95 protein-coding genes, 1 tRNA gene and 2 pseudogenes (2 of these 98 cut by a window edge) are annotated in these 114,787 nt (G+C 67.1%); 49 read left to right on the top strand and 49 right to left on the bottom strand.

The features are described 5' to 3' along the window. The 4 genes from CQW49_RS21285 to cysG all read left to right on the top strand — a co-directional run. Positions 1-318: the 3' portion of an alpha-ketoglutarate-dependent dioxygenase AlkB gene (locus CQW49_RS21285; protein WP_003614561.1), read on the top strand. Its footprint begins 300 nt before the window's first position; 318 of the gene's 618 nt are visible here — the last part of the coding sequence; the start codon falls outside the window, past its left edge; the stop codon is at positions 316-318. A gap of 162 nt (positions 319-480) precedes the next feature. Next, on the top strand, positions 481-879 hold the full coding sequence (locus tag CQW49_RS21280; RefSeq protein ID WP_003614564.1) for a cytochrome c-554: 399 nt from the start codon (positions 481-483) through the stop codon (positions 877-879). A gap of 103 nt (positions 880-982) precedes the next feature. Next, positions 983-1,669: a DJ-1/PfpI family protein gene (locus CQW49_RS21275; RefSeq protein WP_003614567.1), complete on the top strand. Its 687-nt coding sequence runs from the start codon at positions 983-985 to the stop codon at positions 1,667-1,669. A 63-nt stretch (positions 1,670-1,732) separates the two neighbouring features. Beyond that, positions 1,733-3,139 carry a siroheme synthase CysG gene (gene cysG / locus CQW49_RS21270; RefSeq protein WP_003614568.1) on the top strand — a complete coding sequence of 469 codons (1,407 nt, stop codon included), beginning with the start codon at positions 1,733-1,735 and terminating at the stop codon, positions 3,137-3,139. Positions 3,140-3,212: 73 nt separating this feature from the next. Here cysG and CQW49_RS21265 read toward each other — a convergent pair whose 3' ends face one another. The 4 genes from CQW49_RS21265 to CQW49_RS21250 all read right to left on the bottom strand — a co-directional run bounded on the left by CQW49_RS21265 (position 3,213) and on the right by CQW49_RS21250 (position 8,661). Further along, the gene (locus CQW49_RS21265) at positions 3,213-5,312 is read right to left on the bottom strand and encodes a TonB-dependent receptor (RefSeq protein WP_003614569.1); all 2,100 of its coding nucleotides are present in this window, start codon (positions 5,310-5,312) and stop codon (positions 3,213-3,215) included. Positions 5,313-5,648: 336 nt separating this feature from the next. Next, positions 5,649-7,445: a DNA helicase RecQ gene (gene recQ / locus CQW49_RS21260; RefSeq protein ID WP_003614570.1), complete on the bottom strand. Its 1,797-nt coding sequence runs from the start codon at positions 7,443-7,445 to the stop codon at positions 5,649-5,651. Between the two features lie 45 nt (positions 7,446-7,490). After that, the gene (locus CQW49_RS21255) at positions 7,491-7,769 is read right to left on the bottom strand and encodes a hypothetical protein (protein WP_003614571.1); all 279 of its coding nucleotides are present in this window, start codon (positions 7,767-7,769) and stop codon (positions 7,491-7,493) included. Positions 7,770-7,818: 49 nt separating this feature from the next. Continuing rightward, the gene (locus tag CQW49_RS21250) at positions 7,819-8,661 is read right to left on the bottom strand and encodes a hypothetical protein (RefSeq protein ID WP_003614572.1); all 843 of its coding nucleotides are present in this window, start codon (positions 8,659-8,661) and stop codon (positions 7,819-7,821) included. A gap of 211 nt (positions 8,662-8,872) precedes the next feature. Between CQW49_RS21250 and CQW49_RS21245 the strand changes: the two genes are divergently transcribed. Both CQW49_RS21245 and CQW49_RS21240 read left to right on the top strand, forming a co-directional pair. After that, a complete protein-coding gene (locus CQW49_RS21245) occupies positions 8,873-9,337 on the top strand; it encodes a helix-turn-helix domain-containing protein (protein ID WP_003614574.1) in 465 nt (154 codons plus the stop codon). 190 nt (positions 9,338-9,527) lie between these two features. Then, a complete protein-coding gene (locus tag CQW49_RS21240) occupies positions 9,528-9,902 on the top strand; it encodes a VapC50 family PIN domain-containing toxin (protein WP_003614577.1) in 375 nt (124 codons plus the stop codon). 232 nt (positions 9,903-10,134) lie between these two features. On the opposite strand, the gene CQW49_RS21235 is transcribed toward CQW49_RS21240, so the two are convergent. Both CQW49_RS21235 and CQW49_RS21230 read right to left on the bottom strand, forming a co-directional pair. After that, on the bottom strand, positions 10,135-10,494 hold the full coding sequence (locus CQW49_RS21235; RefSeq protein ID WP_003614858.1) for a response regulator: 360 nt from the start codon (positions 10,492-10,494) through the stop codon (positions 10,135-10,137). 89 nt (positions 10,495-10,583) lie between these two features. Next, positions 10,584-12,680, bottom strand: a complete 2,097-nt coding sequence (locus CQW49_RS21230) for a sensor histidine kinase (RefSeq protein ID WP_003614860.1) — start codon at positions 12,678-12,680, stop codon at positions 10,584-10,586. A 135-nt stretch (positions 12,681-12,815) separates the two neighbouring features. Between CQW49_RS21230 and ftsY the strand changes: the two genes are divergently transcribed. Together ftsY and CQW49_RS21220 are read left to right on the top strand one after the other, a co-directional pair. Further along, positions 12,816-13,856 (top strand): signal recognition particle-docking protein FtsY, encoded by a 1,041-nt coding sequence (ftsY, locus tag CQW49_RS21225; RefSeq protein WP_003614863.1) that lies wholly within the window; start codon positions 12,816-12,818, stop codon positions 13,854-13,856. Then, complete coding sequence (locus tag CQW49_RS21220) at positions 13,853-14,470, top strand: septation protein A (RefSeq protein WP_003614865.1); 618 nt, start codon at positions 13,853-13,855, stop codon at positions 14,468-14,470. The genes ftsY and CQW49_RS21220 overlap by 4 nt, the downstream gene beginning before the upstream one ends. A gap of 291 nt (positions 14,471-14,761) precedes the next feature. Here CQW49_RS21220 and CQW49_RS21215 read toward each other — a convergent pair whose 3' ends face one another. After that, positions 14,762-15,640, bottom strand: a complete 879-nt coding sequence (locus tag CQW49_RS21215) for a LysR family transcriptional regulator (protein WP_003614866.1) — start codon at positions 15,638-15,640, stop codon at positions 14,762-14,764. An 89-nt stretch (positions 15,641-15,729) separates the two neighbouring features. Here CQW49_RS21215 and CQW49_RS21210 point away from each other — a divergent pair, with 89 nt between their 5' ends. The 3 genes from CQW49_RS21210 (at position 15,730) to CQW49_RS21205 (ending at position 16,827) form a co-directional block, all read left to right on the top strand. Further along, positions 15,730-15,987 (top strand): hypothetical protein, encoded by a 258-nt coding sequence (locus CQW49_RS21210; RefSeq protein ID WP_003614868.1) that lies wholly within the window; start codon positions 15,730-15,732, stop codon positions 15,985-15,987. 135 nt (positions 15,988-16,122) lie between these two features. Further along, the gene (locus CQW49_RS24820; protein ID WP_003614872.1) at positions 16,123-16,260 is read left to right on the top strand and encodes a hypothetical protein; all 138 of its coding nucleotides are present in this window, start codon (positions 16,123-16,125) and stop codon (positions 16,258-16,260) included. A gap of 174 nt (positions 16,261-16,434) precedes the next feature. After that, on the top strand, positions 16,435-16,827 hold the full coding sequence (locus CQW49_RS21205; RefSeq protein ID WP_003614873.1) for a hypothetical protein: 393 nt from the start codon (positions 16,435-16,437) through the stop codon (positions 16,825-16,827). A 95-nt stretch (positions 16,828-16,922) separates the two neighbouring features. On the opposite strand, the gene CQW49_RS21200 is transcribed toward CQW49_RS21205, so the two are convergent. The 4 genes from CQW49_RS21200 to CQW49_RS21185 form a co-directional block, all read right to left on the bottom strand. Next, the gene (locus tag CQW49_RS21200; RefSeq protein WP_003614874.1) at positions 16,923-19,220 is read right to left on the bottom strand and encodes a Tex family protein; all 2,298 of its coding nucleotides are present in this window, start codon (positions 19,218-19,220) and stop codon (positions 16,923-16,925) included. An 85-nt stretch (positions 19,221-19,305) separates the two neighbouring features. Then, positions 19,306-20,898 carry a hypothetical protein gene (locus tag CQW49_RS21195; RefSeq protein ID WP_003614875.1) on the bottom strand — a complete coding sequence of 531 codons (1,593 nt, stop codon included), beginning with the start codon at positions 20,896-20,898 and terminating at the stop codon, positions 19,306-19,308. A gap of 89 nt (positions 20,899-20,987) precedes the next feature. Beyond that, entirely contained in the window at positions 20,988-21,581 is a 594-nt protein-coding gene (locus CQW49_RS21190) for a hypothetical protein (protein WP_003614876.1), read from the bottom strand. Next, positions 21,565-23,586: a hypothetical protein gene (locus CQW49_RS21185; protein ID WP_003614877.1), complete on the bottom strand. Its 2,022-nt coding sequence runs from the start codon at positions 23,584-23,586 to the stop codon at positions 21,565-21,567. Before CQW49_RS21185 ends, CQW49_RS21190 begins: the two co-directional genes overlap by 17 nt. 704 nt (positions 23,587-24,290) lie before the next feature. Here CQW49_RS21185 and CQW49_RS21180 point away from each other — a divergent pair. The 6 genes from CQW49_RS21180 to CQW49_RS25200 all read left to right on the top strand — a co-directional run bounded on the left by CQW49_RS21180 (position 24,291) and on the right by CQW49_RS25200 (position 34,458). Then, on the top strand, positions 24,291-27,503 hold the full coding sequence (locus tag CQW49_RS21180) for a helicase-related protein (protein WP_024749427.1): 3,213 nt from the start codon (positions 24,291-24,293) through the stop codon (positions 27,501-27,503). 288 nt (positions 27,504-27,791) lie between these two features. After that, positions 27,792-29,198: a mannose-1-phosphate guanylyltransferase/mannose-6-phosphate isomerase gene (locus tag CQW49_RS21175; RefSeq protein WP_003614765.1), complete on the top strand. Its 1,407-nt coding sequence runs from the start codon at positions 27,792-27,794 to the stop codon at positions 29,196-29,198. Positions 29,199-29,719: 521 nt separating this feature from the next. After that, positions 29,720-29,920 carry a hypothetical protein gene (locus CQW49_RS21170; RefSeq protein ID WP_244441356.1) on the top strand — a complete coding sequence of 67 codons (201 nt, stop codon included), beginning with the start codon at positions 29,720-29,722 and terminating at the stop codon, positions 29,918-29,920. A gap of 429 nt (positions 29,921-30,349) precedes the next feature. After that, positions 30,350-30,865, top strand: a complete 516-nt coding sequence (locus CQW49_RS21165) for a phosphatase PAP2 family protein (RefSeq protein WP_244441269.1) — start codon at positions 30,350-30,352, stop codon at positions 30,863-30,865. A 244-nt stretch (positions 30,866-31,109) separates the two neighbouring features. Continuing rightward, on the top strand, positions 31,110-33,371 hold the full coding sequence (locus CQW49_RS21160) for a hypothetical protein (RefSeq protein ID WP_003614772.1): 2,262 nt from the start codon (positions 31,110-31,112) through the stop codon (positions 33,369-33,371). A 142-nt stretch (positions 33,372-33,513) separates the two neighbouring features. Next, positions 33,514-34,458: a LolA family protein gene (locus tag CQW49_RS25200; RefSeq protein WP_003614774.1), complete on the top strand. Its 945-nt coding sequence runs from the start codon at positions 33,514-33,516 to the stop codon at positions 34,456-34,458. A 78-nt stretch (positions 34,459-34,536) separates the two neighbouring features. Here the strand turns inward: CQW49_RS25200 and CQW49_RS21150 are convergent, their stop codons facing one another. Continuing rightward, positions 34,537-35,592: an NAD(P)-dependent alcohol dehydrogenase gene (locus CQW49_RS21150; protein WP_003614776.1), complete on the bottom strand. Its 1,056-nt coding sequence runs from the start codon at positions 35,590-35,592 to the stop codon at positions 34,537-34,539. A 101-nt stretch (positions 35,593-35,693) separates the two neighbouring features. On the opposite strand from CQW49_RS21150, the gene CQW49_RS21145 reads away from it, so the two are divergent. After that, the gene (locus tag CQW49_RS21145; RefSeq protein WP_003614777.1) at positions 35,694-36,125 is read left to right on the top strand and encodes a hypothetical protein; all 432 of its coding nucleotides are present in this window, start codon (positions 35,694-35,696) and stop codon (positions 36,123-36,125) included. 74 nt (positions 36,126-36,199) lie between these two features. Here the strand turns inward: CQW49_RS21145 and CQW49_RS21140 are convergent, their stop codons facing one another. The 3 genes from CQW49_RS21140 to CQW49_RS21130 are packed head-to-tail and all read right to left on the bottom strand — an operon-like array spanning position 36,200 to position 38,039. Next, complete coding sequence (locus CQW49_RS21140; protein WP_003614779.1) at positions 36,200-36,931, bottom strand: energy transducer TonB; 732 nt, start codon at positions 36,929-36,931, stop codon at positions 36,200-36,202. A 36-nt stretch (positions 36,932-36,967) separates the two neighbouring features. Beyond that, complete coding sequence (locus tag CQW49_RS21135; RefSeq protein WP_003614781.1) at positions 36,968-37,363, bottom strand: ExbD/TolR family protein; 396 nt, start codon at positions 37,361-37,363, stop codon at positions 36,968-36,970. A 1-nt stretch (position 37,364) separates the two neighbouring features. After that, positions 37,365-38,039, bottom strand: a complete 675-nt coding sequence (locus CQW49_RS21130) for a MotA/TolQ/ExbB proton channel family protein (RefSeq protein ID WP_003614783.1) — start codon at positions 38,037-38,039, stop codon at positions 37,365-37,367. Between the two features lie 579 nt (positions 38,040-38,618). Here CQW49_RS21130 and rpsO point away from each other — a divergent pair. Both rpsO and pnp read left to right on the top strand, forming a co-directional pair. Beyond that, positions 38,619-38,888 (top strand): 30S ribosomal protein S15, encoded by a 270-nt coding sequence (gene rpsO, locus CQW49_RS21125; protein WP_003614785.1) that lies wholly within the window; start codon positions 38,619-38,621, stop codon positions 38,886-38,888. A gap of 333 nt (positions 38,889-39,221) precedes the next feature. Continuing rightward, on the top strand, positions 39,222-41,366 hold the full coding sequence (gene pnp / locus CQW49_RS21120) for a polyribonucleotide nucleotidyltransferase (protein ID WP_003614793.1): 2,145 nt from the start codon (positions 39,222-39,224) through the stop codon (positions 41,364-41,366). A gap of 195 nt (positions 41,367-41,561) precedes the next feature. Here pnp and CQW49_RS21115 read toward each other — a convergent pair whose 3' ends face one another. Next, on the bottom strand, positions 41,562-42,770 hold the full coding sequence (locus tag CQW49_RS21115) for a DUF2325 domain-containing protein (protein WP_003614795.1): 1,209 nt from the start codon (positions 42,768-42,770) through the stop codon (positions 41,562-41,564). A gap of 514 nt (positions 42,771-43,284) precedes the next feature. Here CQW49_RS21115 and CQW49_RS21110 point away from each other — a divergent pair. Beyond that, entirely contained in the window at positions 43,285-43,548 is a 264-nt protein-coding gene (locus CQW49_RS21110) for a hypothetical protein (RefSeq protein ID WP_003614799.1), read from the top strand. Between the two features lie 2 nt (positions 43,549-43,550). Here CQW49_RS21110 and CQW49_RS21105 read toward each other — a convergent pair whose 3' ends face one another. After that, on the bottom strand, positions 43,551-44,825 hold the full coding sequence (locus tag CQW49_RS21105) for a cystathionine gamma-synthase family protein (protein ID WP_003614801.1): 1,275 nt from the start codon (positions 44,823-44,825) through the stop codon (positions 43,551-43,553). Positions 44,826-45,009: 184 nt separating this feature from the next. Between CQW49_RS21105 and CQW49_RS21100 the strand changes: the two genes are divergently transcribed. Beyond that, entirely contained in the window at positions 45,010-45,915 is a 906-nt protein-coding gene (locus tag CQW49_RS21100) for an EamA family transporter (RefSeq protein ID WP_003614802.1), read from the top strand. Between the two features lie 24 nt (positions 45,916-45,939). Here CQW49_RS21100 and CQW49_RS21095 read toward each other — a convergent pair whose 3' ends face one another. Further along, entirely contained in the window at positions 45,940-47,151 is a 1,212-nt protein-coding gene (locus tag CQW49_RS21095; protein ID WP_024749405.1) for an ISAs1 family transposase, read from the bottom strand. Positions 47,152-47,335: 184 nt separating this feature from the next. On the opposite strand from CQW49_RS21095, the gene CQW49_RS21090 reads away from it, so the two are divergent. Continuing rightward, a complete protein-coding gene (locus CQW49_RS21090) occupies positions 47,336-48,031 on the top strand; it encodes an alpha/beta hydrolase (RefSeq protein ID WP_003614389.1) in 696 nt (231 codons plus the stop codon). A 100-nt stretch (positions 48,032-48,131) separates the two neighbouring features. Here the strand turns inward: CQW49_RS21090 and CQW49_RS21085 are convergent, their stop codons facing one another. After that, a complete protein-coding gene (locus CQW49_RS21085; protein WP_003614390.1) occupies positions 48,132-48,869 on the bottom strand; it encodes a class I SAM-dependent methyltransferase in 738 nt (245 codons plus the stop codon). A gap of 71 nt (positions 48,870-48,940) precedes the next feature. On the opposite strand from CQW49_RS21085, the gene gloB reads away from it, so the two are divergent. The 3 genes from gloB (at position 48,941) to CQW49_RS21070 (ending at position 52,036) form a co-directional block, all read left to right on the top strand. Further along, entirely contained in the window at positions 48,941-49,714 is a 774-nt protein-coding gene (gloB, locus tag CQW49_RS21080; RefSeq protein ID WP_003614392.1) for a hydroxyacylglutathione hydrolase, read from the top strand. Then, on the top strand, positions 49,711-50,169 hold the full coding sequence (locus CQW49_RS21075; RefSeq protein ID WP_003614394.1) for a cupin domain-containing protein: 459 nt from the start codon (positions 49,711-49,713) through the stop codon (positions 50,167-50,169). The genes gloB and CQW49_RS21075 overlap by 4 nt, the downstream gene beginning before the upstream one ends. 79 nt (positions 50,170-50,248) lie before the next feature. Further along, on the top strand, positions 50,249-52,036 hold the full coding sequence (locus CQW49_RS21070) for a putative bifunctional diguanylate cyclase/phosphodiesterase (protein ID WP_003614395.1): 1,788 nt from the start codon (positions 50,249-50,251) through the stop codon (positions 52,034-52,036). Positions 52,037-52,164: 128 nt separating this feature from the next. On the opposite strand, the gene phaR is transcribed toward CQW49_RS21070, so the two are convergent. Continuing rightward, on the bottom strand, positions 52,165-52,782 hold the full coding sequence (gene phaR, locus CQW49_RS21065) for a polyhydroxyalkanoate synthesis repressor PhaR (protein ID WP_003614397.1): 618 nt from the start codon (positions 52,780-52,782) through the stop codon (positions 52,165-52,167). 276 nt (positions 52,783-53,058) lie between these two features. On the opposite strand from phaR, the gene CQW49_RS21060 reads away from it, so the two are divergent. The 4 genes from CQW49_RS21060 (at position 53,059) to CQW49_RS21045 (ending at position 56,542) form a co-directional block, all read left to right on the top strand. Next, the gene (locus tag CQW49_RS21060) at positions 53,059-53,313 is read left to right on the top strand and encodes a hypothetical protein (protein WP_003614398.1); all 255 of its coding nucleotides are present in this window, start codon (positions 53,059-53,061) and stop codon (positions 53,311-53,313) included. 139 nt (positions 53,314-53,452) lie between these two features. Beyond that, entirely contained in the window at positions 53,453-53,824 is a 372-nt protein-coding gene (locus tag CQW49_RS21055; protein WP_003614400.1) for a hypothetical protein, read from the top strand. A gap of 325 nt (positions 53,825-54,149) precedes the next feature. After that, on the top strand, positions 54,150-55,184 hold the full coding sequence (locus tag CQW49_RS21050; RefSeq protein WP_003614401.1) for a hypothetical protein: 1,035 nt from the start codon (positions 54,150-54,152) through the stop codon (positions 55,182-55,184). Beyond that, complete coding sequence (locus tag CQW49_RS21045; RefSeq protein ID WP_003614405.1) at positions 55,181-56,542, top strand: KpsE/RkpR family capsule polysaccharide export protein; 1,362 nt, start codon at positions 55,181-55,183, stop codon at positions 56,540-56,542. Before CQW49_RS21050 ends, CQW49_RS21045 begins: the two co-directional genes overlap by 4 nt. A 6-nt stretch (positions 56,543-56,548) precedes the next feature. Here the strand turns inward: CQW49_RS21045 and CQW49_RS21040 are convergent, their stop codons facing one another. Together CQW49_RS21040 and CQW49_RS21035 are read right to left on the bottom strand one after the other, a co-directional pair. Further along, complete coding sequence (locus CQW49_RS21040) at positions 56,549-56,779, bottom strand: hypothetical protein (RefSeq protein WP_003614407.1); 231 nt, start codon at positions 56,777-56,779, stop codon at positions 56,549-56,551. Positions 56,780-56,928: 149 nt separating this feature from the next. Continuing rightward, on the bottom strand, positions 56,929-57,210 hold the full coding sequence (locus CQW49_RS21035) for a hypothetical protein (protein ID WP_003614409.1): 282 nt from the start codon (positions 57,208-57,210) through the stop codon (positions 56,929-56,931). 280 nt (positions 57,211-57,490) lie between these two features. Here CQW49_RS21035 and CQW49_RS21030 point away from each other — a divergent pair, with 280 nt between their 5' ends. Then, positions 57,491-58,060: a gamma-glutamylcyclotransferase gene (locus CQW49_RS21030; protein WP_003614411.1), complete on the top strand. Its 570-nt coding sequence runs from the start codon at positions 57,491-57,493 to the stop codon at positions 58,058-58,060. A gap of 7 nt (positions 58,061-58,067) precedes the next feature. Here CQW49_RS21030 and CQW49_RS21025 read toward each other — a convergent pair whose 3' ends face one another. The 9 genes from CQW49_RS21025 to CQW49_RS20985 form a co-directional block, all read right to left on the bottom strand. Next, positions 58,068-58,472 carry a hypothetical protein gene (locus CQW49_RS21025; protein WP_155931227.1) on the bottom strand — a complete coding sequence of 135 codons (405 nt, stop codon included), beginning with the start codon at positions 58,470-58,472 and terminating at the stop codon, positions 58,068-58,070. An 82-nt stretch (positions 58,473-58,554) separates the two neighbouring features. Then, the gene (locus CQW49_RS21020; protein ID WP_024749431.1) at positions 58,555-59,460 is read right to left on the bottom strand and encodes a glycine--tRNA ligase subunit alpha; all 906 of its coding nucleotides are present in this window, start codon (positions 59,458-59,460) and stop codon (positions 58,555-58,557) included. 265 nt (positions 59,461-59,725) lie between these two features. Continuing rightward, a complete protein-coding gene (locus tag CQW49_RS21015; protein WP_003614415.1) occupies positions 59,726-64,015 on the bottom strand; it encodes a translocation/assembly module TamB domain-containing protein in 4,290 nt (1,429 codons plus the stop codon). A gap of 190 nt (positions 64,016-64,205) precedes the next feature. Further along, the gene (locus CQW49_RS21010) at positions 64,206-66,161 is read right to left on the bottom strand and encodes an autotransporter assembly complex protein TamA (protein WP_003614416.1); all 1,956 of its coding nucleotides are present in this window, start codon (positions 66,159-66,161) and stop codon (positions 64,206-64,208) included. Positions 66,162-66,716: 555 nt separating this feature from the next. After that, a complete protein-coding gene (locus CQW49_RS21005; RefSeq protein WP_003614417.1) occupies positions 66,717-67,790 on the bottom strand; it encodes a 5-(carboxyamino)imidazole ribonucleotide synthase in 1,074 nt (357 codons plus the stop codon). 2 nt (positions 67,791-67,792) lie between these two features. Next, on the bottom strand, positions 67,793-68,257 hold the full coding sequence (gene purE / locus CQW49_RS21000; protein WP_040566788.1) for a 5-(carboxyamino)imidazole ribonucleotide mutase: 465 nt from the start codon (positions 68,255-68,257) through the stop codon (positions 67,793-67,795). 134 nt (positions 68,258-68,391) lie between these two features. Continuing rightward, positions 68,392-68,841: a TadE/TadG family type IV pilus assembly protein gene (locus CQW49_RS20995; RefSeq protein WP_051418631.1), complete on the bottom strand. Its 450-nt coding sequence runs from the start codon at positions 68,839-68,841 to the stop codon at positions 68,392-68,394. After that, a complete protein-coding gene (locus tag CQW49_RS20990; RefSeq protein WP_003614420.1) occupies positions 68,838-69,398 on the bottom strand; it encodes a TadE/TadG family type IV pilus assembly protein in 561 nt (186 codons plus the stop codon). The genes CQW49_RS20995 and CQW49_RS20990 overlap by 4 nt, the downstream gene beginning before the upstream one ends. Then, positions 69,395-71,284 (bottom strand): hypothetical protein, encoded by a 1,890-nt coding sequence (locus tag CQW49_RS20985; protein ID WP_065083543.1) that lies wholly within the window; start codon positions 71,282-71,284, stop codon positions 69,395-69,397. Before CQW49_RS20985 ends, CQW49_RS20990 begins: the two co-directional genes overlap by 4 nt. A 267-nt stretch (positions 71,285-71,551) precedes the next feature. Here CQW49_RS20985 and CQW49_RS20980 point away from each other — a divergent pair, with 267 nt between their 5' ends. Beyond that, the gene (locus CQW49_RS20980; protein ID WP_024749433.1) at positions 71,552-72,262 is read left to right on the top strand and encodes a hypothetical protein; all 711 of its coding nucleotides are present in this window, start codon (positions 71,552-71,554) and stop codon (positions 72,260-72,262) included. Between the two features lie 105 nt (positions 72,263-72,367). Beyond that, entirely contained in the window at positions 72,368-72,829 is a 462-nt protein-coding gene (locus CQW49_RS20975) for an SRPBCC family protein (protein WP_003611392.1), read from the top strand. Positions 72,830-72,916: 87 nt separating this feature from the next. Here the strand turns inward: CQW49_RS20975 and CQW49_RS24225 are convergent, their stop codons facing one another. The 4 genes from CQW49_RS24225 to CQW49_RS20955 are packed head-to-tail and all read right to left on the bottom strand — an operon-like array spanning position 72,917 to position 79,715. Then, a complete protein-coding gene (locus tag CQW49_RS24225) occupies positions 72,917-74,998 on the bottom strand; it encodes a hypothetical protein (RefSeq protein ID WP_003611394.1) in 2,082 nt (693 codons plus the stop codon). Next, on the bottom strand, positions 74,995-77,793 hold the full coding sequence (locus CQW49_RS20965) for a DUF4159 domain-containing protein (protein WP_003611397.1): 2,799 nt from the start codon (positions 77,791-77,793) through the stop codon (positions 74,995-74,997). The genes CQW49_RS24225 and CQW49_RS20965 overlap by 4 nt, the downstream gene beginning before the upstream one ends. Continuing rightward, positions 77,793-78,716 (bottom strand): DUF58 domain-containing protein, encoded by a 924-nt coding sequence (locus tag CQW49_RS20960; RefSeq protein ID WP_003611399.1) that lies wholly within the window; start codon positions 78,714-78,716, stop codon positions 77,793-77,795. The genes CQW49_RS20965 and CQW49_RS20960 overlap by 1 nt, the downstream gene beginning before the upstream one ends. Further along, on the bottom strand, positions 78,717-79,715 hold the full coding sequence (locus CQW49_RS20955) for an AAA family ATPase (protein ID WP_003611400.1): 999 nt from the start codon (positions 79,713-79,715) through the stop codon (positions 78,717-78,719). Between the two features lie 188 nt (positions 79,716-79,903). On the opposite strand from CQW49_RS20955, the gene CQW49_RS20950 reads away from it, so the two are divergent. From CQW49_RS20950 to CQW49_RS20940, 3 genes are all read left to right on the top strand, one after another. Beyond that, positions 79,904-80,164 carry a DUF6111 family protein gene (locus CQW49_RS20950; RefSeq protein ID WP_003611402.1) on the top strand — a complete coding sequence of 87 codons (261 nt, stop codon included), beginning with the start codon at positions 79,904-79,906 and terminating at the stop codon, positions 80,162-80,164. 2 nt (positions 80,165-80,166) lie between these two features. Beyond that, entirely contained in the window at positions 80,167-81,396 is a 1,230-nt protein-coding gene (locus tag CQW49_RS20945; protein WP_003611404.1) for a CCA tRNA nucleotidyltransferase, read from the top strand. A 73-nt stretch (positions 81,397-81,469) separates the two neighbouring features. Beyond that, entirely contained in the window at positions 81,470-81,727 is a 258-nt protein-coding gene (locus CQW49_RS20940; protein ID WP_003611406.1) for a hypothetical protein, read from the top strand. Positions 81,728-81,894: 167 nt separating this feature from the next. Here the strand turns inward: CQW49_RS20940 and CQW49_RS20935 are convergent, their stop codons facing one another. Beyond that, positions 81,895-82,680, bottom strand: a complete 786-nt coding sequence (locus CQW49_RS20935; protein ID WP_003611408.1) for an SDR family oxidoreductase — start codon at positions 82,678-82,680, stop codon at positions 81,895-81,897. Positions 82,681-82,871: 191 nt separating this feature from the next. Here CQW49_RS20935 and CQW49_RS20930 point away from each other — a divergent pair, with 191 nt between their 5' ends. Next, positions 82,872-84,176 (top strand): lipoprotein-releasing ABC transporter permease subunit, encoded by a 1,305-nt coding sequence (locus CQW49_RS20930; RefSeq protein WP_024749434.1) that lies wholly within the window; start codon positions 82,872-82,874, stop codon positions 84,174-84,176. Between the two features lie 5 nt (positions 84,177-84,181). After that, positions 84,182-84,865 (top strand): ABC transporter ATP-binding protein, encoded by a 684-nt coding sequence (locus CQW49_RS20925; protein ID WP_003611411.1) that lies wholly within the window; start codon positions 84,182-84,184, stop codon positions 84,863-84,865. Between the two features lie 192 nt (positions 84,866-85,057). Here the strand turns inward: CQW49_RS20925 and CQW49_RS20920 are convergent, their stop codons facing one another. Then, positions 85,058-85,633 (bottom strand): hypothetical protein, encoded by a 576-nt coding sequence (locus tag CQW49_RS20920; RefSeq protein WP_003611413.1) that lies wholly within the window; start codon positions 85,631-85,633, stop codon positions 85,058-85,060. A 567-nt stretch (positions 85,634-86,200) separates the two neighbouring features. Between CQW49_RS20920 and CQW49_RS20915 the strand changes: the two genes are divergently transcribed. After that, positions 86,201-86,803, top strand: a complete 603-nt coding sequence (locus tag CQW49_RS20915) for an enoyl-CoA hydratase-related protein (protein WP_244441270.1) — start codon at positions 86,201-86,203, stop codon at positions 86,801-86,803. Between the two features lie 124 nt (positions 86,804-86,927). On the opposite strand, the gene CQW49_RS20910 is transcribed toward CQW49_RS20915, so the two are convergent. The 3 genes from CQW49_RS20910 to CQW49_RS20900 all read right to left on the bottom strand — a co-directional run bounded on the left by CQW49_RS20910 (position 86,928) and on the right by CQW49_RS20900 (position 91,740). Beyond that, on the bottom strand, positions 86,928-89,042 hold the full coding sequence (locus CQW49_RS20910; protein ID WP_003611417.1) for a putative bifunctional diguanylate cyclase/phosphodiesterase: 2,115 nt from the start codon (positions 89,040-89,042) through the stop codon (positions 86,928-86,930). Then, positions 88,996-90,183 carry a crotonase/enoyl-CoA hydratase family protein gene (locus tag CQW49_RS20905; protein WP_003611419.1) on the bottom strand — a complete coding sequence of 396 codons (1,188 nt, stop codon included), beginning with the start codon at positions 90,181-90,183 and terminating at the stop codon, positions 88,996-88,998. Before CQW49_RS20905 ends, CQW49_RS20910 begins: the two co-directional genes overlap by 47 nt. A 207-nt stretch (positions 90,184-90,390) precedes the next feature. After that, on the bottom strand, positions 90,391-91,740 hold the full coding sequence (locus tag CQW49_RS20900; RefSeq protein ID WP_003611420.1) for a multicopper oxidase family protein: 1,350 nt from the start codon (positions 91,738-91,740) through the stop codon (positions 90,391-90,393). A 294-nt stretch (positions 91,741-92,034) separates the two neighbouring features. Between CQW49_RS20900 and CQW49_RS20895 the strand changes: the two genes are divergently transcribed. The 5 genes from CQW49_RS20895 to CQW49_RS20875 all read left to right on the top strand — a co-directional run bounded on the left by CQW49_RS20895 (position 92,035) and on the right by CQW49_RS20875 (position 98,043). After that, positions 92,035-92,119, top strand: a tRNA-Leu gene (locus tag CQW49_RS20895). 75 nt (positions 92,120-92,194) lie between these two features. Further along, a complete protein-coding gene (gene tig / locus CQW49_RS20890; RefSeq protein ID WP_003611421.1) occupies positions 92,195-93,568 on the top strand; it encodes a trigger factor in 1,374 nt (457 codons plus the stop codon). A 397-nt stretch (positions 93,569-93,965) separates the two neighbouring features. After that, complete coding sequence (locus CQW49_RS20885; RefSeq protein ID WP_003611422.1) at positions 93,966-94,601, top strand: ATP-dependent Clp protease proteolytic subunit; 636 nt, start codon at positions 93,966-93,968, stop codon at positions 94,599-94,601. A gap of 66 nt (positions 94,602-94,667) precedes the next feature. Beyond that, positions 94,668-96,683 (top strand): acetyl-CoA carboxylase biotin carboxylase subunit, encoded by a 2,016-nt coding sequence (locus CQW49_RS20880; RefSeq protein ID WP_003611423.1) that lies wholly within the window; start codon positions 94,668-94,670, stop codon positions 96,681-96,683. Positions 96,684-96,867: 184 nt separating this feature from the next. Beyond that, positions 96,868-98,043 carry an IS4 family transposase gene (locus tag CQW49_RS20875; protein ID WP_003611424.1) on the top strand — a complete coding sequence of 392 codons (1,176 nt, stop codon included), beginning with the start codon at positions 96,868-96,870 and terminating at the stop codon, positions 98,041-98,043. A gap of 83 nt (positions 98,044-98,126) precedes the next feature. On the opposite strand, the gene CQW49_RS20870 is transcribed toward CQW49_RS20875, so the two are convergent. After that, the gene (locus CQW49_RS20870; protein WP_003611425.1) at positions 98,127-100,082 is read right to left on the bottom strand and encodes an acetoacetate--CoA ligase; all 1,956 of its coding nucleotides are present in this window, start codon (positions 100,080-100,082) and stop codon (positions 98,127-98,129) included. A 231-nt stretch (positions 100,083-100,313) separates the two neighbouring features. Here CQW49_RS20870 and CQW49_RS24815 point away from each other — a divergent pair, with 231 nt between their 5' ends. Both CQW49_RS24815 and CQW49_RS20860 read left to right on the top strand, forming a co-directional pair. Then, the gene (locus CQW49_RS24815; protein ID WP_155931228.1) at positions 100,314-100,460 is read left to right on the top strand and encodes a hypothetical protein; all 147 of its coding nucleotides are present in this window, start codon (positions 100,314-100,316) and stop codon (positions 100,458-100,460) included. Between the two features lie 175 nt (positions 100,461-100,635). Then, positions 100,636-101,541 (top strand): hypothetical protein, encoded by a 906-nt coding sequence (locus tag CQW49_RS20860; protein WP_003611426.1) that lies wholly within the window; start codon positions 100,636-100,638, stop codon positions 101,539-101,541. 175 nt (positions 101,542-101,716) lie between these two features. On the opposite strand, the gene CQW49_RS20855 is transcribed toward CQW49_RS20860, so the two are convergent. From CQW49_RS20855 to CQW49_RS20845, 3 genes are all read right to left on the bottom strand, one after another. Further along, positions 101,717-102,805: a type I restriction endonuclease gene (locus CQW49_RS20855; RefSeq protein WP_003611427.1), complete on the bottom strand. Its 1,089-nt coding sequence runs from the start codon at positions 102,803-102,805 to the stop codon at positions 101,717-101,719. 83 nt (positions 102,806-102,888) lie between these two features. Next, the gene (guaA, locus tag CQW49_RS20850; protein WP_003611428.1) at positions 102,889-104,484 is read right to left on the bottom strand and encodes a glutamine-hydrolyzing GMP synthase; all 1,596 of its coding nucleotides are present in this window, start codon (positions 104,482-104,484) and stop codon (positions 102,889-102,891) included. Positions 104,485-104,653: 169 nt separating this feature from the next. Further along, positions 104,654-105,946, bottom strand: a complete 1,293-nt coding sequence (locus tag CQW49_RS20845; RefSeq protein ID WP_003611429.1) for an RsmB/NOP family class I SAM-dependent RNA methyltransferase — start codon at positions 105,944-105,946, stop codon at positions 104,654-104,656. A 201-nt stretch (positions 105,947-106,147) separates the two neighbouring features. Between CQW49_RS20845 and CQW49_RS25195 the strand changes: the two genes are divergently transcribed. Next, positions 106,148-106,288, top strand: coding sequence for a hypothetical protein (locus CQW49_RS25195; protein WP_003611431.1), 141 nt, complete (start codon positions 106,148-106,150; stop codon positions 106,286-106,288). A 64-nt stretch (positions 106,289-106,352) separates the two neighbouring features. Here CQW49_RS25195 and CQW49_RS20840 read toward each other — a convergent pair whose 3' ends face one another. From CQW49_RS20840 to CQW49_RS20830, 3 genes are all read right to left on the bottom strand, one after another. After that, positions 106,353-107,204 (bottom strand): right-handed parallel beta-helix repeat-containing protein, encoded by an 852-nt coding sequence (locus CQW49_RS20840; protein ID WP_003611433.1) that lies wholly within the window; start codon positions 107,202-107,204, stop codon positions 106,353-106,355. 155 nt (positions 107,205-107,359) lie between these two features. Beyond that, complete coding sequence (gene glpX / locus CQW49_RS20835; protein ID WP_003611435.1) at positions 107,360-108,355, bottom strand: class II fructose-bisphosphatase; 996 nt, start codon at positions 108,353-108,355, stop codon at positions 107,360-107,362. 53 nt (positions 108,356-108,408) lie between these two features. Then, on the bottom strand, positions 108,409-109,716 hold the full coding sequence (locus CQW49_RS20830) for a homoserine dehydrogenase (protein ID WP_003611437.1): 1,308 nt from the start codon (positions 109,714-109,716) through the stop codon (positions 108,409-108,411). A gap of 256 nt (positions 109,717-109,972) precedes the next feature. Between CQW49_RS20830 and CQW49_RS20825 the strand changes: the two genes are divergently transcribed. Together CQW49_RS20825 and CQW49_RS25755 are read left to right on the top strand one after the other, a co-directional pair. Further along, positions 109,973-110,827, top strand: coding sequence for a nitroreductase family protein (locus CQW49_RS20825; RefSeq protein WP_003611439.1), 855 nt, complete (start codon positions 109,973-109,975; stop codon positions 110,825-110,827). 66 nt (positions 110,828-110,893) lie between these two features. Further along, positions 110,894-111,532 (top strand): DUF2442 domain-containing protein, encoded by a 639-nt coding sequence (locus CQW49_RS25755; protein ID WP_003611441.1) that lies wholly within the window; start codon positions 110,894-110,896, stop codon positions 111,530-111,532. Between the two features lie 10 nt (positions 111,533-111,542). On the opposite strand, the pseudogene CQW49_RS26460 reads toward CQW49_RS25755, so the two are convergent. Together CQW49_RS26460 and CQW49_RS20810 are read right to left on the bottom strand one after the other, a co-directional pair. Further along, positions 111,543-112,199, bottom strand: a pseudogene (locus CQW49_RS26460) (efflux RND transporter periplasmic adaptor subunit); the annotation flags it as partial. A 246-nt stretch (positions 112,200-112,445) separates the two neighbouring features. Beyond that, positions 112,446-114,787, bottom strand: a pseudogene (locus tag CQW49_RS20810) (cation-translocating P-type ATPase) (its annotated part continues 340 nt past the right edge of the window); the annotation flags it as partial.

Genomic DNA, 114,787 nt, shown 5'->3' with positions numbered 1-114,787 from the left:
CAGGCCTGCCTCGTCAATGTCTATGACAGCGCGGCGCGCATGGGCCTGCATCAGGACCGCGACGAGGCCGCCCTCGACGCGCCGATTCTGTCGATCTCGCTCGGCGCCGACTGCCGCTTTCGTCTCGGCGGCGCCAAACGCGGCGATCCCTCGCGCGCCTTCGCGCTCTCATCGGGCGATGCGCTGACGCTCGGCGGCCCGGGCCGGCTGCGCTTCCACGGCGTCGACAAGATCCTGCCCGAGATCGCCCCGCGCCTCGTCTCGCCTCTGCTGGCGCAGGGAGGCCGTGTCAATCTGACATTGCGACGCGTCGGATGAGGCGCTTTCAGCGCTCGTTCAGACTGCGGAGCATATTGTCTGAAAAAGCGCTCCGATATAGTTTCCCCGCCGCGGGATGAAAGATCGGCGCGTGGCGCGGCCACGGCCGGGAAACAAGAGAGTCGATCCGGAGGGAACGACGCTTCGAGGAAAGGGACGAGGATGAAATCGATTTCCATGCTGACGCTCGCTGCGAGCGTCGCTTTCGCCGTCACTGCCGGTCAGGCTGTCGCCGCCGGCGATCCCGCGGCGGGCGAGAAGGTGTTCAACAAGTGCAAGGCCTGCCATCAGGTCGGCGAAACCGCCAAGAACGCGGTCGCTCCCGAGCTCAACGGCATCGACGGCCGCAAGTCCGCCTCGGCCGAAGGCTACAACTATTCGGAGCCGTTCAAGGCGCTCGGCATCACCTGGGACGAGGCGCAGTTCAAGGAGTTCATCAAGAACCCGAAGGCCAAGGTCCCGGGCACGAAGATGATCTTCCCGGGTCTTTCCTCCGAGAACGACCAGGCCAATGTGTGGGCCTATCTCAGCCAGTTCGGCGCGGACGGCAAGAAGAAGTAAGCGGCGGCAGCGCGCACGATCTTGCGAAAGCGGCCCCACGGGCCGCTTTCTTCGTTTTGCATCAGTTATTCCCGGAGAGCTGCTGCTGATCGAGGAGAAACCTATGACGCTGCAGATGGTGATGCTGCTCTTTCCACGATTTCAACAGCTCGATCTCGCCGGACCCTTCGATGTATTCGCGCGATTCTCGGATCGGCTCCAAATTCATCTCGCCTGGAAGAACGAGGGTGCGGTCGCCGATGTGAATGGCCTGCGTATCGCGCCCACCGTCGCCTTTGCTGATTGCCCGCAGGCGGATATTCTGTTCGTTCCCGGCGGCGCCGGCCAGCTCCCTTTGATGGATGACGCGGAAACGCTCGACTTTCTGCGCCGTCAGGGCGCATCCGCCCGTTACGTCACCTCGGTCTGCACCGGCTCGCTGCTGCTCGCCGCGGCGGGACTGCTCACCGGCTATCGCGCCACTTCGCATTGGCTGCCGCTTCGCCAGCTTGCGCATTTCGGCGCCGAGCCAATCGCCGAGCGCGTCGTTGTCGACCGCAATCGCGTCACCGGCGCAGGCGTGACCTCCGGCATCGACTTCGCGCTCACTCTAGCGGCGCTGCTGTTCGGCGAGGAGGCAGCGAAGCTCGCCCAATTGATGATGGAATATGATCCGGCTCCGCCCTTCGATTGCGGCTCGCCGACGCGGGCCGCGCCGGAAATCGTCGAGCGCGCCCGAGAGGCGACGCAGGCGCTCCAACAAGCGCGCGAGGAGGCGGCGCAACGGGCCGCGGCGCGGCTGCGCAGCTGATCTTGCAACGCCGCTTTTCGTGCTAGAGACGCGGACCGCAACCGATCCGACCCGGAGGTCCGAGTGACGCGAAAGCCTGACGAGGTTCCGCCCGAGCTGATGCGCGATCTCGCGACGCTGCCGGTGTTCTATGCGCTCGACGGACGCCGCGTGATCGTCGTCGGCGGCTCCGAGGCGGCGGCGTGGAAAGCCGATCTCGCTGCGGCGGCCGGCGCGATCGTCCATGTCCTCGCGCCCTCCCCTTCGCAGCAGCTGCAAGCCGTCGCCGCCGCCCGCGCGCGCATGACCCTCGTCGAGCGCGAATGGCGAGCGGAAGATCTCGACGGAGCCGCGCTGGCGCTCGCCGCGATCGAGGATGAAAGCGAAGCGAAGCTGTTTCGCGATGCGGCCAAGGCGCGCGGCGTGCCGCTCAACATCGTCGATCGGCCGGCGCTCAGCGATTTCTCCATCGGCGCCATCGTCAATCGCTCGCCGCTGGTCATCGGCGTCTCCACCGGCGGAGCGGCGCCGGCCTTCGCGCAGGCGCTGCGCGCGCGTCTCGAGACGCTGATACCGGCGAGCTTCTCGGCCTGGGCGAGCGCCGCGCGCGACTGGCGTCCGCAAGTGCTCGCCTCCGGCCTCGACTTTCTCGCGCGCCGCGACTTCTGGCGCCGCTTCACTCGCGAAGCCTTCGCCCGCGTCGAGCAGGCGCCCGACGATCATGTCCGCGACGCGCTGCTCGACGAAGCGCGCCGCGCCGCCGAGGCGCCGACGCGCGGCCGCGTGACTCTGGTCGGCGCCGGGCCCGGCGATCCCGAGTTGCTGACGCTCAAAGGCCTGCGCGCGCTGACGAGCGCCGATGTGGTGTTGTTCGACGATCTCGTGCCCGCCGCGGTGATCGATCTCGCACGCCGCGAGGCGACGCGCGTCAATGTCGGCAAGCGCGGCTATGCGCCCTCGGTCGCGCAGAGCGAGATCACCGCCCTTCTCGTCGCGCTCGGCAAGGAGGGCAGGAATGTCGTGCGCCTCAAGGGCGGCGATCCAAGCATTTTCGGCCGCGCCAATGAAGAAATCCGCGCCATCCGCGAGGCGGGGCTCGAGGTCGAGGTGGTGCCGGGCGTCACCGCGGCGCTGGCCGCCGCCGCCGCGCTCGGCGTCTCGCTCACCAATCGCGACACTGCGCGCCGCGTGCAATTCGTGACGGCGCATACGAGCGACGGCAAATTTCCCGAGGATCTCGATTGGCGCGCCCTCGCCGACGCGCGCGCGACAACGGCTGTCTATATGGGCAATCGCACATTGCCGGAATTGTCGCGGCGCCTCGTCGCCGAAGGCCTCGATCCGGCGACCCCGGCCGTTCTGATCGAGCGCGCGAGCACGCCGCAGCAGCGCGTCATCGCCGCGACCATCGCAGGTCTTCCCGAGAAGACGGCGCAAGAGACGCTCATCGGTCCCTGCCTCGTGCTGATCGGCGCGACGCTCGGCGGGTGACGAGGAGCGCCCTCTTGAAGAGCGAGTCAGAAGGCTCGCACTTCCGAGGCGCCGAATTTCATGGCGCCGGCCGCTAGAATTTCGCGGAGAGCGTCGCCGAGATCGATCGCGGCTCACCATAATAGAGCGCTCCGCCCGAGGTGAAATTCGGCCGGTTCGTCAGATTGGACGCGCTCACATCCAGGCTCCAGTGATCGTCGAAGCGATAGCCGACCGAGGCGCCGAGAATTTGCTGCGGCGCCAGCGTGAAGCCGCGCACATTGGGCTGCGTCGCCTCGGTGCGGCTCGCATAATAATAGCTCGCGCCGAGCGAGAGCCCGCGCAGATCGCCCGTATCGAAAGCGTAGCTCAGATCGAAATTATAGACACGGCGCGGCGCGCCGATAAGATCGCTGCCGAGCTGCGACGGCGTGTTGGAATCTTTCGTCACCTGCGCGTGAAGGAAAGTGGCGGCGGCCGACGCCTTCAATCCGGGGAGAGGCTCGACCGAGACATTGACCTCGCCGCCGTGACTGTGCTGCTGGCCGGTGACGAGAGAATAAAAGCTGCCCGGATTGGCGGGATCGGTGATGGCGACATGATCTCGCGTCACGTCGAACAGGCCGACCTCGACGCTCGTCTTCCATTGCGTGAACTCGCGCTTGAAGCCGATTTCATATTGCGTATCCTGCTGCGGCGGCGGTGCGTCGCCGCTCTTCAGCCGCACCGAGATATTGGGAATGAGCGAGCGCCCGAAGGCGGCGAAGATTTGCGTGTCGTCGTAAGGACGAAACAACACGCCGGCGCGCGGACTGAAATAGCCGGTGATTCCCTTGCTGAGATTATGGATCGGCTGGCCCGACATCACACCGAAGGGATCATGCACGGTCTCGCGCTGCGCGAGCAGATCATAGCGTCCTCCGACGAGGATGCGCCATTGCGGCGACAGGTCGATCAAATCCTGCGCATAGACCGACTGGCTCCATGCGCGCGCTGCGCCATTGGACCAATAGGCGTTGCTGAAATCGACGCTCTGCGGATAGGCGGGCGCGCCGATGTCGATCGGCTGCAGCGCATCGCGCGCGATCGTCTCATTGTGTCCGTAAAAATAGTCCCAGTGCTCGAGCCCGAGGAAGACCGAATGCGCGACCGGGCCAGTGTCGAAACGTCCGTCGAGCCGCAGCTGCGCATCGAAATTGCGCGTAGCGAAATTCGAGCGCGCCGGCTGCCCGAGCGTGATCGCGCGCCGTCCGTCGAAGCCCCAATTGAGAAACCAGCCATATTCATTGCCGCCGAGGTTGTAATCGATGACGCTGGTCAGCTTCCAATCGGCGTCGAAGGCGTGCTCATAAGTCAGAGCGAACTCGGCGCCGTGTGGCGACTCGTGCTCGTTCACCGGCGCGCCCGCATAGAACTCGCGCGGAACCCGCAGAAAGATCGGCGAGGCCGGCACCCCGTCGCGAAACACGACGCGGCTCGCGCGATATTCGCCGCGCAGCGTCAATCTATCGCCATTGTCGAGCACGAGCGTCGCAGCCGGCGCGAAATTGAAGCCGCGCGAACGCACGAATTCGACGAAGCTCTCGCGTGTCTGCGCGAAGCCGGTCATGCGGAACAACAGATTGTCGGAAAAGCTCGTGTCGATATCGAATGTCAGACGTCGCATGGCGAAGGAGCCGAGCGTCGCCGTGGCGCGCGCAAACCCCTCCCCCATCGGCTTCTTGCGAATATAGTTCGCGGCGCCGCCGTAGCCGCCGAGCGCCTTGCCGAACAGCATCGCGCTCGGACCCTTGTAGAACTCCACATGGTCCACCGTCGTCAGATTCACATCGTCGGAGGTGAAGCCATGCGATGCGCCGTCGTACAGGGCGAGGCTGCTCGGAAAACCGCGCATGACGAAGCCGGGCGAATAGCCGGAGTCGCTCGTCGATGAATTGACGAAAACACCCGACTGATCCTTGCCGAGCGTCTGCGCACGCGGCGTATCGTGCTTCTCTTTTTCTTTGGCCTTCGCCTTTTGCGTCTCGCCGTCGCGCTCGACAGTCGCGCTCGCTTCCTTCGAAGACGTCGCCTCCTCGCCGAGAGCCGGATTGCCGAGCGCGAGCGCCGATAATAATGCGACGTCCCGCCCTTTTTGGCGAAACCATTCCAATTCCAAAGAGAAGACGAAGGACGGGACTTTCACGGCGGTCACCGACGACAACTCTCGAGGACAAATGTCACGCGAACCTCGCGAGCAGCTCGGACCGTCGATAATCGCCGAACGCTGCGATCGGTCGTCAGCGCTCTTAGCACTCGCTTCGCTCGGACCGCAATCGCTCTCGAGCGATATTGCGCGAAGCTGTCGTGAACCTCTCACCAGCGTTGCATGAAGCTGACAAATCCTGCATTCCCCGCGACGCTGTAGCAGAATGATGCAGTGCGAGATCGACGCGTGACGCGATCCGGGGAGGAATCCGTCGACTGACGATAGCGTCGAAAAGTCTCCTGAAAGTCACATCGCGCGATGAACCGAAAGCATCGCATTCGCTTATCGCAGCGCCTCCTGCAGCGCCTCGAGAAAGACTTCGCCATATTGTGAGAGCTTATGCTCGCCGACGCCTTGCACCATGCGCATCTCGGCGAGAGTCGCAGGCCGGCGCGACGCCATCTCGATCAATGTCCGATCGGGAAAAATCATAAAGGCCGGCAGGCCCGCTTCCCGCGCCAGCTCGAGGCGCTTGCGCTTCAACGCCGCGAGCACGCGATCATCCGCCGCGTCGAGCTTCTCGCCGCGCGGCGCCTCCTTGCGCCGCTCGCGCGGCGCCAATGCGTCGAGACGCAACGAGATTTGCGCGCGGCCGAACAATATGTCCTCACCCTTCGGCGTCAGCATGAAACCGCCGTGCTCTGTGCTCGCGAACGCGCGCGCGGCGAATAATTGGCGAATGATCCCGCTCCACTCCTGCTTGGTGCGATCCTTGCCGACGCCGAATGTCTTGATGGTCTCATGGCCGTTGCGGCGCACCGCCTCGGTCGCCGCGCCGATGAGAATTTCGGCGAGATAATTGGCGCCGAATCTCTGCCCTGTCCGCATCGCCGCCGACAGCGCCTTCTGCGCGTCGACCGTTCCGTCATAGATCTTCACTTGCTGCAGACAAATGTCGCAACGCCCGCAAGGCGGGCTCTCCTCGTCGAAATAGGCGAGCAGCGTCTGCCGCCGGCAAACGGGCGTCTCGCACAGCATGGCGAGCGCGGAGAAGCGGTCGTGCTCGACGCGCTTGCGCTCGTCGTCGACATCCTTCTGGTCGATCTGGCGACGACGAAAGGCCATGTCGTCGAGGCCATAGAGCGTCAGCGTGTCGGCGGGCAGTCCGTCGCGGCCGGCGCGGCCGATCTCCTGATAATAGGATTCGACGCTCGACGGCATGTCGGCATGGGCGACGAAGCGCACGTCGGGCTTGTTGACGCCCATGCCGAAGGCGATCGTCGCGACGGCGATGATTCCGTCTTCCTGCAGGAAGCGATCCTGATTGCGATTGCGCACCGCCTGATCGAGCCGTGCATGATAGCAGATGGTCTGATGTCCCTGCTCTGCGAAAAACTCCGCGAGCTTCTCGGTGGCGTCGCGCGACGAGCAATAGACGATGCCGCTCTCGCCGCGATGCTTGTCCAAGAAGCGCGTCAGCTGTCGGCGCGGCTGATCCTTGGCGACGAAGTTCAGCGCCAGATTGGGCCGATCGAAACTGTGCAGAAAGACATGCGGGTCGGTCTTGAACAGACGCTTGGCGATATCCGCGCGCGTCGCCTTGTCCGCGGTGGCGGTGAGGCCGACGACCTGCGCGCCGAGCGCTTCTGCGGCGGCGCCCAGGTCGCGATATTCGGGGCGGAAGTCATGACCCCATTCAGAGACGCAATGAGCTTCGTCTATGGCGAGGCGCCGCGCGCCGGCGCGGGCGAGCGTGTCGAGAACGCCGGGCGCGAACAACCGCTCCGGCGAGACGAACAAGAGGCGCAGCTCGCCCGAGCGCAGCGCGCGGCGCGCCTCGTCATTCTCCTGCGCGTCATTCATCGAATTGAGCGTCGCGGCGGAAACGCCGCAGGCGCGCATCTGCCGCACCTGATCGCGCATCAGGGCGATGAGCGGCGAGACGACGACGGTGAGCCGCTCGTCGACGAGAGCGGGCAGCTGATAGCACATGGATTTGCCGCTGCCCGTCGGCATGATGGCGAGCACGCCCTCGCCGGCCAGCACCGCGGCGATGATCTCCGCCTGGCCGGGACGGAAATCCTCATAGCCGAACACGGATTTGAGCAGCGCGCGGGCTTTTTTCGGAAGCTGGGACATGCCATCGACGTAGCACGCAGGCGCGCGGCGCGCGAGACGGCTTCGTCACTCGCGACGCCGCGGCGCGAAGCGTTCGAGCGCCGTGATGGAGAGATAGCCGCCGAGCCAGGAGCCGATCGCGGCGAATAGCACATAGGCCCAATTGGACGTGTAGCTGATCACCGCGAAAGCGGAGAGCAGATACCAGACGCTGCTCCAATTGGCCGCGGCGACGCGCTTTCGCGCCTGTACCGCCGCGTTGAACATCACATAGGCGGCGTCGGTGACCGCGGTCGACAGAATGACGCCCGCCGCGATCAGCGGATCGATCGTGGGAAGGTCCATCTCTCCTCCGGGCGAGGCGCGCGCCCCGCGAAAAGGATATAGCGCGCGCTCACGCCGTCTCGCTCGACCACCTCTGCGAGCGGAACGCCGCCGCGATCGCCGCCGCGCGCGCCTCGGCCGAGGTGTCCTCGATCGCCGCGCAGGCCGCGAGCGCGTCGGCGAGCAGCGCCGCCTTGGCGTAGGTCTTGTCGCCATTGCCATGGCCGCGGAAATCGCAGGCGCAGACCATCATCAGCCGGTCGAAGCGCTCGCGCGCGTCGAAGGCGCCGAGACGCTCCAGCATCAGCGCCACCGGACCCGCGCGCACTTGCGAGGCGCGATGCACGCGCTCGCATTCGGCGAGGGCGAGCAGCGCCAATTCGCGCCAATCGTCAGGCGCGCCGAAACGCTCGGCGATGCCTTCTATGCGCGGGGCGCCGCGCTCGATATGCTTGTAATGCACGGGCAGATGCTCGCGCGGCGAGTCGTATTTGCCGACATTCATCGTCAGCAGAGCGAAACGCACCGAGAGCGGAGCGTCGAGCGCGGCGGCTTCGTCCAGCGCAGCGAGAAGATGCTCGCCGAGATCGACCTCGCCCAGCCCGTCCGAAATTTGCGGCACGCCGAACAGCGCGTCGACCTCGGGCAGGATTTGCTCGAGCGCGCCGCAGCCGCGCAGAATGCGCAGCAGCCGCGAGGGCGCGCGGCCCATGAGCCCCGGCTCCAGCTCGGTCCAGATATCGGCATAGGCGACGCCGCCGAGGCAACCCGCCTCGATCTGCTCGGCCATGAGCCCGGGCGCGTCGTCGCCGGTCGCGTCCTCGGAGTCGGCGAGCAGGACGGCCATGCGCAGAATGGCGAGGCCGGGATGGGTCTGCCCGAAATCGGGCGTCGGGAAGGAGGAATCTGACATTGCGCCGCCGAGGTTGTCATGTTTCCGGGCGCAGAGCAAACGGCGGGCCGCGCTCGGCCCGCGCTCTGCATGCGCCCCCCGGGCCGCAGCGGCGAAGGTCGAAGCCCCCGCCTTCGACGTCCACGAGATAATGCATATATTTCATTTATTGCGGTTACAGCGAATGTTCCGCATAATGCATCCAACCAACACGAACACCCGGAGGGGAACCATGACCGCGCTCGCTCACCGCCAGTTGCCGCCGACGGCGCAGGACGCCGCCATTGCTCGCACCTCCGGTCAGCGCCTCTCGCGCTTTGCCCGCAGCAATCGCTCGCTCTCGCTTCGCATCACAGACGCCGAGCAAGAGCAGCCGATCGAGCTGCCGGCCGGCGCCGTATCGTTGCTCATGGACATTCTAGAGGCTATGGCCGCCGGGCGCGGCGTAACCCTTATTCCTGAAAATGCCGAGCTGACCAGTGTGCAGGCGGCGGATATTCTGAACGTCTCCCGCCCATTCCTCATCGGGCTTCTCGACTCCAAGGCAATCCCTCATCACAAGGTCGGCAAGCACCGCCGCATCCGCATGGAGGACGTCATGGCCTATAAGGAGCGGATCGACCGGGAACGGGAAACGGTCCTCGACCAACTCGTCGCCGACGCTCAGGAACATGACATGGGCTACAGTCGCAAATGACGGTCTACACTGCGCTTCTCGACGCCAATGACCTCTATCCGGCCGCTGTGCGCGATATTCTGCTGCACTCGCGGTCACGGATTTATATCATGCGAAATGGAGCGCCGACATCCACCGTGAATGGATCGAAGCGCTCCTGCGCAACGAACCGCATCGTGATCGCTCGCTGCTGGAGCGCACCCGCGACAGAATGGATCAACATGTCCGCGACTACCTCGTCACCGGCTATGAACCACTGATCCCATCGCTTGTTCTACCCGACATGAACGATCGCCACGTCCTCGCGGCGGCGATCGTCGGGCGCTGCGATGTCATAGTGACGCAGAACTTGAAGCACTTTCCTGAAACCGCTCTCGCGCCGCTCGACATCGATGCGCAGCACCCGGACGAATTCCTGTGCAACCAGCTCGACCTGGCGCCCGGCATCTTTTGCGCGGCCGTCCGCAAGGTTTGCGCACGGTTGAAAAACCCACTCTATTCCGTTGACGACTACCTCGCCAATCTCACCCGGCAGGGGCTTGTCGGCGCCGCCTCGGAGCTCGAACAATTTTCTGGGCTCATATAGAATCTAGAGCGCTATCCGATCCAATTGGATCGGATAGCGCTCTAGATTCTTTCGTTTGAGCAAATTCTGATCGATCGAACGATTCCGTTCCATCGGAAAGCGCTCTAGCAGACGCGACTCCCGACATTGTCCGGCTCGTCGATGATCGACGGGAGCTTGGCAATTTCTCCATTGCTGTTCAATTCCAATCTGTCATTGATGTCGCGCTGTCGAGATTCACCGCCCCCTCCCCTCACCGCGCCAGCCCCCGAATCCGGCTCGCCAGCTCGTCCTGATCATAGGGCTTGGCCAGAAACGGCGCATCCGCCAGCGGCCCCGGCAATTGCTTCTGCAGATAGCCCGACAGCACGAAGAACGGCACATGGCGCGCCTTCAGCGCGTCGGCGACGCCGACGCTGCTGACGCCGCGCAGATTGGCGTCGAGGATCACGCCGTCGATCTCGACGTCCTCGAGCAGCGACATCGCCTCGTCGACCGAGCTTGCCGTCCCGCCGATCTCATAGCCGACCTCCTCGACGACCCAGCACAGATCGGCGGCGATCGCCGGCTCGTCCTCGATCACGAGAATGCGGATCGGCTCGCCTTCGTTCATCCTCGGCTTCTCCCTTGCGTGGCGCGCTTCGTCGGCTTCGAGCGAGCCCGAGGGCTCGCGGTCCAGGGCCGTGCTCGGACCGCGAGCCTTCAGGCTCGCTTCTCGAACTCTCGATCGGCCTCCTGCGGCGGCTCGATCACATTCTCGGGCGACGCGCTCACCGTCCAGGCGATCCCGGCCGGCGCGTAGTCGAGGGTCACCTGCCCGCCGAGCGAATGCTTGACCATCTGCAGGATGACCATATGGCCGAAGCCGTGGCGCCGCGGCGGAACGACGGTCGGCCCGCCGCTCTCGCGCCAGTCCATCTCGAAGCGCGGCGCGCCGTTCTCATCGGGGCGAACGCCGAAGGCGATGCGCACCTTGCCCTTGTCGTTCGAGAGCGCGCCATATTTGCCGGCGTTGGTCGCGAGCTCGTGCAGCGCCATGCCGATCGTCTGGCCGGCCGATGGCTTGACGATGGTCCGCGAACCTTCGATCTCGATGCGCGAGCCGAACAGATCGCGGAAATGAGCCAGCTGCGAGCGCGTCAGCGCTTCGAGATCGACGCCGCGCCATTCGTTCTGCACCAGAAGATCATGGCTCGCGCCGAGCGCGGCGATGCGCTGGTCGAAGCGCTGAGCGAAGGCGGTCGGCGAATCCTTGCGCGCGGTCTGGCGGGCGACGGCGCGCACCACGGTGAGCAGATTCTTGGCGCGATGCGTCACCTCGCGCATCAACAGCTCGACGCGCTCCTCCGCCTTCTTGCGTTCGGTGATGTCCTGAATCGTGCTGCGCAGGCCGACGATCTCGCCCCTCTCCTCGCGCACCGCCTCACCGCGAATGGTGACGAAGATGCCGACGCCGTCGACCCGGCGCGCCGGCAGATCGAGCTCGAAGCCTTCGCCGGAGCGGAGCGTCTCGCGCGCCGCCGTCTCCAGCCGCTCCCAGTCGCCGGGCGCATAGACGAGGCCCTTCATCTCGGCGAAGCTCGGCGGCGGCTTTGCCGGATCGAGCCCGAAGATCTGCGCGAGATAGGGAGAGGCGCGGCCGCTGTCGCGGCGCCGTCCGCTCCAACGCCAGCTGCCGATGCGGCCGAGCCGCTGCGCCTCGCGCAGTTCCGCCTCGGTGCGCCGCAACGCCTCCTCACGCGAGCGGATCGCCTCGGCGCGGGCGCGCTCGTCGGCATAGGCGCGGGCGTCGGCCATTGCGGAGCCGATCTTGGCGGCGACGCGGTCGAGAAAATAGGCATAGGCGGCGTCGAGCCGCTTGCAGGCGCTGACGCCCGCGATCAAGGCCGCGGCGGCGCGCTCCTGTCCGAGCAGCACGACCGGGAAGAGGACCGCCTCGTCGGGCGCCGAAGCGCAGGCGCCGCGCGGCAGCACGCCGAAACGCTCGTCGACCGTGCGCATGGCGACGCGGCCGGGGCGCAGGCCGACGACATCGCCGAGGCCCCATATGTCGCCGCGGTCCGGATCGGGATCGCCGAGCCGCAGCCGGGCCGGAAAGGCGCGCGCGCCGGGCGGCGTGCCGGTGAAGGCCATGAGCGTCGCCTCGCCCTGCGCCTCGTCCAGCCGGTAGATCGCCGAAAAAGGAATGTCGGCGTCATTGGCGGCGAGCACACTCGCGGCCAGGCGGCAAGCCTGTGTCTCGTCCTCGGCCCGGCTCAAGGCGGCGAGGTCGCGCAAGGTGCGCAGCCGTCGCTCGCCGATCACTCGCTCCGTGGTCTCGACCACGGGACAGAACACGCCGCCGATCGAGCCGTCGTCCTCGGGGATCGGTCCGTAGGAGAAGCTGAAATAGGCCTCGTCACGACGTCCGTTGCGCATCAGATTGAGCTGCAGATCCTCCGATCGCGTCGGCCGCCCATTGGCGAGCACGCCCTGCAGCATAGGGCCGATCACGTCCCAGATTTCCGGCCACACGTCGCAGGCGGGCCGTCCCAGCGCGCGCGGATGCTTGTCGGCGAGGAAGACGTGATAAGCGTCGTTATAGAAGAGACGAAGATCCTCGCCCCAGAAAATGGCGATCGGAAAAGCGCTGTTGAGGCACACTTCGAGCATCACGCGCAGACGCTCGGGCCAGCGGCGCGGCTCTCCGAGCGGCGAGGCGGACCAATCTGTCGCGGCGATCAGCGCGGCCGTTGCGCCGCCGTCCAGGAAAAACCGTTCGGACGGCCTCGCGCCGGCATCGATCTCGGTTGCGGTCACCGGCGTTCGATTCCGATACGCCCCCACGGCCTATATCGAACCGGGCGCCGGCCGATTCAAGCGCTCGCGCCAGCGACGCGCCGCTGGCCCTTCGTCGCAGGCTGGTGTAGGCAGTCGCTGCGATCGAGGGAGACCATGAGCGAAGCCGACGAAAAAAAGGGCTTGTTCGCGCGCCTGTTCGGGCGTGGCGGGGCCGCGACGCCGGAGGCCCCCGCCGAGCCCGGCCGCAAGCGCTCCTGGTGGGAGCGGCTGACCGGCGGGCTTTCGCGCTCGTCGCAGGCGATCGTGCAGGGCATTTCCGATCTCTTCACCAAGCGCAAGCTGGATGCGCTGACGCTCGAGGAGCTCGAGGACGTGCTGGTGCGCGCCGACCTCGGCCTCGCCGCCGCCCAGCGCATCTCCGCCACCGTCGGCAAGGCACGCTATGAGAAGACCATCGGGCCGGACGAGGTGCGCGCGATCCTCGCCGAGGAGGTCGAGCGCGTGCTCGCTCCGGTGGCGCGTCCCTTCGAGCTCGACGAGAGCAAGAAGCCGTTCATTGTTCTGGTGGTCGGCGTCAACGGCTCCGGCAAGACCACGACCATCGCCAAGCTCGCCGCCAAATGGACGGCGGAAGGGCGCAAGGTCATGCTCGCCGCCGGCGACACGTTCCGCGCCGCCGCGGTGGAGCAGCTGCGCTTCTGGGGCGAGCGGCTCAATGTGTCGGTCTGCTATGCGCCCGAGGGCGCGGACGCCGCCGGCCTCGCCTTCGATGCGATCAAATCGGCGCGCGAGCGCGGCTCCGACATTCTGCTGATGGACACGGCCGGGCGGCTGCAGAACCGCACCGAGCTGATGGCCGAGCTCGCCAAGATCGTCCGCGTGATGAAAAAGGCCGAGCCCGAGGCGCCGCATGCGGTGCTGCTGGTGCTCGACGCGACCGTCGGCCAGAACGCCGTCGCCCAGGTCGACGTCTTCGGCAAGATCGCCGGCGTCACCGGCCTCGTGATGACCAAGCTCGACGGCACCGCGCGCGGCGGCATTCTCGTCGCCATCGCCGAGGCCTACGGCCTGCCGATCCACTTCATCGGCGTCGGCGAGGGAGCCGAGGATCTCGAGCCCTTCACCGCGCGCGATTTCGCTCGCGCCATCGCCGGGCTCGAGGGCGACGAAGAGAAAACGGACACGACGCCATGATCGATGAAACGAGCGCCGCCCTTCCGCGGCCGAAGAAGCGCCTCTCGCCCGGACTGAAGCTGGCGCTGGAAATGGGGCCGCTCGTCCTGTTCTTCCTCGCCAATCAGAAATTCGGCATTTTCTACGCGACCGCCGCGCTGATGGCGGCCGTCACCCTCTCGCTCGTCGTCTCTTATTCGATTACCCGCCATCTGCCGGCAATGCCCGTGGTGACGGCTATCTTCGTGCTGATCTTCGGCTCGCTGACATTCTTCCTGCAGGACGAGAATTTCATCAAGCTGAAGGTCACCATCCTCTACACGCTGTTCGGCTCCGCGCTGATCGGCGCGCTCTGGTTCGACAAGCTGCTGCTGCCCGCCGTGTTCGACTCGGCCTTTCATCTCGACGACGCCGGCTGGCGCAAGCTCACCTTGCGCTGGAGCTTCTTCTTTTTCTTTCTCGCCGGCCTCAACGAGGTGGTTCGGCGCGGCGTCGACACCGACGTCTGGGTGAATTTCAAGGTGTTCGGCATTTTGCCGCTGACGCTGTTGTTCGCCTTATCGCAAATTCCGCTGATGCTGCGGCACGAAGCGAAGGAAGGGGACGGCGGCGAGGAACCCGAGAGCCATTTTTGATGACGCCTTCGTCGCGCGCCCCGCTTTTCTTCTTCCTCGCTCCACATCGAGCGCCTTGCCTCATCGGCGCAATCGACCTTCAGCTAGCTGATCGGCCGCAAGGACCATCACAAACGGTCACGCTCTCGACTCGCAGAACCCGAGTTTTCACCGAGAATCGCCGCAACGTCGAATAATCTGCATTGGATCGCCGCCCCGCTGCATCTGGTCCGCGTCGATATTCAGCCCGGGGCCGTCGAATAGGCCTGGCGGTGCGTTCTGAAGCTCGCGCGGCCTCGAAGCCGCCGCGCATCACAACGGGCGACGGCGGTCGGAGCTTCGATCAACGGTTTCGACCGCCGCCCCAGCCTCGTCCCTCCCCGCCAGGGGCTCGACCAAGAGGATCGTGTAAGGGACGTCGAAAAAATCCGGGACCCGGCAGCGCGACGTCGTCTCGTCGCCGAGCAGGATCGCCGGAATCCATGCCGCTCCGAGCCCGGCCTTCACTTGCGCCAGAAGCGCTTCGGCCGAGGCGCTCTCACAGACCGGCCGATCCCTCATGTAAATGCGATTGGCGTCGAGCATGCCGGCGATCCGCGCGCCATATTGGGTGCCGGGCGTGTAGAGCATCAGCGCGCCGGCGAGCTGGCCGTCCGACAGGGTCACAGCGCTCTTCGTCGCGCGGCTCTGCGCCAGAATCAGGCGATCTTCTCCGATCGGGCGCGTCGCGAGTCCCGCCAGCGCCTCGGCGTCGCCGAAATGTGGCGTGAGCGCCAGATCGGCATGCCCGCGCCGAACCGCCTCGAGGCAGCCGGACACCGAGGCGACGATCAAGGAATAATTGCGCAGCCCGCGCTCGATCAGCCAGGGCGACAGGACCGTCGCCGCGAGCGTGTTGGTCGTATAGATGCGCAGCGATCTCTCGAGATGGCTCGACACGGCGAGCACCGCGCGGCGGGCGTCGAATATGTCGTCGCGCAGCCGATGCGCGCGCGCGAGAAACTCCTCGCCCGCTGGCGTCAGCGCCACCGGGCGCCGCTCGCGGTCGAAGAGCGGCGCGCCGAGCCAGTCCTCCAGCCGCTGCATGCGCCGGCTATAGGCCGATTGCGTCGTGCAGCGGGCCTGCGCGGCCCGGGTGAAGTTGCGCGTTTCGCAAAGCGCGAGGAAATCGTCGATCCATTGCAGCTCCATGATGCAGAAAATGCATCATGGAATCGCAAAGGACAATTGGACGGAACCGCATCTACGCCGCATTTGGAGAGTCGACGACGGAGGCGGCGATGGACGCGCGGGAGATTCTGGTCAAGGCGGAGGAAGCGCGCAGCGCCGATCTGAGACTGCTGCCCAGGAGCGTCCGCTTCCTCGGCGGGACAACAGGTATGATTTCCGACGGTCTCGTCGAGTTCGAGGTCGTCAGCGGCAACGCCGCCTATCGCGAGGGGGAACGATTTTTCCTCACTCCGGCCAAGGCTCGCAAGGCCTATCCCGCCGCGCCGGGACGCGCCGGGAGCGTCGACCTGCTCGCGAAGCCGGCATGAAGCGACCGTCAGGCCGGCTTCGCCGGCGCGCGCTGTGCGGCGCCGCACAGCGTTCCGATCGACAGCGATCCTAAGAAGCATCGTCTCGACGATGCGGCCTGCGCGGCGAGATCTCCCGCCACCGCGAGCCCCGCCATGTCGCACCGCTGCCATCTGTTGAAGCTGATCGCCGCCGCCGCCTTCTATCTGATCGCCATGCCGAGCCCCGCTGCGGCCGAGCTCGCGCCGCCGACTTCGGCGCGCGCCCCGCAGGCGCGGCTCCTCCCTCCGTAAATGACGCCGCTGGCAAGGCCGCGCGTTCCGCCAAAGATATGTAACGAGTTGAAGGCCGACGCTTGATCGGAAGACAGTAACATTCGAGCAACCTCCATGCGCCATAATTCGCTCGTCTCGCGGATGTTGCGACCGAATTCGCAAGCGTCGTGTATCGTGTGCCGGAGTATGGAAATGAAATCGCGAGATGCCTTGATCCGCCTGAAACGTTTTCAGGCCGAGGAATGCCGCCGTCGGGTGGCGCAGCTGCAGACGATGATCGCCGAATTTTCCCGCATGACCGGCGATCTCGATCGCGAGATCGCGCATGAGGAGCAGCGCGCGAACATCACCGACCCCAATCATTTCGCCTATCCCACCTACGCCCGCGCCGCGCGCGGACGTCGCGACAATCTCGCGCGCTCGGTCGCCGATCTGCGCAGCCAGCTCGCCGAGGCGGAAACTCACCTGAAGGACGCCTCCGACGAGCTCGGCAAGGCCCAGAGCCAGGAGGCGCGCGACCGCATGGTCGACATCAATATCGACCGCCATGGTCAGGACCGCCGCGAGGCCGCCCGCCGCGTCTGAGGCGCGGCCGACATCGGCTCCGCGGCTGCGCCGATTGTGAGCCGACTATCGACGCGCATCCCTTCTCGCGCTCGCGCGAGAAGGGATGCGGCCGCTCACCGCTTCTGCGGCGTGCGCATGGCGGCGAGCAGCGCTTCGCCCAGCGCGCCGGCGCCCTTCTGCTGCTCCTGCGGCGCGCGGCGCGCCGGCGCGCCGGCGTTGCGCTCGCGACCCTCGGCCTGACGCGGGCCTGGCGCATCGTCGAGGCGCATGGTGAGCGAGACGCGCTTGCGTGGAACATCCACCTCCAGCACCTTCACCTTCACGATATCGCCGGGCTTGGCCACCGCGCGCGGATCCTTCACGAAGGTCTTGGACATCGCCGAAATATGCACGAGCCCGTCCTGATGCACGCCGACGTCGACGAAGGCGCCGAAGGCCGCGACATTGGTGACGACGCCCTCGAGCACCATGCCGGGCTTCAAATCGGATATTTTCTCGACGCCCTCCTGGAAGGTCGCCGTCTTGAACGCCGGACGCGGATCGCGGCCGGGTTTTTCCAGCTCCGCGAAAATATCGGTGACGGTCGGCAGGCCGAAGCTCTCGTCCACGAATGTCTGCGGCTTCATCTTGCGCAGCTCGGCCGCATTGCCGATGAGCTGCTTGATGTCGGTCTTGGCCGCCGCGAGAATGCGCCGCACTACTGGATAGGATTCCGGATGCACGCCGGAACGGTCGAGCGGATCATCGCCGTCGATGATGCGCAGAAAGCCGGCGCTCTGCTCGAAGGCCTTGGGCCCGAGCCGCGTCACCTCCTTCAGCGCCGCGCGCGTGCGGAACGGACCATGCGCGTCCCGATGCGCGACGATATTGCCCGCGAGCGTCTCGCCGAGACCGGACACGCGCGCCAGCAGCGGCGCAGAGGCGGTGTTGACGTCGACGCCGACGGCGTTGACGCAATCCTCGACGACGGCGTCGAGCGAGCGTGAGAGCTTCAGCTCGGAGAGGTCGTGCTGATATTGGCCGACGCCGATCGATTTCGGATCGATCTTCACGAGCTCGGCGAGCGGGTCCTGCAGGCGCCGCGCGATCGAGGCGGCGCCGCGCAAGGTCACATCGAGATCGGGCAATTCGCGCGAGGCGTATTCCGACGCGGAATAGACGGAGGCGCCCGCCTCCGACACCACGATCTTGGTGAGCTTCAACTCCGGGAACTTCGAGATGAGATCGCCGGCGAGCTTGTCGGTCTCGCGCGAGGCCGTGCCATTGCCGATGGAGATCAGCTCTACTTTGTGATCGCGCGCCAGCTTGGCGAGGATCGACAGAGATTCGTCCCAGCGGCGCTGCGGCTCGTGCGGATAGATCGCCGTCGTCGCGACGATCTTTCCGGTGCGGTCGACCACAGCCACCTTGACGCCGGTGCGAAAGCCCGGATCGAGGCCGAGCGTCGCGCGCGCGCCAGCAGGCGCCGCGAGCAGGAGATCGCGTAAGTTCGCGGCGAAGACGCGGATCGCTTCTTCTTCCGCGAGACGCCACAGACGCTGACGCAGATCGACGGAGAGATGCAATTCGATCTTGGTGCGCCAGGCCCAGCGCGCCGTGTCGAGCAGCCAGCGATCGCCCGGGCGGCCGCGATCGGCGATGGCGTAGCGCTGCGCGATGCGGCCCTCATAGCCGCCGCCATCCTCGTTCGGCGCGGCGACCATCTCGAGATCGAGAACCTCCTCCTTCTCGCCGCGAAACATCGCCAATATGCGATGCGACGGCAGCTTGGTCAGCGGCTCGGAGAAATCGAAATAATCGGAGAATTTCGCTCCCGCTGTCTGCTTTCCGTCACGCACTTTGGACTTCAGCACGCCCTGCGACCAGAAGGATTCACGCAGCGCGCCGATGAGATCGGCGTTTTCGGCGAAGCGCTCGACGAGAATGGCGCGCGCGCCCTCGAGCGCCGCATTGACGTCGGCGACATTCTTCTCGACGTTCACATAAGCCTCGGCCTGCGCCTTGGGCTCGCGCTCGGGATGAGCGAGCAGCGCCTCGGCGAGCGGCGCGAGTCCGGCCTCTATGGCGATCTGCGCCTTGGTGCGGCGCTTGGGCTTATAGGGAAGATAGATATCCTCGAGGCGGGCCTTGTTGTCGGCCTGCATGATGCTCGCACGCAGCGCATCGTCGAGCTTGCCCTGCGCCTCGATCTGCTCGAGAATCGCCTTGCGGCGCTCCTCCAATTCGCGAAGATAGCGTAGACGCTCCTCGAGAAGGCGCAGCTGCGCGTCGTCGAGCTGGCCGGTCGCCTCCTTGCGATAGCGGGCGATGAAGGGAACCGTCGAGCCCTGATCGAGCAATTGCACCGCGGCTTCCACTTGCCACTGTTTCGCTGCGAGCTCCTCGCTCAGCCGCTCGACGATGGATGCCATCTGCGACGCCTCTCTTTGTTGACGAAAGAGGGGTTTTGCCAAGCCCTGCCGGCGAAGTCAAAGGACCCGCCGATTCGCGCACAGATCATTTCAGCTCCTCCGGAAGAAGCGGATGATCCGGCCAGCACTTGCGCTCCTCCTGCAGATTCGTCTCCCCGCTCCGAGGGCGCATCAGCCAAGCGGGCGCCGCCTCGACGCGCGCGAGATAATGGGCGGGAGACGCGGTCGGCTCGTTCTTGCGCCACGCCGTCAGCAGATTGCAGTCGCTGGCCTCGAAGCGCCCCGCCGTCAGCGTCACCTTCATCTCGATCAGAGGCGTCGCGGCGGAGATCAGCACGATGCTCGAGATCGCCGAAGCGAGGCGCCCGCCGTCGCGCGGCGTCGTCACCGCTATGCGCGCGAAGACGACCGAGAGGATGAACAGCGGCGCGATCGAGGCGCGCATGGTGAAGTCGTTGTAGAGGCCGATGCTATAGAAGGGCAGCACGAGCAGCAGGCCGAGCGCCAGCGCGAGAAGGCGGCGGTCACAGGGCTCGACTCTGCGCCAAGCATAGATCACGATTCCCGCCTGCGGCGCCTCGAACACGAGAAGGAGCAGATAGTTCGTCAGAAAGCCTTCGCGCCACAACAGCCATTCCTTCGCGACATCGCCAGAGTCGATCGTCAGATAGGCGGCGACGGGAAGGAAAGCGAGCCCGACGCCGATCGCAGCGATATCCCAGCGCTCGACGGCGCGTCGCGCGAGGCGCTCGAGCGTGAAATAAGCGAGCAGAGGCGCAGCGCCCATCATCGCGAGCGGAGACCACAGCAGCAGCGCCGCGAAGGATATTGGCAGCACCGCGAAAGCCACGATCCCGCGCACATAGAGCAGCGACAGGATCGCGAACCACCAGCCCGGAGCCATATGGTTCGTCGCCCAGAACAACAGCGTGATATGGCTCGGATAGTGCATCCGTACCGGAGAAAAATAGAGCGCCCACCATTCCGTGTGCTGGAAATGCAGGAACGGCGCGCCATGGAGCAGCTCATTGGCCTCGGCGGCCAGGATCGGCATTATGTCCAGACCGCTGAAGCCCATGAACACGAGCAGCAAAGCCGCCTTTCGCGCTCTGCCGATGTCGCCCGCGATCGTCACGACGAAATAGCAGGTCGCGCCGACGATCGTCGCATTCTGGAAAAGAAAGGCCACATGCGCCGCGGCGAGCCCGGCGATGCGGCCGACGACGCTCGGCAGCAGATAAATGCCGAGCGGCGCGCGCATCACATAGTCCACCGCGCCTTCTCGATACAGCGTGCTCGCGCCGGATCGCACGAGATCGGCGAGAACGGCGTCCCGCACGAGCCAATCGCGTTCCGTATAGAAAAAATGCCCCTCCCCGCCGATCAGACAGATGAGAAAACCGAATGCGAGGCAGAGCGCGAGACGACTCAAATTTGCGGGCGTCTCGACCGATGCGCTCTCGGCGCGCGCGCGCCACATGACCAGAACGGCGCCCGCGCAGCCGATCCAGACGAGCGCCATGGCCGGCCATTCGAAGCTCGCCGCGAGCATTGCGTTCGGCGCGATGAACAAGAGGCCGACGAGCCGGGCGATATCGCCGTCGCTCGGCGTCACGAGCGCGCGCGCTCGCCCGCGTGTCTCGGCGGGCGCTTCCGCGAAATGAGAATAGTCGACCATGGGGATATCTCGATTTGCGGTACACAGAGCGCCGGACGCCAGAGCGAATTCGAGATCGATCGAACGATACCGTTCGATCGGAACCCGCTCTAGTCTCGCCGGCCGACGAAGCGCGGATCGCCTTTGAACAGGCTCGACATCAGGCGCGCCGTTCCCATGAAGGCGCGGCCCTGCTCCGTGAGCCGCCAGCCGGCGCCGTCATGCTGGAGATTGCCCGAGAGCTCCTGCTCCTTGAGCCGGCGATCGATCTGCGCCCAATCATCCACATAGATTCGGCGAAAGGCGTCGCGCGCCTCGGCCTCGGTCAAGGCGTGATCGGCGGCGTCGAATTGCGATAGCATGAACACCGAGACGGAGCGGTCGACCGTCACTGGACCGAGCACGAAAGCGGCGGTCAGCAAGGATGTGGCCACCGTGGCCGCGCCGATCGAATCGGCGCGCTCCAGCGCCACGCCCCGCACGAGGCGCGATGGCAGCGCGAGGAAGATCGCCATCAAGGCGACAAAGACGAGCGCCAGCGCGCCGACGCCGCGATAGAACATCACGCCCGGTCCGAGGATCGCCGGCGCGCAATGCATCAGCGCGACGAACAGCGCGCCGCCGAGCGCGGTGGCGAGCGCATAGGAGAGCACCAGCGCGGCGGCGCGCGTCAGCGCCCTGTGCGCCTCAATGAATCTCGTCATGGCGGGGCTGGCTCAGCAGATAGATGCGGAAATTGGGATTGGCGTAGTCGGCGCGAGCGGCGTTCGTCCAGGCGCCGGGCGCCGCGAACACCTCGTCCCGCGAGGAGACGATCAGCGCCGCTATGTCGAAACGCGCGGCGCGGCGACGCACATCGTCGAGAGTGAGCGTCGTCTGCGAGAAGATCGGCGACAAATAATCCATGCGCGCGTCGATCTCCGCCGGCTGCGCGCCGAAGAGACGCGCATTGTGGCGATCCGCGACCGCGACCGGAAAGCGCCCATAGAGGCCATAGCCATATTCGCGCGAAGGACTCGGCGTCGGCTGCACAACGGAGCCGCTCGGCAGACGCGCGTCGAGCCAGTTCCAGGCCGTCATTTGATCGGCGAGCGTCTCGCGCATATGCCGATGCGGGAAGAAGAGGCGCAATTGCAGCATGGCGACGACGAGCGCCGCATAGCCGAGCGCGAGGCCGAGGCGCGTGGCGTAGCGCAGGCCGCCTCGCGACAGCAGTCCCTGGCGCAGCGCCGCCGCGGTCCAGATCAGCGTCGAGAATTGCGCGAACAGCATCACGCGCCAGCCGAGATCGTTCATGACGATCTGCGATGCGAGCAGCGAGCCGATGAGAAAGGACGCGGCGGTGAGACAAACGAGCGCACTCCCCAATTCACTCGCGACGCCGCGCCGCCCCGCCTTGCGCCAGAACACATAGGCGCCGAGGGCGAACACGCCGAAGTCGATGAGATAGAACATCGGCAGGGCGAGTCCGCGATAGAGCGCGCCCGCCTGCGCCGACCCGGCGACGATGTCGATCCATTCCGGACCGCGAACCCGCAAGGCGAGCGCGCTTTTCCCCTCGCCGCTAAAGCGCGGCAGCAGCGTCACGAGCCAGGGCGCCGCGAGCGCCAGCGCGCCGAGCCCGGCGAAGCAGAGACGCGCGGCAATGTCGAAGCGGCGACGCCACAGCAGCGCGCCGAGCCAGAAGCCGGCGCCGAGCGTCGCCGGCATCGCCACATAGACGGACTGGCCCACCATCGAGGCGAAGGCGAGCGCCGCGAGCAGAACACGGCGCCAGCTATCGCGCGACGTCTCGCCCGGCGCGGTCAGCGCGATGAAGCCGACGAGCGCCGCGCAGAGCGCCGACACGTGATGCGGCACCCACATCACGCTGTTGAACCAAGAGGTGACCTGCTCGTCCCAATCGATGAAATGCAGGAAGACGAAATCGGCGTCGCGACCACTGCCGAAATAGAGGATCGTCAGCGGAATGATGTCGAGCCCGCTGGCGAGCAGCAGCGCCAGCAGCGGCCAATTCGCAGGCTTCTTATCCCCCTCGCCTTCGTCATTCCGGCCCGCGGCCGCGTCGGCGCCGCTGCGCCGCAGCGCCGTGCGCGCGAGCGTGAAAAGAGCGAAGCCCATCAACGGCGCGCAGGCATAGGCCGCATGGCGCGCGGCGACGCCGAGCGGCGCGCCGAGCATCGCCGCGACCGCCGGCAGCGTGTAGAAGAGATAATAATAGGACATGGCCCGACCGGGATCGTAATAGGTCGGGTTCCATGGCGGCGAGCCGGCTTCGGCGAGCGACCAAGTGGTCGCCGCATGCTTCACATAATCCACGGCGAGCAGCGAGTGCTGCAGGCTGCCGACGCCGGGCATGTCGATGACGATGAGGATCGAGGCGACGATCCAGATCGCCGCCGCCGCGATCCATCCGCCCTGCAGCGACGACGGCCTCGCGCGCAGCAGCGCCGGCGCGCCGAGCGCCGCCAGCGAGAGGGCGGCGAGCGCCATCGCGCGCGGGCCGAGGCGGCCGGCGAGATCGAGCGCGACCGGAAGGCAGCCGAAGCCGCAGATCAGCGCGAGCCCGGCGCGCTCGAGGCGCGCGGCCTCGTCGAAGCCGGGAAAGCGCAGTCGATCGGCGACAGCGGCGCCCGCAGACGCGACGATCGCGAGCAGAAGGGCGAAAGCCGCGAGCGCCGCGCAAAATTCCGTCGCTGCGATGGTCATGCGTGTCCCGCGATCTCCGAAAACCCGTGTTTGGCGCATCATGCCTGAGACGGGTTAAGCCCGTGCTTACCTCGATCCAATTCGTCCCTCGCCGAGCGGCGGGCGCGCATTAACCCTGTTCGCGGCGCATCGCGGCGCCGAGACGGCGAGCGCGCGCCGCTATGCGCCGTCGCGGCCGTCTCGAAATCGGACGGTTTCGTTAAGCCCCGGGCCCGCCGGTCGCCGTCCGCGCCAGCGACCGGCCACAGGCTCTCACAAGATGTCGAGATCAGACGCGCATCGGGCGCCGGATGATGTGGCGAACCGATCGCCAACATCGTGTCGACAGTGATTCGTCCATGCTGCGTTCGCGCTTTCGTCGATCTGTTAACGCGCCATCGTGGAGAGGACGGTTTCAGGCGATTGACAAAAGGCCGTCGGCGAGTCCGCACTCGCCCCTCTACAGAAATGCGCGCGCGACGCGTCGTATCTCGAGATACAGCAGTAATAGCGGAAAGAAACGCTATATATTGTTAGAACGAAGGATGATTCGCGCCGGGTCAGCGATTCGGCCGCGATTCGTTCGCTCCTCGTTCGAAAGATGAATCTGGGCCCGCCGCCGCGCGCCATTTCGGCACAACGGGATTTTTCGCCATGGCGCCGCTTCCGCCATATCCTTGCGGAAAAGCTCGCATCGCGACGCGAGCTGAAATAAATTGCCCGCCATGAGCCCAACGCTCGCCGCCCATCGAAGCGCGTCCTCCGGCCTTCGCGCGCGCGCGGCCGGCGTCGCGGCCCTGCTGGGCCCGACCAACACCGGCAAGACGCATCACGCCATCGAGCGCATGCTCTCCTATCCGAGCGGCATGATCGGCCTGCCTTTGCGGCTGCTCGCGCGCGAAGTGTATCAGCGCGTCGCCGAGCGCGTCGGCGCCGCCAATGTGGCGCTCGTCACCGGCGAGGAGAAGATCAAGCCGCGCGCCGCGAGCTATTGGATCTCGACCGTCGAGGCGATGCCGCGCGACCTCGACGTCGATTTCGTCGCCGTCGATGAAATCCAGCTCGCCGCCGACCTCGACCGCGGCCATGTGTTCACCGATCGACTGGCCTATTGGCGCGGCCGCCAGGAGACGCTGCTGATCGGCGCGGAGACCATGCGGCCGCTGATCGAGCGGCTGCTGCCCGGCGCGCCGATCTTCACCCGCCCGCGCCTGTCGCGGCTGACTTTCGCCGGCGAGCGCAAGCTCGCGCGGCTGCCGCCGCGCAGCGCCATCGTCGCCTTCTCGGTCGAGGACGTCTATGCGATCGCCGAATGGATCAAGCGCCAGCGCGGCGGCGCGGCGGTGGTGCTCGGCGCGCTCTCGCCGCGCACGCGCAATGCGCAGGTCGATCTCTATCAGAACGGCGACGTCGATTACCTCGTCGCCACCGACGCCATCGGCATGGGCCTCAATCTCGATGTCGACCACATCGCCTTCGCCGCCGACCGGAAGTTCGACGGCCTGCGCCATCGCCGGCTGACGCCCGCCGAATTCGGCCAGATCGCCGGACGCGCCGGGCGCCATATGAGCGACGGCGCCTTCGGCACGACGGGCCGTTGTCCGCCCTTCGACGAGGATTTGATCGAGGATCTCGAGAGCCATCGCTTCGATCCGGTCACGCTGCTGCAATGGCGCAACGCCGATCTCGACTTCGACTCGATCGAGGCGCTCGTCTCTTCCCTCGAGCGCGCGCCGCCGGAGGATTGCCTCGCCCGCGCCCGCACCGGCGAGGACCAGATGGTGCTGGAGGCGGCGGCGCGCGACGACGGCGTGCGCCGCAATGCGAAAACGCATGCAGATATTATGAGACTCTGGGACGTCTGCCAGATTCCCGATTATCGCAAGACTTCCCCGGCCGCCCATGCCGAGCTCGCCCTCGCCGTCTACGGCTTCGTGGTGCGTCGCGGACTCATCCCAGGCGATTGGTTCGCAAAGCAAATCGCCGGGATCGACCGTGTCGACGGAGACATTCACACGCTCTCCGCGCGGCTCGCCCAGGTGCGAACCTGGACCTTCATCGCCAATCGTTCCGGCTGGCTCGAGAATGCAGAGCATTGGCAGAGCGTCGCGCGTCAGGTAGAGGACAGTCTGTCCGACGCTCTCCACGAGCGCCTCACGCAACGTTTCGTGGACCGCCGCACCAGCGTGCTGATGCGTCGCCTGAGAGAGAATGCAATGCTCGAAGCGGAAATCACGACAGCCGGCGACGTCATGGTCGAAGGTCAGCATGTCGGTCAGCTCCAGGGATTTCGTTTCACCGCCGATCCGCAGGCGACCGGCGAAGCGGCGAAGGCGCTGAACTCCGCCGCGCAGAAGGCTCTGGCCGGCGAGATCGAGGCGCGCGCGACGCGCGTCTTCGACGCAGTGGACGACGCATTCCTGCTCGGCAACGACGGGACGATCCGCTGGCTCGGCGAGCCGGTCGGCAAGATCGTGCCCGGCGCGAGCGTGCTGAAGCCGGCCGTGCGCCTGCTCGCCGACGAGCAATTGACCGGCGCGGCGCTGGAGAAGGCGCAGCACCGCCTCGATCTGTGGCTCGCGAGCCATGTGAAGAAGCTGCTCGGCGCACTCGAGGAGCTCGAATCCGGCGAGGGGCTCGAGGGGGTGACGCGCGGCGTCGCCTTTCAGCTCGCCGAGGAGCTGGGCGTTTTGGAGCGCAGCCGCGTCGCGCGCGACATCAAGGGCTTTTCGCAGGAGGACCGCGCCGCCCTGCGCAAGAAGGGCGTGCGCTTCGGCGCCTATCACCTCTATCTGCCGGCGCTGCTGAAACCCGCGCCGCGCGCGCTCTCCGCTCTGCTCTGGGGCTTGAAGCACGGCGGATTGGAGCATTTGAAAGGCCTCGACGAGGTGCCGCATCTCGCCGCCTCGGGCCGCACCTCCTTCGCCGCCGACCCCGAAATCTCCAAGGGATTCTACCGCGCCGCAGGCTTTCGCGTGTGCGGCGAGCGGGTCGTGCGCGTCGACATTCTGGAGCGCCTCGCCGATCTCATTCGCCCGGCGAGCTCCTACCGGCCCGGCGTCACGCCCGGCGAGCCGCCGGCCGGCGCCGCCGATGGCGATGGATTCGTCGTCACCGTGGCGATGACCTCGCTCACCGGCTGCGCAGGCGAGGCCTTCGGCTCCATTCTGCGCTCGCTCGGCTATCAATCGACGGAGCGCGCCGGCCCGGCCATCACCGTCGCGCTGCTGCCGGCGGCGGCCACCGAGCCGCTGAAGCCGACCCCCGCGCTCGCCGAGGGCGGGGAAGCGCCCGCCGAGGTCGAAACGATCGAGGCGGAAGCCGCTCCCGAATCGGCCGCCGAGACGATCACGGTCGATGTCGCGGCGCCCGAACTCGCGGAAGCGCCGGCCACAGCCGAGCTGGTCGCGGCCGAGGCCGTGGACGAGCCGATCGACGTCAGCGCCGAGCCGACCGCCGAAGCGGAGGGCGAGACCGCGGCCCCGGCAGAGCCCGAAGCCCCCGCCCTGATCGAAGTGTGGACCCTGCAGCGCCACACCCACGCCGGCCCGCGCCGACGCCCGCAAGGCGGCCCCGCCGCGCCGCGCAGCGACGCCGCGGCGAAAGACGGGCGCCCCGCCCGCGAGCGCTCGGGCGGCCCACGGCGCGGCCCCGGAGGCGAACGCAGCGGCGAGGCGCGCGACGGCGAGCGGCGCGAGGCGACCGGCGGCGAGCACAGGCCGCGCAGCGACGGCGCCCGCAAGGAAGCGGGTCTGCGCGGAGGCGGCAAGCCCCGCTCGGATCATCGCCCGCCGCGCGACGACGATCGCCGCAGACATGGCGGCGGCGGCTATTCGACCCAGGATCGGCGCGAGAAGGAGCGCCAGCCCGACCCGGATTCGCCCTTCGCCAAGCTGCTTGCGCTGAAGGCCGAGCTGGAGAAGAAGGGCAAGAGCTGAGCTCTCGGCTCTGATCCCGGCATTCCGACCGCTCGTCGGACTCCGAGGGCGCGCCGCGCATTCGCCGCGCGCCCGGTCATTCGGCGCGCCGCGGCGGCGCGAATCGCACGCGCTTGCCAAGCTCGCCCGACTCGGCCTATTTCTGGCGCAGTCTCATGTGAGAGAGGCGCGCGCTGCGCGCCCTGCGGCCGGCTTCGCCGCCCCTCGGGACCGGCCGATCTGCTTTGGGCCTGGTCCGATCTTTGCGCTTGCGCGTTCGATGAACCGCCCTCGACCGAAAGGCGAGCAATGACGAAGATACTTCCCGTGATCATGTGCGGCGGGGCCGGCACCAGAGTCTGGCCGGAATCCCGTGAAACGCTTCCCAAGCAGTTCATTGCTCTGGTCGGCGACCGCTCGACCTTCCAGACCACGATGGCGACGCTCGCCGATCCCGCCTTCGAGAAGCCGATCGTCGTCTCCAACATCGACTATCGCTTTCTGCTCGCGGATCAGCTGCGCGAGATCGGCGCCGAGGCGGATATCGTGCTCGAGCCCATGCGCCGCGATTCCGCCGCGGCGGTGGCCGTCGCCGCGGGCCTCGCCGCGCGGCGCAATCCGCAGACGGTCGTCGTGGTGCTGGCGGCCGATCACGTCGTGCGAGATCGCGCCGGCCTCGTCGCCTTGTGCAAGACCGCGGCATCGGTCGCGGCGGACGGCTATATCGTGACGCTCGGCGTGAAGCCGGACAATCCCGCGACCGGCTATGGCTATATTCGGCCCGGCGAACGCATCGCCGGCGAGGTGATGAAGCTCGACGCCTTCGTCGAAAAGCCCGACCATCCCACCGCGGAAGCCTATGTCGAAGCCGGCTATCTCTGGAACAGCGGCAATTTCATCTTCCGCGCCGATGTGATGCAGAGCGAGATCGCCCATTTCGAGCCGGCCATTTCCGAAGCCGCCGAGCGCGCCATCGACGGCGCCCGCCGCGATCTCGACTTCCTGGTGCTGAACGGCGAAGCCTTCGCGCGCGCGCCGAAGACCTCGATCGATTACGCGGTGATGGAGAAGACCACCAAAGCCGCGGTGATTCCCGCCGATATCGGCTGGTCCGACGTCGGCAATTGGCGCGCCGTCTGGGAGCTCTCGGAGCGCGACGACCAAGGCAATTCCGTGCGCGGCAACGGCCTCATCCGCGAAGCCCGCAATGTTCATGTGCGCTCGGACGACACGCTCACCACCGTCGTCGGCGTCGATGATGTGATCGTTGTGACGACGCAGGACGCCGTGCTGGTGCTCAGCCATGAGCATGGCGACAACGTCAAGCAGCTCGTCGATCAATTGAAGCGTGAGAATCGCCGCGAGGCCGGGGAACACAAGCGCATCTTCCGTCCCTGGGGCTATTATCAATCGGTCGATTCGGGCCAGCGTTATCAGGTCAAGCGCATCGTCGTGAAGCCCGGCGCGCGCCTGTCGCTGCAGAAGCATTTCCATCGCGCCGAGCATTGGATCGTCGTGAAGGGCACGGCCGAGGTCGGACGCGACAAGGAGACTCATCTCGTCCATGAGAACGAGTCGATCTATCTGCCGATCGGCTGCGTGCATCGCCTCGGCAATCCCGGCAGGATCGATCTCGAGCTGATCGAGGTGCAGACCGGCTCCTATCTCGGCGAAGACGATATCGTTCGCCTCGAGGATGCATATAACCGCGGTTGAGCAGTCGCGTCATGGCCCGCCTTCGACGCTCCGCGACCGTGGCGGCCATGACGTTTCGAGATTCTTCACGCGTCGACCCGTGATCGAACACGCTCTCGCCGGCAGGGCGTGACGCAGCCGCGCTGGCGCCGAAAGAGCGAGCCTTCGAGTCTCGCTCTGCGGTCTCATCAGTTTCGATGAAGCAAATCGGTAGAGAGAAATTTCAGCGACGCCGCATCGCGCGCAGACGCAACCAGACGACGGCGCCCCTGCGAAACTCCCGCGGCATGCGGGTAAACACATCCTGTCGCGCAGCGTCTTTTCGGCGTCCTCATTATTGCCCGAGCGTCGGCGTATGCGTTTCGAATCGCGACGCTATGTTGTCAAAGTGGCACGTGGCTTGAACCCGACTGTCGAGCCGATGGCCCCTCGTTCCATTTCGAGACGAAGCCGATCGTTCACGAATCGCCGTCCGCAGCGGTCGTCGGCGTGACAGCGGCTCGAGAAGGACAATTATGGACAGGCGCATCAAATTGACCGACGTGGATCGACCGAACGACCCATTGGAAGTGGAGATCGAGCGAGTCACGGAGACGATCTTGCGGGTGCTCGTGCCGAACACCATCGTGCGCTTCGACATGCGCCGCGCGCGCGAGGACGCCCCCTTCGAAGGCTCGCTGGGCGGTCGCTATTTCATGTTCGATCCGAACGAAGTGAAGAAGACCAAGACCTCGCGCAAATAGGTCGCGATGCGCCGTTTTCCCGGAATGGGACAGAACGGCCCCGTGGCCTGGGCTGCGCGCAAAAATGAGACAGGCGCTCGCATCCCAGATCCGGCGCTATCGTATAATTTCCTGTCGCACGCGGGTCGCGTGCGATGGCCGACATGCGAGCGTCCCGTCTCGCAGCGACAATCGTCGCGCTCCCGCTACGACCTAGAGCTACACCAAGCATAGAGCGCAGACTTCTTGTGATCTTCCAGGAATAGGAGGCGAGCGGCATGACGATCATGTGACGATATTCGCTGCGACTGTCATGCAACTCGAGGCGAAACGTCACGAAAGCGCAGCATCGCGCGCTTATTCATTCGCCTCATGCAGATCGCCTCCTATCGACACATTGCGCTAGAGCGTTTCGGTCTCCGGGAGACAGGAGCGAGCCTGCGCAAACGCTTGCAGCAAGCCGATCTCGCCGGCGTCCATGTCGTCTCGCGCTCGGCCCGTCCGGCGCTCGGCCGCCTTCTGGCGATCGTCATCAGCAAGCTCGGCAATGGCTGGATCTATCCGATCCTCGCCACCGTCATCTTCTACGTCTTCGGACGCGCCGCGCTTCCCGTGGTCGCGCTCGCCGGCGTCAATGCAGCCGTGCTGCATATTCTGTTTCCGATCATCAAGCGGCGCATCGGCCGGCCGCGGCCGTTCCATGTCGATCCGCGCCTCATCTCGCTGCTACGCATTCTCGACGAGCATTCCTTCCCGAGCGGCCACATGATGACTCTGTCCGGCGTCCTCGCGCCGATCGTCATCGCCTGGCCCTCCGCTGCGAGCTCCGCCGCCGCGCTCGTGCTGTCGATGGCTTGGTCGCGCATCGCCACCGCTCACCATTATCCGAGCGACGTGCTCGGCGGCTTCGCTCTCGGCGCCGCCATGGGCTATCCCCTGTCGGCTTGCGCGCTCGCCTTTCTGTGAACACGGCCGAAGCGCCCATGAATACAGGCCGCGCGGGCTCGCGCAACGCGACCGCGGCCGTATCGCTTCGCGCCTGGAGCGCTTTTCGATCGTCATCACTCGATCGGATCTGAATTCGCTGAAACGAAAGAACGCTAGAGCGCTATTCCGATCCGATCGGATCGGGATAGCGCTCTAGCGAGTTCAAGCTCCCGCCGCTCTATGCTAGCGTCGCGCCTTCTTTCCTGCGCGAAGGAGCCGACTCATGGCGGACGTGGACCAGACGCTCTCGGAGGCGGAGGACATCGCGCCTGCCGCGGCGACGCCCACGCCGATCGCCGAGCCGCGACAAACGCTCTTACAACGCGCTCTCGCGCGTCTTCGCGTCGCAGGAGCGCCGCCGGCGCTCGACCTCGGCCGCATCGCGGCGGTCATCGTCGTTCCCGTCTTCTGCTGGGTGTTCTACACGACCGCGAGCGGCATGATCGACATCATGCGGCGCGACTCCGGCGATCTCGTCGGCATTGTCGGCGCGATCATCGGCACGACGGCCATTCTCACAATGCTGGCGGCGACCTCCTGGTCGCTCGGCGCCGATCTCGGCGCGCTGATCGCGCATCGCCGCTTTCTCGGCGAGCGCATCGTCGTCAAGACCACGGTCACCGCCGCCGTGTTCCTGTTCGTCTTCTGCATCTCCGCCTTCTTCTCCTTCACCTATTACTACACCAACATTTTCAACCTCTCCTCCAAGAAGCTCGCCGCCGAGACGCAGCCGATGGAGCTCGCGGCCGAGGTGCTGCTCCCGGTCTCCAAGGCGATCGCCGGCGAATATGATGCGCAGACGGCGCGCATGGAGGCGACGCCCGACCTTCACGCCTATCTCGACGCGCTCGACACGCTGGTGAAGACCGCCAGCGTCGCCTCCGCGCGGCTCGACGAAGGCCTGCAGAAGAGTCGCGAAGGACGCCGGCGCGTCGCTCGGGAAGCGGCACGCCGCAAAGCCGCCGAGCTCGAGGACGCGCAGGCCGCCGCGCGCCGCATGCAGGACATTGGCGCGCGCATGGCGGCGCTCGGCCAGACGGTCGCCGACCTCGAGCCGATCATCAAGGCCAAGGAGGACGAGATCGTCGCGCTCACCTCGACGGCGCGGCAGGAGGAGCAGCTCGCGGTGGACGCCTCCAAAGGCCTCGACGGCCTCGGCGCCGCCTGTGGCGCCAATTGCGACTCGCATCGCGCCAAAGCCAAAGCGGCGCAAAGGCGCATCGGGGCGCTGCGCGAGACGCTGGCTGCGCCGACGGCGCAGAAGAGCGACGCCATTCGCCAGCGCGACGCGCTCGCCGCGGAGCTGATCACGCTGCGTCAAAAGGCGGAGAGCGCGAGCGAGGAGCCGGCGCTCGTCGCCGCCGCGACGGAAGAGGCGCCGCGCGAGGTCGTCGGCGCGGCCCGGCGCCTCGCCATGCTGCGCGATCAGATTCGCGCCGATCCGAGCTGGGCGCGCATCCGCGAGGCGAAGGCGCCCTGCGAGGAGATCGTCGGCGCGATGCGGCAGGCGGGCCTCGCCGACGCGGCCGTGCCCGCGGATTTTTCCTGCGAGCCGGACGGCGTCGCATCGCATGATCTGCTGACCGCGCGCGACGAGGTGATCGCCGGGCGCGCCGCCTTCGATCAGAAATGCGCGCTCGACGGCGCCATTCGCGGCGAGCTGACCGCGCTCGCGTCGCGCATCCGCACCGCGGTGGCGGCGGGGAAATCGGCGGCGTCCGCCGGCTTCGACGACGCCAAGCGGCTCGTCGACGATTGCGTCGTCGCCGCCAAGGCCGCGGGACTGCCGGAAGCGGATGTGCAGATTTTCCTGCAACGCAGCGACCATTTCCTGCGCACGCGCAGCATGGATCGCAATCGCTTCGAGCTGGCGCGCGAGGCGTTCGTCGGCTTGACGCCCGATGCGAGCATGGCGCTCGGCGTCGCCATAGCGCAGGACGCCTTCATGTTCGTGATGAAGCTGCTCGCCGAGATCTTCAAGGGCCGCGATCAGCGTGCGCGGCCGCCCGCGCCGGTGTTTCCCGCGCTCGACGTCGCCGACGGCGACGCCGACGACAGCGATGTGCGGGTGATGAAAGCGCTGCTGCGCCTCTCGCGCCCGCTGCCCGGCGAGCGCAGCGCCTTCGACGGCGGCTCCAGCGGCGTCGCCGAGCTGCCGGTCGAGGCGCGCAGCAATCTCATCGGCCTGCTCAACCGGCTGGTGCGCGAGGGCGTTGCGCATCTCGACCGCAAGGGCGTCTATCTTCTCGACAACCGCACTTTGGCCGAGGTGGAGGCGCGGCTGGCGCTGGCGCTGAAGCGCGCCTCGCGTGGCGGCGCCGCCTCGGCGCGCATGGAGGCGCTCGCCGCCGAGCTCGCCGCGCAGGACGGCGCCCGCGGCTGGCGCCGCCGCCGCAGCGCGCTCGACCGCTATCTCATGCCCCGCTTCCCCGCGCCGGCGGAAGAGGACGCCGGCGAGGATGCGCGCGCCGGCGGCTACGGCTGAGGCGCGCCTGTCGCCCCCATTCTGGTCGAATGAGCGCGAATCGCCGATTATGGCCGTCCCAAGATCGGCCATATCGTCATGCTAGCGATTCGTTCGCCGGCGCCCGAAGCGGCGCGCCCGACCGTCCGGAGCCCAGATTCTCGTGAAAGCCCCTCTCCTCGCCGCCGCATTGTCGCTCGCTTTCCTGCCGCCTCTCGCGTCGCCGGCCGGAGCCGAGCTGTTCCAGCCCTGGCCGACCCCGACGCAGGTGAAGCCGGCCCCCCGCGCCGCCGCCAAGCCCGCGCCGGCCAAGCCCGCCAAAGCGGCGGCCAAGCCTGCGCATGAAAAGCCGGCGGCCAAAACGGCCCATGAAAAGCCGGCTCACGACAAGACCGCGCATGACAAGGCGCCCGCCAAGACCGAGCCGAAAACGGCCGCCGCCAAGCCGAGCGATGGAAAGCCGAGCGACGGCAAGCCCGTGGAGGGCAAAGCCGCCTCGACCGGCGCGACCAAGGCGGACGCAGCCAAGGCGGCGACCGCGACTGCGGCGGCGGCGGCCGCTGCGGCGGTCCCGCAAAAGCCGCTCGACCGCGCGGAGGCGATCAAGCGCGCCGAGGCCTCGCTCAACGCCTCTCCGGTAATGACCGCCGATTTCGTCCAGATCGGCGGCGACGGCCGGCGCGCCGAAGGCCGGCTGTTCATCCACAAGGTCGGGCGCATGCGCTTCGAATATGCCCAGCCGGCGACAATGGAGGTCGTCTCCGACGGCGTCACCGTCGCGGTGCGCGACCGCAAGCTCAACACGCAGGATCTCTATTTCATCGCGCAGACGCCGCTCAAATTCCTGCTCAACGAGAAGATCGACCTCGAGAAGGACGTGAAGCTCCTCGACGTCGTGATCGACGACGCCGGCGCCGCGATCATCATAGAGGACAAGGCGACGCTCGGCGGCACGTCGAAGATCAAGCTGCTGTTCGACGCCAAGACCTTCGACCTCAAGCAATGGCAGGTCACCGATCCGCAGGGCTACGAGACTCTGGTGTCGCTGTTCAACATCGACCGCGACAGCGCGCCCGATCCGAAGCTGTTCAAGGTCGCCAGGGATTGACGCCGAATTTCGACGCGGGCCGCCTTCTCCGCCTCGTGGAAGAAGGCGGCCCGCTCGAAGCATAGCTCGTATTGATTGCTACGCCGCCTTCAGCGTCGCCATGTCGATGACGAAGCGGTATTTCACATCATTCTTCAGCATGCGCGCATAGGCGGTCTCGATCTGCTGCATGGCGATCGTCTCTATGTCCGCGACAATGCCGCGCTCGGCGCAGAAGTCGAGCATCTCCTGCGTCTCCTTTACGCCGCCGATCAGCGAGCCGGCGACCTGGCGCCGCTTGAAGATCAACCCGCCCGCCGATGGCGAGGGATGCGGCGTCGCCGGCACGCCGACGAGCACCAGAGCGCCATCGCGCTTCAACAGATTCACATAAGCGTCGAGGTCATGGGCGACGGCGACCGTATCGAGAATGAAGTCGAGGCTTCCCGCCCGCGCCGCCATAGCGGCAGGATCTGTGGAGACGACGACCTCGTCGGCGCCGAGCGCGAGGGCCGCGTCGCGCTTTGACGGCGAGGTGGTGAAGGCGACGACATGGGCGCCGAGCGCATGGGCGAGCTTGACCCCCATATGGCCGAGCCCGCCGATGCCGACGATGCCGACCGATTTTCCCGGGCCGACACCCCAATGCTTGAGCGGCGACCAAGTGGTGATGCCGGCGCAGAGCAGCGGCGCGACTCCGGCAAGCTGCGTCTCAGAATGGTGGATCGCCAGCACGAAATGCGCGTCGACGACGATTTTCTCCGAATAGCCGCCAAAGGTGTTCTCGCCCGAGCCGTAGATCGGGCCGTTATAGGTGGCGGTGAAACCGTGCTCGCAATATTGTTCGAGCCCGTCGTCGCAGGACAAGCATCGCCGGCAGCTGTCGACCATGCAGCCGACGGCGGCGAGATCGCCGACCGAAAATTTCGTCACCTTCGCGCCGACAGCGGTGACGCGGCCGACAATCTCGTGGCCCGGGACGCATGGGTAGCGCGTGCCCGGCCATTCACTGCGCGCCGTGTGCAGATCGGAATGGCAGACGCCGCAATAGAGGATGTCGATCTCTACATCCTCGGGCCCGAGCGCGCGGCGCTCGATCGCGAGCGGGCCGAAGAGCGCCTCGGCGGACGCAACGGCATAGGCTTTGGTGGACATGGACTCACCTTGTTGGGAAAACTATACAATATCATGAAGACGTGACGTCGACATCGCAATTTGCCGGCCGCCCGTGCGGCGGCCGTCTCACGGATCGACAAATGGCTCTATCCGATGATGCTTCGATCGAGCGGCTGGCTTTGCGCGTGATCGATCGAAGCCTGCCGAAAGCCGAGTGGACCCATGCCGGACATTTCGCAGCGGCGCTGTGGCTGCTGCGCAATCGGCCCGCTCTGACGACGCCAGATGAAATCAGAAATCTCATCACGAGTTACAATGACGCGACGAGCACAGCCAACACCGACGCCGGCGGATACCATCATACCATCACTCTCGCTTCCATGCGCGCCGCCGACGGCCATTTGCGCGATCATGCGCCTGCCGCGCCGCTTCATGCGGTGCTTCGATCGCTGATGGACTCTCCACTCGGCCATCCCGATTGGCTCCTGTCCTATTGGCGTCGAGACACGCTATTCAGCGTCGCCGCGCGGCGAGGATGGGTCGAGCCCGACCTCGCGGCGCTGCCGTTTTGAGCCTCCCGGCCACCGATGAACTCGGCGGCCCCGCTTTCCGGCGGTTTCGCGCCGGGATCCGACGCCAAATAAACTCACCAGAACGAGCCGTTGATGGGCACGATCAGCTCGCGGCCTTCGAAACCAGGCGGCGGAGGCGGCCAGACCGCGCGGACCACCCCTTCCAGAACGGCCTTGTCGAGAACCGCGAAGCCGCTCGAGCGGGTGATCGCGGCGTCCCAGACCTTGCCGTCGCGATAATGCACGCGGACGAGAACCCGTCCGGTCAGCCTCACGCCACGCGCCTCCTTGGGATAGATCGAGGCCGATCGCAGCGCGTCGTTCAATCGCTCGATGAATTCGGTCAGTTGCGTGGCGTCGCCATTTGCGTTCGGCGGCGCCCGTCGGCTGGGCCCGACGGCGGCCTGCCGGCGCGGAAGCCGCGACAAATCCGGCAGCGGCGCCGGCGGGAGATCGCGCACATATCGACGCGGCGCGACCGGCTGGCTGGGCGTCTCCCTGGAGGGACGATCGGAGAGGGGGACGGTCGGCTCCTCGCCCGGCGGCGCGGACTCCGGCGACGAGGCGTCCGGCGTCGGCTCGGAAGCCGACCCGCCCGCGGGCGGGTCGGGCTCCTGCGGGGGCGGCTCGGGCGTCGGCAGCCTGGTGAGGTCGAGTTGAATCGGACCGAAGCTCTGATCGATCGCCGATGCGGACGGATGGCTGGTCAACCAGAGCGCGGCTGCGACCAGAAGCGCGGCTTCAGCGAGCAGCGCCATCGCCGCCGCGCCGAATGTGCCGCGCCATTGCGCGACGAACGCGGACATTCGCGCTGATGAGATCGGGATCGTCACGGCCGGCGCTCAGCGTCGGGCCTTGGCCGCGGCGAGGCCGATCTGCTTGACCCCGGCCCTTCGGCAGGCGTCGATCACGCTCATCAATTGCTGGATCGAGGCCGAGGCCGCGCCGGCGATGGTCACGGTCTTTTTGGCGGCCTCGCCGACGGCGAGCCGCCGGGTCAGATCCTCGAGCGAGATCGGCAGGTCCTCGACCATCACGTCGCCATCCTGCAACAAGGTCACGATGACGCTCGGCGGCGGCATCTGCTCGGCCGTGCCGCTCTGCGGCAATTGGCTCGCCACGCCGGTCGCGGGGATCATGCGCAAGGTGATCATCACGAAGAAGACCAGCAGAAAGAACATGATGTCGATCATCGGCACGATCTCTATGCGCGCCTTGCGGGTTTCGAAATAGCGCATCTCACTCCTCCGCGGCGGCGATCGGCCGAAACGGCGACGCCTCGCGGGCGGCGCTGTCGTCGACGATCGCCATCCGGTTCACCAGCACCATTTTCAGCGTCTCGAGCTGATGCACATGGAGCCGCACGCGGGTCTGCAAGCCGTTGAAGAAAAAGACGCCGACAATGGCGATGAACAGTCCGGCCGCGGTCGCGACCAGAGCCTCCGCGACGCCGGCGGTGATGTCGGTCGGGGAGGAGCCGGGCTTGCCTAGAACTTGGAACGAATTGAACATGCCGATGATGGTGCCGAGCAGGCCGAGCAGTGGCGCCAAGGTCACGATCGTGTCGAGAAGCCATAGCGAGCGGTCGATGGCGGGGACCTCCTGAAGGATCGCCTCTTCGATGCGGGCCTGCAGCAACGTCCGATCCCGCAGGTTCGGCGCCTCCCTGGCCGCACGCAGAATTCGCGCGATCGGCCCTTCGCGCAGCCGTTCGATTTCCGCGCCGATCGCCGCCCGGTCGATGTGATCGAGCGCAGAGAGGCGCGCCATGACCGCGCGGCAACGCCGCACCAATCCCCCCAGACACCAGCTCCGCTCGAAGCTGACCGTGAGCGCGAGCAGCAACATCAACGGCATCACATAGAGAATGCCGCCTGAGCCAGCCGCGAGCTCGATGATCCGATCAAACGACATTCACCCCCTCCCCGAGACATGTTTTTGCATTCGCGCGTCCCCCAGAGCCACACCGCCACTGCTTGGACATATTTTGATTTATTTCAGCAATATGCTAGAATTTCTCAATCACATTTCAGAAATATGCAGCGACTGCACGCTATAAATTTCGATACTTAGTTTTTAATACTATACTTTTTGTGACACACCGCCACCGATGACGTCAGGATGTCGACGGCGGCGCGCGAGCGCGACGCGAATTGTCGGCGACAGGCCGCCTCAGAGAATCAGGTAAGGACTATGGCCTCATCCCCTTGTCCCGAGGAGCCCGCGAAGCGGACATCGCGAAGGAGGCAATGAGGAAAAACCTGTGATTTCGACCGGCGGCGTCCTTCGAGACGCCGCCTGCGGCGGCTCCTCGGGATGAGGGATAGAGGCCGCCGCGGCCCTCTCTATCCTTCCCGCACGTTTCTGCTATAAGCGCCTCGCACCCCCGGTTTTCCGGGCGGCTCCGCTGGAGACGACCCTGCTGGACGACATCCCGGCTCGGCCGCGAAGCGCGGATCGAACACAAGAAGCTCACGAGAAAAGGACCCTCCGATGTCGATCACGGCCGAGCGCAAGCAGGCGCTCATCAAGGAATATGCGACGAAGACCGACGACACGGGCTCGCCCGAGGTGCAGGTGGCGATTCTCACCGAGCGCATCGTCAATCTGACCGAGCATTTCAAGACCCATGTGAAGGACAATCATTCGCGCCGCGGTCTTCTGAAGCTCGTGTCGCAGCGTCGCCAGCTGCTCGATTACGTGAAGAAGCGGGACGAGCCCCGCTACAAGAGCATCATCGAGCGTCTCGGCATCCGCCGCTGACATCCGCGCGCCCATCGCGGGCCATGAGAATTGCGAGATCGCGGCGTGCTGCGATTTCGTTTATGAATAGTTCGGAGGCCGGTCGATTCGGCGGCCTCCCGGCGTCGGAGACAGTCCGGCGCATTGCGGCGGACGGCATGGGGCCGTCGCGCCGACCTCGGCAGATCGTCATGGCAGGATCGCCGGACGCTGCGGCGAGGATTTTTTCGAAGCGTCCGCGGCTTCGCGTCTTTGAAAAACCCCCGCCCTGCAGCGTCCCGCCGTCTTGCCCATGACGCCTCGCCGTCACGATAACGCGCGCCCTGCGCGTCATGAGAGAAAGACGAAAGACACATGTTTCAGATCCATCGCGAAGAGCTCGACTGGGCCGGCCGCAAGCTGGTGCTGGAGACCGGCAAGATCGCGCGTCAGGCCGACGGCGCCGTCTTCGCCAGCTGGGGCGAGACCACGGTGCTCGCCACCGTCGTCTCCGCCAAAGCGCCCAAGCCCGGCCAGGACTTCTTTCCGCTGACCGTCAATTATCAGGAGAAGGCCTTCGCCGCCGGCCGCATTCCGGGCGGCTATTTCAAGCGCGAGGGACGCCCGAGCGAGCGCGAGACCCTGGTCTCCCGCCTCATCGATCGGCCGATTCGCCCGCTCTTCCCCGATGGCTATCGCAACGACACGCAGGTCATCCTCACCGTGCTCAGCCACGACCTCGAGAATGACCCGGACATTCTCGCCATGGTCGCGGCCTCTGCGGCGCTGACGCTCTCGGGGATTCCCTTCATGGGCCCGGTCGGCGCGGCGCGCGTCGGCTATATCAACGGCCAGCTGAAGCTCAATCCGACGATCGAGGAGATGAAGCTTTCCGTGCTCGACCTCGTCGTCGCCGGCACCTCGGATGCGGTGCTGATGGTCGAATCGGAGGCGCAGGAGCTCTCCGAGGATGTGATGCTCGGGGCGGTGATGACCGGCCATCGCGGCTTCCAGCCGGTGATCGACGCGATCATCCGCCTTGCCGAGCGCGCAGCCAAGGATCCGCGCGATCTCAATGTGGCCGACAAGTCCGAGGTGACTGCGGCCGTCGCGGCCATCGCCGAGGCCGAGCTGCGCACGGCCTATAAGCTCACCGTGAAGCAGGAGCGCTACGCCGCCGTCGACGCGGTGAAGGCGAAGGTCTTCGCGGCGCTGCTGCCGGAAGGCGGCGAGGCGAAATTCTCCAAGGAGCATGTCGCCGAGGCCTTCCACGATCTTCAGGCCAAGGTGGTGCGCTGGAATATTCTCGACGACGGCGTCCGCATCGACGGTCGCGACGTGAAGACGGTGCGCCCGATCGTCGCCGAGGTCGGCGTGCTGCCGCGCGCCCATGGCTCAGCGCTGTTCACGCGCGGCGAGACGCAGGCGCTGGTGGTGGCGACGCTCGGCACCGGCGAGGACGAGCAATTCGTCGATTCGCTCGAGGGAACCTATAAGGAGCGCTTCCTGCTCCACTACAACTTCCCCCCCTATTCGGTCGGCGAGACCGGCCGCATGGGCTCGCCCGGCCGCCGCGAGATCGGCCATGGCAAGCTCGCCTGGCGCGCCATCCGTCCGATGCTGCCGGCCGCCGCCGAGTTCCCCTATACGATCCGCGTCGTCTCGGAGATCACCGAATCCAACGGCTCCTCTTCGATGGCGACCGTCTGCGGCTCGTCGCTGGCGCTGATGGACGCCGGCGTGCCCCTGAAGAAGCCGACCGCCGGCATCGCCATGGGCCTCATCCTCGAGGGCGAACGCTTCGCCGTGCTGTCGGACATTCTCGGCGACGAGGATCATCTCGGCGACATGGACTTCAAGGTGGCCGGCACTTCCGAGGGCGTCACCTCGCTGCAGATGGACATCAAGATCGCCGGCATCACCGAGGAGATCATGCGCGTCGCGCTGGCGCAGGCGCGCGACGGCCGCCTGCATATCCTCGGCGAGATGGCCAAGGCGCTCACCACCTCGCGCGCCGAGCTCGGCGAGTTTGCCCCGCGCATCGAGACGCTGAAGATCGCCACCGACAAGATCAGAGAAGTGATCGGCACTGGCGGCAAGGTCATTCGCGAGATCGTCGAGAAGACCGGCGCCAAGGTGAATATCGAGGACGACGGCACGGTGAAGGTCGCCTCCTCCGACGCCAATTCGATCAAGGCGGCGATCAATTGGATCAAGTCGATCGCCTCCGATCCGGAGGTCGGCCAGATCTATGAGGGAACCGTGGTGAAGACCGCCGATTTCGGCGCCTTCGTCAATTTCTTCGGCGCCAAGGACGGCCTCGTCCACATCTCGCAGCTCGCCAAGCAGCGCGTGAACAAGACCACCGACGTGGTGAAGGAAGGCGACAAGGTGAAGGTGAAGCTGCTCGGCTTCGACGATCGCGGCAAGGTGCGCCTCTCGATGCGCGTCGTCGACCAGCAGACCGGCGAGGACCTCGAGGCGAAGGAAAAGGCCGAGGCCGCCGCCGCGAACGAGTAATCTGGCAGGAAAGGGCGCTCCCTTCTCCCGCTCGCGGGAGAAGGTGGCCCTCGCGTCAGCGAGGGTCGGATGAGGGCGGAGGGATCGGGATTCATCATCGCTGCACCGGGGCGGATGGACCCTCATCCGACCCGGCTTCGCCGGGCTGCCTTCTCCCACGAGTAGGAGAAGGAATCGCGCGTCGAGACGCGGATCTCAGGACGAAGCGGCGACCTCGGCGCGGCCGAGCTCGGTGATCGCCCGCTCGAACGCCGAGGCGCTGGCGCTGCGCAGCGGACAGTAGGGAATCCCCCGGCTCTCGCAGAGGCTCTTCACCGCGTCGACGGCGCGATGGCTGACGCAGTCGACGGGGAAGAACACCGCATCGGCGCGCCGCACCAGCTCGCTGAGCATGGCGCGGCTGTCCTCCATGCCGCCGTCGTGATGAATGAGCGAGCCATTGTGCTGCTCGACGATCTGCTGCAACCGCCCCACCGTGCGCGGACGGCCGCCCACATAGAGCAGGCAGCGCCCGCACAGATCCATCGGCTCCTCCGACGCCGCGGCGATCGAAATCTCCAATGGCGGCGACGGCGGCAGAGGCGCCGGCGGCGGCGCGTCGATGCGCGAGCGCCTCGCCGAGAGCCGCTCCAGACGCTGCTCCAGACGCGCGCGATCTTCGCGCAGAACGGCGTTCTCGCGCAGCGCCGCGTCGAGCTCGGCGCGAGAATCGCGTCTCGCCTCCCGCCGCAGACGCTCGCACTCCTCCTCTAGCGGCGTGAGCTCGCGCACAGCGGCGGAGAGCCGCGCGATCTCGCCGCGCTGGCGCGCGATCTCATCATTGCGCTCGGCGACGAGCGCGACGAAGCGCCGCGCGATCTCCGCCTTCTCGCGACGAAGCTCGGCGATCTCGCGCGCCTCGCCGCGATGCGTCGCGCCACACAGATGCGACATCATGTGAATGTCGCCGAAAATGCGCGTGTCGACGCCGATGGGAAGACGCGGATGGCCGATCAGAGCCCAATAGGCGCCCGGCACGAAGCCATTGTCGACCGCGCTTTCCCAATAAGCGAGAAACGCCTCGTCGCCGTCGAGACTCTTCGCCTTGCGGATCGCGCCTTCATATTTCGTGTCGAGGTGCTTCTGCACGGCGCGCGAGACGGCGCAGTCCTCGCTCATCGCTTCCACGAAAAGTCCGTGGATGTGATAGTCGTTATAGCGCTGCTCATCGGCGAGAAAGCGCGTGCGCCGCGCGATCTTGCGCAATTCGGCGATGGTCATGCAGGTGCCGATGATCGAGCAGTGCGAGGCGCCGATGATCTCCCAAATGCGTCGCCTGACGCCCGGCTCGCCGCGCGAGATGCGCGGTGGTTGCGTGAGCTTCTCGAGAACGCTGGACGAAACCCGCTGCAGCGCATCGCTCATATCGCGGCCTCCGATGTCGCTTCGACGATGACGTCGAGGCAATGGAATTGCTGATAGCCGAGCCTTGATCGATCGATGACGATGAACATCGCGAGCTCCCGGGCTTCGCTGCTGTCTTGCATGAACTGTCGCGCAGCGATCGATCGCGATCAAGCTTTCGCAAGCTGCAAGATTTCCAGGAAGCGCTGTGTGAAGCAGGAAAGGAGCCGCCCCGCGGCTCTAGATTGCTTCGCTACGCTCGCAATGACGAACTGCAATTATTCCAAGGAAGCGCCGACATCGCCGGACAGGCTCCGTCATTGCGAGGAGCGAAGCGACGAAGCAATCCAGAGCCGCTGCACGAGTCTGGATTGCTTCGCTGCGCTCGCAATGACGAGTCTGCAAAATCTTCCAAACTGCGCGCCGCCTTATTGCCCCGAAGCGGTGAATTATCGATGCTCGCAAGCCAAAGCAGCCGTCATGGCGAGCGGAGCGCTCCGCTCGCGCCGACGCGCAAATCACGAGGAGCGGTCGCATGTGCGACATCGCCGCAGAGAAACAGAAGATCGACGCATTGCTCGAGGACGCCGCGCGCGAGAGCCCGATGCGCGATTGCGCCGACGAGCGCCTATTGACCGAGCTCGCGCTGCGGACGCTGCGCGAGCATTACGAGGACACCTGTCCCGATGAGTGTCTGCGCCGCCGCTGTACGGAATTCGCCGAACGTCTTCTGCGCCGTCGCGCGGTCGCGCGCTGGCGCCGCGCCGCGGTGGAGCGGCGCCAGCGCAAAAGCGCGTGATCTCACCCGAAGGCCTGCGCGATATCGGCGATGAGATCGTCTGGATCCTCGATGCCGATCGACATGCGGATCAGCGAAGGCGTGATGCCGATCTCGCGCCGCGCCTCTTCGGTGAGGCCGGAATGCACCGTCGTCGTCGGGTGGCAGATCAGGGATTCTGTGCCCCCTAAGCTGACTGCGAGCTTGAACAGCTGCAGACGGTTCAAGAAAGCGAAGGCCTCCGCTTCGCCGCCGACGACCTCGAAGGAGAAGGTCGAGCCGGCGGCGCCGGACTGGCGCGCCATCAACGCGCGCGCGGGATGATCCGGCGGCAGCAACGGCGGATAATGCACGCGCGCGACATTTCGATGCTCGGCGAGATAGGAGGCGACGATCGCCGCGCTGCTCGCGGACCGGCGCATGCGCAACGACAAGGTTTCGAGCGATCGAATCAGCATCCAGCAGGAATGCGGATCGAGCTGCGTGCCGATGGCGCTGCGCATCACGCGGATCGGCTTCAGCTCGCTCGCGCCGCCGAGCACGGCGCCGCCGATGAGATCGCTGTGGCCCCCGACATATTTGGTCAGCGAATAGAGCGAGAGATCGGCGCCGAGCGCGAGCGGCGACTGGAACACCGGGCCGAGCAGCGTGTTGTCGCAGCACAGCAGCAGCCGACGGCCCTGGCGCGCCGACATCTCGTCGGCGATGGCGCGCATCATCGCTATGTCGACGAGGCTGTTCATCGGATTGGAGGGCGTCTCGACGAAGATCATCGCGACGAGACCCTGCGCCATCGCCTGCTCGGCCGCGCGCCGCACCGCCGCGCCGTCGAGGCCATCGGTGAAGCCGACGCTGCGAATGCCGAAAGGCGCGAGCGTGCGGCCGATCAGCACCTCGGTGCCGCCATAGAGCGGGCGGCTGTGCAGAATCACCTCGCCCGGCCGCACATGCGCGAGAATGGTCGTGACGATCGCCGACATGCCGGAGGAGAAGGCGAGCCCCTGCTCGGCCTTCTCATAGACGGCGAGCCGATCCTCGAGAATTTCGAGATTGGGATGGTTGAAGCGCGAATAGACGAGGCCCGGATGCGCATCGCCGGCGACGGCGCGTCCGGCCATTTGATCGAAAAAGTCGCGGCCCTCCTCGGCCGAACGGAATACGAATGTCGAGGTGAGGAATATGGGAGGCTTCACCGAGCCTTCCGAAAGGGCGGGGTCATAGCCATAGCCGAGCATCAGCGTCTCGGGCTTCAATGCATGCTGGCCGATGCGGGTCTTGTGATAGCGCTCGCCGGTCATTGGTGAGGTCCTCTCGGAAACAGGCGTCGGCGGTCCCCCGCGCATTTCGCGGATTGTGGCAGCATAGACCCGATCCGTGCGGCGATCACGCATCCACAACCGCCGAGAGCACGTACGTACTCGTGCTTTCCTCTGGCCTTTTGCGCCGCGTGCGACGATAGAGACGGGACAACGGATCGCCGCTATGACCACGACCTCTCCCGTCTGGCTCTGGGCCGCCTTCACCGTCGCCGCGGCGGGCGGGCAGACCTTGCGCAACGCGCTGCAGCGCGAGCTGACCGACGAGCTCGGCGCCGCCGGCGCGACCTTCGTGCGCTTTCTGTTCGGCTGTCCTTTCGCGATCCTCCTGCTCGCCGCCGCCTGCGCCTATGAGCAGACGCCGCCCGTCTGGCCGAACGCGCGGGCGTTCGCGCTCGTCGCCGCGGCGTCGCTGGCGCAGATCGGCGCGACGGCGCTGATGCTCGTCTCCATGCGCGAGCGCTCCTTCGTCATCGTCACGGCGCTCACCAAGACCGAGGCGATGCAGATCGTCGTCTTCGGCCTCGTCTTCCTCGGCGAGGCGGTCACGCCGACGCTGGCGCTCGCGGTGACGGCGGCCACCTGCGGCGTGCTGGCGCTGTCGCTGCCGGGCGCGGCGGCGCGGCGCGCCTCGTTCCGGCCCGTCGCCTTCGGCCTCGCCTCGGCCGCTACTTTCGGCGTCTCCGCCCTGCTCTATCACGACGGCCTGATGGCGCTCGGCTCCGCATCCTACGCCGTCGCCGCGGCGAGCGCGCTGGCGCTCGCCCTCTGCCTGCAGACGGCGCTGATCCTCGCCTATCTGCAGCTCTTCGATCGCGCCGGCCTCGCGGCCATAGCGGCGCAATGGCGCGCTTCTCTGTCGGCGGGCTTCATCGGCGCCGCCGCCTCACTGTTCTGGTTCCTCGCTTTCACGCTCGAGACCGCGCCGCGCGTGCGCACTCTGGCGCTCGTCGAGGTGCTGTTCGCCGAGGCCGCCTCGCGGCGCCTGTTCGCGCAGCGCGCCGAGCCGCGCGAATGGCTGGCCATCGCGCTGATCGTCGCCGGCGTCGCCGCGGCGCTGAACGGTGGCTGAGACGCCCAGGGCTCTGAATCCGGGTTAACGGGCTGAGGCTTCCAAGGCGATGGCGAGATAATCCTCGCGCCAGCTGGCGATTTTTCTGCGGAGCTTGATGCTGGTGCGTGTGGGCTTTGTGGCCTTGCGCTGCGGTTTCATGGGCTTGTTCTCGGGCTCGGGGGCGGTGCGGATCATATTGATGGCGAAATGCCTGACGACGGCCATGTTTCTCGCGCCATGGCCCTTGCGCAAGCGGGATTGGTCTTCGGCGAAGACGACGTCGAGCACCCAATGCAGCTGGTTCTCTATGCCCCAATGGCCGCGCACGGCCTCGCCCGCCCGCTTCGCTGGGAGAAGGGCCGAGGAGATGTAATAGCGCGTCTCGAAGCGGCCGCGGTCGGCAAGTTCGGCCTGCGATTTGACGCGAATGATCGTCGCGGCGTTCGGCAGGCGCAGCTCGCCCGGAAAGCGGCGCTCGCCGTTCAGCCAGTCGATCTCGGTGATGACGCTCACGCTGCGCTGCTCGATGCGGCCATGGCCCTTGTCGAAATCGACGCATGTGTCGATCCGCGTCGCGGCGGAAAAAGCGCTCTCGATCTCGGCGCGCAGGGTCGGCTGATTGGCTTTGACCGCCAGCAGATAATCGGCGCCCTTGTCCACGATCGCCTGGGCGATCCTGGCGTTGGTGGCGATGGCGTCGATGGAGACGAGCGCGCCTTTCAGCGAGCCGCCTTCGGAAAGGCGATCGAGCAGGACGGGAATGGCCGATAGTTCATTGCTCTTGCCCTCGACCGCCTCCTGGCCGAGCACGAGGCGGCTCGTGGTGGCGAAGGCGGAAACGAGATGCAGCGGGGCTTTGTCCTCGGCGCGATCATGGCTGCGACGCGAGGTCTTCCCGTCGATGGCGATGAGCTCGGGTCGCTCCGGCCAGGTCTCGCGCACCCAGCCAGTGAAGGCCGCCGAGAACAGCGCCGGATCGACGCGGTTCATGAGCAGGGTGAGCCAGCGTCCGCCCGGCACGCCGTGCTCATAAGGCAAATAGCGGCGCAGGAAGCCGATGTTGGCCTTGCCCCAAGATGCAATAGCGTCGAAGTGATCGCAATCGGCCATGGAGGCGCAGACGACGAGCAGCAGCACCTCGCGAAGCGGATGCGCGACGCGCCAGGGCTCGCGCGGGTCGTCAATGATCGAGAAATGGTCGAGAAGCGCTTTCAGACGCGACTTCTCTTTGAAAACTGCGAAGGCGAGGCTCATCACGGCGGCTCCAGAATCACTCCGCCGATAGGGAATCACGCCTGAGCCCATCCGTTAACCGCCGTTAACCCGAATTCGGAGCCCTGCTGAGACGCCCCCGCCGCTTGCAAACGGCGCGGGTCTTGCTCTATCTCGGGCGAGCGATGGCCGCGCCGCCGTCCGTTAAGCGAAGCGAGACCCGCAGATGACGCAACTCGACGGCCCCCGCATTCAGCCCCGGTCCGGCAAGGCCGAGCAGCTCGTCGTGTTCCTGCACGGCTATGGCGCCGACGGCAACGACCTCATCGAGATCGGCCGGCAATGGCGCTCCTTCCTGCCCCAGGCGGCCTTCGTCTCGCCGCATGCGCCGGAGCGCTGCGCTCTGTCGCCCGCCGGCCGGCAATGGTTTCCGCTCACCATGCGCGACCCCGGCGAGCGCTGGCGCGGCGTCGTGGCGACGCGGCCGCTGCTCACCGAATTTCTGACGCAGGAGCTGGCCCGCCACGAGCTCGACGCGAGCCGTTTGGCGCTGGTCGGCTTCAGCCAGGGGACCATGCTGGCGCTGCATGTCGGGCTGCGCCTCGCCACGCCGCCGGCGGCCATCCTCGGCTATTCCGGCGTGCTGGTGACGGGCAGCGAGCCGCCGGACATCGGTCCGCAATTCGGGACCAAGCCGCCGCCGATCCTGCTCGTCCATGGCGAGGAGGACGAGCTCATCCCTGCCGACGCGCTGTTTCTCTCGGCCAATGCTCTGGGCAAGGCCGAAATCCCGACGCAATGGCATTTATCGCCCGGGCTCGGCCATGGCATCGACAATGGCGGTCTGCTGCACGGAGGGCTGTTCCTGGCGCGAAGCTTCGGCCTGCCCGTCGATTTCGGCAAGGGCGCGGCGCCGCGCTAGAGCGCTTTCCGATCGAACGAAATCGTTCGATCGATCAGAATTCGCTCCAAAAAAAGCCGGCCCGGTTTCCGATCCAATAAGATCGGAAACCGGGCCGGCTTCACCCGGCGCCGACTCCGGCCGCCGGCGCCAGCACCTCGATCGGCTGCAGCGCCCGGCGGACGGCGCGACGCTGGCTCGCCGGCCTGTAGAGCTGCTTGGTCGCCTCCACCACATGCACGCCCGCCCCCGGCAGCGAGAAGCGCCCGGCGATGCGCTCGAAGGCCGGCGCCGAGCGCAGCAGCGAGGCGCGGCCGAAGGGCGGCACATAGAGCGCCTCGCCCCAGAACACCGGCAGAAACAACGTCTCCTGCAGCAGCGCCTGCAATTGTCCGCGCGAATAGGGATGGCCATGGCCGAAAGGCGTCGTGTCGACGCGCGCCCAGAGGCCGGAACGGCTCGGCACGATGATGACGACGCGCCCGCCCGGCGCCAGGACACGCCAGATCTCCTCCAGAATGTCGCGCGGATTCTCGCCGACCTCGAGCGCATGGACGACCAGAATGCGGTCGATGCTGGAATCGGGCAGCGGCATCATCGAGGCTTCGACCAGCGCCGAGGCGGAACGGGCGCCCGGCGGCCAATGCACCACCCCCTGCGCGGCCGGCATGAAGGCCAGCACACGCTGCGCCCGCGCCTGGAAATCGACGAGATAGGGCGTGGCGTAGCCGACGCCGAGCACGCGCAGCGCCGCATGGTCCTCCCATTGCGCGCGCAGCACGCGGCCGACCAGCCGCCGCGCCACCTGGCCGAGAGGCGAGGCGTAAAAATTCCGTAAATCGACGACGTCGAGGGCCATATCTGATATTTGGCAAGATCGGCGCAGCGGCGCAAGACGCGCCGCGCTCATGATCGACCAGGGGACTCCGCATGGGCGTGGAAATCCGCCAGTTCACCTGCCTCACGGATAATTTCGGGCTCCTGCTGCGCGATGCGGCGACGTGCGCCGTCGCCTCCATCGACGCGCCGGACGCCGCGGCGATCGCCGCCGAGCTCGACCGCCTCGGCTGGACGCTCACCGATATTCTGCTCACCCATCACCATGCCGACCATATCCAGGGCGTCGCCGGGCTGAAGGCGCGCTATCCGAACGCGCGCGTCGTCGGCCCGCGCAAGGATCTCGGCCGCATCGGCGGGGTCGATCTGCCCGTCGGCGAGGGCGATGTGGTGACTGTGGGCGCGGCGCGGGCGCGCGTCATCGAGGCGCCCGGCCACACCACCGGGCATATCCTCTATCATTTCGCGGACGACGATATTCTGTTCGTGGGCGACGTGCTGTTCTCTCTCGGCTGCGGCCGCGTGTTCGAGACGCCGATGCAGGTGATGCACGCCTCGCTCGCGAAGATCGCCGCTCTGCCGCCGCGAACACGCGTCTATTGCGGCCATGAATATACAGAAGCCAACGCCCGTTTCGCGCTGACCGTCGATCCCGCAAATCCGCGGCTCGCCGAGCGCGTGCGAGAGGTGGAGACGTTGCGGCGCGCCGGGGCGGCGACGCTGCCGACGACCATCGCGCAGGAACTCGCGACCAATCCGTTCCTGCGCGCCGACGATCCCGGGCTGCGACGGGCGACCGGAATGGAGCAAGCGCCGCCCGAGCGCGTCTTCGCAGCGCTCCGCGAGCGAAAGAACGTCTTCCGATGACCAATCCCCTATCGGGTCTCACGGCCGCCGAGATCGTGCGTCTGCTGGATCTGTCTCCCCATCCTGAGGGCGGCTTCTATCGCGAGACCTTCCGCGACGCGCGCGCGGTCGAGGGCCGCCGCGCCGCCTCCACCGCCATCTATTTCCTGCTCGGCGCCGGCGAAGTCTCGGCCTGGCATCGCGTCGACGCGGCCGAGATCTGGCACTATTACGCCGGCGCTCCGCTCGCGCTCGACATCGCCATGGCCGGGGCCGCGACGCGCGGCGTGCTCGGGCCGGACCTCCCGGCGGGCCAACGTCCGCAAATCATCGTGCCCGCCGGCGCCTGGCAGAGCGCCGCGAGCCTCGGCGGCTGGACCCTGGTCGGCTGCACCGTCGCGCCGGGCTTCGAATTCTCCGCTTTCGAGCTCGCCGCGCCCGGCTGGGCGCCGCCGACAGAAGAAAGCGGGGCCTGAGCTGCGTTCGCCGCAACCGCGCGTTTACTTTCGGGCGCCATGATCAAAGATGCGGTTGAACGCATGCCCGGGACAGACGATGCAGTTGCGACACCTCGCCGACAAGGCCGCTTCCGCAGGGCTCGAAGAGAAAGCCCCTTCTCCCGTCTCGAACGGCGGCGCCCCCGCCCCGTTCGGCCCCGACCCTGCGATCGTGCTGCCTTCGATCGGCGCCGTCCTCTATGATTGGGACATAGCCACCGATCGCCTGTTGTGGGGCGACAATCTCGCCGAGACGCTCGGCGCCGTCGCCCGCGGCGAGCTTTCCACGGGCCGCGCCTATGGCGAACGGCTCGGCGCCGAGAGCGCCGCCTCGCGCTACGAGGCCGTGATGAACTCGACCGCGACGGACGAAGGCGAAGGCGCGCCCTTCCGCGCCGTCTATTCTCTCGCGCCGGCGCGAGAGACCGGCGGCGGTCCCTTGATCTGGGTCGAGGATTGCGGGCGCTGGTTCGCCGGCCGCGACGGCCGCCCGCATCGCGTCCATGGCCTCGTGCGCGTCATCACCGAGCGCAAGGAGCTCGAGGGCGAAATGAAACGGCGCGCGCAGATCGACGCGCTGACCGGCACCGTGACCCGCGTGCAGCTCGCCGATCACGCCCAGCGCCTGCTCGGCCAGCCGGAGAAGGCGCGCAAGCCTTTCGCCGTGCTGCTGGTGGCCATCGAAAATCTGTTCGCGCTCAATCGCACCTACGGCTATGACGCGGGCGACGAGATCATCGTCCGCCTCGCCGCGCGGCTGCGCGCCAATCTGCGCGTCAATGATCTCGTGTCCCGCTACGCCGGCAATAAATTCGCCGTGCTGCTCGACAATTGCGAGGCCGAGCAGGCGAAGGCCACCGGCATGCGCCTCATCGAGGTGATCAGCCAGGCTCCCTTCGAGACCCAGGTCGGCGCCATTCCCGCGACGGCGCGGATGGGCGCCGTGGTCGCGCCGCGCGACGGCCGCACGCCGGAAATTCTGTTCCAGCACGCCGAGGAGGCGCTCGACGCCGCCCGCCAGCGCAATGGCGCGCGCTTCGTCGCCTACGCCTCCTCGCTCGATCGCGACATCGGCCGTCTGCATGCGCTGCATGTCGCCGACAGCGTCGTCTCCGCGCTCAACGAGCGGCGGGTGGAGCTCGCCTTTCAGCCGATCGTCTCGGCGAAGACCGGCGCCATCGCCTTCTATGAAGCGCTGCTGCGCGTGCGCCTCGCCGACGGCTCGATCGTCTGTCCGGGCGATATTCTGCCGGTCGCCGAGAAATCGGGCCTCGTCCGCCTGCTCGACCAGCGCGTGCTCGAGCTCGCCCTGGCGCGGCTCGCCGAGGAGCCCGATCTGCGCGTCTCGGTCAACGCCTCGATCGCGACGCTCAACGATCCCGAATGGCCGGCGTGGCTGGCGAGCGCCACCAATGTCTATCCGGGAGTCGCCAAGCGCCTCACCATCGAGATGACCGAAAGCACGATGATCGAGGATTTCGACACGACGCGCCGGCTGATCGCCGCCTGCAAATCGCTCGGCATCAAGCTGGCGATGGATGATTTCGGCGCCGGCCACACCTCGTTCCGCAATCTGCGGCAGCTCGACTTCGATCTCGTGAAGATCGACGGCGCCTTCGTGCGCAACATCTCGAAATCGGCCGACGACCGCTTCTTCGTGCGCACGCTGACCGATCTCGCACGCCATCTCGGGCTGGAGATCGTCGCCGAATGGGTCGAGGACGAAGCGACGGCCGCGCTGCTGCGCGAATGGGGCGTCGACTATTTCCAGGGCTCCTATTTCGGCGTGGCCGAAACGGCGCCGGCGGCCTTCGCTCCCCCGCAAGCGGCCGCAGCGAGCGCGTGAGGACGAGCGAGCCTGAAGACTCGCTTCTCCAGGTCTCAGGACGAGGGTGATGGGATTTTATCCTTCACCCGATCGCCCTGCTCGCACCTCGCGACCCGTCACTTCATTCGATTCGGCAGCCGGCCGGCTCAGCCGGCGCTCTTGCCCGACAGCAGATCGATCCGCTTGTTCAATTCCTCGAGCTGGCGCTTCATGTCGTCGAGATCGGCGCGCGGCGCGGCGTCCGAGGCTGCGGGCTCGGCCGGAACGGCCGGCGATTCGCCCGGCACGCCGAAGGGATTGAACATGGCCAACGCCTGGCGGAACACAGCCATGTTCTTGCGCGCCTGCTCCTCCATCGATTGAAAGGCCTGACGCGTCGGCTCGCCGAAGGGGGCGCCTTCGAGCGCCTGGGAGACCTGATCGCGGAACTTCTGCTGGTCGCGGGTCAGACGGTCGATGCTGAACTCGAGATAGCTCGGCACCAGCATCTGCATCGAATCGCCGTAGAAGCGGATCAGCTGGCGCAGGAAGGCGATCGGCAGCAGGCTCTGCCCGTCCTTGCCCTCCTGCTCGAAGATGATCTGGGTGAGGACGGGCCGCGTGATGTCCTCGCCGGTCTTGGCGTCGCAGACGGTGAAATCCTCGCCGCGCTTGACCATTGCGGCAAGATCCTCGAGCGTCACATAAGTGCTCGTCCCGGTGTCGTAGAGACGCCGGTTGGCGTATTTCTTGATCGTCGTCGGTTTTTTCTCGGTCGCTGCCATCGGGTCGTCGCCTCCTCGACGCGGCGCCTCGCGCGACGCCGGCCCGTCCGCGCGCTCGCGCGTCACCGGCCCTCTTCCATCTTTCGCCGTTCGCAGCAAAGCATCCTCTCGATCCGACCGGCCGGCCGAGCTTCGCCGGCGTCATCACCAGAACGATAATCGTAATCGGGCGCCTCGGGCAACAACATCGTGGAAAATTGGTTCTTTCTCTTGTCTCGACCTCGTCTATCATAGACACGGCGCCGCTTCGATCGGCGCTCTCGGAGAGAACCGACCATGTCGCGCGCGAGACTCGTCTTCGTTCTGGCGGCAGGCCTGCTGGCCGGCGGCTGCAACACCACCTCCAAGCTCGAGCAGAGATCCGCGGACGAAACGCGCTGCCGCTCCTATGGCTTCCGCCCGGCCAGCGACGCTTTCGCCAAATGCCTGCTCCAGCTCGATCTCGACCGTTCGGCCGACCGGCGCTCTATGTCCGGCTATCCTTATATGGGCGGCCCCCGGGGCTATGGCTGGTATCGCGGCTGGTGGTGAGCCCGAGACGGCGGAGGCCTCTTCCCCGCGACGAGGCGCCGCTCGGGATTTTTTGCCTTTCTGCGATCACGGGACATTCATGTGACCTTCAGTTGCTATGCTCCGCCACGGCTCGTTTTTCGACGAAGGTCGTCGCGCGATGGCAAATTCAGAAATCGATTGCGATTCTTTTACAGATTCCCTCCCCCCTCGCCGCAGCGATCAGATCCTCTTTCTGCTGCGGCGCCACCTGCCGCTGCGCGCCCGGGCGGGCGGACGCATCGTCGCCAAGGCGCACGGAAGCGCGTCCCGATGCACAGTGATCCAGGTCTATGACGCGGGCGAGTCTCAGGGGCTGCTCTGCCACCTCGAATTCGCCGACCAGAAAGCGGGCTCCCGCGTTCTGGTCGCCCCGATCACCGATCTGAGCTTCGACCGCGGCTCGCCCGTGTTCCGCGAGATCGTCGCTTATCAGAAGAGTCGTCGCGCCGGCGGCGGCGGCGAGGTCCCGCGCGCCTGCGCCCGGCGATAGCATCGATTTCCCCTCGAACGAAATTCGCCGAGCGAGCGCATGAGGCTCGCTCGGCGCGATTCGCCGCGCATGGCCGAGGCCGGGCGAAATCGAGGCATCTTGGAGGCGGCGCCGGCGTGAGCATTTCCCTGATGGGGATGATCATGTAGAGAGTGAGTCGCCAGGGGGCGGGTCCGCCGCTTCGGGGCGCAGCGCTCGGCTCGTCGCGCGCTCGAAACCTCTCGGGACGAGACAGCGCCCTCGATGCGCGCGCCTCCGCAGCCGCGCCGCCAAGCACGCACCGCGCGAGCGCGGGAAGTGAACGAACGCGAGCGAGACAGGGCTCATGCTGTTCAACATCGAAGCCGACCGAGGCAATCGCATCGTCGGCTATGTCGTTCCGGACGAGTTCACCAAATCGCCGAGCCTGCGCATCACCAGCAATGGCGAGCCGATCGCCGAGATCATGTGCAAGGACGAGCGGCCCGCCCTCGTCACCGCCGGCCGGCACGCGACCGGCTGCTGCGGTTTCACGATCGACGCCCGAATCGTGCCCGACATCGCCAAGAACGACACTCTGGAGCTCACCGACGTCGACACGGGGATCGTGATCTACCGGCGTCGCAAGAAGACGCAGGTGGTCGAGAAATGCGTCTTTCGGCTGGAGACCCATTTGTTCCCGCTCTGGCGCCTCGACGAACAGGTCGAGCACCGGTTCCAATTCTTTCACAAGGGCGTCGAGCGCCATGGCCGCGAGACGGCGATGCAGGTGTTCAACATCAGCAACGCCGCTTCGCTCTATCTGAGCGGGCGTCTCGCCTTCTCCGCCTATCAATCCTTTCTGCACGATCGTTTCGATTGCATCGCGCTGCTGCACGATCCCTATTACGAGCTCGCCGAGCGGTTGATGACGTTGAAGCATGTCGCCAAATTCGGCGATGATCTGCTCGGTCCGCGCGACATGCTCTCCTTCGCCGCAGCGATCGAGTTCGCGCAGCAGATCGACGACGACGACCGCAATCTGCGGCGCGCCTTCGACCAGATGCAGAAGAATGTGATCGCCATCCTCGCCAATCCGCTGACGCGTCAGCTCGCCTCCGAGGCGCTCGACGATCCGCCGCCGCGCACCGGTGTCGCCAAGGCGCTCGCAGCGCTCGCCAGCTTCGCCGTCGTCGGGCTGCGCGAGCGCTCCGACGCTTTTCTCGAGGAGGTCGAGGCGTTGCTGCAGATACCGGCCGGTACGCTGTCGCCGCTTCCCCGTTTTGCCGCAGTCGAGGAGCTGGCGGCGCGGCTGCGCCGTCTGCCCGAGATCGAGCTCCTGCTGGAGGACGACCTCGAAATCTACTACACGGCCAAGGCGGCGATCGAGGAGGCGGCTTGACGGACGATGTGAAAGAACGCGTCGAGACGCTCGAGGCCGCGCCGTCAGCGGACGGGATCGCGGGCGCAGCCTCCGCGAGCCGCCGCGCCCCGCTGGCGACGCTCGGCCGGCTGGCGCGCTCTCTGGGCGCGCCGCCGGTCGCGGCGCGCATCGTCGTCGCGCAGATCGAGCGGGTCGCGGTCGAGGCGGATCGGGCGTGGCGCTGGCGTGACCGCATTCCGCCGGCGCTCGGCAGCTTCATCGCCTTCGTGCTGGCGCCAGCGCTCGCGGCGACGCTCTATTTCGCCTTCATCGCCTCCGACCAATTCACCGTCGAGACGCGCTTCTCAGTGCGCTCGCTCGACACTTTCGATCCACCCAGCACCCCCGTGCTGGGAGGGGGCGGCCAGGGGGGTGGCCAGGGCGGCGGCACGGCCAGCGCCATGACCGGCGGCGGCGGCGTGACCATCGAGACCTCGACGCAGAACGCCTTTGTGATCACGAGCTATATCCGCAGCCGCGCGATCGTCGACGACCTCTCGGCGAAAATCCGCTTGCGCGATATCTTCCAGCGTCCGGAGGCCGATTTCTGGGCCCGGCTCGGCAAGAACGCTTCGATCGAGAAGCTCGTCGACTATTGGATCTCTATGGTCGAGACCGATGTCGATTCGGGCTCGGGCGTCGTCACGGCCAAGGTGCGGGCCTTCCGCCGCGAGGATGCGCTGGCGCTCGGGCGCGCGCTGATCTCCGCGAGCGAGGATCTCGTCAACCGCATCTCGGATCGTGCGCGCCGCGACGCGACCACAATGGCCGAGCAGGACGTGCGGCGCGCCTTTGTCACGGTGCAATCGGCGCTCGCCGAGCTCAACAAATTTCGTGATCAGTTCGGCATGATCGATCCGAGCTCGAAAAGCACGGAGATCGGCTCCCTTCTCGCGCCGCTGATCGGCGATAAGATCAGGCTCGAGAACGAGATGTTCGTCGCCACGCGCGAATTGTCGCCCGACGCGCCGACCGTCCGCGTGCTGCGCGAGCAGATCGAGACGGCGGAAAAGCAGATCAAAGAGCTCGAGGCCAAGCTGACGAATCGCGAAGGCGGCGGCGCGGTGTCGGGCTCGATCGCGAAATTCGAGGAGCTCGATCTGCAGCGCACGCTCGCCGAGCAGCTCTATGCGATGGCGCGGTCCAATCTCGACCGCGCCCAGCAGCGCGCCAATCGGCAGACGCTCTATCTCACCGTCTTCGTCCCGCCGGCGATGCCGGAAGATTCTCGCTATCCGCGTCGGCTCAATTTCTCGGTGCTGATCTTCATCGCGCTGGGCGTAATCTGGTCGATCGCGATGATGGTGCTCGCCTCCATCGAGGACCACAGGCTCTGACGCGCGTCAGTCGGACGAGACTCGCGCGGCGCCGGCGACGAACAGCCAGCCGAAGAGAGCGACGGCGGCCCAGATCGCCAGGACGTGCTGGCCGGCGAACGCATAGAGAGCCACAATTCCGGCGACGGCCGCGATGAAAGCGACAATGGCGACGCGATTCGCGCGACGTCGCACGTCGGAGCGCGCCCGATCTTCGAGCGCCGAAATCCATTCATGAAACTCTTCCGTCGACGACATGTCTTTCTCCCTTCGGCGTAAACGCCGCCGTCGGGATAATGCCGCAGTGGCCGGGAGGTTGCATCGGTTCGTCGACGATGGTGAATGATTTTACGCGCTCGGCGCCGAGGCGGCGATGAAAGCCGCCTCGAACCGGGAAAAGGCTTCGATCACGGCTCGAAAAACACGGGGCCGTCGTTCCGACGATTGGTGAGCGCCAGCGCGCCGGCCGTGACGCCGCCGAGCAGAAGCACGCCGCCGCCGACCAGCAAGGGGTCTGGATCTTCGTCCGACGAGCCGACCGAACGGCCTTCACGAGTCGGACAGATGACGCGCCGGCCGAGCGAATCAGCGCAATATTTCGGCGCCTTCGAATCGGCCGGGTCGGCGAAGGCCGCGCCGGACGGAGCCACCAGCGCCGCCGACAGCAAGAGCGGAACGAGGATCTTCATGAAATCAGTCTCCCTCGACGAAAAAACCGTAAACCGTAGAGCAGATAAGCGGATGCGCCGATCCGCCGCAAGCTGTGGAGACGCCGGAGCCGAACTCCGTATTCGGCTGACGATCGAGCGTTTTCCAGCGTCATGGCTCAGCTCGTCGCCGTGACGACATCGCGCAATTCCATTTTTTCGCCGAATATGCGCGCACATTGCGCTTTACGCGCCGACGAAATACGGCGAGCTTCATGGATAACGCGCCGTGAACGGGAATCGCGGCCGAATCGGAAGGAAGATGACGACGACGGGCGACGACTTCTGGGTGTTCGGCTATGGCTCGCTGATGTGGCGGCCCGGGTTCGATTTCATCGAGAGGACCCAGGCTTTCGTGCATGGCTATCACCGCTCCTTATGCGTGTTCTCGCATGTCCATCGCGGCACGCCGGAGGCCCCGGGGCTAGTGCTCGGGCTCGATTACGGCGGCTCCTGCCATGGCGTCGCTTTCAGGGTCGCCGGCGCGGCCCGGGCCGAGACGCTCGCCTATCTCCGCGCACGCGAGCTCGTCACCTCCGTCTATGTGGAGCGCATGGTCGGCCTGCGGCTCCCCTGTGGCGGAGCGACACGCGCGCTCACTTTCGTCGTCGACCGCGCCCATGAGCAATATGCCGGGCGTCTCCCGATCGAGGAGATGGCGCGGCTGGTGGCGCGCGGCGTCGGCGCCTCGGGCGCCAATCCCGATTATGTGCGCAACACCTATGAGCATCTGCGGCAGCTGGAGGTGCATGATTCGGCGCTGGCCGAGATCGTGCGCCGCCTCAAAGCGTCGAACGATACGGAGCCCGCGGCGGAGCGGCGCAGCGCCTGATCGACCCTCAGCTCAGCAGCGCCCGGGCGAAGCGGCGCGTCAAATCGCGGTCGCCCGTGCAAAAGCGCACGTGCCATTCATTGACGCCGAGCCGGCGCGCATCCGCCCTGAGGCGCCGCCCTGCCGCCGTCGCCAATGCGTCCGACGCGAACACGCAGACCGGCCGACGCGTCGCGCCCTCATGGACCACGCCGATGACCGCAGCGCCGGCGAAAGCGGCGATGAGCGCGGCCTCTTCGGCCCGGAAAATCGAGCAGACATAGAGACGTCCGCAGGACGCGCGCCAGGAATAGAAGCGCTCGCCGAGCCCGCTGGCGCTCAACGACGCCAGCTCCCGGCCCGGGCTCGACGGCGCCGCGAAAGCGCCGGCTGAACCAGATTCTCCGTCGATCACCTGCATGATCAACCTCACGAAAAGACATCCGATCAATTGAGATCGTGAACAGAATTAGAACATAAAAAGAACAAACGTCAAGCTGAAAAAGCGCCGCCGTTCAGCCGGCGCCGCCGCCCTCGGTGCGCAGCCAGGCGGCCCCGCAGGCGCGCGCCAGCTCGCGCACGCGCAGGATATAGCTCTGCCGCTCGGTCACCGAGATGACGCCGCGCGCGTCGAGCAGATTGAAGGCGTGGCTCGCCTTCACGCATTGGTCATAGGCCGGCAGCGCCATCAGATGGCGCCCCTCGCCCCTGTCGCCGAAACCGAGCAGCGCTCGGCATTCGGCCTCGGCGGCGCGGAAATCGGAGAACAGCTTGGCGGTGTCGGCGGCCTCGAAATTATGGCGCGAATATTCCTGCTCGGCCTGGAGGAACACGTCGCCGTAAGTGACTTTGTCCGCGCCTTCGCCGCCGTTGAAATTCAGCTCCATGATAGAATCGACGCCCTGCAGATAGCAGGCGAGGCGCTCGAGGCCATAGGTCAGCTCGCCGGCGACCGGCGCGCAATCGAAGCCGGCGACCTGCTGAAAATAGGTGAATTGCGAGACCTCCATGCCGTCGCACCAGCATTCCCAGCCGAGCCCCCAGGCGCCGAGCGTCGGGCTCTCCCAATCATCCTCGACGAAGCGGATGTCGTGCAGCGTCGCATCGACGCCGATCGCCGCCAGCGAGGCGAGGTAGAGCGACTGCAGATCGGGCGGCGAGGGTTTCAGGATCACCTGATATTGGTAGAAATGCTGCAGCCGATTGGGATTCTCGCCATAGCGCCCGTCCTTGGGCCGCCGGCTCGGCTGCACATAGGCGGCCTTCCAGGGCTTGGGCCCGAGCGCGCGCAGAGTGGTGGCCGGATGAAAGGTGCCGGCGCCCATCTCCATGTCATAGGGCTGGAGAATGACGCAGCCCTGCTCCGCCCAGAAGTTCTGCAGCGTGAGGATCAGCCCCTGGAAGGAATTCTTGGGCGACAGGCGGGCGGCGGCGGTCATGCGTCGTGTCCTTCATTTGCGGAACGCATGGGCGCTTCCTTCTCCCGCATGGCGGGAGAAGGTGGCCCCGCGAAGCGGGGTCGGATGAGGGTCCGAGCCGATGAGATGGATCGCCGCGAGCCCACAGGCGCCCTCATCCGACCCGACTTCGTCGGGCTGCCTTCTCCCGCCATGCGGGAGAAGGAGCGCGCGTCGAGATTCTGGTTCGACCTGCTGCGCACAGGATTAGGCGCCGCGCCCGGCCCGGTCAATACTCCCATTCCACGCCGACGCCCACGGAGCTCTTGCCGTCCACGCGCGTCTCGCCCTTCACCCGCACATTCTTGGTCACATCGACGCCGACGCCGACCGCGGTCTGCTCGGGCTTCATGCCGGTGCGCACGCCGACGCTGATGCGATCCGAAATATAGCGCGAGGCCCCGACCTTCGGCCCCTCGCCGCCGCCGGCCTCGAGATCGAGCGAATCGACGCCGAGCGCGCGGCGCATCTTCTCGAAGGCGTCGACGCCCGTGCCGGCGCCCGAGAATTGCGCGAGCGCGGCGGCGAGCTGCACCGCCTGGAACGGCGACAGCGAGCCCGAGGCCTTGGCGAACAGCAGCCGCGACAGCACCTCGTCCTGAGGCAGCGACGGCGTCGAGGAGAAGGCGAAGCTCGGAAGCGCCGCCGGACCGGAGACGCCGATGGTCGCGGTCACATCGCCCGCCGTCGTCTCCGCGGAAAAATCGAGCTGTGGAACGAGGCCGCCAGCGAAGGTCAGCCGCCCGCGCGAAATGTCGATGCGCTGCGTCAGCAGCTGCAGGCGCCCGCGCCGCAGATCGAAGGCGCCATTGGCGACCGGCTTCTGCAGCGTTCCGGTCAAGCGCAGCTCGCCGCCGAACTCCGCATCTATGCCGCGGCCGCGCACGAAGATGCGGTTGGGCGCGGCGATGGCAAGATCGATCGCCGCATCGAAGGAGGTCTTCTTTCCAGCCTTCTCCTTGGCTTGTTTCTCGAGCGCGATCATGCGCTTGGCGAATTCGCCCGGGGCGATGTGCGTGGCCCCGGGCGGCGCGATCGCCGAGGCCGGCAGGCGGTCGGGCACATTGACCTCCATGCTGGCGAGCCGCACGCGCCCGCTGACGCGCGGCGCCCGTGCGAGGGCGCCGCCGATGTCGAGATCGAGATCGGAGGTCGCGGTCACAATCTCGCTGGAGACGAGCTGGGCGTTGCGCGCCATGATGTGAATGGCGCCGGGAAAGCCGGTCTCCGGCGCGACGGCGACACGGCCGGTGACGGTGATGCGGCCGCCATTGCGCGTCTGCGCCGTCAGCTGCGCAATGTTCAACTCGCGGCCTTTGCCTTCGATGCGCGCGTCGATATGGACGAGAGCGACGCCATTGACCGGATCGGCGAAAGCGCCCTCGCGCAGGATGACGGAGCCGGCGAGCTGCGGCGCGGCGGCGGCGCCGATCACGCGCAGATCGATATTGGCCTTGCCGCGCAAGGTCTGGCCGCCGGCGGCGAGCGCCGTGTCGGCGAGCTTGGCGTCGACCGCTCCCTTGATCGCGAGATCGAGCCCGCCGGTCGCCGAGAGCGGCGCCGATCCGGCGATGGCGATGCGCCCCGCCGAGCCGAGCGCGATGTCGGCGTCGAGCGTCGTGCGCCCGCCGCCGAGCGCGCCATGGGCGGCGATGTCGATCGGCGGCAGGCCGTTGCTGCGCGTCTGCGGCGCCGCGAGCTTGGCGAGCTTGACCTTCCACTCGCCGCCGGGCGCCGCGGCCGGGCCTTCGACGCGCGCATCGGCGTCGAGCGCGCCGTCGAGCGAAAGACTCGCATCGGCCATAGTGGCGATCGACAGAGGCAGGGCGCGCGCCTCTGCGGTAAGATCGAGCCGCTCGCCGATCCGGCCTTTCAGGCGCAGCCGGCCGGCGCCCGCAGCGAGCGCGAAATCCTTCAGCTCGACGACGCCTTTGTCGAGCGTGATCGTCGTCGGAGCGGCGAGCGCGATCTTCTTGCCGCCGCGTTCCACCGATAGCGCGCGCAGATCGAGCCGCATCGGCTCGCCCGGCGTCAGCACGCCGCGCAAGGCGAGCGCCGCGCCCATCGCTTCGGCGGTGAGGTCGAGCGCGCTGCCGCCCTCGGACGGGCTCGCGCGCAGCCGCGCTTTCGAGATCGTCTGCCCGCCGACATGCGCGCCATCGAGCGCGGCGTCGCCGTCGAGCGCCGGCCGGCGCAGCAGGTCGCGCCCGGAGATCTTCGCCGAAAGGCGCTCGATCGAGGCGTCGCCGGCGCGAATGCGCGCGCCCTTGGCGTCGATGCGGATATTCTGCCCGCCATTGGCGCCGTCGAGCGCAATGTCGGCGTCGAGCGAGCCGGCGAGCTTCTGCAGCGCGAAAACGGAGAAATCGTCGAGATCGGGCGCCGTGAGCGCGATCCGTCCTTTGGCGAGGCCCGCGGCGTCGAGCGCGAGCGCGCCTTTCAGCGCCGCGCGTCCGACCGCGACGTCGAGCCGATCGACGCTCCAGCCCTCGCCGGCCTTGGCGACATGGGCGCCGCCTTGCGCGGCGGCGCCGTCGACGGTCCCCTGCAATGTGGCGGAAAGATCGAGCGCGCCGAGCAGATCGCGCGCGTCGGACTCGACCGTGAGCTTCGGAATACCGCGGCCGGCCGCGCGGACATCGGTCAGCGTCGCCACGACTCGCGCATCGGGCTTGTCCAGCGAGCCGAGAATCTTCGCCTCGACATCGGCGCGCCCCGAAAAGCGCGCGTCGGCGCGATGAAGATCGGGAAGCGCGATTCGGGCGACAATGTCGGCGGCTTCGCGCGTCGCAGCGCCGTCGATGGTCGCCTGGAGATGATCGGCGGCGAGCGCGAGATGGTCGAAGCGCAGGCCGCCGCCCGGCGTGAGGCCGGCCACGCCGGTGAGCGCGAGCCGGCGGCCGAGCAATCCGTCGAGCGCGGCGACGCCGATCGCCGGCGAAGCGACGGCGCCGCCCAGCGTCGCCGTCAGCGTCCCGTCCTTCGGCGCGCCCTTCAGCACAGCGGAGAATGTCAGCGCGCCGCGCAGCTCGCGGCCGGCGAAACGCGAGAAGCGCGCGAGGCTCTGCGCCGAGAGGCTCGCCTTGCCATCGACGACGTCCGGTCCGACGCGCCCAGCGAAGCCGGCCTCGGCGGCGCCGATCGTCAGCGTGGCGAGATCGATCTCGGCGTCGCCGGCGCGGGTGGCGCGGCCGCGCAAGACGAAAGAGAAGCTGTCGCCGATCGCCTCCGACAGGCCGCGATCGACGAAGGAGAGGCCCGCGCCCTGCGCCTTGCCCTCGAGGTCGAAGCGCTCGTCGCCCTTCTTCGCCGCGGCGAGAGACAAGTCGCCGTCGCTGTGGCCGATGCGGCCGAAGGGCCCGCGCGCATCCTCGACCAACCAATGAATTTGTGCGCTCGGCCGCGACAGAGTTCCGGCGAGACGGATCGCGGCGTCCAGCGTCTTCGCGCGGAACTGCGCCTCTTCGGACGCGGGCGGCCCCTTCACCGTGAGGTCGGCGGCGAGCGCGCCATCGGCGCCGAGGCTGCCCGTCGCGTCGATGCGCAGCGCCGCGGCCGCGAGCGTCATGCGCTCCACCGTGGCCGAACCATCGTCCGAGAAGGTCGCAGCGCCGTCGAGCCGCGTCGCGCCGGCAAAGACGATGGCGACCGACGGCGGCAGCAGCGGCGCGACGCGCGCGGAAAAATCGAGATCGAGGCGCCGCGCGGCGCCGGCGCGCCGCAACTGCGCGGCGCCATTGGCTTCGGTCTCGCCGGCCTTGGCGGCGAGACGCGCCGATAGATCGTCGAGCGTCCCCTCTCCGGTCAGCGCGACATCGAGCGCCGGCAGGTCCGGGATTTGCGCGAGGCGCACGATCGCCCCGCCTTCCGGCTCGCGCGCGGTCAGCGAGAAGCGCAACGCCTTCGAGCCCGGCGTGAGCTCGCCCTTGGCGATGATCTCGCCAGGCGCGTCGAGCCGCCTCACCTCGAGCGAGAAGCGCGCGGCGTCGCTGCGCAGCGCGGCGTCGCCGCTCACCGAAAATGCAGCGGCGGCGCCGAGCACCGGCTCGGCGAGCGCGATTCTTTCGAGCGCGAGACGCCCGAGCTTTATCCGCACCGGCAATTGCGGGATGGAGAAGCCGCCGCCGCCGCTCTTGGGCGCGGCGGCCGCGGGTCCCGGCGCCGGCCGGCGCGTGACGGCGATATGGCCGATCTCGAAACGCTCGACATCGACCTCGAGCGCGAACAATGCGAGCGGCGACCAGCCGAGCGCGACATGATCGATGGTGAGCCAGACGCCCTTGTCGTCGGCGATCGAAATATCGCGCAGCAGCGGCCGCGCCGAAAGCGGATCCTCGAAGGCGCCGATCTCGATCTTCATGCCGGGCGACGAAGCGGCGCGCGAGATGGCGTCGGCGAGAAAGCTGCGCCCCTCGCGAATGTTCCAGCGCGCGCCGACCACAGCGGCGAGGCCGAGCAGAACCAAGGCGCCGAGGAAGATGCGCAGAAAGCGCGGGCGCTTTGTGGGAGCCCTCGTCATCGGGCGCCCCTCCTTCTCCCGCTCGCGGGAGAAGGTGGCCTCGCGAAGCGAGGTCGGATGAGGGCGCCGCAGGAAAATCGGCGAGCGGGAAACCCCTCACCCGGCCGCTCCGCGGCCACCCTCTCCCTATGGGAGAGGGTCGCACGCGAGCCTCCCGGCGTGTTCGACTTCACCCGATCGACGCGCGCCATCAGAACGACTCCCCCACGCCGATGAAGATCGCGAATCTGTTCTCGCCCGGCCGGCGGCCGAGCGGCGTCGCCACATCGAGACGCACCGGCCCGATCGCCGTGTAATAGCGCAGCCCCAAGCCCACCGAAGAGCGCATCTCCGACTGGAAATCCGGATAGGGCGAGGAAAAAGCGGCGCCGACGTCATAGAAGGGCACGATCCCTATCTCCTGCGTCACCTTTATGCGCGCCTCGAGCGAGGCCTCGAGCAGGCTGCGCCCGCCGACCGGAACGCCGAAGCCCTCGTCCGGGCTCAACGACCGATAGCGATAGCCGCGCACCGAGCCGCCGCCGCCGGCGAAGAAGCGATGGCTCGCCGGAATATCGGCGATGCCGGCGCCGATGATCGACCCCGCCGCGACGCGGCCGGCGAGCACGTAGAAACCATCCTCGTCGAAGGCGTGATAGCCGGAGACCTGCGCCTTCGATTGCAGAAAGCCGACGCTGTCGGACAGGGTCTTCACATAAGGCGTGACGCTGGCGATGGCGCGCACGCCCATGGTCGGCGCCATCAGATTATCCGTGCCGTCATAGCTGCCCGAGAGCGGGAAGCCGAGCAGCGAGTAATCATGAGGGCCGAAGGCGTCGTGCGTGTGCCCGCGCTCGACTTCGACGCCGGCCTGCACCGAAGCGATATCGCTGAAACGATGGCGCGCGCCGATGGTGAGATTGCCGAAATAGGCCCGGTAGTCGTCGACCTTCTCGCGCACAGCGATCCCGTCGACGAGCAGATCGTCGCGCGCGCCGAGCGCGGCCGGCGCGAGAAAGCTCGCCTTGGCGCGTCCGACGAGATCGTTGAGATGGACCGAGGAGAGGCCATTGTAATTCGGCGAGGAGCCGAAAGGCGCGAGGCCGCCTTCGAGATCGACGCGCAGCCGCTCGGCGCCGCCGAAAATGTTGCGATCCATCCAATAGGCGCGCACGCCCGGGCCGTCGACATTGGAATAAACGGCGTCGGCGCCGATCGCATGACGCTTGCGCTCGGCCGTGTCGATGACGATCGGCAGATTGCCATTGGCGTCGAGCGCCGCGCCGTCCTCGACCTTCACCGAGCCGATCGCCTCGAGCCGCGCCACTGATTTGCGCGCGTCGGCGAGCGTCTTCGGCGAATAATCCTCGCCCTCCTCGAGATAGATGAAGGAGCGGATGACATCGGGATCGATCCCCGGCGCGCCGGTCACGCTCACCTTGCCGATGCCCGCGCGCGGCCCCGGATCGACGACGACGGTCACATCCATCGCCTTCTCGCGATGATCGATGACCGGCTTCGTCTCGATGACCTTGGCGAGCGGATGCGAATGCGCGCGCAATTCGTCGATGAAGGCCGCCTGCATCGATTGCAGCGCGGCGGCGCGAGCCGGCGAATCGGCGTCGGGCTCATAGACCTTCCTCGGCAGCAGCGCCTCGTCGATGGGAGCGCGCGCCCGCGCGTCGCGAATCGCGACCTTGCGCAGATGATATTGCTCGCCGAGCGTCACCTCTATGCGAATCGGCGCGAGCGACTGGCCGCGCAGCCGCTCGGCGGCGAGCGCGGCGGCGTCGGCGCCATGGCCGTCCGGCTGCACGGTCACGCCGACGACGCTCGCCGTCACCTCTGCGTCGTAATAGCCATTGGCCCACAACGCCTCGACGAGGCGCGGCAGATCGGCGACGACGCGGCGCGCGAGGCCGGCGCCGGCGGCGGGCGGCTGCTGGCGGAGGCGAAAGGCGCTGGAGGAATCCTGCAACGCGCGCTCGAGCTGCGGCTGATCGTCGAGGCCGGCGAATTCGATTTTATAGGGCAGCGCTTCGGCGCTCGGCTCCGGCGGCTGCTCCTCGCCGCCGAGGAGGCCGAAAAAATCGAAGGCGCGCGCCGGCCCTGCGCTGAAGAGCGCCGCCAGGGCTGCCGCACTGAGACAACGAACGACCAACTTCACGCGACAGACCCGCTACGACTCTTCCACAACATGAGCGTCGCCTTTGATAGCGAGCAATCGTTAAGCTTAACAGTCCAATCATGGTTAAGGAACTCCGCGAGCCACGAGCCTGGAGTCCCGCGTCACCCAGATAAAATATTTTAGAGACAATAACTTATAGCCGATCGCCTGGTCGTCCCAGCGATCGGCTACACCGCGCTCTCGGCAATTTATGGTGCGCAAACTGCGCAGGCGCGCATTTCCTGACGCCTGAACCGCCTCGCCTGCTCGAATACCGCCTCGCGATCACTATACGGTCCGTACCATCTTCCATGCTGCCCCGAATCACGCGCCTGCGTTCCGCGCCCGTGATTGCACATTCCGCACTCTGCTTTGTGGATACGGCCCCGATCTCGGGTCCAATTATCGTAAATGAAGTATTTCTGGGTCATCGGATACCCCCCGTTTTCATGAGGAGTTCCTATTTCCTACGATCCGGAATCCCGGTCTACGTTCAAAATGTAGTTCAGCGTCAATTTGTCGCACGCCAATTAAATTCGCATGCGCACCTTTGGTTCAGCTCGGGATCACCCGCGTCACATGGCCCATCTTGCGGCCGGGACGCGTCTCCTTCTTTCCGTAGAGATGCAGGCAGGCGCCCTCTTCCGCCAGAATCTCGCGCCAGCGGTCCGCCTGATCGCCGATGAGATTGCGCATCTCCACGCGCGCGCCGTGGCGGCGGGTCGAGCCCAGCGGCAGGCCTGCCGCGGCCCGCATATGCTGCTCGAATTGCGACGTGGCGGCGCCGTCGAGCGTCCAATGTCCGGAATTATGCACGCGCGGCGCGATCTCATTGACGATGAGCCGCTCGCCCTCCGCCTCCGCGACGACGAACATCTCGACCGCGATCACGCCGACATAATCGGCCGCCTCGGCAATGCGCCGCGTTATGGCGACAGCCTCGTCGGCGGTGGAGAGCGAGACGCGCGCCGGCGCGACGGTCAGCGCCAATATATGATTCTCGTGGACATTCTCGCAGAGGTCATAGGCGCGAAACTCGCCGTCCGCCCCGCGCGCGGCCACCACAGACACTTCCTTGGCGAAGGGCACGAAGCCCTCCAGAATGCAGGGCGCGCCGAGAAGCGCGTCGGCGGCGGCGAGATCCGCGGGCTCGCGCAAGGTCATCTGGCCCTTGCCGTCATAGCCGAAGCGCCGCGTCTTCAATATCGCCGGCAGGCCGAGCGCCGCGACCGCCCGCTCGAGCCCGGCCGCATCGGCGACATCGACGAAAGGCGCGGTCTCTATGCCGAGGCCGCGCACGAACTCCTTCTCGACGAGGCGGTCCTGCGTCAGCGCCAGCGCGCGCGGATTGGGCCGCACCGGCGCATGGGCGTCGAGAAAGGCGGCCGTGGCGGCGGGCACATTCTCGAATTCATAGGTGACGACATCGACCGCCGCGGCGAAGGCGGCGAGCGCCGCCTCGTCCGTGTAATCCGCGACGGTGCGCGCGGCGCACACCTCGAAGGCCGGATCGTCGGCGAGGGGCGAGAACACGTGTGATCGCAGCCCCAGCCGCGCGCCGGCGCAAGCGAGCATGCGGGCGAGCTGGCCGCCGCCGAGAATGCCGATGGTCGCGCCGGGCTTCAGCATGGTCAGGCGTCGTCCGAGGGCGCCGCGGCGACCGCCTCGGTCTGGCGCTTGCGCCACTGCGCGAGGCGCTCGCCGAGCTCGGCGTCGGAACGCGCCAGAATGGCGGCGGCGAGCAGAGCGGCGTTGATCGCGCCGGCCTTGCCGATCGCCAGAGTGCCGACCGGCACGCCGCCCGGCATCTGCACGATGGAGAGCAGCGAATCCATGCCCGAGAGCGCCGCCGATTCGATCGGCACGCCGAGCACCGGCAGCAAAGTGAAGGCGGAGGTCATGCCGGGCAGATGGGCGGCGCCGCCGGCCCCGGCGACGATCACCTCGAAGCCTTCCGCCTCGGCGCCCTTGGCGAAGGCGACCAGCCGATCCGGCGTGCGATGGGCGGAAACGACGCGCGCCTCATAGCCGACGCCGAGCTGGTCGAGCGTCTCGGCCCCGTGGCGCATGGTGGCCCAGTCGGACTGCGATCCCATGATGATCGCGACAGGCTTCTTCGACTTCGCCACGGCGCATCCGGCGGGCTGGTGTTGATGAAGCACAGCCCCTTAGCCGAACCGGCGGCGCGGCGCAAGAAGCCGCTGCGAGCGTCGGCGGCGACCCGAAACCACTAGGAGGTGGGTTGATTGGGAAAGCAGGCCGAGGCCGAAATTGCGACGCCGCCGGCGAGCGCGGTGACGAGCTTCGGCGCCACGGAAACGAATGTGTAGGAGATCGTCGCCGAGGAGAAACCGGACACGCCGCCGCAACTGGCGTCAGCGTCGAGCGTGACATTGGCGGATGTGAGCGTGATCCCGAGCTTGGTCGCCTGAGCGATGACATAGGCGGTCGTCATTGTGGCGCTATAGGTACTAGAGCTAGCGCAGACCGCCTGGCGAACGCCCATGCAGCGCGCCGTCGAGATCGCCAGCGATTGCAATATCTGGCGCGTCCAGAGGAGACGGCCGCATTCGATCGCGCCGAGCAGAAGAAAGAACAGCGGCCCGACCACCAACGCGAACTCGACTGCGCTCGCCCCGCCCTCCTGTCTGCGCCACGCGGCGAGCCGTCGGCGCATCATTGCACCTGCACGACGGCGAGGTCGGAGACGACCCCGCTGCTGACCAGCCCATATCCCATGAGCAAGGGCGTGTAGGACCGGCTGCAGGCGATGGTGACGAATTTGCCCGCGAGGACGCCGCTGGAGCATGTGGAGGCGCAGGTGGTCGCCGAGCCCCAGGCGACTGTCGAGCCGCTCAGCGTCGGACAGTAGCAAAGATCGGCGTTCGACGCCGTGCCGGAGGGGGTGCTGACGCCCCCCACCCGCTGCGCCGCGGGACCATTGTTGACGACAACGGTCACGTCGAATTGCGACGGAATGATTGCGACGAGCGTCGCGGCGAGCGTGGCGCCGCTGGACGAGCCGACGCTCGCCGCGCTCAGCATCGCATAATTGGCGGCGGCGGACAGGCGCTCGTTCATACTGAATCGCGTGTAGACGGCGAGCCCGTAGTCGATCATTCCGGTGAGGATCAGCACCACCACCGGCGCGATCAACGCGAATTCCAGCGCCGAGGCGCCGGCGACGCATCGTGCGAAGCGCCGCCACATGTCGGTAGGAGCGGCCCGGCGCATCATTGGACCAGCGTCGCCGTAGAGCTGCCGCCGGAGGAAACGCAGGCCGAGCCGAGCACGGAGCCCCCGGACAAGGTGATAGAGGAGGCAATGAGCTGAAGGCAGCTCGATCCGCCCGAGAGGCCGGCGCCGCCGCTCATCGTCAATGGACCGTAGGGGACATAGAAAATGCCGGTGATCTGCCCATTGCTGCCGCCCTGGATGAAGCTCGCGCCCGCCGTCACGGCGCTCGATGTCGGGCCGATCACGGCGAGCTTGGCGTAAGTCCCACTCGTCGGCGCCGTCATCACGATGTTGCTGTATCCAGCGGCGACGCAGAACACCAATCCCGAGCACGAGCCGGAGGACGGCGTGCTCTTGCCCGAGAGCACTGTCGTGACGTCGACGCCCGTGACGCTGACGGTGGCGCCATTGCAGGTCGCGCCGCCGCCTCCGGCGCCGCCCAGAGCCATGTAGCCGTCCACCGTATAGACCCCTGCTCCCATCACCACGGCGCCCGAGGCGATGAAATTGCCTTCGATGTCGTGTTGGTCGGCGGCGCTGATGACGAGGCAGCTGCCGCCCCCGGCGTCGTTGAGATTGCCGTTGAGCCGGAACAGGCTGCCGCTCGCGGTGGCGTCCCCCATGAGGGTCGTCGAGCCGCCGCCGAGATTGATCGCGTCGCCGGTCGACCCCGGGCCGATCTGAAAATTATTGCCGGTGATCCCGGAACCATAGCCGAGCGTCAGCGAGGAGCCGCCGGTGTTCGCGACTCCGGCGGACAATTTGAAGGATGCCGGGCCGGAGATGGTCAGGGTCGCAGTGTTGCAGATGCTGTAATAGCCATTGCTGCAATAGGTCGTGCTCTGGCCGATGTTGAACGTGCTGCCTGCCGCGAAGGTCGTGACGCTGCCGCCGGAAGTGACGATCCCTTTCGCGAAATTATAGATCCCCGGTCCGAAGGAGTTCGTGCCCGAGAGCGTCACGACGCCGCTGAAATTATAGGTCGTAGCCGCCGTTCCACTCGTTGCGAAGGACAAGGTGGCCGAGGTGGTGATCGCGCCGAAGGTATAGGTTCCGCCAGCTGGGCAGGTCACGGTCCATTTGCCGCTGTAGGCCGAGCTGGTGGTCGCTGTGCAGCCATTGCCGATCGACATCGAGGCGGCAGTGTAGCCGAAGCTCACATTCGAGCCGGTGGAGACCGAGGGCGCCGAGGGCGCGGTCTGCGCCGCCACGGTCGTGAGCCGCGCCGTCGCGGTCGTGAGCCCGCTCGTTCCGGCGACTGGATCGGTCGTATACGCTTTGACGATCGAGCCCGAGATGCCCGAGCACGGCGCGCTCGGCGCGGAGGACGAATAGTAATCGACGGCCTTGGCGGCGATCGACGTGCCGCAGGGCACGGTCACGGAGCTGTTCGAGGCGACGACGCAGCTCGTCGCCGTGACCGAGGTCCCCCCGCTCAAAGTCACTCCGCTCTTCGAGGAATCGAGCGCGAGCAGACAGCTGGACGCGCTGACCGCGATTTGGCTATAGGCCGACGCCGCGATTTGCAGGCTGCGCGGGCCATTGAGCACCGGCGTCAGGAACAGCGGATGGGCCGCCGAGATCGCGACCAGCACGGCCGAGTTGCTGGAGCTCGCCGGCGAAACCGTCAGGTTCGCGCTGACCGCGGCGGCGGGGACCTGGTTCAAAGCCGCCACGGCGACGGAGGCGTTCGTCATCGTCGTGGTCGAGCTCGTGCCGCTATACGCCAGCGCGCCGGAGAAGGACGCAATGTCCGCGACGCGCTGGTAGCGCGCCTTGATCAGCAGAGCGTTGCCGAACTCGACGACGAGCGAGCAAACGCCGATGACGAGCGGCAGGACGAAGGCGAACACGACGCCGACGGAGCCGGCTCGATCCGTTCGCAATGACCCGCAAGGCGGCGACCTTCGCGCCGTTGGCGCGGTGTGTGAACGCAGCATTTCGCACCGAAATAGGAGGGAGAATTTTGGCGACGAGCATCTCAACGGCCGCGTCACAGCAGATCATGCATTTGAAAATTCTGATTTTTTGTTAAATCAAACTTGGAAGTTTTCTTATCGGCGCGTTACGCGGCGGGCGACGATCGAGATCCCGAAAGCCACGTCCAAAGCTCGCCGCAATGTTGCTCGAAGCTCGAGCGCACGTGAGAATGTATGCATGAATTGGAGCCGATGATGACCATGTCCGGCCTTCGGCCGAAATCGACCCTGCTGCTCGCGGCGCTCGCCGCTTGGATGGCCACGCCGGCGTCGGCGCAATTCTTCTTTCAGCCCTTCATCGGCTGGTCAGCGCATCGCTTCGAGGAGCCGGCGACCGAGCTTGCGCCGCAGGAGGTGGTCGAGCTGCTGGCGCGCCGCGGCTTTCGGCTCGCCGAGCCGCCGCGCTATGTCGATGACGTGATCGTCGCGATCGGCGTCGACCGCCGTGGCGGCCATGTGCGCTTCGTGCTCGACGCCGACGACGGCGAGATCTTGGAACGGCGGCGTCTCGACAAGGGCGTCGCACAGGCGCCGGCGCCGCGGACCGTCGCGCCGCATCGCCACATCGTCGAGCAGAAGCGCCCGGCCCCGCCGCGCCGGGCGGCTGCGAAGACGCCCGAGCCGCCGAAGCCCCGCGCCGCGACCGCGCATCCGCCGGCGCCGGTCCGCCCCGCCGCGCCGCATGTTCCGCCCTCCGAGGCGACCAAGACACCCGCTGCGCCGGCCGCTGCGACGACGCACGCGCCTGCGCCAAAGGCGCCCGAGAGCGCTCCGTCGGCGGCCGCGGCCGCGCCGAAGTCTCCGGCTCCCGCCGCCCCGACCCCGGAAACCTCCGCCGCCGCGGCGCCGAAGCCGGCCGCGGAGTGGAAGGCGCCCAGCGAGTGACGCAACGTCTCGAGGGGCGAGCCTGAAGGCTCGCGGTCCGGGAGCGCCGCCGGCTGTTTTTGGCGCAGTTGTTGCTTTTGAAAAGTCAGAAACAGGAGCAGCGCCGTGACCGAGACGCGAAGCATCACCACCGACAAGGAACTCGACCATCCCGTCGACGCCGTGTGGCGCGCCATGACCGATTCGGAATGGCTCGCCGTCTGGTTCTTCCCCAATGACATCAAGCCTGTCGAGAAGCACTCCTTCACCATCTGGAGCCGGCCGATCGAACGCTGGGACGGCGAGTTCCAGTGCAAGGTGCTCGAGGTCGAGGACCGCAAGATGCTGAAGTTCAGCTGGAAGGGCGGCCATGAGGAGCTGAAGGCCTTCGGCCACTACATGGATGTGGTCGTCACCTGGACGATCTCCGAGCTGCCCGGCGGCCACACCCATTTCCATTTCGTGCAAGAGGGGATCGAGGCGGCGCCGGCGGCGGACGCGCTCTACGACATCATGGTCAAGGGCGCCGACAGCGTGCTGCGCAGCCTGGCGAAGCGCCTGCCCGATCTGCTCGAGCACGACGCCTGACCAACGGCGCCGGCAGCCCCTCTCCCCGCAGGCGGCGCAGGCGGGGAGAGGAGGCGGCAGGCGCCGTTGCTTTGTATGTGAGAGCCTCTACCGCCGGCCTTCCCACGCCCAGGCGGCGACGATCGCGCCGAGCAGCGCGGCGAGGCCGAGGAGCCCCAGCGCCAAAGGCGCGACCTCGACGCCGCGCAGCGCGCTCGCCTGCGTGCGCTTCACGCCGAGATAATCCGCCCCGCCGAACACAGACGCCTCGCGCAGCTCCACGATGCGCGGCAGCGCGATCGCGCCGCTCGCGTCGCGCGAGAGGCGGCGCACGGTTCCGCCCGTCGCCTCGGCCAGCGGACGCAGCTTTTCCGTTGTCGAGACCACCTCGCGAAACTCGCGCGGATTCTCCGGCCCCACATTGACGAGCGCTTTCAGCTCGCCGCTCTCGAACCGATAGAGCCCCATCTCCTGCGCCGCATGATGCGCGCGCGCGAGGCCGGGCGCCGCCGCGTCCAGCGCGATCTGAGCCTCTGCGCCGGCCGGCGTCGTCATCGTCACCGGCGCGGCGTTCTCCTTCAGGCTCTGGCGCTCGATCAGAATGTCGTGGCCATGGGCGCTCGCGCGCAGCGCCTCCTCCTCGAGATCGGGCTCCTTCATCAGCCAATGGGCGAGGCGGCGCATCAGATCGACATGCGGCCCGCCGCCGTCGAAGCCGCGCGCCCACAACCACAGCTGATCGGTGAGCAGAGCGGCGACGCGGCCGCGCTCCTCGCGCGCCAGCACCAGCAGCGGCCGGTCATTGGCGCCCGCGAGCAGCGAATGGCCGTTCACCACATCGGCCTCGACGAGACGGAACCATTCGCCCCAGCTCGGCGGATCGGAGTTCGCCCCTTCGAGCCCGCGCGTGACCGGATGCTTCTCGCCATCGGCGGTCACATGGGCGCGAAAGGCGCGCTCGATGAGAGCGCCATCGGGCCGCGCCGGAATAATGCTCTCGAGCGGCGAATAATAGAGCCCCTGCACAGTGGCGAAATCCGGCCCCGTGGCGACGAGGAAGGCGCCGCCATTCTCGACATAGCGCAGGATATTGTCGAAATAGACGGAGGGAAGGATCGTCTGGTTCGAGTAGCGGTCGAAGATGATGAGGTCGAATTCGTTGATCTTGCGGCCGAAGAGATCGGCAGTCGGAAAGGCGATCAGCGATAATTCATGTGGCGGCGTGCCGTCGAGCTTCTCCGGCGGACGCAGAATGGTGAAATGCACCAGCTCGACATTGGCGTCGGAGCGCAGCAGATTGCGCCAGCTGCGCTCGCCCGGATGCGGCTCGCCGGAGACGAGCAGGACCTTGAGCTTGTCGCGCACGCCCTCGATCACGACGACGGCCTTGTTGTTGACCGGCGTCAGCTCGCCCGGCAGCGCCGCCGCCTCCAGCTCGACGACATTCTGCCCGCCATGCTCCACGCGCACGGGGATATCGACGGTCTCGCCGGCGCGCGTGACGACGCGCGGCAAAGGCTCGCCGTCACGCTTCATCTCGATGACGACCGGCTCGCGATCGGCGATATTGCTGTCGACGACGCGGGCGCGAATGATCTGATCCTTGCCGACGATGCCGAAGCGCGGCGCCTCGATGAGCTCGAGACGGCGGTCGCGCTCACCCTCATGACCGGTGACGAGCGCATGAACGGGCGCCGTGAAGCCGAGCGCCGCGGCGCTCGCAGGAATGTCGTGGACGATCCCGTCGGTCACCATGACCGCGGCGCCGACGCGCTCGCGCGGGACATCCTTCATCCCCTCTTCCAGCGCCTGGAAGAGACGCGTGCCGTCATTGTCGCCGCCATGGCGGGCGCTTTCGATGAAGCGCGGCTCGATGTCGCCGAGATCGGCGAAGGCGCGCTCCAGCGCCGCGCGGGCGGCGTCGGTCTGCGCGTTGCGCTTGCCGAAGGTCTGGCTCTCGCTGCGGTCGAGCACGACGGGAACGATGGTCTTCGACGGCTCGCGCTGCTCGCGCACCAGCGAGGGATCGCAGAGGGCGAGCAGCACGAGCGCGAAGGCGCAGAGGCGCAGCACCGCGCCGCGTCCGCCGGCGCGCAGCGAGAGAATAGCGAGCGCGATGGCGAGCGCGCCGAGAACGGCGAGGACCGGCCAGGGCAGGAGCGGCGCGAAGGCGAGGGACAGCTCGTTCATTGGCCCAGCCGCTCCAAGAGGTCGCGCACATGCACCTGATCGGATTTGTAATTGCCGGTCAGAGTGTACATCACCAGATTGACGCCGCCGCGGATGGCCAGCTCGCGCTGGCGGGCGCCGCCGGGCGTCAGCGTGTAGAGCGCCCGCCCATCGGGCCCGGCGGCCCAGGCGCCGGCGAGATCATTGGAGGTGATGACCACCGGCGACACGCTGTCGGTGGCGCGCACCGGCCGGCTGGAATCATCCTTGCGCTCGGGCGGCAGCGCCTCCACCCAGGTCTTGCCATTGACGGTGCGGCCGAAAAAGCCGTCGAGCAGATAGAAGGTCTTGGTGATGACGTGATCGCGCGGCACGACCTCGAGCTCGGGAATGTCGAGATTGCGCGTCACTTCGCGCAGCCATTTGGTCTCCGCCGTCGGCGGCCCGCCCGGATGCGCCACCAGCGCGTCGCGCGTGTCGAAGACGATGGTGCCGCCCTGCTTCAGATAGATCCCGACCTTGGCGAGCGCTGGACTCGAGGGCAGAGGGGCAGTCGCGACGATCGGCCAATAGAGCATCGGATAGAAGGCGAGCTCGTCGCGCGCCGGATCGACGCCGACAGGCTGGCCGGGCGAATATGAGGTGCGCTGCGCCAGCGCCCGCGACAGCGCCTCGAGGCCGAGGCGGCTCGTCTCGTCGACGCGAGCGTCGCCGGAGACGACATAAGCGAGGCGCGAGGTGAGCGCCGCCTCGCGGTCGCGCTGCGTGAGGGTCGCCCCGGCCCTCGGCGCATCCTTGGCCTCGGCGCGCGGCGCCGCGACGCCGAGCAGAGCGAGCAGGCAGACCGCGGCGGTCGCTCGCGCGCGAAAGGCGCCGGCGAGCGCGAGCAGGATCGCCCAATCGGCGAGGAGGCCCAGGAACACGAGCGCCAGCAGCGTCGGGCGCAGATCGAGCGGCGCGTCGCCCTGCAGCGACGACAAGGGAAGCCCGAGCGTCGCATAATCGAGCCGGCGCAATTCGTCGTCGGGGCGCAGCGGCTGCACCGCTACCGGCGCGTCGGCCGAGCCATAGAAGCCGGGGGGATGGTCGCGGTCGGCGGGACCGTTGAAATCGCCGGGAATCGGCCGCGCCATCGGCGGCGGCGCGCGCATCACGCCGCGGCCGTCGAGCGCCAGCAGCGGCGCGAGCGCCGCGTCAGGCGCCGCTCCGCCCTCTTGCCCATGCGCCGCCTGCCCATGCGCCGCCGATGCGCCGCTCTCGGCGGCGATCCGGCGCAGCATCTCGACGAAGAGGCCGGAGATCGGCAGATCGGACCAGGTGGCGTCGGCGCTGACATGGAACAGCACGATCAGCCCCTTGCCGCGCCGCTCGGCGGTGACGAGCGGCGTGCCGTCGGTGAGCGTCGCCCAGGTCTTGGCGGGGAGGCCGGGCTCGGGCTCGGCCAGCACCTGCCGCGTCACCGTCACCTCCTCCGGAGCCGGCAGACCGAAGAAGGGGCTCCCCGGCTCGAAGGGCGCGAGCGTCTTGGGGCTGTCCCAGGACATGGCCCCGCCGAGCACGCGGCCGTTGCGCCGCAGCCGCACCGGGGTCAGCTCGTCGGCGCCATTGGCGAGGCGCGGGCCGGCGAAGCGTAGCAGCACGCCGCCCTCCTCGACGAAACGGGTCAGCGCGTCCAATTCCTCGCCCGGCACGACGCCGATGTCGGCGAGCGCGATCATGTCGGGATGGTCGGCGACGAGGCCGAGCAGCGGCTCGGCGACGCCGGGCTTGGGCGCGCGCACCTCGGCGAAGGGCGCGAAGGCCTTGGCGAGATAATATTGCGGAGCGAGCAGCGGCTGGGCGAGATCGACGCTGGTTCCGCTGAGAACCGCGACTCGCCGCACCTTGGAGCGGCCGTCGAGCAGCGCCACGGCGCCGGCCGAGGGCTCGCCCTCGAGCCGCAGCAGCACGACGTCATTGCGCAATTCGATCGGCAGGTCGAAGCGCGCCGTCGCTTTGTCGCCGTCGAAGGCGAAAGGCGCCTGCGCGATGACGCGCCCCTGCGCGTCGAAGGCGGAGACGCGGCCGGAGGAAGCGGCGTCGCTCGCGGCGCGGATCGCCTCCACCTCGAGCGCGCCGGCGCGATTGGACGGCGCGACCAGCGCCCGCGCCACACGCGAATCGGCGAGGATGCGCACATCGGCGCCGGCGTTCTTCGCCGCGACCAGGGCGTCGGCGAAAGCGCGCGCGCCCCCCTGCTCCAGCCCATCGCCGATCCACACCACGCGCGGACTCTTGTGAGAGGCGACGAAGGACGCGAGCCGCGCGGCGGCGGCGGCGCGGTCGGGAATATAGGGCTTGGGCGCGAGCGCGCGCAGGCGCTCGTCGATCTTGCCGCCGTCGTCGAGCGCCGGCTTGGAATCGGCCTCGGACATCGGCAGCGCCGCCACGGCGGCGCCGTTGCGCGCGGCCTCCAGCGCCAGCGCGCGCGCCGCCTCGATGCGCCGATCGAAATCGGGCGCAGCCGGCCAGCCGTCGTCGATGGCGAGGAGCAGCGGCGCGCGTGAGAACGGCGTCGAAGCTGTGGGCGCCAGCGTCGGCCCGGCCATGGCGAAGATCGCGCAGGCGGCGACCGCGAGACGCAGCAGCAGCAGCCACAGCGGCGTGCGCGCCGGCGTCTCTTCGCGGCGCAGCAGATCGAGCAGCAGCCGGATCGGCGGAAACACGATTTCGCGCGGACGCGGCGGCGTCACCCGCAGCAGCAGATAGATGGCCGGCAGAGCGATGAGGCCGAGGAGCGCCGCCGGCGCAGCGAAAGTGAGCGCGAGCGGGCCCATCAGACGCGCTCCAATCCGGACGCGAGCGCGACGCTCAGCGTCAGCGCCGCCTCGGCCGCCGGTCGGTCGGTGCGGTGGAGATGCAGCGAGAAGCCGACGCTCGCAGCGGCGCGGGCGATTTCATCGCGATGGCGCGCCAGCCGCTCGGCATAGGCCTCGCGCCAGGCCTGCGCGCGGCCGGCGCGGAGAGTGGCGCGGCTGTCGGTGTCGAGAAACAGCGTCTCGCCCTCGAAAGGAAAGCTCTCCTCGACCGGATCGGCGATCATCAGCAGCGCGCCGGTGACGCGATTGGCGGCGAGCCGGCCGAGCCGCTCGGCGAGCTCGGCCGGATCGCAGAGGAAATCGGAAAAGAGCAGCGCCTTGGCGCCGGCGGGAAGAGGAGCGGCCGGCGGCAACTCGGCGCGGACCGATTCGCCGGCCGTCGCCAGCGCCTGCGCCAGACGCTCGATGATGTCGCGCGTCGACATCGCATGAGTGAGGCCGGCAAGGCCCACCCGCTCGCCGCCGCGCATCAGCACATCGGCGAGGGCGAGCCCGAGCGTCAACGCGCGGTCGAGCTTCGGCTCCAGCGCCAGCGAGGAGACGAAACCCATGGAGGGCGAGCAATCCATCCACAGGAAATAGGAATGCGCCGCCTCCCATTCGCGCTCGCGCACGAACAGACGGTCGTCGCGGGCCGAGCGCCGCCAATCGATGCGATGCGCCGGCTCGCCGGCGCCGAAGGGGCGGAACTGCCAGAAATTCTCGCCCATGCCCGCCCGCCGGCGCCCATGCGCGCCATGGACGACGCTGGCCGCCACCTCGCGGGCGCGGATGACGAGATCGGGAAGGCGGCCGGCGAGGTCGGCGGCGTCGATGGCGCGCGCGCTCGCCGCGATCCGCGCGCCGGGCTCCAGCGCCTTGGTGACGACGGCGGGCGCCACTCAGCCGATCCTCTCGACCAGCTTTCCGATCAGCTCGGCGATGCTGCGCCCCTGCGCGCGCGCGGCGAAGGTCAGCGCCATGCGATGGCGCAGCGCCGGCGCCGCCAGCGCCGCCACATCGTCCAGCGAGGGCGACAGCCGCCCGGAGACGAGGGCGCGCGCGCGCGTCGCCAGCATCAGGGCCTGGGCCGCGCGGGGACCGGGGCCCCAGGCGACATGGGCGGCTATTTCCGGATTTCCATCCCCCGGCCGGGCGGCGCGGACGAGATCGAGAATGGCGTCGACGATTTTGTCGCCGACCGGCAATTGCCGCACCAGCCGCTGCGCCGCGATCAGATCCTCGGCCGAGAGCGCGCGCCGCGCCTCGACCACGTGGTCGCCGGTCGTCTCCAGCAGGATGCGCCGCTCGCTGGCGCGGTCGGGATAATCGACGTCGATCTGCAGCAGGAAGCGGTCGAGCTGCGCCTCGGGCAAAGGATAGGTGCCCTCCTGCTCCAGCGGATTCTGCGTCGCCAGCACATGGAAGGGCCGCGGCAGATCATGGCGCTCGCCGGCGACGCTCACATGATATTCCTGCATCGCCTGCAGCAGCGCCGATTGCGTGCGCGGCGAGGCGCGGTTGATCTCGTCGGCCATCAGCAATTGCGCGAAGATCGGGCCCTTGACGAAGCGGAAGGCGCGCTTCTTGTCGGCCGTCTCCTCCAAAACCTCGGAGCCGAGAATATCGGCCGGCAGCAGATCGGGCGTGAATTGGACGCGGCGCTCGTCGAGGCCGAGCACCTTGCCCAGCGTCTCGACCAGCTTGGTCTTGGCGAGGCCGGGCACGCCGACCAGCAATCCATGGCCGCCAGCGAGCAGAGTGACGAGCGCCTGCTCGACCGCCTCCTCCTGGCCGAAGATGACCGTGGACACAGCCTCGCGGGCGCGGCCGATCTGCTCGAGAGCGCGCTCGGCGGCGGCGGCGACGGAGGAAGCGGTTGCGATATCGTGATCGGTCATGCGATTGCGGGAGCTCCCAGGGACCGTGCGCCTCGATTGTCCTACAATAGACGGCGAAACGCCCTTGTCGACGTTGCAGAATGATTAAATTGAGCTTACCGACTCCTTCGAAGGAGAGGCGCATCCTTCTCCCGCTAGCGGGAGAAGGAAAAACGCGCGGCGGCGATTACGCTCACCAAGAGGCGCTTATGTGGCGGGTCGTCATCCAACCCCTATTGCTGTTCGTCACGCCTTTCGTGCTCTACGCGCTCTATCTTCTGGCGCGTCGGCGCTTTCCCTTCGTCGCCGAGCTGTGGACGCGCAGCGTGGTCTCGACGCTGACCATCGCCGGCCTCGCCGCCGCGGTCGCCGGCTTCATCGTGCTCGGCCTTTTGTCGACGCGCAATCAGGGGGCCTATGTGCCCGCCCATATAGAGGACGGCCGGCTGGCGCCCGGCCGCTTTCAATAGCCTTGCCGCTGCGCCTGCTCGCCGATCCGAAGATCCGGCGCCTCTTCGCCGCGCTCGCCGCGACCGGCGGCGAGACGCGCATCGTCGGCGGGGCCGTGCGCGATTCGCTGATGGGCAGGCGTCCGCACGAGGTCGATCTCGCCACCACCGCCCTTCCCGAAGCGGTGATGGCGGCGGCGGCCGCCGCCGGCCTCAAATGCGCGCCGACCGGCATTGAGCATGGCACCGTCACCATCGTCGTCGAAGGGACGCCCTTCGAGGTGACGACCTTGCGCGAGGATGTCGAGACCTTCGGCCGCCACGCCAAGGTGCGCTTCGGCGATGATTTCGAGGCCGACGCGCTGCGCCGTGATTTCACCATCAACGCGCTGTCGCTGTCTGAGGACGGCGCGCTGCACGACTACACCGGCGGGCTCGCCGATCTCGAGGCGCGGCATATCCGCTTCATCGGCGATCCGGCGACGCGCATCGCCGAGGATCATCTGCGCGTGCTGCGCTTCTTCCGCTTTCACGCCTCCTTCGGCGCCGGCGCGCTCGATCCCGCCGGCCTGCACGCCGCAATCCTCGCGCGCCATTCGCTGCAAAAGCTCTCCGCCGAGCGCCTGCGCGCGGAAACCCTCAAGCTGCTGGCCGCGCGCGGCGCCGTCGCCGTGGCGCGCGAAGTGTCGCAGGCGGGGATTCTCGAGATCGTCGTCGGCGCGACCTTTCCGGCGCGGCTCGAGCGGCTCGCCGCGATCGAGGACGCGCTCGGCCGCTTCGTCGATCCGCTGCTGCGGCTGATCGCGCTCTGCGTGATCGTCGAAGAGGACGCCGACCGGCTGCGCGAGCGGCTGCGCCTCTCCAATATCGAGCATAAGCGCGCGGCGAGCGCCGCGCGGCTGCTGGCGAAACTGCATGGGGCGGAAACGGCGCCGAGCGAGCTGGATTTGACGCGGCTCCTCTTCGTGGAGGGGCGCGATGCGGCGCGCGACGCGCTTGCGCTCGCCCATGCCGAGAACAGAGCCCCCGTCGACGACGACGGCTTTTTACGCGCGGCGCGTTTTCTGGCCGAAGCGCCGGCGCCGGATTTTCCGGTAAAGGCCGCCGATCTGATGGCGCGCGGGCTCCTCCCCGGCCGCGCGCTCGGCGCTGTGCTGAAGGAATTGCAGGCCAAATGGATCCGCGCCGGCTTTCCCAAGGACCCGGCGATCGTGACGCGGCTCGTCGAGGAGGCGACGACGAGCCGCGATTGAGCCGGCGAACGACTCCCAATCGCGCGCGTTGCGCGCTATCTTCGGGCGACCGTCCGAGCGCGGGAGTAGCGTCATGAGCGTCGAGACCAGACAGCCGAGAGATGTGGCGCGTCGACTGGCGGAGCGCGCCCGCGCCATTCGCAGCAGCGCGCGCAGCGACGGCTGGCGGCGCGAGACCTTCACGCTGGAGCGCGGCGAGGCGCGCGCCAAGGCGCGCGAATGGTTCGACCTCTACCCCAAGGCCGCCTATATGACCGAGATCGAGTTCTGGCGCGAGCTCGACGACGGACGCATCGAGTTCACGATCAGGCGGCTGCCGAGCGCGGATTGAGCAAAGGGCGCTCTCCAACGGCGCCGGCCGCCTCCTCTCCCCGCGTGCGAGGAGAGGAGGCGGCGGACGCGGTTGTCTTTGTCCGAAGCGCGTTCACCTCCCCGCGAACTGGGCAAATTCACAAAAAGCTTCAGCGTCTCCGGATCTGACAGCACTCGACATTAGAGCTAATCCGGCAGCACGTCCGGCGTCTCCCAGGCGAGATGCTGGCCGGCATCCACCGCGATCATCTGCCCGGTCACGCTCTTGGCCTCGGCGAGAAACACCACCGCATCCACCACGCCCGCGACATCGGCCGCATGTTTCAGCGGCACGCCGCGCGCTTCCGTCTCGAAGCCCTTCTGCCCATGCACCGCATTGGGGAACACCGGCCCCGGCCCCACGGCGTTGACGCGGATGCGCGGCGCGAAGCTCTGCGCGAGAGTTCGCGTCGCCGTCCACAGAGCGGATTTCGCCAGCGTGTAGGTGAAATAGCGCGGCGTCGGGCGGAACACGCGCTGATCGAGAATATTGACGATCGCCCCTTCCGCCGCAGCGGGCAATTGCGCCGCCATGTCGCGCGCGAGAACGAGCGGCGCGCGCAGATCCACCGCGAGCTGCCGATCGAACACATCGACGGAAAAATCCTGCGCCGAATCGAGCTCGAACAGCGAGGCGTTGTTGACGAGCAGCGTGATCGGCCCGAACTGCCGCGCCGCGAAGGCGACGAGCTCCTCCGTCTCCCGCGCGACAGAAAGGTCCGCGGCGGCGACGGCGGCGCGCCCGCCCCTGGCGCGAATCGCCTGCGCCGCCAGTTCCGCCTCCTCGGCGGAGCGATGCGAGGCGTGCAGCACCACGGGCCGCCCCTGCTGCGCGAGCCGCGCGGCGATGGCGAGGCCGATGCGCCGCGCCGCGCCGGTCACCAGCGCGGGGCCGAGGCCGGCGCCCGATTCGGTTTCGCTCTTCGTGCTCACGAGCGGGAATTGTCACGGCGGAAGAGGAAGGTCAATGCGCGCCGCCGTCACGTCCTCGCCGCTATATCGCCATGATCGCGCCCTGCTCCTGAACCACGACCGATTCGGCCGAGGAGAATCCGGTGGAGCCGCTGTGCGCCGGCGCGGCGGCGCGCTTGAACCGGCCCGGACGGAAAGGCACAATGGCGGAGATGAGCGAATCTTCCCTGACCACCGCGGAGAGCGCTGCGCCGCCGCGGGCGCGCCTGCGCCTCTTTGCGCCTTTCGAATGGGTCGTCGCCCTGCGCTATGTGCGCGCGCGCCGCGCCAATGGCTTCGTCTCGGTCATCGCCGGCTTCTCCTTCCTCGGCATCACGCTCGGCGTCGCGACGCTGATCGTCGTGATGTCGGTGATGAACGGCTTCCACAAGGAGCTGATGGACAAGATCGTCGGCATCGACGGCCACGCCTTCGTGCAGGCGGTCGAGCGGCCGCTGACCGATTGGGCGCAGGTGACGGATCAGATGCAGCGTCTGCCCGGCGCCAAGCTGGTCATTCCGATGGTCGAGGGCGCGGCGGGAATCTCCTCGCCCTATGGCCAATCCGGCGCGCTGGTGCGCGGCATGCGCGAGCAGGATCTGCTGCGCCTGCCGGGCATGACCGGCAATGTGAAGGACGGAACGCTCGAGGGCTTCGACGCCGCCGGCGGCGTCGCGCTCGGCCAGCGCCTCGCCGAGACGCTCGGCATTCGCGTCGGCGACAGCGTGAGCCTGCTCATCGCCAAGGGCGCCTCGACCCCCTTCGGCGTCGCGCCGCGCATAAAAGCCTATCCGGTGGTGGCGATCTTCCAGATCGGCATGTCGGAATATGATCGCGTCTTCGTCTATATGCCGCTCGCCGAATCGCAATTGTTCTTCAATCGCGAGAATGAGGCGACGGTGATCGAGGCCTTCATCGACGATCCGCAGGCGGTCGACAAGTTCCGCGCCGATGTCGAGACCAAGATCGACCGGCCGCTGATCCTCACCGACTGGCGCCAGCGCAACAAGACCTTTTTCGACACGCTGCAGGTCGAGAGCAATGTGATGTTCATCATATTGACGCTGATCGTGCTGGTCGCGGCGCTCAACATCGTCTCCGGCCTCACCATGCTGGTGAAGGACAAATCCTCCGACATCGCCATTCTGCGCACCATGGGGGCGACGCGCGGCTCGGTGCTGCGCATCTTCCTCATCATCGGCGCCTCGATCGGCGTCGCTGGCGACATCGCCGGCTTTCTGCTCGGCCTCACGCTCGCCACCAATCTCGACGGAATCCGCCTCGCGCTCAACAAATTGATGCACGCCAATCTGTTTCCGGCCGAGCTCTATTTCCTGTCGCGCCTGCCGTCGATCGTCGATCCGCGCGAGGTGACATTGGTGGTGACGATGACATTGGCGCTCGCGATCCTCGCCTCCATCTATCCCGCGTGGAAGGCGGCGAGCCTCGATCCGATCGACGCGCTGCGGCACGAGTGAGAGATATGACCTCTCCCGTTCTCGTGCTCGCAGGCGTGGCCCGCCATTATCGTGAAGGCATGGCGCGGCTCGACATTCTCACCAATATCGATCTCGCGCTGTCGCCCGGCGAGACGGTGGCGCTGGTCGCGCCCTCGGGCGCCGGCAAATCCACGCTGCTCCACATCGCCGGCCTGCTGGAGCGGCCCGACGCCGGCGAAATCTATGTGGCGGGCGCAGCCACCTCGCATATGTCCGACAACGACCGCACGGCGCTGCGGCGCAACGCCATCGGCTTCGTCTATCAGTTCCATCATCTGCTGCCGGAATTCACGGCGCTCGAGAATGTCGCGCTGCCTCAAACCATCGACGGGCTCGACCGCCGAGAGGCCGAGCGCCGCGCGCTGGAACTGCTCGATTATCTGCGCCTCGGGCCGCGTGCGCGCCATCTGCCGTCGGAGCTCTCCGGCGGCGAACAGCAGCGCGTCGCCATCGCCCGCGCCGTCGCCAACGCCCCGCATGTGCTGCTCGCCGACGAGCCGACCGGCAATCTCGATCCACGCACGGCCGAGCATGTGTTCGCGACGCTGATGTCTCTCGCCCGCAACACCGGGCTCGCGGCGCTGATCGCCACGCATAATCTCGATCTCGCCGATCAGATGGATCGGCGCGTCACCCTGGTCGACGGACGCATCGTCGAGCTCGCTTGATTTTCGTCGCGCCGAAGAGCGGAAAAGCGAGCCTGAAGGCTCGCGGTCCAGGCGCGGGATCCGGATCGCGAGCCTTCAGGCTCGCTCCAGCATTCTTTCGTTCGAGCGAATTCTGATCGATCGGAAAGCGCTTCAGAGGCCCGACGGTCGCCGCGGCCGCGCGAACGCGGCCGCGCCTTCGCGGCGTGCGGCTCAGGCCGCCTTCTTTTTCTTGTTCTTGTCGATGAAGGAGTTCTTGTACCAGAGGCCGAAGCCGGCGAGCCCGAACAGGGCGAAGAAGGCCACGATGATGAAATCCCTGTCGGCGGTGGTGCCGACCGAGAAGGGGAAGCGCGACACATATTCGCGACCGTCGTCCGCCTTGGCCGTCACCAGGCCGACGAACTTGCCCTTCTTGGCGAAGTCATATTCGAAGTTCAGCGTGCCGGTCCGATATTTCTTCGGCGGGACATGGACTTCCGTGTTCTGCTCGAGATTCTCGGTGTCGTCCTTCTGCCCCACGTCGCGCAGAATGCGAATCTCCAGCGTCATGTCGCGCAGCTCGTCCTGCACCGCGTCGAGCACGATGATGGTCGGTCCGACGTCCGGAATGTCGTCGCAGAACTGCTCGCGAGACTTCAGCGGCTGATAGCCGGTGAAGTTCATCGTGTCGGGCCCGATCTTCATGATGCACTGGCCTTGGTCCAGGCTGACGCCGCCATGGGCCTGCGCCTGCGAGACGAGGCCGATCGTCGCCAGCGCAGCCGCGGCGAGAGTTCTCAAAATCATCGCTTCTCTCCCCATCTTTTCGTTCCCGACGCTTCGTTGGCGAGCGGCGGTCGGTCGTCGTTGGAAATTCGCGCGGCGGCGAACCCGCCGGAGGACCGGCGGCGACGCCGTCGTATCTGCTCTTAGCACATGATCTCTTCGACCTAGGGAATGTTCTTTCGTCGCACGTCGGGCCGGGGCGCGTGCGCGTGCGCCCGCACGGCCTCTGCTCCACTCGATTGGGTGGGCTATGTCGCGCAGCTGCATTTGGACATGCGGCAAAATGCCGCAACCCCCGTAGTCTCCCGGACTGTTTGATGTACGTACGTAATTTTTCCCTCTTGTTGTTAACCTTAACGAAAGATCCCGACGAAAAACCTTTAAAAATTTAAGTATCCTGTTAACGATTACTGAACCTTTCCCCCGAGGAGACGAAGCATGAATGCGGTAGTTTCGAAAATCGACATGTCGACCGTTGTCGCTGACGAAACTTATGTTTCTACGGCTGACTGGTCCGACGATCTGGATTGCGTTTCGCGGCGGCGCGCGCTCAGGCTTCACCGTTTCGATGATTTGGATACGTTGCTGGTGAGCAAGCTGGAAGCGGGCTTCGACGGCGACAGCGTGGAAGGCTTGAGCCTGTTGCTCGAGCAGGTTTCTTCAGATCGGCTGCAGGGGCTCAAATATTTGGTCTACGACTTTGCTCATCCCGGCGACGGAGAGCCGGCGGCGGCCGAAGGCTTCGACGATCTGGCCTCGGCCAATGCTCGCCTCATTCTCGACGCGCCGGTGATATCGATCGCATGGGCTCGATCCTATCTGAAAGGAGTGGATCTAGACTTCGCTCTCTCCTGCTCACTTATCGTCGCCGACAGCGACGCGCGCTTCAGCTTCGAGGCGGATCTGACGTCGGCCGTCGGGATCTATGGCGCGCTGGCGCAGAAGCTGGGCTTCGTGAAAGCCGAGCGGCTGATGGAGAATGGCGAGGCGCTGACGGCGATCGAGATGCAGGAGCTCGGCCTCGTGAAGCATATCGTCGAGAGCGGCCAGGGCTTCGGCGGAGCCGAGAGCTATGTGCGCCAGTGCGGCCGGCGCCATAATGCGTCCTACAGCATGTTCCGGGCGCAGCGCATCACGGCGCCGCCGGTTCGCCGGCAGCGGGTCGCGACAGTCTCGAGCCGGCGCGGCTAGAGCGCGTTGCAATCGAACGGCGTTCGATCGATCAGAATTCGCTCACAAGAAAGAATGCTGGCCGTTATCCGATCCAATCTGATCGGATAACGGCCACAATGTCTCGAAAGCGCACGCGGACGTCTCAGGCGACGACCTTGAGAAGACTGTCGGCGCGGCGCCCGGCGAACAGCAGGTCGATCTCCTCCCGCGGCTTCGGCTTGCTGAACAGGAAGCCTTGAATGAGGTGAACATTCTTGCCGCGCAGCAGCGCGAGCTGCTCGCCGGTCTCGACTCCTTCGGCGACGAGCTCGATTCCGAGCTCGTCGGTGAGCTGCGCGACGGCGCCGACGATCGCGAGGGCCTTCGGCGACTGCGACAATTGCAGAATGAAAGAGCGGTCGAGCTTGACCTTATCGACCGGGAAGCTGTTGAGATAGGCGAGGCTGCTGAAGCCAGTGCCGAAATCGTCGAGCGACAGGCGCACGCCGAGGGCGCGCAGCCCAGCGATTTTCGCGGCCGCGTCCTCCGTGTCCTGCATCAGCGTCGATTCGGTGATCTCCACCTCGAGACGGCCAGGATCGAGCGAGGCGGCGCAGAGGGCGGCCTCGACGCGCGCGACGAGATCGGGCTGCTGAAACTGCTTGCAGGAGAAATTCACGGCCACCCGAACGAGCTCCGGCCAGCGTCGTGCGTCACGGCAGGCGTGGCGCAGCACCCATTCTCCGAGCTCGACGATGATGCCGGTCTCCTCGGCGATGGGAATGAAGGTCGCCGGCGAGACGGCGCCGAGCTGCGGATGACGCCAGCGCGCCAGCGCCTCGCAGGAGGAGACCGACTGGTCGCGCGCGTCGAAGATCGGCTGATAATGAATATCGAGCGCGTCGGTTCTGAGCGCCTCGCGCAGATCGCGCTCGATGCGCCGCTTGCGCAGCAGCGCGTCCTCCATCGCCGTGTCGAACCATTGCGCCCGCCGACGGCCGGAGGCCTTGGAATGATACATGGCGAGGTCGCCGCATTTCAGCAGGCCTTCGACCGTCGCGGCGTCGCGCGGCGCGACGGTGAGGCCGACGCTGGCGCCGATCACGATCGTATGGCCCTCGACCGTGTAGGGGCGCCCGAGCGTCTCGATGACGCGATGCGCCAGCGCCTCCGCCGGCGGCATCTCCGCGGTCGGATGCATCAGCACGCAGAACTCGTCGCCGCCGAAACGCGCCACCATGTCGACCGTACGCACGCAGTCGCGCAGCCGGTCGGCGACGGCGCGCAGCAGCAGATCGCCGATCGAATGGCCGAGCGTGTCATTGACCTCCTTGAACTGATCGAGATCGATGCTGAGCAGAGCGAGACAGAGTCCGCGCTTGTGGATATGGCGCAGATCGCGCTCCAGCCGCTGCTGGAACTGGAACCGATTGGCGAGATTGGTCAGCGTGTCGAAATGGGCGATGCGCTCGATCTCGCGCGCCGCGCGGCGCTGCTCTGTCACATCCTCGACCACGGTGACGAAGGCGCCATTGTCGGCCGGCTCGCAGCGGAAATCATAGATGCGGTCGCCGAGCTCGCGCGAGAACACGCTGGTCTTGGGCAGAGCCGCATGCGACTCCCATTGCTCGACGAAAGCGCGGCGGTCGTCCTGCGGCATGTCGGTCGCTTCGGCGATCCGCGCCGCGAGTGCGCGCAGCTGCTGCGGCGGCTCGTCCGCGCCGAGGCCGAAGAACTCGACGAGGCGATGATTGACGACGGTCAGCGACTGGTCGGCGTTGCCCATGCACAGGCCGTGGCTCATGCTGTTGAGCGCCGATTTGAACCGCCGGCGCTGAATATTCGCGTCCCGCCCGTTGCGCAGCGCCGCTTCGAGATTGGCGTGCAGGAATTTGGTCGTCGATTTGACCGAGACGAAGAACAGCACGAGTATCGCGGTGAGGCCCCAATACCAGCTGTTGTAATAGAACAGGCAGGTGACGGCGAGCGGCGCCAGCGTGCCGATCGCCTGGCCGAAGACAATGCGCGGACTTCCCGAATTGCGCGCGGCCAAGGCGCCGGCGCAGGCCGTCATGATGACGATCCCGTAATAGACCGTCATCTCGTCATGGTGCTTGTAAAAGAGCACGGCGGCGGTGACGCCGACCGCCGTCATGAAGCCGATGCCGCCGAGGGCGTAGCGGAACTCCCATTGCTCCGCGTCGCGCCGACGCTTCTCCAGCGGCGTCCGCTCATGGGTGACGAGGACGTAGAGCCGATAAACCGCGGCGACGAGCATCGCGACCAAGAGATAGGCGTAGACGACGTCCCATGTCGCGAAGAGAGCGATGACGGGAACGAGCAGCCCGCCGAACACGCCGGCCAGGAATGATCCCGGCGTCCCGAACAAGGTCTCCACGAGATCGGCATAGATCTCCGATCCGATCTCGTCGCGTGCGGGCTTGGCGTCCGACATACCCGTTCGTGAGCGCTCCGCGTCCTGCGTCCGGAGACGGGCTCGGCTCCTGCGTCCCGCCTTTGCTCGACATCCGCTTCTGCGCCCCAACGATGCGCTCCATGTGCCGAAGATCGGCGTCGGTGATCGCGCAAGAGCAATCGGTCCAGAGCTCGGTGATGCGGATGAGCTCCTCGTTGGAAACCGGAAAGCAGAGTCGCCTCGTTTCGGCGAGGGCGAGGCGGCGACGCCAGCGCTCTTCACCGCCGTCCATGATCCAACACAAGGTCTGCTCGCGCAAGGCCGCATCGGGCACGAGGACGTCGATCGCGCCCCATTCGTGCATTTCCGCCCCGCTATAGACCTTGCCCTCGGAAATGATCTCATGGGCGCGCACGGAGCCGAGCCGGCGCGTCAGCAGCGTCACCGCGCCCATGCCGGGAAAAGTGTTGAAGGCGACCTCCGGGACCCCGAGCTTCGCATGAGTCTCGGCGATGAGAAAATCGGCCGTCAACGCCGCCTCGAAACCGCCCGCGAGGCATTGGCCATGAATGGCCGAGACAGTGACGATCGGCAGCTCGAAGCTCGTCGCAAGACCATAGATCACGTCGATGCAGGCGTAGGCGTAATGGAGCAGAGTCTCGCGGTCCCGCCTGCGGATCGAGGCGGCGAAGGTCGCGAGATCGCCGCCGAGGCTGAACACGCCGGGCTTGTTGGAGGCGTGGACGAAATAACGGATCGGCCAGCGCGCCCGCGCCTCTTCGGACCGAAACAAGAGGCGCAGCGATTCGCGCACGTCCGCCATGTCGGTCAGCGTCTGCAGACTGTAATAGGGCGGCGACGCCGCCTTATAGCTCATCCAGACGGATTGCGACGCCGCATCATATTCGAGGTCGAGATGCTGGAACGTCCAGTTCGGAAACTGCGACGGATCTCTCGGGCTATACGTCAACACGCTGTTCGGCATGACCGCTCCGAGCTGCACGGTTCGCTCCGTCGCTATCGGCGCGACCGCAGGACAGATTTATCGACACGAGCCGGCGCTTTGATGTACAGGCCGGAAGTTATTATATTGTTACGCAAATCTTGCAATTGGCGCCAGCCCCGACTGGACCGCGCGGCGCCGCCGGGATCACTCGGCGCGATCCGCTCGATAGTTGTTTTTACAGCAAAATTCAACTCTAGCGTGTTCTCACTCGACCTCGAACCAGCCGGCGAGGCCGGCCGCCTCATGCTCCAGAATATCATCGTGGACGGCCCATTTGCCGGGGCTGTCGGCGATGAAGGCGATATGCTTGGTCTTGCCCGGAGGAACCACCACGCCATTGCGCCAATAGGGCTCCCAGCCGTCGTCGAGATCGTGCAGCAGCCGCGCCGCATGGCCGTGCACATGCATGACCACGGCGGAATCGGCGCGGTTCACGAAGCCGAAGGTGATGGGCGTTCCCCGCTTCACCTTCAGCAGCGCCGGCCCCTCATAGGCCTTGCTCGGCGCGCCATTGATGGACCAGCGTCCGCCCGGCGCCTTGGGCGGCTCCAGCACGAGGTCGAGCTTCTTTGCCGTCTCCAGCCGGATCGCAGGCGGCAGCAGCGGATTTTGCCGCGCCGCGACGATGGGTCCGCGCGCCGGCGCCGCCGGGCCTTTCGAGACGAAGGCCACGAGCTCGCGGTCCGGCTCGGCGAGGCTGCGCAGGATCAGCCGGCAGCGCGCCCCCTCCTCACGCGGAAGGTCGAACATCAGCTCGAAACGCGCGCCGGGCGCCGCCGGAATGGTGCGCCGCACCGGCTCGAACGCGTCGCAGGGCTGGCTGTCGACCGCCACCACGAAGGGCTGGGCGTTGTCGAACGCGATGAACATAATGCGGGCGTTGGCGAGATTGGCGAGGCGCAGCCGCACGCGCGCGCCGGGCGAGAACTCGCGAATCGAGGGCGCCGGCTTGCCGTCGACGGCGACGATCGGGCCGATCCGCCCCTGCCCCGCGGCCGCCGCATGGGCGTCGAAATCGCCCTCGACCTTACCGTCCTTGTCGAGCCGCCAGTCGTCGAGCGCCATCACCAGATCGACATCGGCCTCCGGCGGCTCCGGCTCGTCGACGACGAGAAGGCCCTTCAGCCCGCGCGCCATCAGCTCCGGAGTCGATCCGAACACCGAGGGGCGGTAGCAGAAGAGGCCCGCATCCGCGGCCTTGCGCCGGTAGAGGAACTCGCCGCCGGGCGGGACCGCGCTCTGGACGAGCGGGGCGACGCCATCCATGGCGTTGTCGCCGCGCATGCCCTGCCAATGCAGGCTCAGCGGCTTCTCCAGCCGGTTGAAGAGACGCACGGCGAGCTCGTCGCCCTGCCGCAGCCGCAGCAACGGCCCCGGCGACCAGCCGTCGAAGCCCCAGACATCGGTCGGGGCGGCCGGCTCGGGCAGCAGGCGCAGGAGGCCCGCCCGCGCCTCGAGGGTCCGCACTCCCGGCGCCTGCGCGCGCGCCTCGAGCGCGACGAGAGTCGCGGCGACCCCGCCGAGGAAGGATCGGCGGGAGCAGGCGATCGGCATGGGAAAACCTCGGGAAGCAAAAGGACGACGGCGACACAATAGCGAGCCGGCGATTGCGATCAACCGCGGGCGAGGCCTCCCGACGGGTCTTCCCTTCCCGGCGCCGCGTCTCGGCTCCCGCGATGACATTTTCTTTAGCGACGACGGCGGGCCGTGCTATAGAGCGCGCGCCCGAGCCGAGGCGGCGCGCGCGGCTCCCGGGCCGCCCTCGTCCGGCGGCGGCGAGGATGCGGTTTCGTTCGAGCGTTCGGGCCCTTCGCGCTTTTCGCGCGCGGGGCTACGGCGCATTGGGCCGCGGGCGTGGCGGAACTGGTAGACGCGCCGGATTTAGGTTCCGGTGACGCAAGTCGTGGGGGTTCGACTCCCTCCGCCCGCACCAGCCCCCGCATCCGCGCATCTATTGGATTTTTCCGGCGGCGCCGGCTGAGGTCGCGATTCGAGAAGGCGAGACGAGATGGAAGTGACGCAGACCCTCGCAGAGGGCTTGAAACATGAGTTCAGGGTGGTGCTGCCGGTCGAGGAGCTCGCCGCCAAGCTCGAGGCGCAGCTCTCCGAGCTGCGCAGCAAGGCGCAGATCAAGGGCTTTCGTCCCGGAAAGGCGCCGAGCTCCTATCTCAAGAAGATCTACGGCAAGGGCATCATGAGCGAGGTCCTGCAGGAGGCCGTCAACGAGGCCAATCGCAAGATCGTCGAGGATCACGGCCTGCGCGTCGCGCTCGAGCCCAAGCTCGATTTGCCCGTCGACCAGACCCTGATCGAGAAGGCGCTCGAGGCCGAGGGCGATTTCGCCTATTCCGTCGCCTTCGAGGTGCTGCCGAAATTCGAGGTCGGCGGCTTCGACGACATCTCGATCGAGCGGCCCGTCGCCGAGGTCAAGGACGAGGATGTCGCGAAATCGATCGACCAGCTGGCCGAGCGCATCCGCGAGTTCGAGGAGAAGGCCGGCGAAGGCGTGACCGCCGCCAAGGGCGACCGCGTCACCATCGACTTCACCGGCAAGCTCGACGGCGAGGCCTTCGAGGGCGGCGGCGGCGACGCCATCGACCTCGTGCTCGGCTCGGGCTCCTTCATTCCCGGCTTCGAGGAGCAGCTCGAGGGCGCCGGCGTCGGCGAGCAGCGGGTCGTGAAGGTCAAGTTCCCGGACGATTATTCCGCGCCCAATCTCGCCGGCAAGGACGCCGAGTTCGATGTGACGGTGAAGGCGGTCGCGGCGCCCAAGGAGCTGCCGATCGACGACGCCTTCGCCGCCAAATATAATTTCGAGACTCTCGCCGCGCTGCAGGCCGCCGTGCGCGCCAATCTCGAGGCCGATTACGAGAAGGCCTCGCGCGCCAAGCTGAAGCGCTCGCTGCTCGACGCGCTAGACAAGCGCTTCTCCTTCGATCTTCCGGAAGGTCTCGTCGAGCAGGAGTTCACGACGATCTGGGGTCAGCTCGACGCCGAGCGCCAGCGCAGCGGCAAGAGCTTCGAGGACGAGGGCACCACCGAGGAGGCGGCGCGCGGCGAATATCGTCGCATCGCCGAGCGCCGGGTTCGGCTCGGACTGGTGCTGGCCGAGATCGGCCAGGGCGCCGGCGTGACCGTCGAGGACAAGGATGTGACCGACGCTCTCGTCGAGCGCGTGCGCATGTTCCCCGGCCGCGAGAAGGAGGTCTGGGATTTTTATCGCAACAATCCGCAGGCCCTCGCCCAGATTCGCGCCCCGCTCTACGAAGAGCGCGTGGTCGATCATCTGGTGACCAAGATTGGCGTAACCGACAAGCCGGTAACGCGCGAGGAGCTGATGGCCGAGGACGAGGACGACGAGCTGGCGCGTCCGGCGGTGTGACGGCGCGGGCGCCGCGCGCGAGCCCTCCCGAGCCCCTCACCTCTCCCTGCGACGGGGAGAGGGGGCGGCCGGCGCCGTGAAATTTCCCCGGCCGGACGGGGCTCTTCCAGCAAAAGCCGCGGCGCCTTCGCCTCCCTCCCCGCTCGCGGGGAGAGGTGAGGTGAGGGGCCCGGCGGGTGGACGAAATCGAGACGTCGCGCGCCCCACTCCGCGAGCCGGCGAGCAGCCTCCGGCCGTCTTCCGTGGTTTGCCGCTGGACGCGCTGCGGCAATATGCTACCAACAGCCCAAAGGCGGCCGGCGTTCCCGGCCGCGCGCCCCGGGCCGCCGTCTCCGCAACGCGAGGCGCGGCCGCCTTCGGGGCGAGGCGAGGCAAGTCGACGAAAGGCGCGAGAGAAATGCGTGATCCACTAGAGGTCTACAACCAATATCTGATCCCTCAGGTGATCGAGAACACGAGCCGCGGCGAGCGCGGATTCGACATTTATTCGCGCCTGCTGCGCGAGCGAATCATCTTTCTGACCGGCCAGGTCGAGGACCATATGGCCTCGGTGATCATCGCCCAGCTGCTGTTTCTCGAAGCCGAGAACCCCAAGCGCGAGATCTTCCTCTACATCAACTCGCCGGGCGGCGTCGTCACCTCCGGCCTCGCCATCTACGACACGATGCAATACATCCGTCCGAAGGTCGCGACCTTGTGCATCGGACAGGCGGCGTCCATGGGCTCGCTGCTGCTCTGCGCCGGCGAGGCCGGGCAGCGCTTCGCCCTGCCCAACGCCCGCATCATGGTGCACCAGCCCTCCGGCGGCTTCCAGGGCCAGGCGTCGGACATCCTCCGCCACGCCGAGGACATCATGAAGATCAAGAAGCGGCTGAACGAGATCTATGTCCGGCACACGGGCCGCGACTATGAGACGATCGAGAAGACGCTCGATCGCGATCACTTCATGTCGGCGGAAGAAGCGAAGGACTTCGGCATCGTGGATCATGTTCAGGTGAACCGTCCCGAAGAGCAGTCCGAAACCAAGAACTAAGAAAACACCCGCGCGCGCCCCCCGGCGAACGGGGCGGCGCGCCGTCGGGCTCGTATCGGGGCGCGCATGTTTCGTAAGATCCTCATCGCCAATCGTGGCGAAATCGCTTGTCGCATCATCAAGACCGCCCGGCGCATGGGCATCGCCACAGTGGCCGTCTATTCGGACGCGGACGCGGACGCGCTGCATGTGGAGATGGCCGACGAGGCCATTCATCTCGGCCCCCCGCCCGCCGCGCAATCCTATCTCCTGATCGACAAGATCATCGCCGCCTGCAAGGCGACCGGGGCCGAGGCCGTGCATCCGGGCTATGGCTTCCTCTCCGAGCGCGCCGCATTCGCCACCGCGCTGAAAGAGGCGGGGATCGTCTTCATCGGCCCCAATCCGCGCGCCATCGAGGCGATGGGCGACAAGATCGAATCGAAGAAATTCGCCTCCGCAGCCAAGGTCAATGTCGTTCCGGGCCATCTCGGCGTCATCGAGAACGGCGAGGAGGCGGTGCGCATCGCCGATGCGATCGGTTATCCGGTCATGCTGAAGGCTTCGGCCGGCGGCGGCGGCAAGGGCATGCGCGTCGCCTACAAGGCCGACGAAGTGGTCGAGGGCTTCACCCGCGCACGTTCGGAGGCGGCGTCCTCCTTCGGCGACGATCGCGTCTTCATCGAGAAATTCATCGTCAATCCGCGCCACATCGAAATTCAGGTGCTCGGCGACAAGCACGGCAATGTGATCCACCTCAATGAGCGCGAGTGCTCGATCCAGCGCCGCAATCAGAAGGTGATCGAGGAGGCCCCCTCCCCGCTGCTCGACGAGGAGACACGCGCCGCCATGGGCGCGCAGGCCGTCGCCCTCGCCAAAGCGGTCGATTATGATTCGGCCGGCACGGTCGAGTTCGTCGCGGGCCAGGACAAGAGCTTCTACTTCCTCGAGATGAACACGCGCCTGCAGGTCGAGCATCCGGTGACGGAGCTGATCACCGGCATCGATCTCGTCGAGCAGATGATTCGCGTCGCCGCCGGCGAGCCGCTGTCGCTGCGGCAGGAGGATGTGAAGATCCACGGCTGGGCGGTCGAGAGCCGCATCTACGCCGAGGACCCGACCCGCAACTTCCTGCCCTCCATCGGCCGCCTCGTGAAATATCGCCCGCCGGAGGAGAAGCGCGAAGGCGCGGTCACCGTGCGCAACGACACCGGCGTCGCCGAAGGCCGCGAGATCTCGATCCATTATGATCCGATGATCGCCAAGCTGGTGACGCATGGCCCCGACCGCCTCACCGCGATCGACGCGCAGTCGAGCGCGCTCGACCGTTTCGTCATCGACGGCATTCGCCACAACATCCCGTTCCTCGCCTCGCTGATGCAGCATGAGCGCTGGCGTAAGGGACGTCTCTCCACCGGCTTCATCGCCGAGGAATATGCCGGCGGCTTCGCCGCGCCCGAGCCGGACGGCGAGTTCGCCCATGTGCTCGCCACAGTCGCCGCGCTCGTCGATCACATCGGCAATCAGCGCAAGCGGCAAATCACCGGACAGCTCGCCCATGGCCGGCCGCTCGAATTCGAGAGCAGCCGCGTCTGCGTGCTCGGCGACAGCCATTTCCCGGTGACGCTCGACACCCAGGGCGAAGCGCTGATCGTGCATTTCGCCGACGAGGAGAATGGTCGCACGCGGCGCATCTCCTCGCATTGGCGGCCCGGCGATCCCGTGCTCGAGGGCGCGATCGACGGCGTGACCGTCTATGTGCAGGTGCGGCCGATCCTCAACGGCTTCTCGCTCGCCCATCAGGGCGTCGCGGTCGATGCGCGCGTGTTCACCAAGCGCGAGGCCGAGCTGCACGCGCTGATGCCGAAGAAGACCAATGTCGGCGCCTCCAAGCATCTGCTCTGCCCCATGCCCGGCCTCGTCAAGACGGTCGATGTCGTCGAGGGGCAAGAAGTGAAGGCCGGCGAACCCCTGTGCATGGTCGAGGCGATGAAGATGGAGAATGTGCTGCGCGCCGAGCGCGACGTGACCATCAAGAAGATCGTCGCCAAGCCCGGCGACAGCCTCGCCGTCGACGCGGTGATCATGGAGTTCGCGGAATAGCGGGCCGCTCGGCGAGCTCGCGAGTTCGAGACGCCGCGCGCCCTCCCGGGCCCCTCACCTCACCTCTCCCCGCCAGCGCACGGCTGTCCGGGGAAAAGTCGATCGAGCGCGGGCGCATGCCTGGTACTTCCGAGGGTTTCGGGGTATTTTCCGGTTGTCGAGACTGGAAAATAGAGGACCAAGCATGCGCTTTCAGAATAGCGTTTTTGTCGACTTGCTCAAGCCGATCGATCGTCGCGCCTTCGCCGGCATCGTCGCGCGCCACAAGGGCGACGCCTACGACAAATCGTTCAAGAGCTGGGATCACCTCGTCGTGTTGATCTGCGCCCAGCTCGCCGGCGCGACCAGCCTGCGCGCCCTCGAGACCGCCTTCAACGCCAATGGCGGATTCCATTATCACCTCGGCTCCCGCCGGCTCGCCCGCTCCACCCTCGCCGAAGCCAACGCACGCCGGCCCGTCGGCGTCTTCGCCGATCTGTTCGCGCGCCTCTCCTGCGAACTCGACCGCAGAACCCGGCGCGACGGCGCAGAACTCCTGCGCCTCATCGATTCGACCCCCATTCCTCTGAGCAAGTTCCATGACTTCGCCCGCTCGAACGGCCGCATCCACGGCATGAAGATGCACGTCGTCTACGATCCCGGGATCGATCGCCCCTTCTGCGTCGAGGTCACGCCCGCCAATGTCAATGATGTCGAAATCGGCAAGAAGACGCCGATCGAGGCCGGCGCGACCTATGTCTTCGACAAGGGTTATTACGATTTCAAATGGTGGAGGAGTATCCACGAGGCCGGAGCTCTCTTCGTCTCGCGTCCCAAGAGCAACACCCGTCTCGCCGACGTCGCGGAGCGGGAGATGCCGCAAACGCGCGGCGAAGGTTACACCGTGCTCAGGGATTGCGAGGTCGAGCTCGCCAGCAAGGGCGACTCGAAGCTGCGAATGCGGCTGCGTCGCCTTCATATTCGACGCGACGCGCTGAAGGACGGCAAGCCGCAGGAGATCGTCATGATCACCAACGACATGACGCGTTCGGCGGTCGAGATCGCCGCGCTCTACAAGGCGCGCTGGGCCATAGAGCTGCTGTTCCGCTGGATCAAGCAGCATCTCAACATCCGCAAGTTTCTCGGCGAAAACGAGAACGCCGTGCGGCTGCAGCTGATCGCGGCGATGATCGCTTTCGTGCTGCTGCGCATCGCCGCCCACCGCCATGACGTCGACTTGCCGTGCCTGCGGTTTGCGGAACTCGCCGGCAGGTTCCTTTTCACGCGACGGCCGATCAGTCGACTTGATCGGCCGCCGTCCAAATATCAGGCCGCCCGGCGGCTGGCGTCCCCCAGGCAGCTGGTTCTGAACTATGCCTGATTTCCCCGGACAGCCGTGCCGCCAGCGGGGAGAGGTGGCGTCCGACGCCTTTGGAACTCTCGCACGCTTCGGACAGAGGCGCGTCACTTCCCGGACAGCTGCGGCAGATTGGCGAAGAACTCGAGCGCTTCGGGATTGGACAGCGCGCCGACATTCTTCACTGGCCGCCCATGCACAATCTCCTTCACCGCGAGCTCGACCAGCTTGCCCGAGCGCGTATGCGGAAGATCCGGCGCCGCGACGATCACCGACGGCACATGCCGCGGCGACGCCTTGTCGAACAGCTCGCGCTTGATCCGCGCCGTCAACGCATCGTCGAGCGTCGCGCCCTCGCGCGTCTTAACGAACAGCACGATGCGCGTCGTGCCCTCCCATTCCTGATCGATGGCGAGCGATTCCAGAACCTCCGGCAGACGCTCGACGATATTGTAGATATCCGCCGTGCCGATGCGCACGCCCTGCGGATTGAGCGTCGCGTCCGAGCGCCCGTGGATGAGAAAGCCCTTGTGCTCGGTCTCGGTGGCGAAATCGCCGTGCCGCCAAATTCCCGCATAGTCGGAAAAATACGCCTTGCGATATTTCTCGCCGTCGGCGTCGTTCCAGAAATAGATCGGCATCGACGGAAAGGGCTGCGTGCAGACGAGCTCGCCCTCATGGCCGATGATGCGCTTCCTCTCCTCTTCCCACACCTCGACCGCCATGCCGAGGCCGGCGCATTGAATCTCGCCGCGATAGACGGCGCCCCACGGATTGCCGCCGACGAAGCAGGAGACGATGTCGGTGCCGCCGCTGATCGAGGCGAGCTGCACATCCTCCTTCACATCGCGATACACATAATCGAAGCTGTCGGGCAGAAGCGGCGAGCCGGTCGAGGCGATGGTGCGCACGGCGGCAAGATCATGGCTCTCGCGCGGCTTCAAACCCGTCTTCTCGATCTGCTTCAGATAGCCGGCGGACGTGCCGAAGAAGGTCGCCTTCTCCTTGGCGACGAAATCGAGCAGAATCGCGCCATCCTTGCCGGCATTGAAGAAACCGTCATAGAGCAGCAATGTCGCTTCGCTGGCGAGGCCGCTCGCCAGCCAGTTCCACATCATCCAGCCGGTCGAGGTCGCATAGAAGAAGCGATCGCTCGGCTTGATGTCGCTCTGCAGCCGATGCTCCTTCAAATGCTGCAGCAGCGTGCCGCCGGCGCCATGCACGATGCACTTCGGCGCGCCGGTCGTGCCGGAGGAGAACATGATGTAGAGCGGATGGTCGAATGGCAGGCGCTCATAGCGCAGCGTCGCACCTTCATGCGCGGCGAGCGCCTGCGGCCAAAGCTCGGCGTTTGCGAGCCCGTCCAACGAAGGCGCATCGCTCGTATAAGGCACGAGCAGGATTTTCTGAACGCTCGGCAGCTGGCCGGCGATCTCGCGAATATTGTCGGCGCGATCGAGCGTCTTGCCCTTGTAGAAATAGCCGTCCACCGCGATGAGAATGCGCGGCGCGATCTGGCCGAAGCGATCGAGCACGCTGGCGACGCCGAATTCCGGCGCGCAGGAGGACCACACGGCGCCGAGCGAGGAGGCGGCGAGCATGCCGATGATCGCCTCCGGCCCATTGTGGATATAGGCGGCGATGCGGTCGCCGGGCTCGACGCCCTGCGCGCGAAAGAACGCCGCGAGCGCCCCCGCCTGCCGCTCGATCTCGCCGAAGGAAAGCCGCCGCTCCACCTTGTCCTCGCCCCAAAAGACGATCGCTTCCGCATCGGCCGGCCGCGGGCGCAATAAATTCTCGGCGAAATTGATCCGCGCATCCGGGAACCAGCGCGCGCCGGGCATTTTGTCGGCGTCGATCAGAACGCGCTCGCCCTTGTCGCCGAGAACGCCGCAGAAGTCCCATACCGCCGACCAGAACTGCGGCGAATGATCGAGGCTCCAGCGATAGAGCCCGTCATAGTCGAAGCTCTCGGCGAAGCCCTGCGTCGCCTCCGTGGAGCGTGCGAAGGCCGTGAGCGTGGCGTTGTTGCGGCGATCGAGATCGGGCTTCCAGATCGGCATCGACTAGTCCTTCCGGCGCGGCGTGAAGCGTCTCTCATAGAAGCTCCCAAATTCGCGCGATAGGGGATCGTTCCGGCTATTTTGAGCCGCGGCCGCGCAGGCGGACAAGCTCGGCTTTCGAGCGTCGGCGCCGCTATCTTGGGCGCCTCCGGCGGTTCATTCGGATTTTGTTCATCTGTGGCGGAGCATTCTCACCCGCGTCCCTCGGGACCCATCGCGAAGGAGATCGCAATGACGAAGAAATTGATCGCCGCTCTCGCCCTCGGCTTCGCCGTGGCCATGGCCCCGCTCGCCGCCTCGGCGCATCCGTCGCGTCACCGGCACCATCATCATCACCACCATCATCATCATCACCACCACCACCATCACCATCACTGATGGCGCGCCCCCGCCGCGCGCCTCGGGCGCCGGCGGGGGCTCGATGGTCGGGCCATCGACAAGCCTGCGGTCCCGTCAATTCGAGGCGCCTGCAGAGCGAGCCTGAAGGCTCGCGGTCCAGAGGCTGCATTTGGACCGCGAGCCTTCCGGCTCGCTCTCGACAGGCTGCGCCCCAATGACGACCTGCGATTATCTGCTCTGCGGGCTGCGATTGCGCAGCGGCCTTCCGCTGCCGGAGCTGGCGCCCTGGCCCGGCGAGGCGAGTGGCGAGGCCGATGTCGTCGTCCTGCGCGCGCCGGTAGCCGAGCCGACGGCTCTGACCCCGAGCGTCGGGCGCTGGCGCATCGACGCGAACGGCGCCGCCGTGCTGCGCCTCGCCCGCGCGCGCATTCGCGTGTCCGGCGGCCGGCTCGTCGAGATCGACGCGCGTGACGGGCCCGGCGACGGCTGGCGCGTGTTTCTCCTCGGCTCGGCGCTCGGCGCGCTATTCCACCAGCGTGGGCTGTTGCCGCTGCACGCCGCCAGCCTGCGCCTCGACGCCGCGGCCATCGCCATCGCCGCGCCTTCCGGAGCCGGCAAATCAACCCTCTCCTCGGCGCTGGCGCGGCGCGGCGCCATGCTGCTCTCCGACGATCTCACCGTGCTGCGTTTCGACGCGGACGGCGCCGCGCAGATTCTCCCCGCCTTCCCGCGGCTGCGATTGCGCCGGGATTCGGCCGAGGCGCAAGGTCTCGAAATCGAAGGACGGCGGCGTGTCGCGGGACTCGACAAATATGATCTCGGCTCGGCTCTAGACTTCGACGCCGCGCCGCGCCGGCTCGACGCCGTGCTGATCCTGCGCCTCGGCGCCGAGCCGAAGCTGCGCCGCCTCTCCAAGCTCGAGGCGCTGCCGGCGCTGTGGAACAATGTGTTTCGCCGCCGCTTGGGCATGCTCCTCGCTGGCGGCGACGCATTCGCGCGGGCCGCGGCGCTGGCGCGCGCGACGCCCGTCTATGAATTCGCGCGCCCAAAGGATTTTCGCGCGCTCGACGCCGACGCCGCGCTGATCGAGGAGCGCTTCGCGGCGGGCGCGCCGGGGTGAGCGTCGGTCGTGCGTTTCCTTGCCTGGTCATATACACGCATGTGGCACCGAATTCGACGCAGTGCCCTTCATGTATCGCATCTACTGCGAGAGGGGTGGGAAACGTCAAACTCCTACTGCCACCCCGGCTGAGCCAGGGAACTCTCACTTCATTTAGCAAATGGCGGCGCAGAAATCATGTCGCCTCCATGAGATTGGCGCGATCATAGCTACGAATTGTCGCTTTGAGCCTGTCGGCGTGAATGAAAATATCATCCAAGCTCTCGATTCGAACACGCTCCTCGTTTTTTTCCTGGTCGAAAAGACCGATATATTTTACGGATCTGTTGAAATGCAGCCGACAAATCGGCTTTCGGTTGTTGTCGTCCAAAAGAATCGCACAATACGTTTTCGAATCGCGCATTGCGATTCGGTCGACCTTGATTACCTCTCGCAATATTGCGCGGACGATCTGATAACCGTCGATTTCTTCTTGCGTCGTGACGATCTCGTCCGGCTCGACCACCTGGGAAGGAGCTTCCGTCGTCGACTCCGAGCGCGCAGCCTGCGTCGAATCGTCGATTGCCGATGTGAGACGCTGGTTGACCAGTTCCCGAACCGTGTCTTTCATCGCTTTTTGAACGAGCGGGCCGAATTTCGCCAACACGTTTGCGGTCAGCTTTCCCTCATACACGCGCGCAATCAACATCCGCGTGACTTCTTCCGATGGTGATTCGATCTCGCTATTGATCTCCCGCGTCAGCAGTGATCCATATTTGAGGTCGCTCGCCGTTCCCAAAATCGTCGTCTCGTCGAAACTCGTAACCGTAAATTTCTTCAGCTCCTCAATTTGAGCCGAGCGGTAATTAAGGATATCAAACTCGAAAAACGGCTTGGAGTCCATTTTATTCTTATTGTCGAGATCAGTGAAAAACCAGTACTTTATTCCATTCGTAAGAATGCTGAACCGCGCCTCGACGACAGAAAAATATCGGAACAACTGCGACATGTGCTGGGCCGACAGCGATTCCCGGCAAGGCTTGCATTCGATGAGCATGGCGACCTTACCGTTGATCTTGATGGCATAGTCGACCTTCTCACCCTTTTTCACGCCCACGTCTGCGGTGAATTCGGGCACCACCTCATGCGGGTTGAACACGTCATAGCCGAGCGCGCTGATGAAGGGCATGATGAACGCGTTTTTTGTCGCCTCTTCGGTCTCAATGGAGTCTTTTTGCTTGGAAATACGCTCCGAGAGCGCGGCGATCTTATCGGCAAAGTCCATGAGGAATACCCCAGCGTAAAGGTTTCGAACCCAGCTGGCGTAATCTTAACTTAAAGAAATCGCCCTGCAAGCGCCAGATCGCGTCACTCCCACTCGATCGTCCCCGGTGGCTTGCTGGTCACATCATAAACAACGCGGTTCACGCCGCGCACCTCGTTGATGATGCGCGTCGCCGCCCGGCCCAGAAAACCCATGTCGAAGGCATAGAAATCCGCCGTCATGCCGTCGGTGCTCGTCACCGCGCGCAGCGCGCAGACGTGGTCGTAGCTGCGGCCGTCGCCCATCACCCCCACCGTGCGCACCGGCAGCAGCACGGCAAAAGCCTGCCAGATCTCGTCATAGAGGCCGGCCTTGCGGATCTCGTCGAGATAGATCGCATCCGCCTTGCGCAAAATCTCCAGCTTCTCAGGCGTGATCGCGCCCGGGCAGCGGATCGCGAGGCCGGGGCCGGGGAAAGGATGACGGCCGACGAAGGCCTCGGGCAGGCCGAGCTCGCGGCCGAGCGCGCGCACCTCGTCCTTGAACAATTCGCGCAGGGGCTCGACGAGCTGCATGTTCATGCGCTCGGGCAGGCCGCCGACATTGTGATGCGATTTGATCGTCACCGACGGGCCGCCGGAGAAGGACACGCTCTCGATCACATCCGGATAGAGCGTGCCCTGCGCGAGGAACTGCGGCGCGCCGCGTCCGTCGGCGGCGATTCTTTTCGCTTCTTCTTCGAATGTCTCGATGAACAGGCGCCCGATCGTCTTGCGCTTGACCTCCGGATCCTCGACGCCACTGAGCGCGGAGAGGAACATCTCCTGCGCCTCCACATGCACGAGCGGGATGTTGTAATGATCGCGGAAGAGGCTCACCACCTCCTCCGCTTCACCCGCGCGCAAAAGGCCGTGATCGACGAAGACGCAGGTGAGCGCGTCGCCGATCGCCTCGTGGATCAGCACCGCCGCCACCGCCGAATCGACGCCGCCCGAGAGGCCGCACAGCACGCGGCCGGCGCCGACCTGCCGGCGCACGGCGTCGATCGCCTCGCCGCGAAACGCCGCCATGGTCCAATCGGATTTCAGCCCGGCGACATTGTGCACGAAGTTGGAGATCAGTTTCGCGCCGTCCGGCGTATGCGCCACCTCGAGATGGAACTGCACGCCATAATAGCGCCGCGCCTCGTCGGCGATCGCCGCCATGGGCGCATTCTCGGAGGCGGCGATGGCGCGAAAGCCCTCGGGCAGGCGGGTCACGCGGTCGCCATGGCTCATCCACACGGGATGGCGGCCGCCCTTCTCCCAGACGCCGGCGAACAGCGGACTCTCCTCGATGACGCCGATCTCGGCGCGGCCGAACTCGCGATGATGGCCGCCCTCGACGGCGCCGCCGAGCTGGGCCGCCAGCAATTGCTCGCCATAGCAGATGGCGAGCACCGGCACGCCCGCGTCGAAGATGCTCTGCGGCGCGCGCGGCGAGCCTTCGTCCGTCACCGAGCACGGGCCGCCGGAGAGGATCACCGCCTTGGGGCGGATCTCGGTGAAGGCGCGCTCGGCGCTCTGAAACGGCGCGATCTCGCAATAGACGCCGGCCTCGCGCACGCGGCGCGCGATCAGCTGCGTGACCTGCGAGCCGAAATCGACGATCAGCAGCTTATCGTGGCGATCGGCGATGTCTTGGTGGAAGCTTGCGGTCATTGCGGTTCTTTCATCGGAAGACGAAGCGGGACCGGCGCTGCGGCGACGCGGCCTCGTTCTGACTAACTCTCAGGGTCGGTCCGGGGCAAGACAACGGCGCCGGCAGCCCCCTCTCCCCGCTTGCGGGGAGAGGAGGCGGTCGGCGCCGCGCCCATCACATAGCGGAGCCTCACCCTCTCCTCATCACGCACACAAAAAACCCATCCGTGCCGCTCACGCGCGGGGTCAGGCGCAGCCCGAGGCCGAGGGACGAAGCGAAGCGCGCGAGCTCCGGCAACTGCGCCGCGGCGGCCGCCTCCTCGGCCGGAACGGCGGCGAAGCCGCTGTGCTCGGCGAGAAAGGCCGCGATCTGCGCCTCATTCTCGTCGCGCAGCAGCGAGCAGGTCACATAGACGAGACGCCCGCCCGGCCGCACATAGAGCGGCGCCTTCGCGAGCAGCTCGCGCTGCTCCTCGAGCCGCGCGGCCAGCGCGCCGGGAGCGAGGCGCCATTTGGCGTCCGGATGGCGCCGCCAGGTCCCGGTTCCGGTGCAGGGCGCGTCGATCAGCACGAGGTCGCAGCGCGCTTCGAGATCAGCGAGCATGTCGGCGCCGCCGCGCGGCGCGCGCACCTGCACATTGCGGGCGCCGGCGCGCTCCAGCCGCGGATAGATCGGCGTCAGCCGGCGGCCGTCGTCGTCGAAGGCGTAGATCTGCCCGCGATTATGCATCTGCCCCGCGAGCGCCAGCGTCTTGCCGCCGCCGCCCGCGCAATAATCGAGGACCTGCTCGCCGGGCTCCGCGGCGCAGAGCAACGCGGCGAGCTGCGAGCCCTCGTCCTGCGGCTCCACATGGCCTTTCACGAACGCGGGCTCGGCGGCGAGAGCCGGGCCGCGGCCGGAGGGCCCCGCCGGCAGGCGCAGGCCGAGCGGCGACAAGGGCGTCGGCTCGGGATGAAGATGCGCGAGCCGGCGCATCGCGTCCTCGCGCGAGGACTTCAGAATATTGGCCCGCAAATCCAGCGGCGCCCGCGCGGCGAGCGCCCGGCCCTCCTCCTCCGCCGCATCGCCGAAGGCTTCGGCGAAGCGCTCGGCCAGCCATTCGGGATAATCGCCGCGCACATGCGCCGGCGCGTCCGCGAGCGTCGCATTGGCGAGGCGCTCGCGCTCCTCCTCGGAAAGCGGGGCCGGGGCATGGCCCTCGCCGCTGCACAGCGCGGCGATCGCCTCACCTGCGAGCCCGCGCGCCTCGCGCAGCGCGCCGAGCATCACCGCGCGAGGCGTCTCCTCGCCCATCACATGAGCGGCGGAGGCGCGCTTGCGCAGCGCATCGAAGACGAGGCCGGCGATCGCGGCGCGGTCCTTGGAGCCGGCGAATCGATGCGAAAGGCCCCAATCCTTGATCGCGTCGGCGGCCGGCCGGCGGCGGGCCGAAAGCTCGGCGAGGATCTCTATGGCGGCGGAGATATGGGCGGCGGGCGTCATCGCCCGGATTTAAGGACTTGCGCCGGCGGACGCCAGCGCAAAGCCGAAACGGACGCTTTTATTGCATTGGAAAACAAAATGTCTCCAAACTGCCGCAAAGCTCAGCTCGCGGCCACATTCCAGCCGCAAAACCCGCGCTCAAGTCGAAGCATGCCGCAGGAGGCTGCGGCCGTTCGACAACCTTTCCAGGGACTTCCGAAGATGCGTGCTCTCCGTCCGCTCGCCGCAATCATGCTCGCGCTGTCGCTCGCCGCCTGCGCCGCTCAGCAGCAGACCGATCTCACCCCGCCGCCGAAGCGGGCTCTCGACGCCAAGACTCAGCTCGAGTCCGGCCACCAGTGACAAAGAGAGCGCGCCCACGAAGGCGCGCCCTCCAACTCCGTCTCGCGCTCCGCGGCGGCGAGCGTCACTTGGAAGCGACGAGGCCGACCGTTCCGTCCACATCGGTCCCGTTGCCGAACACCTTGTTGTCGCCGAAGCTCTTCACGGTGGAAGAGGTGACATTGTGGATGCCGGTTCCATTGCCCGAGGCGACCGAGCGGGCGAGATACATCTTGCTCGACGCGTCGCCCGAGGCGCGGAAGCCGTCGATGGCGTTGTTGCTGGCGATGCTGTCGGAGATCATCGCGGTCGCGCCCGGCGACACGAGGATTCCGGCGAAGCCGTTGTCGTTGGTCGTCGTATGATCCACCGACGCAAGCACGCTGGCGCCGGAGCCCGGGACGAACTCGATGCCGAAATTGCCGTTGTCTGACGAGATCGTGTTCGAGATCGTCGCCGAGACGGCGCCGCTGGCCGGCGAGATCGAGATGCCGTCCGCGCCGAAGCGGCGAACCGTGCAATCGACGATATTGACCGCCTTGGCGGCGACGACGGTGACGCCGCGCGTGCCGACGCCGCGGCCGTTGATCTCGAGTCCACGCAAGCTGACGACCGCCGTGGCGTTGTTGATGGTGATCGCCGTGCCCGCCGCCGACATCAGAATGCCCGCGCCCGGAACGCCGGTGATGGTCACCGATTTGTTGATCGACGTGAAGCCGTAATGGGCCGGATCGAGCGTCTTGATCTCGCCATTGGCGTTGGTCTGCGACAGCGCGAAAGTGAAGGTGCGGCAAGGCGTGGCCGGCGAGGCGCAGGTTCCCGCGTCGGTTCCCTTTCCAGAGACGAAGGTGACCGCCGAGCCGGCCATGGCCGGAGCGACGCCGAGAGCAGCGAGAACGAGCGCGCCGACGGCGGCCGAAGCGAAGATGTTGCGCATTGTTTCCCCCAAAAACTGCGGAGCGCCTTCGCTCCAGTGAGGGAACCATAGCCGAATCCCCGGCCGTGGTTGTGCTGTGGCGCACAGAGCGGCGAGATCTCCGGAGCGCGACCCTGCAGGCGCGGGATCGCGAAGGAGCAGATCAACGAAACGGCTCAATCAATGTCGAACTTCGGCGGGGCGCGATGCGTCGCGTGGATGCGGCGGACCGTGCCGGTCGAAGAGCGGTAGACCAGGGTCTCCGTCTCCACCACGCCCCGGTCGAAGCGCACGCCCGCCAGCAGCGGACCGCTGGTCACGCCGGTCGCGCACACCACCACATCGCCGCAGGCCAGTTCCTCCAGCGCATATTTCTTCTTCGGGTCCTCGACTCCCATGCCCGCCGCGCGCGTCACCTTGGCGGCGCTGTCGAGCACGAGCCGACCCTGCATCTGTCCGCCGACGCAGCGCAGCACCCCCGCCGCCAGCACGCCCTCCGGCGCGCCCCCGGAGCCGAGATACATGTCGACGCCGGTCTCCGCCGGCTGCGCGGTGACGATCACCCCCGCCACATCGCCGTCGCCGATGAGCCGCACCCGCGCGCCCGCCTCGCGGCATTGGGCGATGAGCTGCGCATGACGCGGCCGGTCGAGAATGCAGATGGTGATCTCGCGCGGCGAGACGCCTTTCGCCTGCGCGAGCGCCGCGATGTTGGCGGCGGGCGGCGCGTCGAGATCGACGACGTCTTTCGGATAGCCGGGGCCGACGGCGATCTTGTCCATATAGACGTCCGGCGCATAGAGCAGCGAGCCGGTCGCGGCCATGGCGACGATGGAGATCGCGCCCGGCATGTCCTTGGCGCAGAGGGTCGAGCCCTCGAGCGGCGCGACCGCGAGATCGACCGCGGGCCCGGCGCCGGCGCCGACCTGCTCGCCGATATAGAGCATCGGCGCGGCGTCGCGCTCGCCCTCGCCGATCACCACGCGGCCACGGATAGCGAGCCGATCCAGCTCGCTGCGCATGGCGTCGACGGCGGCCTGATCGGCGGCCATCTCGTCGCCGCGGCCGCGCCATTGCGCCGCCGCCACCGCCGCGCGCTCGGTGACGCGCGCGAGCTCCAGGGTGAGATTGCGGTCGAGGCCTTTTCCATCCGCCGACGGTATTCGGTTCATGTCGAACGCCCCTGCTTCGGCTGACGAAGGGCGAGCCTTCGAGGCTCGCTCGTTCACTCGCGCTCGATGCGAATGACCTGCGCCGGCTCGGCGATGGTTCCATCCGCGAGAATCGCGTCGAGCGCCTCGCGCACCATGAGCTCGGTGGTCGCATGAGTGATGAGGATCACGCCGACCGGCGCCTCGGCGCTGCGCCCGGCCGCGCGCGCGCCATGCTGCATGATGCTCTCGAGCGAGATTTTGCGCTCGGCCATGCGGGTGGCGATGGCGGCGAAAGCGCCCGGCACGTCGGGCACAGAGAGGCGGATGTAATAGCCGCCCTCGTGGCGCTGCACGGGCGTGCGCTCGCACGGACGCAGGCTCGCGCTCGGCAGGCCGAAGGGCGCCGAGCGCACGCCGCGGGCGATGTCGGCGATATCGGCGACGACGGCGGAAGCGGTGGCGTCGCCGCCGGCCCCGGGACCGACCAGGGTCAGCTCATGCACGGCGTCGGCGTCGATGGTGACGGCGTTGGTCACGCCCATCACCTGGGCGATGGAGGTGGTCTTGCGCACCATGGTCGGATGCACGCGCTGCTCTATGCCCTGCGCGGTGCGCTGAGCGACGCCGAGCAGCTTGATGCGGAAGCCGAGCTCGGCGGCGGCGTCGATATCGGCGAGCGTCACATGCTCTATGCCCTCGATGTCGACGGCCTCGGGCGCGATGCGCGTGCCGAAGGCGAGCGAAGCGAGGATGGCGAGCTTATGCGCCGTATCGAAGCCGCCGATGTCGAAGGTCGGATCGGCCTCGGCATAGCCGAGACGCTGCGCCTCCGTCAGGCAATCGGAGAAGGAGAGCCGCTCCAGCTCCATGCGCGAGAGAATATAGTTGCAGGTGCCGTTGAGCACGCCATAGACGCGCTCGATCGAATTGCCGGCGAGCCCTTCCCGCAGCGTCTTGACGATCGGAATGCCGCCGGCGACCGAGGCCTCGAAGGCGAGCGCCGCATGTTTTTCCTCCGCCAGCGCGGCGAGCTCCGCGCCATGGGCGGCGAGCAGCGCCTTATTGGCGGTGACGACGGATCGGCCATGCGCGAGCGCGGTCTCGACGCTCTTGCGCGCGGCGCCCTCGGCCCCGCCGATCAGCTCGACGAAGAGGTCGATGGATTGGGAGGCGGCGAGCGCCGCCGGATCGTCGAAGAAGGCGGCGCCAGAGAGATCGACCCCGCGGTCCTTGGCCTTGTCGCGCGACGAGACGCCGACGAGCCTGATCTCGCGGCCGGTTCGCGCCGCGAGCGCCTCCCGCTGCCGCTGCAGGAGCCGCACCACCGAAGCGCCGACCGTGCCGAGGCCGGCGACGCCGACACGCAGAATATCCGCCATATGAGTTACGTCCGCTGAAGTTCGTCCGCGACGAGGCTTCGTCCCTTAGTCCAACGAGCCCGTCAAAGATAGTCCCCGAGGACGGCCCGCAAAGCACCAACGCCCTCGCAGCCTCCTCTCCCCGCAAAGTGCGGGGAGAGGGGCGGCAGGCGCCGGAGGCTCCGCTGGGACGCAATGGAGCGGCGACAGGGTGGATTTTTACGTCGGCATTCGCCACCATGGCGCGAGCCCCATTCATCCTATTCCCGGAGAGGACATGAACAAGCCCGTCACCCAACGAGAGCTCGGCGCGAACGAAGGCGCCGCGGCGATCCGGGCGCGCTATCGGCGCGATGATTCGCCGACACCGCCCGTTTGGAACGAGACGCTCGACCTGCTGCTCGCACATCGCTCGGTGCGCGCCTATCTGCCGGAGTCGGTTCCGGCAAGCGTCGTGGAGACCATGGTCGCCGCCGCACAATCGGCCTCCACCTCCTCCAATCTGCAAGTGTGGAGCGTCGTCGCCGTGGAGGATGAGGTGCGCAAGAGCCGGCTCGCCGATCTCGCCGGCAATCAGCAGCACATCCGCGACGCGCCTTTGTTTCTGCTGTGGCTCGCCGATCTCTCGCGGCTGGACAACATCGGCAAGGACCAGGGCCGCGACGCCGCCGCCCTGCCCTTCCTCGAAATGTTCCTGACCGCCGCGGTCGACGCCGCCCTCGCCGCGCAGAACGGGCTGGTGGCGCTCGAATCGCTCGGCTATGGCGGGGTCTACATCGGCGGCATCCGCAACAAGCCGGAGGAGGTGGCCGCGGAGCTGGACCTGCCGCCCGGGACCTTCGCCGTCTTCGGCATGGCGGTCGGACGGCCCGATCCCGCCAAGGCCGGCGGCGTGCGTCCGCGCCTCGGCCAGGGCGCGGTGCTGCATCGCGAGCAATATGCCTGGAACGACGCCCAGCGCGAGGCCGTCGCCACCTATGACGAGAAGTTCCGCGATTTTCAGAAGGAGTGCGGCCTTCCCGAGCAGGGCTGGATTCGCCAGGCGCTCTCGCGCGTGCGCGGTCCCGAGAGCCTCAGCGGCCGCGACCGGCTGAGCGAGGTGCTGCGAAAGCTCGGCTTCGGGCTGAAGTAAGCCCGAAGCACGCGACGTCGATCGACGGCCGCTTTCCGACCCGCTCGGGTTTTGACACGAATCGCCATGCCGACCATATTTCGCTTCGACGGGCTGCGCGTGATCATCTACCCCAACGATCATAGACCAGCGCATGTCCATGTGAGGGGCGCGGCCGGCGAGGCGGTGTTCATCTTGCATTGTCCAGACGGGCCGCCGACGCTGCGCGAAAGCTTCGGCTTCGGCGGGTCCGAGCTGAACAGAATCGAGGTCCCGGCGCGCTGGCGAATCTGTGCGCTGAATGGAGAGCGATCCATGGCCGTTACTGAGCGGGACGTTCGACAGGCGGAAAAAAAGATGGAGGAGCTGCGCGCCAGCGGCTTCGCGGTTTCCGCGCGCTATGATCGGCGCGCAGGTCGCGTCGTCGTCTCGCTGAACACCGGCGTGCAGATCGCCTTCCCAGCGCAATTGGCGGAAGGTCTCGCCGGCGCGGCTGCGACCGACTTCTCCGAGATCGAGATCAGCCCTGCGGGTCTCGGGCTGCACTGGCCCAAGCTCGACGCGGATGTGTATCTGCCGGCGCTCCTGCAAGGCGTGTTCGGCTCAGAGCGTTGGATGGCCGCGCAGTTCGCGGGCGCTCGGTCTCGTTCACGCGGGAAAACCGCCGCCGTGCGAGATGACGGCCGCAAAGGGGGACGGCCGCGCAAAATCTCGGCCGCGAGCTGACGCTCCGGTCTCACAACGCCGGCTCGATCCTCACCGTCGCCTCGGCGCCCGGCGGCGGCGCGGCGGCGGGCTTCTCCGCCGTGACCACGACGCGCCGCGCGCCGTCCGGCAGCGCCTCGGCCTCGACCACGGTTCCGGCGAGCTCCTGGCCGCCGATCGCGACCACGGCCTTGTCGCCCACTTGCGCCCGAGCTCCGGCCGGAAATGTCGCGGCGACGTGCAACGGCAGCAGCGGGTCGATGAGGAACAACGGCTTGGGGTCGGACGGCGCGACGGCGCGGCCGGGCGCGGCGTGGCGCTCCGCCACCGTCCCGGCGATGGGCGCGACGATCTGCGCCGCCGCGGCATTCGCCTGCGCCCGCGCCAGCTCCGCTTTGCGGCGCTCGAGCCGCGCCGCGTCGCGCGTCTGACGGTTCTGTGCGTGGGCGAACGCCGAGCGCGCCCGCGACAGCGCCCGGCGCGTGGTCTTGCCGGCTTCGGCGCGCTCCAGCGCCGTCTTCGCCGCCAGCGCCTCGGTCGCGCTGTTCTCGGCGTTGCGCGTCGCCGCGTCGAGCGCCGCCTGCGCCTGCGCGACAGCCGTCTCCAACGGCATGGACTGGAGCCGGGCGCAGATCTGTCCCGCAGCGACGCGCTCGCCGACCGAACAGTCGACTGTCCCGATCACGCCGGCGATCTTCGCCCGCAGCGGCTCCGCAGGAGCCAGCGAAAAGACTCCGCGCGCGTCGGCCGCGCGCTCGGCCGGCGTGGCGGGCGAGGACGCCGGCGGCTCCAGATGCAGGAAGGGCTCGCGCCGCGTCGCCAGATAGAGCGAGCCGGCGATGACGGCGACGGCGAGGCTGCCGACGACGCCGGCGCGGCGCCAATCGGCGGCCTCGGCGCGCTGCGGAACGCCCCGCGCCGGCGCTCGCATCGGCGCGGCGCGCGGACGCCGGCGGCGCGCCAGCCATTTGTCGATCTCGTTGACGAACAGCAGGGACGAGCCGGCGAGCAACAGATAGCCCCATTCCTGCAACGTCACCGGGGCGATCCGCAATATGCCCGCGAGCGGCGGCCAATGCATGGCCGCGAGATGCAGAACCTGCGCGCCGACGACGCTCGCGAGCAGCAGCGGGCTCGCGAGCAGGCTGCGGTAGAAGATCGAATGACGCTCGGAGCGCGCGTTCAGCGCCTGGAAATTCTCGAAGATCACGAACAGCAGCAGCAGAAGATTGCGCGCCTGCGCGACGTCATAGCCATGGTCGAGCAGCCAGTCGAACACGCCGAATCCGACGCAGGCCATGACGATCGCCGAATAAACGTTGCGCTCGATCATCACGCGGTCGAAGATCGGCTCCTCGGGCCGGCGCGGCGGCCAGGTCAGCTCATCGCCCTCCGGCTTCTCGGCCGCGAGCGCCACATGCTGCACGCCATTGGTGACGAGGTTGAGCCAAAGCAATTGCACCGGCAGCAGCGGCATCGGCATGCCGAGCGGAATCGCCAGCAGGAACAGCAGCAGCTCCGCCGCGCCGGTCGACACCAGCAGGAAGATCACCTTGCGAATATTCGAGTAGGCGACGCGGCCCTCGCGCACGCCGCGCACGATCGAGGCGAAATCATCGTCGGCGACGATGATGTCGGCGCTCTCCTTGGCGACGTCGGTTCCATGCTTGCCCATGGCGACGCCGACATGCGCATGCTTGAGCGCCGGCGCGTCATTGACGCCATCGCCGGTGACGGCGACGAAATGGCCGTTGCGGGCGAGCGACAGCACGATCGCGAGCTTCTGGATCGGCTCGACCCGCGCATAGACGCGGGCGCGGCGCGTCAGCTCGTCGAGCGTCCCCTCGCCCAGCTCTTCCGCGCGCCGCACCTCGGCGCCGGTCGCCACCTGCTCCGGCGTGAACGCCATGCCCGCCTGCTCGGCGACGGCGGCGGCGGTGCCGGCCGAATCCCCCGTCACCATCGCCACTTCTATGCCGGCCTGATGGCAAGCGCGAATGGCGCGCTTGGCCTCCGGGCGCAGCGGGTCCTTCATGCCCGCGAGGCCGAGAAAGACGAGATTGTCGAGATGGCCGGGCCCGTAATCGCCGCCCGGCTCGGCGGCGATCTCGCCCTCGACGAAGGCGAGCACGCGCAGCCCCTCCGCCGACATCGCGTCCTTCTGTGCGGCGAGCGCGGCGCGGTCGATCGGGACCGCTTCGCCGCCGACATCCATCCGGCTCGCCATGGCGATCAGAACCTCGGGCGCGCCCTTGGCGAAGACGCGTACGGTGTCGCCGCGCTCATGCCGATGGAACGAGGCGGCGTAACGAATGTCGGGCTCATAGGGGATGCGCTTGATCAGCGGATAGCGCTCGCGCAGATCGTCGCGCTGCACGCCGCCCCGATGCGCGGCGACGAGCAGAGCGACGTCGACCGTGTCGCCAACGGTCCGCATGCCTTCGCGCTCCTGCCAAATCTCCGCCTCGTTGGGCAGCGCCGCGGCGCGCAGCAGCGCCGCGACGACCAGATCGGCGCGCTCGCCGGCGTCATCGGCCGCAGGCGCAGCGCGCGACAGCGTTTCCCCATCCGCCTCGCAGGTCAGAACCGTGCCGTCGGGCAGAGCGATGGTGGTGACCGTCAGCTGATTGAGCGTCAGCGTGCCGGTCTTGTCGGAGGCGATCATCGTGCAGGAGCCGAGCGCCTCGACCGCCGGCATTCGCCGCACGATCACATTGGCCTTAGCCATGCGGCGCATGCCGATCGCGAGCGCCACCGAAATCGCGACCGGCAGGCCCTCCGGAATGGCCGCGACGGCGAGCCCCACCGCCATCATGAAGATGTCGACGAGCGGCATCTGCCGGGCGAAGCCGATCGCCGCCAGCACGGCGATGGCGACGCCGATCAGCAGAGCGATCATGCGCGAGAAACGCTCCATGCGGATCATCAGCGGCGGCTGAGCGATGGACGGCTCGGCCAGCGCCTCGGCGATCCGGCCGACCTCGGTGGCGCGGCCGGTCGCCTCGACGACGCCGACTCCGCGCCCGCGCGTCACCATCGAGCCGGCGAAGGCCATGCCGGAGCGCTCCGCCTCGCGCCCGATCGGCGACAGCTGCGGCGCCTTGCGCACCGGCAGGGATTCGCCGGTGAGCAGCGATTCGTCGCAGCGCAGATCCTCGGCCTCGTCGAGACGAATATCCGCCGGCGCGCGCCGGCCGGCTTCGAGCAGCACGCAATCGCCAGGGACGAGCTCGCGGGCGTCGATCTCCATGCGCACGCCGTCGCGGACGACGAGCG

It is taken from the genome of Methylosinus trichosporium OB3b, from assembly GCF_002752655.1.
Classification (GTDB): domain Bacteria; phylum Pseudomonadota; class Alphaproteobacteria; order Rhizobiales; family Beijerinckiaceae; genus Methylosinus; species Methylosinus trichosporium.
The sequence above is the reverse complement of the archived record's forward strand: the minus strand, read 5'-3'. Positions and strand labels throughout refer to the sequence as shown.

Coding starts and splice junctions, on each gene's coding strand:
- CQW49_RS21280 (WP_003614564.1), top strand. CDS start 481: ATGAAATCGATTTCCATGCTGACGCTCGCTGCGAGCGTCGCTTTCGCC.
- CQW49_RS21275 (WP_003614567.1), top strand. CDS start 983: ATGACGCTGCAGATGGTGATGCTGCTCTTTCCACGATTTCAACAGCTC.
- recQ (WP_003614570.1), bottom strand. CDS start 7,445: ATGTCCCAGCTTCCGAAAAAAGCCCGCGCGCTGCTCAAATCCGTGTTC.
- CQW49_RS21255 (WP_003614571.1), bottom strand. CDS start 7,769: ATGGACCTTCCCACGATCGATCCGCTGATCGCGGCGGGCGTCATTCTG.
- CQW49_RS21250 (WP_003614572.1), bottom strand. CDS start 8,661: ATGTCAGATTCCTCCTTCCCGACGCCCGATTTCGGGCAGACCCATCCC.
- CQW49_RS21245 (WP_003614574.1), top strand. CDS start 8,873: ATGACCGCGCTCGCTCACCGCCAGTTGCCGCCGACGGCGCAGGACGCC.
- CQW49_RS21240 (WP_003614577.1), top strand. CDS start 9,528: ATGGATCAACATGTCCGCGACTACCTCGTCACCGGCTATGAACCACTG.
- CQW49_RS21235 (WP_003614858.1), bottom strand. CDS start 10,494: ATGAACGAAGGCGAGCCGATCCGCATTCTCGTGATCGAGGACGAGCCG.
- ftsY (WP_003614863.1), top strand. CDS start 12,816: ATGAGCGAAGCCGACGAAAAAAAGGGCTTGTTCGCGCGCCTGTTCGGG.
- CQW49_RS21220 (WP_003614865.1), top strand. CDS start 13,853: ATGATCGATGAAACGAGCGCCGCCCTTCCGCGGCCGAAGAAGCGCCTC.
- CQW49_RS21215 (WP_003614866.1), bottom strand. CDS start 15,640: ATGGAGCTGCAATGGATCGACGATTTCCTCGCGCTTTGCGAAACGCGC.
- CQW49_RS21210 (WP_003614868.1), top strand. CDS start 15,730: ATGGACGCGCGGGAGATTCTGGTCAAGGCGGAGGAAGCGCGCAGCGCC.
- CQW49_RS24820 (WP_003614872.1), top strand. CDS start 16,123: ATGTCGCACCGCTGCCATCTGTTGAAGCTGATCGCCGCCGCCGCCTTC.
- CQW49_RS21205 (WP_003614873.1), top strand. CDS start 16,435: ATGAAATCGCGAGATGCCTTGATCCGCCTGAAACGTTTTCAGGCCGAG.
- CQW49_RS21200 (WP_003614874.1), bottom strand. CDS start 19,220: ATGGCATCCATCGTCGAGCGGCTGAGCGAGGAGCTCGCAGCGAAACAG.
- CQW49_RS21195 (WP_003614875.1), bottom strand. CDS start 20,898: ATGGTCGACTATTCTCATTTCGCGGAAGCGCCCGCCGAGACACGCGGG.
- CQW49_RS21190 (WP_003614876.1), bottom strand. CDS start 21,581: ATGACGAGATTCATTGAGGCGCACAGGGCGCTGACGCGCGCCGCCGCG.
- CQW49_RS21185 (WP_003614877.1), bottom strand. CDS start 23,586: ATGACCATCGCAGCGACGGAATTTTGCGCGGCGCTCGCGGCTTTCGCC.
- CQW49_RS21180 (WP_024749427.1), top strand. CDS start 24,291: ATGAGCCCAACGCTCGCCGCCCATCGAAGCGCGTCCTCCGGCCTTCGC.
- CQW49_RS21175 (WP_003614765.1), top strand. CDS start 27,792: ATGACGAAGATACTTCCCGTGATCATGTGCGGCGGGGCCGGCACCAGA.
- CQW49_RS21160 (WP_003614772.1), top strand. CDS start 31,110: ATGGCGGACGTGGACCAGACGCTCTCGGAGGCGGAGGACATCGCGCCT.
- CQW49_RS21150 (WP_003614776.1), bottom strand. CDS start 35,592: ATGTCCACCAAAGCCTATGCCGTTGCGTCCGCCGAGGCGCTCTTCGGC.
- CQW49_RS21145 (WP_003614777.1), top strand. CDS start 35,694: ATGGCTCTATCCGATGATGCTTCGATCGAGCGGCTGGCTTTGCGCGTG.
- CQW49_RS21140 (WP_003614779.1), bottom strand. CDS start 36,931: ATGTCCGCGTTCGTCGCGCAATGGCGCGGCACATTCGGCGCGGCGGCG.
- CQW49_RS21135 (WP_003614781.1), bottom strand. CDS start 37,363: ATGCGCTATTTCGAAACCCGCAAGGCGCGCATAGAGATCGTGCCGATG.
- CQW49_RS21130 (WP_003614783.1), bottom strand. CDS start 38,039: ATGTCGTTTGATCGGATCATCGAGCTCGCGGCTGGCTCAGGCGGCATT.
- rpsO (WP_003614785.1), top strand. CDS start 38,619: ATGTCGATCACGGCCGAGCGCAAGCAGGCGCTCATCAAGGAATATGCG.
- pnp (WP_003614793.1), top strand. CDS start 39,222: ATGTTTCAGATCCATCGCGAAGAGCTCGACTGGGCCGGCCGCAAGCTG.
- CQW49_RS21115 (WP_003614795.1), bottom strand. CDS start 42,770: ATGAGCGATGCGCTGCAGCGGGTTTCGTCCAGCGTTCTCGAGAAGCTC.
- CQW49_RS21110 (WP_003614799.1), top strand. CDS start 43,285: ATGTGCGACATCGCCGCAGAGAAACAGAAGATCGACGCATTGCTCGAG.
- CQW49_RS21105 (WP_003614801.1), bottom strand. CDS start 44,825: ATGACCGGCGAGCGCTATCACAAGACCCGCATCGGCCAGCATGCATTG.
- CQW49_RS21100 (WP_003614802.1), top strand. CDS start 45,010: ATGACCACGACCTCTCCCGTCTGGCTCTGGGCCGCCTTCACCGTCGCC.
- CQW49_RS21095 (WP_024749405.1), bottom strand. CDS start 47,151: ATGAGCCTCGCCTTCGCAGTTTTCAAAGAGAAGTCGCGTCTGAAAGCG.
- CQW49_RS21090 (WP_003614389.1), top strand. CDS start 47,336: ATGACGCAACTCGACGGCCCCCGCATTCAGCCCCGGTCCGGCAAGGCC.
- CQW49_RS21085 (WP_003614390.1), bottom strand. CDS start 48,869: ATGGCCCTCGACGTCGTCGATTTACGGAATTTTTACGCCTCGCCTCTC.
- gloB (WP_003614392.1), top strand. CDS start 48,941: ATGGGCGTGGAAATCCGCCAGTTCACCTGCCTCACGGATAATTTCGGG.
- CQW49_RS21075 (WP_003614394.1), top strand. CDS start 49,711: ATGACCAATCCCCTATCGGGTCTCACGGCCGCCGAGATCGTGCGTCTG.
- CQW49_RS21070 (WP_003614395.1), top strand. CDS start 50,249: ATGCAGTTGCGACACCTCGCCGACAAGGCCGCTTCCGCAGGGCTCGAA.
- phaR (WP_003614397.1), bottom strand. CDS start 52,782: ATGGCAGCGACCGAGAAAAAACCGACGACGATCAAGAAATACGCCAAC.
- CQW49_RS21060 (WP_003614398.1), top strand. CDS start 53,059: ATGTCGCGCGCGAGACTCGTCTTCGTTCTGGCGGCAGGCCTGCTGGCC.
- CQW49_RS21055 (WP_003614400.1), top strand. CDS start 53,453: ATGGCAAATTCAGAAATCGATTGCGATTCTTTTACAGATTCCCTCCCC.
- CQW49_RS21050 (WP_003614401.1), top strand. CDS start 54,150: ATGCTGTTCAACATCGAAGCCGACCGAGGCAATCGCATCGTCGGCTAT.
- CQW49_RS21040 (WP_003614407.1), bottom strand. CDS start 56,779: ATGTCGTCGACGGAAGAGTTTCATGAATGGATTTCGGCGCTCGAAGAT.
- CQW49_RS21035 (WP_003614409.1), bottom strand. CDS start 57,210: ATGAAGATCCTCGTTCCGCTCTTGCTGTCGGCGGCGCTGGTGGCTCCG.
- CQW49_RS21030 (WP_003614411.1), top strand. CDS start 57,491: ATGACGACGACGGGCGACGACTTCTGGGTGTTCGGCTATGGCTCGCTG.
- CQW49_RS21015 (WP_003614415.1), bottom strand. CDS start 64,015: ATGACGAGGGCTCCCACAAAGCGCCCGCGCTTTCTGCGCATCTTCCTC.
- CQW49_RS21005 (WP_003614417.1), bottom strand. CDS start 67,790: ATGCTGAAGCCCGGCGCGACCATCGGCATTCTCGGCGGCGGCCAGCTC.
- purE (WP_040566788.1), bottom strand. CDS start 68,257: ATGGGATCGCAGTCCGACTGGGCCACCATGCGCCACGGGGCCGAGACG.
- CQW49_RS20995 (WP_051418631.1), bottom strand. CDS start 68,841: ATGATGCGCCGACGGCTCGCCGCGTGGCGCAGACAGGAGGGCGGGGCG.
- CQW49_RS20990 (WP_003614420.1), bottom strand. CDS start 69,398: ATGATGCGCCGGGCCGCTCCTACCGACATGTGGCGGCGCTTCGCACGA.
- CQW49_RS20980 (WP_024749433.1), top strand. CDS start 71,552: ATGCATGAATTGGAGCCGATGATGACCATGTCCGGCCTTCGGCCGAAA.
- CQW49_RS24225 (WP_003611394.1), bottom strand. CDS start 74,998: ATGAACGAGCTGTCCCTCGCCTTCGCGCCGCTCCTGCCCTGGCCGGTC.
- CQW49_RS20965 (WP_003611397.1), bottom strand. CDS start 77,793: ATGGGCCCGCTCGCGCTCACTTTCGCTGCGCCGGCGGCGCTCCTCGGC.
- CQW49_RS20955 (WP_003611400.1), bottom strand. CDS start 79,715: ATGACCGATCACGATATCGCAACCGCTTCCTCCGTCGCCGCCGCCGCC.
- CQW49_RS20950 (WP_003611402.1), top strand. CDS start 79,904: ATGTGGCGGGTCGTCATCCAACCCCTATTGCTGTTCGTCACGCCTTTC.
- CQW49_RS20940 (WP_003611406.1), top strand. CDS start 81,470: ATGAGCGTCGAGACCAGACAGCCGAGAGATGTGGCGCGTCGACTGGCG.
- CQW49_RS20930 (WP_024749434.1), top strand. CDS start 82,872: ATGAGCGAATCTTCCCTGACCACCGCGGAGAGCGCTGCGCCGCCGCGG.
- CQW49_RS20925 (WP_003611411.1), top strand. CDS start 84,182: ATGACCTCTCCCGTTCTCGTGCTCGCAGGCGTGGCCCGCCATTATCGT.
- CQW49_RS20920 (WP_003611413.1), bottom strand. CDS start 85,633: ATGATTTTGAGAACTCTCGCCGCGGCTGCGCTGGCGACGATCGGCCTC.
- CQW49_RS20910 (WP_003611417.1), bottom strand. CDS start 89,042: ATGCTCGTCGCCGCGGTTTATCGGCTCTACGTCCTCGTCACCCATGAG.
- CQW49_RS20900 (WP_003611420.1), bottom strand. CDS start 91,740: ATGCCGATCGCCTGCTCCCGCCGATCCTTCCTCGGCGGGGTCGCCGCG.
- tig (WP_003611421.1), top strand. CDS start 92,195: ATGGAAGTGACGCAGACCCTCGCAGAGGGCTTGAAACATGAGTTCAGG.
- CQW49_RS20885 (WP_003611422.1), top strand. CDS start 93,966: ATGCGTGATCCACTAGAGGTCTACAACCAATATCTGATCCCTCAGGTG.
- CQW49_RS20880 (WP_003611423.1), top strand. CDS start 94,668: ATGTTTCGTAAGATCCTCATCGCCAATCGTGGCGAAATCGCTTGTCGC.
- CQW49_RS20875 (WP_003611424.1), top strand. CDS start 96,868: ATGCGCTTTCAGAATAGCGTTTTTGTCGACTTGCTCAAGCCGATCGAT.
- CQW49_RS20870 (WP_003611425.1), bottom strand. CDS start 100,082: ATGCCGATCTGGAAGCCCGATCTCGATCGCCGCAACAACGCCACGCTC.
- CQW49_RS24815 (WP_155931228.1), top strand. CDS start 100,314: ATGACGAAGAAATTGATCGCCGCTCTCGCCCTCGGCTTCGCCGTGGCC.
- CQW49_RS20860 (WP_003611426.1), top strand. CDS start 100,636: ATGACGACCTGCGATTATCTGCTCTGCGGGCTGCGATTGCGCAGCGGC.
- CQW49_RS20855 (WP_003611427.1), bottom strand. CDS start 102,805: ATGGACTTTGCCGATAAGATCGCCGCGCTCTCGGAGCGTATTTCCAAG.
- guaA (WP_003611428.1), bottom strand. CDS start 104,484: ATGACCGCAAGCTTCCACCAAGACATCGCCGATCGCCACGATAAGCTG.
- CQW49_RS20845 (WP_003611429.1), bottom strand. CDS start 105,946: ATGACGCCCGCCGCCCATATCTCCGCCGCCATAGAGATCCTCGCCGAG.
- CQW49_RS25195 (WP_003611431.1), top strand. CDS start 106,148: ATGCGTGCTCTCCGTCCGCTCGCCGCAATCATGCTCGCGCTGTCGCTC.
- CQW49_RS20840 (WP_003611433.1), bottom strand. CDS start 107,204: ATGCGCAACATCTTCGCTTCGGCCGCCGTCGGCGCGCTCGTTCTCGCT.
- glpX (WP_003611435.1), bottom strand. CDS start 108,355: ATGAACCGAATACCGTCGGCGGATGGAAAAGGCCTCGACCGCAATCTC.
- CQW49_RS20830 (WP_003611437.1), bottom strand. CDS start 109,716: ATGGCGGATATTCTGCGTGTCGGCGTCGCCGGCCTCGGCACGGTCGGC.
- CQW49_RS20825 (WP_003611439.1), top strand. CDS start 109,973: ATGAACAAGCCCGTCACCCAACGAGAGCTCGGCGCGAACGAAGGCGCC.
- CQW49_RS25755 (WP_003611441.1), top strand. CDS start 110,894: ATGCCGACCATATTTCGCTTCGACGGGCTGCGCGTGATCATCTACCCC.